The organism is Burkholderia sp. WSM2232 (genome assembly GCF_000472545.1).
In the GTDB taxonomy this organism is placed as follows: Bacteria; Pseudomonadota; Gammaproteobacteria; order Burkholderiales; family Burkholderiaceae; genus Paraburkholderia.
Window position 1 is genome coordinate 56,995 of record NZ_AWZV01000015.1, and the last position, 115,343, is coordinate 172,337.

97 protein-coding genes (2 of these 97 only partly in view) are annotated in these 115,343 nt (G+C 62.8%); 63 read left to right on the forward strand and 34 right to left on the reverse strand.

The window, feature by feature from the left end; genetic code table 11:
- The 13 genes from F757_RS0115500 to F757_RS0115560 form a co-directional block, all read left to right on the forward strand.
- On the forward strand, positions 1 to 63 hold the end of the coding sequence (locus F757_RS0115500) for a hypothetical protein (RefSeq protein ID WP_156923630.1). The gene continues 342 nt to the left of window position 1, outside the view; only the last 63 of its 405 coding nucleotides appear in the window; its start codon lies off the left edge, out of view; the stop codon is at positions 61 to 63.
- On the forward strand, positions 60 to 2,108 hold the full coding sequence (gene sctV / locus F757_RS0115505; protein WP_035466899.1) for a type III secretion system export apparatus subunit SctV: 2,049 nt from the start codon (positions 60 to 62) through the stop codon (positions 2,106 to 2,108). Before F757_RS0115500 ends, sctV begins: the two co-directional genes overlap by 4 nt.
- Positions 2,095 to 3,420 (forward strand): EscN/YscN/HrcN family type III secretion system ATPase, encoded by a 1,326-nt coding sequence (locus F757_RS0115510; RefSeq protein ID WP_027212193.1) that lies wholly within the window; start codon positions 2,095 to 2,097, stop codon positions 3,418 to 3,420. The genes sctV and F757_RS0115510 overlap by 14 nt, the downstream gene beginning before the upstream one ends.
- A gap of 1 nt (position 3,421) precedes the next feature.
- Positions 3,422 to 3,811, forward strand: coding sequence for a hypothetical protein (locus tag F757_RS0115515; protein ID WP_027212194.1), 390 nt, complete (start codon positions 3,422 to 3,424; stop codon positions 3,809 to 3,811).
- On the forward strand, positions 3,801 to 4,427 hold the full coding sequence (locus F757_RS0115520) for a hypothetical protein (protein WP_156923632.1): 627 nt from the start codon (positions 3,801 to 3,803) through the stop codon (positions 4,425 to 4,427). Before F757_RS0115515 ends, F757_RS0115520 begins: the two co-directional genes overlap by 11 nt.
- On the forward strand, positions 4,414 to 5,472 hold the full coding sequence (sctQ, locus tag F757_RS0115525; RefSeq protein ID WP_027212196.1) for a type III secretion system cytoplasmic ring protein SctQ: 1,059 nt from the start codon (positions 4,414 to 4,416) through the stop codon (positions 5,470 to 5,472). The genes F757_RS0115520 and sctQ overlap by 14 nt, the downstream gene beginning before the upstream one ends.
- Before the next feature lie 187 nt (positions 5,473 to 5,659).
- Positions 5,660 to 6,310: a type III secretion system export apparatus subunit SctR gene (gene sctR, locus F757_RS0115530; RefSeq protein WP_027212197.1), complete on the forward strand. Its 651-nt coding sequence runs from the start codon at positions 5,660 to 5,662 to the stop codon at positions 6,308 to 6,310.
- On the forward strand, positions 6,307 to 6,576 hold the full coding sequence (gene sctS / locus F757_RS0115535) for a type III secretion system export apparatus subunit SctS (RefSeq protein WP_027212198.1): 270 nt from the start codon (positions 6,307 to 6,309) through the stop codon (positions 6,574 to 6,576). The genes sctR and sctS overlap by 4 nt, the downstream gene beginning before the upstream one ends.
- Positions 6,577 to 7,356, forward strand: coding sequence for a type III secretion system export apparatus subunit SctT (gene sctT, locus F757_RS0115540; RefSeq protein WP_027212199.1), 780 nt, complete (start codon positions 6,577 to 6,579; stop codon positions 7,354 to 7,356). It begins immediately after the preceding gene.
- On the forward strand, positions 7,353 to 8,417 hold the full coding sequence (locus F757_RS0115545) for an EscU/YscU/HrcU family type III secretion system export apparatus switch protein (protein ID WP_027212200.1): 1,065 nt from the start codon (positions 7,353 to 7,355) through the stop codon (positions 8,415 to 8,417). Before sctT ends, F757_RS0115545 begins: the two co-directional genes overlap by 4 nt.
- 75 nt (positions 8,418 to 8,492) lie before the next feature.
- Entirely contained in the window at positions 8,493 to 9,491 is a 999-nt protein-coding gene (locus tag F757_RS0115550; RefSeq protein WP_156923634.1) for a hypothetical protein, read from the forward strand.
- Positions 9,492 to 9,728: 237 nt separating this feature from the next.
- Positions 9,729 to 10,472: a carbonic anhydrase gene (locus F757_RS33620; protein ID WP_198021403.1), complete on the forward strand. Its 744-nt coding sequence runs from the start codon at positions 9,729 to 9,731 to the stop codon at positions 10,470 to 10,472.
- 325 nt (positions 10,473 to 10,797) lie between these two features.
- On the forward strand, positions 10,798 to 12,195 hold the full coding sequence (locus tag F757_RS0115560; RefSeq protein WP_198021404.1) for a hypothetical protein: 1,398 nt from the start codon (positions 10,798 to 10,800) through the stop codon (positions 12,193 to 12,195).
- 188 nt (positions 12,196 to 12,383) lie between these two features.
- Here the strand turns inward: F757_RS0115560 and F757_RS36595 are convergent, their stop codons facing one another.
- Positions 12,384 to 12,530: a hypothetical protein gene (locus F757_RS36595; RefSeq protein WP_232221418.1), complete on the reverse strand. Its 147-nt coding sequence runs from the start codon at positions 12,528 to 12,530 to the stop codon at positions 12,384 to 12,386.
- 60 nt (positions 12,531 to 12,590) lie between these two features.
- Between F757_RS36595 and F757_RS36600 the strand changes: the two genes are divergently transcribed.
- The 21 genes from F757_RS36600 (at position 12,591) to F757_RS0115670 (ending at position 41,156) form a co-directional block, all read left to right on the forward strand.
- Positions 12,591 to 12,755, forward strand: coding sequence for a double zinc ribbon domain-containing protein (locus tag F757_RS36600; protein WP_232221417.1), 165 nt, complete (start codon positions 12,591 to 12,593; stop codon positions 12,753 to 12,755).
- Between the two features lie 124 nt (positions 12,756 to 12,879).
- Positions 12,880 to 13,881 (forward strand): cation diffusion facilitator family transporter, encoded by a 1,002-nt coding sequence (locus F757_RS33625; protein WP_084530887.1) that lies wholly within the window; start codon positions 12,880 to 12,882, stop codon positions 13,879 to 13,881.
- Positions 13,882 to 14,466: 585 nt separating this feature from the next.
- Complete coding sequence (tssA, locus tag F757_RS0115580; RefSeq protein ID WP_084530889.1) at positions 14,467 to 16,128, forward strand: type VI secretion system protein TssA; 1,662 nt, start codon at positions 14,467 to 14,469, stop codon at positions 16,126 to 16,128.
- Between the two features lie 21 nt (positions 16,129 to 16,149).
- A complete protein-coding gene (tssB, locus tag F757_RS0115585) occupies positions 16,150 to 16,647 on the forward strand; it encodes a type VI secretion system contractile sheath small subunit (protein ID WP_027212205.1) in 498 nt (165 codons plus the stop codon).
- Between the two features lie 2 nt (positions 16,648 to 16,649).
- Entirely contained in the window at positions 16,650 to 18,140 is a 1,491-nt protein-coding gene (gene tssC, locus F757_RS0115590; protein ID WP_084530891.1) for a type VI secretion system contractile sheath large subunit, read from the forward strand.
- A 140-nt stretch (positions 18,141 to 18,280) separates the two neighbouring features.
- Entirely contained in the window at positions 18,281 to 18,772 is a 492-nt protein-coding gene (locus F757_RS0115595) for an Hcp family type VI secretion system effector (protein WP_027212207.1), read from the forward strand.
- 58 nt (positions 18,773 to 18,830) lie between these two features.
- Positions 18,831 to 19,250 carry a type VI secretion system baseplate subunit TssE gene (tssE, locus tag F757_RS0115600; RefSeq protein ID WP_027212208.1) on the forward strand — a complete coding sequence of 140 codons (420 nt, stop codon included), beginning with the start codon at positions 18,831 to 18,833 and terminating at the stop codon, positions 19,248 to 19,250.
- Between the two features lie 19 nt (positions 19,251 to 19,269).
- Positions 19,270 to 20,991 (forward strand): type VI secretion system baseplate subunit TssF, encoded by a 1,722-nt coding sequence (gene tssF, locus F757_RS0115605; protein WP_027212209.1) that lies wholly within the window; start codon positions 19,270 to 19,272, stop codon positions 20,989 to 20,991.
- Entirely contained in the window at positions 20,955 to 22,028 is a 1,074-nt protein-coding gene (tssG, locus tag F757_RS33630; protein ID WP_051376782.1) for a type VI secretion system baseplate subunit TssG, read from the forward strand. The genes tssF and tssG overlap by 37 nt, the downstream gene beginning before the upstream one ends.
- A complete protein-coding gene (gene tssH / locus F757_RS33635; RefSeq protein ID WP_051376783.1) occupies positions 22,028 to 24,877 on the forward strand; it encodes a type VI secretion system ATPase TssH in 2,850 nt (949 codons plus the stop codon). The genes tssG and tssH overlap by 1 nt, the downstream gene beginning before the upstream one ends.
- Positions 24,870 to 27,209, forward strand: a complete 2,340-nt coding sequence (locus F757_RS33640; RefSeq protein ID WP_051376784.1) for a type VI secretion system Vgr family protein — start codon at positions 24,870 to 24,872, stop codon at positions 27,207 to 27,209. The genes tssH and F757_RS33640 overlap by 8 nt, the downstream gene beginning before the upstream one ends.
- A gap of 6 nt (positions 27,210 to 27,215) precedes the next feature.
- Positions 27,216 to 29,819 carry a DUF2169 domain-containing protein gene (locus F757_RS0115625; RefSeq protein WP_027212210.1) on the forward strand — a complete coding sequence of 868 codons (2,604 nt, stop codon included), beginning with the start codon at positions 27,216 to 27,218 and terminating at the stop codon, positions 29,817 to 29,819.
- The gene (locus F757_RS0115630; RefSeq protein ID WP_027212211.1) at positions 29,816 to 30,766 is read left to right on the forward strand and encodes a pentapeptide repeat-containing protein; all 951 of its coding nucleotides are present in this window, start codon (positions 29,816 to 29,818) and stop codon (positions 30,764 to 30,766) included. The genes F757_RS0115625 and F757_RS0115630 overlap by 4 nt, the downstream gene beginning before the upstream one ends.
- A gap of 70 nt (positions 30,767 to 30,836) precedes the next feature.
- The gene (locus F757_RS0115635) at positions 30,837 to 31,484 is read left to right on the forward strand and encodes a DUF3540 domain-containing protein (protein ID WP_027212212.1); all 648 of its coding nucleotides are present in this window, start codon (positions 30,837 to 30,839) and stop codon (positions 31,482 to 31,484) included.
- Between the two features lie 11 nt (positions 31,485 to 31,495).
- Complete coding sequence (locus F757_RS0115640; protein ID WP_027212213.1) at positions 31,496 to 31,912, forward strand: DUF4150 domain-containing protein; 417 nt, start codon at positions 31,496 to 31,498, stop codon at positions 31,910 to 31,912.
- On the forward strand, positions 31,912 to 32,568 hold the full coding sequence (locus F757_RS0115645) for a type VI secretion lipoprotein TssJ (RefSeq protein WP_051376785.1): 657 nt from the start codon (positions 31,912 to 31,914) through the stop codon (positions 32,566 to 32,568). The genes F757_RS0115640 and F757_RS0115645 overlap by 1 nt, the downstream gene beginning before the upstream one ends.
- Positions 32,569 to 32,709: 141 nt before the next feature.
- Positions 32,710 to 34,095: a type VI secretion system baseplate subunit TssK gene (gene tssK, locus F757_RS0115650; RefSeq protein WP_027212215.1), complete on the forward strand. Its 1,386-nt coding sequence runs from the start codon at positions 32,710 to 32,712 to the stop codon at positions 34,093 to 34,095.
- Positions 34,092 to 34,745, forward strand: a complete 654-nt coding sequence (locus F757_RS0115655; RefSeq protein WP_027212216.1) for a DotU family type IV/VI secretion system protein — start codon at positions 34,092 to 34,094, stop codon at positions 34,743 to 34,745. The genes tssK and F757_RS0115655 overlap by 4 nt, the downstream gene beginning before the upstream one ends.
- A 1-nt stretch (position 34,746) precedes the next feature.
- On the forward strand, positions 34,747 to 38,871 hold the full coding sequence (locus F757_RS0115660) for a type VI secretion protein IcmF/TssM N-terminal domain-containing protein (protein ID WP_027212217.1): 4,125 nt from the start codon (positions 34,747 to 34,749) through the stop codon (positions 38,869 to 38,871).
- 186 nt (positions 38,872 to 39,057) lie between these two features.
- Positions 39,058 to 39,972 carry a cupin domain-containing protein gene (locus F757_RS0115665; protein WP_027212218.1) on the forward strand — a complete coding sequence of 305 codons (915 nt, stop codon included), beginning with the start codon at positions 39,058 to 39,060 and terminating at the stop codon, positions 39,970 to 39,972.
- A gap of 119 nt (positions 39,973 to 40,091) precedes the next feature.
- Positions 40,092 to 41,156, forward strand: coding sequence for a CsgG/HfaB family protein (locus F757_RS0115670; RefSeq protein WP_198021405.1), 1,065 nt, complete (start codon positions 40,092 to 40,094; stop codon positions 41,154 to 41,156).
- 51 nt (positions 41,157 to 41,207) lie between these two features.
- On the opposite strand, the gene F757_RS36605 is transcribed toward F757_RS0115670, so the two are convergent.
- Positions 41,208 to 42,380, reverse strand: coding sequence for a response regulator (locus F757_RS36605; protein WP_232221413.1), 1,173 nt, complete (start codon positions 42,378 to 42,380; stop codon positions 41,208 to 41,210).
- Between the two features lie 40 nt (positions 42,381 to 42,420).
- Here F757_RS36605 and F757_RS35810 point away from each other — a divergent pair, with 40 nt between their 5' ends.
- From F757_RS35810 to F757_RS0115690, 3 genes are all read left to right on the forward strand, one after another.
- Positions 42,421 to 42,861, forward strand: coding sequence for a DUF3331 domain-containing protein (locus F757_RS35810; RefSeq protein ID WP_198021406.1), 441 nt, complete (start codon positions 42,421 to 42,423; stop codon positions 42,859 to 42,861).
- 242 nt (positions 42,862 to 43,103) lie between these two features.
- Positions 43,104 to 44,228: an esterase/lipase family protein gene (locus F757_RS0115685; RefSeq protein WP_084530898.1), complete on the forward strand. Its 1,125-nt coding sequence runs from the start codon at positions 43,104 to 43,106 to the stop codon at positions 44,226 to 44,228.
- 16 nt (positions 44,229 to 44,244) lie between these two features.
- The gene (locus tag F757_RS0115690) at positions 44,245 to 45,360 is read left to right on the forward strand and encodes a lipase secretion chaperone (protein ID WP_232221414.1); all 1,116 of its coding nucleotides are present in this window, start codon (positions 44,245 to 44,247) and stop codon (positions 45,358 to 45,360) included.
- Positions 45,361 to 45,402: 42 nt separating this feature from the next.
- Here F757_RS0115690 and F757_RS0115695 read toward each other — a convergent pair whose 3' ends face one another.
- Positions 45,403 to 46,281 carry a hypothetical protein gene (locus tag F757_RS0115695; protein ID WP_156923640.1) on the reverse strand — a complete coding sequence of 293 codons (879 nt, stop codon included), beginning with the start codon at positions 46,279 to 46,281 and terminating at the stop codon, positions 45,403 to 45,405.
- A gap of 1,036 nt (positions 46,282 to 47,317) precedes the next feature.
- Here F757_RS0115695 and F757_RS36220 point away from each other — a divergent pair.
- Complete coding sequence (locus F757_RS36220) at positions 47,318 to 47,644, forward strand: ankyrin repeat domain-containing protein (protein WP_198021407.1); 327 nt, start codon at positions 47,318 to 47,320, stop codon at positions 47,642 to 47,644.
- A 175-nt stretch (positions 47,645 to 47,819) separates the two neighbouring features.
- Complete coding sequence (locus tag F757_RS0115710; protein ID WP_027212224.1) at positions 47,820 to 48,809, forward strand: ankyrin repeat domain-containing protein; 990 nt, start codon at positions 47,820 to 47,822, stop codon at positions 48,807 to 48,809.
- A gap of 208 nt (positions 48,810 to 49,017) precedes the next feature.
- Here the strand turns inward: F757_RS0115710 and F757_RS0115715 are convergent, their stop codons facing one another.
- Positions 49,018 to 50,808: a hypothetical protein gene (locus F757_RS0115715; protein ID WP_027212225.1), complete on the reverse strand. Its 1,791-nt coding sequence runs from the start codon at positions 50,806 to 50,808 to the stop codon at positions 49,018 to 49,020.
- A 364-nt stretch (positions 50,809 to 51,172) separates the two neighbouring features.
- On the opposite strand from F757_RS0115715, the gene F757_RS0115725 reads away from it, so the two are divergent.
- Positions 51,173 to 54,496: a hypothetical protein gene (locus F757_RS0115725; RefSeq protein ID WP_027212226.1), complete on the forward strand. Its 3,324-nt coding sequence runs from the start codon at positions 51,173 to 51,175 to the stop codon at positions 54,494 to 54,496.
- A 49-nt stretch (positions 54,497 to 54,545) separates the two neighbouring features.
- Here the strand turns inward: F757_RS0115725 and F757_RS0115730 are convergent, their stop codons facing one another.
- Positions 54,546 to 55,937 carry a dihydrolipoyl dehydrogenase family protein gene (locus F757_RS0115730; protein ID WP_027212227.1) on the reverse strand — a complete coding sequence of 464 codons (1,392 nt, stop codon included), beginning with the start codon at positions 55,935 to 55,937 and terminating at the stop codon, positions 54,546 to 54,548.
- A gap of 788 nt (positions 55,938 to 56,725) precedes the next feature.
- On the reverse strand, positions 56,726 to 57,082 hold the full coding sequence (locus F757_RS33655) for a hypothetical protein (protein ID WP_051376789.1): 357 nt from the start codon (positions 57,080 to 57,082) through the stop codon (positions 56,726 to 56,728).
- A gap of 239 nt (positions 57,083 to 57,321) precedes the next feature.
- On the opposite strand from F757_RS33655, the gene F757_RS0115740 reads away from it, so the two are divergent.
- The gene (locus F757_RS0115740) at positions 57,322 to 59,127 is read left to right on the forward strand and encodes an L-lactate permease (RefSeq protein ID WP_027212228.1); all 1,806 of its coding nucleotides are present in this window, start codon (positions 57,322 to 57,324) and stop codon (positions 59,125 to 59,127) included.
- A 200-nt stretch (positions 59,128 to 59,327) separates the two neighbouring features.
- Here F757_RS0115740 and F757_RS0115745 read toward each other — a convergent pair whose 3' ends face one another.
- A complete protein-coding gene (locus F757_RS0115745) occupies positions 59,328 to 59,750 on the reverse strand; it encodes a hypothetical protein (protein ID WP_027212229.1) in 423 nt (140 codons plus the stop codon).
- Between the two features lie 376 nt (positions 59,751 to 60,126).
- On the opposite strand from F757_RS0115745, the gene flgM reads away from it, so the two are divergent.
- Positions 60,127 to 60,483 (forward strand): flagellar biosynthesis anti-sigma factor FlgM, encoded by a 357-nt coding sequence (flgM, locus tag F757_RS0115750; protein ID WP_027212230.1) that lies wholly within the window; start codon positions 60,127 to 60,129, stop codon positions 60,481 to 60,483.
- Between the two features lie 111 nt (positions 60,484 to 60,594).
- On the opposite strand, the gene F757_RS0115755 is transcribed toward flgM, so the two are convergent.
- Positions 60,595 to 61,596, reverse strand: coding sequence for a LysR family transcriptional regulator (locus tag F757_RS0115755; RefSeq protein ID WP_027212231.1), 1,002 nt, complete (start codon positions 61,594 to 61,596; stop codon positions 60,595 to 60,597).
- A gap of 200 nt (positions 61,597 to 61,796) precedes the next feature.
- Between F757_RS0115755 and F757_RS0115760 the strand changes: the two genes are divergently transcribed.
- From F757_RS0115760 to F757_RS0115770, 3 genes are all read left to right on the forward strand, one after another.
- Entirely contained in the window at positions 61,797 to 63,962 is a 2,166-nt protein-coding gene (locus F757_RS0115760) for an FUSC family protein (RefSeq protein ID WP_027212232.1), read from the forward strand.
- A gap of 169 nt (positions 63,963 to 64,131) precedes the next feature.
- A complete protein-coding gene (locus F757_RS0115765) occupies positions 64,132 to 64,359 on the forward strand; it encodes a hypothetical protein (RefSeq protein WP_027212233.1) in 228 nt (75 codons plus the stop codon).
- A gap of 190 nt (positions 64,360 to 64,549) precedes the next feature.
- Positions 64,550 to 66,064: an acetyl-CoA hydrolase/transferase family protein gene (locus F757_RS0115770; protein WP_027212234.1), complete on the forward strand. Its 1,515-nt coding sequence runs from the start codon at positions 64,550 to 64,552 to the stop codon at positions 66,062 to 66,064.
- Positions 66,065 to 66,103: 39 nt separating this feature from the next.
- Here the strand turns inward: F757_RS0115770 and F757_RS0115775 are convergent, their stop codons facing one another.
- Both F757_RS0115775 and F757_RS0115780 read right to left on the reverse strand, forming a co-directional pair.
- Complete coding sequence (locus tag F757_RS0115775) at positions 66,104 to 67,108, reverse strand: glycosyltransferase family A protein (RefSeq protein ID WP_027212235.1); 1,005 nt, start codon at positions 67,106 to 67,108, stop codon at positions 66,104 to 66,106.
- A 47-nt stretch (positions 67,109 to 67,155) separates the two neighbouring features.
- On the reverse strand, positions 67,156 to 68,193 hold the full coding sequence (locus tag F757_RS0115780) for a glycosyltransferase family 2 protein (protein ID WP_232221415.1): 1,038 nt from the start codon (positions 68,191 to 68,193) through the stop codon (positions 67,156 to 67,158).
- Between the two features lie 720 nt (positions 68,194 to 68,913).
- On the opposite strand from F757_RS0115780, the gene F757_RS0115785 reads away from it, so the two are divergent.
- Complete coding sequence (locus F757_RS0115785; RefSeq protein WP_027212237.1) at positions 68,914 to 69,405, forward strand: hypothetical protein; 492 nt, start codon at positions 68,914 to 68,916, stop codon at positions 69,403 to 69,405.
- Positions 69,406 to 69,622: 217 nt separating this feature from the next.
- On the opposite strand, the gene F757_RS0115790 is transcribed toward F757_RS0115785, so the two are convergent.
- The 5 genes from F757_RS0115790 to F757_RS0115810 form a co-directional block, all read right to left on the reverse strand.
- A complete protein-coding gene (locus F757_RS0115790; RefSeq protein WP_027212238.1) occupies positions 69,623 to 71,200 on the reverse strand; it encodes a hybrid sensor histidine kinase/response regulator in 1,578 nt (525 codons plus the stop codon).
- On the reverse strand, positions 71,193 to 72,005 hold the full coding sequence (locus F757_RS0115795; protein ID WP_027212239.1) for an alpha/beta fold hydrolase: 813 nt from the start codon (positions 72,003 to 72,005) through the stop codon (positions 71,193 to 71,195). The genes F757_RS0115790 and F757_RS0115795 overlap by 8 nt, the downstream gene beginning before the upstream one ends.
- A 656-nt stretch (positions 72,006 to 72,661) precedes the next feature.
- Positions 72,662 to 74,938 carry a multicopper oxidase family protein gene (locus F757_RS33660; protein WP_084530902.1) on the reverse strand — a complete coding sequence of 759 codons (2,277 nt, stop codon included), beginning with the start codon at positions 74,936 to 74,938 and terminating at the stop codon, positions 72,662 to 72,664.
- A 252-nt stretch (positions 74,939 to 75,190) separates the two neighbouring features.
- Positions 75,191 to 76,171: a glycosyltransferase family 2 protein gene (locus F757_RS0115805; protein WP_027212240.1), complete on the reverse strand. Its 981-nt coding sequence runs from the start codon at positions 76,169 to 76,171 to the stop codon at positions 75,191 to 75,193.
- Positions 76,172 to 76,533: 362 nt separating this feature from the next.
- Positions 76,534 to 77,313 carry an SDR family NAD(P)-dependent oxidoreductase gene (locus F757_RS0115810; RefSeq protein WP_027212241.1) on the reverse strand — a complete coding sequence of 260 codons (780 nt, stop codon included), beginning with the start codon at positions 77,311 to 77,313 and terminating at the stop codon, positions 76,534 to 76,536.
- 140 nt (positions 77,314 to 77,453) lie between these two features.
- On the opposite strand from F757_RS0115810, the gene F757_RS0115815 reads away from it, so the two are divergent.
- A complete protein-coding gene (locus F757_RS0115815) occupies positions 77,454 to 78,350 on the forward strand; it encodes an AraC family transcriptional regulator (protein WP_027212242.1) in 897 nt (298 codons plus the stop codon).
- Positions 78,351 to 78,411: 61 nt separating this feature from the next.
- Here F757_RS0115815 and F757_RS0115820 read toward each other — a convergent pair whose 3' ends face one another.
- Complete coding sequence (locus F757_RS0115820; RefSeq protein ID WP_027212243.1) at positions 78,412 to 78,639, reverse strand: hypothetical protein; 228 nt, start codon at positions 78,637 to 78,639, stop codon at positions 78,412 to 78,414.
- Between the two features lie 218 nt (positions 78,640 to 78,857).
- On the opposite strand from F757_RS0115820, the gene F757_RS0115825 reads away from it, so the two are divergent.
- On the forward strand, positions 78,858 to 79,040 hold the full coding sequence (locus tag F757_RS0115825; protein WP_027212244.1) for a hypothetical protein: 183 nt from the start codon (positions 78,858 to 78,860) through the stop codon (positions 79,038 to 79,040).
- A gap of 87 nt (positions 79,041 to 79,127) precedes the next feature.
- On the opposite strand, the gene F757_RS0115830 is transcribed toward F757_RS0115825, so the two are convergent.
- From F757_RS0115830 to F757_RS0115855, 6 genes are all read right to left on the reverse strand, one after another.
- Complete coding sequence (locus F757_RS0115830; protein WP_027212245.1) at positions 79,128 to 80,765, reverse strand: gamma-glutamyltransferase family protein; 1,638 nt, start codon at positions 80,763 to 80,765, stop codon at positions 79,128 to 79,130.
- 45 nt (positions 80,766 to 80,810) lie between these two features.
- A complete protein-coding gene (locus F757_RS0115835) occupies positions 80,811 to 81,695 on the reverse strand; it encodes an ABC transporter permease (RefSeq protein WP_027212246.1) in 885 nt (294 codons plus the stop codon).
- Positions 81,695 to 82,639 (reverse strand): ABC transporter permease, encoded by a 945-nt coding sequence (locus F757_RS0115840; RefSeq protein WP_027212247.1) that lies wholly within the window; start codon positions 82,637 to 82,639, stop codon positions 81,695 to 81,697. The genes F757_RS0115835 and F757_RS0115840 overlap by 1 nt, the downstream gene beginning before the upstream one ends.
- A gap of 5 nt (positions 82,640 to 82,644) precedes the next feature.
- The gene (locus tag F757_RS0115845) at positions 82,645 to 84,141 is read right to left on the reverse strand and encodes an ABC transporter substrate-binding protein (RefSeq protein WP_027212248.1); all 1,497 of its coding nucleotides are present in this window, start codon (positions 84,139 to 84,141) and stop codon (positions 82,645 to 82,647) included.
- 72 nt (positions 84,142 to 84,213) lie between these two features.
- On the reverse strand, positions 84,214 to 85,479 hold the full coding sequence (locus F757_RS0115850) for an ABC transporter ATP-binding protein (protein ID WP_035466912.1): 1,266 nt from the start codon (positions 85,477 to 85,479) through the stop codon (positions 84,214 to 84,216).
- On the reverse strand, positions 85,476 to 86,495 hold the full coding sequence (locus tag F757_RS0115855; RefSeq protein ID WP_027212250.1) for an ABC transporter ATP-binding protein: 1,020 nt from the start codon (positions 86,493 to 86,495) through the stop codon (positions 85,476 to 85,478). The genes F757_RS0115850 and F757_RS0115855 overlap by 4 nt, the downstream gene beginning before the upstream one ends.
- Positions 86,496 to 86,639: 144 nt before the next feature.
- On the opposite strand from F757_RS0115855, the gene F757_RS0115860 reads away from it, so the two are divergent.
- On the forward strand, positions 86,640 to 87,524 hold the full coding sequence (locus tag F757_RS0115860; protein WP_027212251.1) for a LysR substrate-binding domain-containing protein: 885 nt from the start codon (positions 86,640 to 86,642) through the stop codon (positions 87,522 to 87,524).
- Between the two features lie 57 nt (positions 87,525 to 87,581).
- Here the strand turns inward: F757_RS0115860 and F757_RS0115865 are convergent, their stop codons facing one another.
- From F757_RS0115865 to F757_RS0115880, 3 genes are all read right to left on the reverse strand, one after another.
- The gene (locus tag F757_RS0115865) at positions 87,582 to 88,196 is read right to left on the reverse strand and encodes an NIPSNAP family protein (RefSeq protein WP_027212252.1); all 615 of its coding nucleotides are present in this window, start codon (positions 88,194 to 88,196) and stop codon (positions 87,582 to 87,584) included.
- 420 nt (positions 88,197 to 88,616) lie between these two features.
- A complete protein-coding gene (locus F757_RS0115875) occupies positions 88,617 to 88,835 on the reverse strand; it encodes a hypothetical protein (protein WP_027212253.1) in 219 nt (72 codons plus the stop codon).
- Positions 88,835 to 89,203 (reverse strand): hypothetical protein, encoded by a 369-nt coding sequence (locus F757_RS0115880; RefSeq protein ID WP_027212254.1) that lies wholly within the window; start codon positions 89,201 to 89,203, stop codon positions 88,835 to 88,837. Before F757_RS0115880 ends, F757_RS0115875 begins: the two co-directional genes overlap by 1 nt.
- A gap of 213 nt (positions 89,204 to 89,416) precedes the next feature.
- Here F757_RS0115880 and imuA point away from each other — a divergent pair, with 213 nt between their 5' ends.
- From imuA to F757_RS0115900, 4 genes are all read left to right on the forward strand, one after another.
- The gene (imuA, locus tag F757_RS0115885) at positions 89,417 to 90,124 is read left to right on the forward strand and encodes a translesion DNA synthesis-associated protein ImuA (protein WP_027212255.1); all 708 of its coding nucleotides are present in this window, start codon (positions 89,417 to 89,419) and stop codon (positions 90,122 to 90,124) included.
- Positions 90,054 to 91,535, forward strand: coding sequence for a Y-family DNA polymerase (locus tag F757_RS0115890; RefSeq protein WP_198021408.1), 1,482 nt, complete (start codon positions 90,054 to 90,056; stop codon positions 91,533 to 91,535). Before imuA ends, F757_RS0115890 begins: the two co-directional genes overlap by 71 nt.
- 6 nt (positions 91,536 to 91,541) lie before the next feature.
- Positions 91,542 to 94,691 carry an error-prone DNA polymerase gene (locus F757_RS0115895; RefSeq protein ID WP_027212257.1) on the forward strand — a complete coding sequence of 1,050 codons (3,150 nt, stop codon included), beginning with the start codon at positions 91,542 to 91,544 and terminating at the stop codon, positions 94,689 to 94,691.
- A 116-nt stretch (positions 94,692 to 94,807) separates the two neighbouring features.
- Positions 94,808 to 95,767, forward strand: a complete 960-nt coding sequence (locus tag F757_RS0115900; protein WP_027212258.1) for an SOS response-associated peptidase family protein — start codon at positions 94,808 to 94,810, stop codon at positions 95,765 to 95,767.
- A 111-nt stretch (positions 95,768 to 95,878) separates the two neighbouring features.
- Here the strand turns inward: F757_RS0115900 and F757_RS0115905 are convergent, their stop codons facing one another.
- Positions 95,879 to 96,094 carry a hypothetical protein gene (locus F757_RS0115905; protein ID WP_027212259.1) on the reverse strand — a complete coding sequence of 72 codons (216 nt, stop codon included), beginning with the start codon at positions 96,092 to 96,094 and terminating at the stop codon, positions 95,879 to 95,881.
- Between the two features lie 245 nt (positions 96,095 to 96,339).
- Here F757_RS0115905 and F757_RS0115910 point away from each other — a divergent pair, with 245 nt between their 5' ends.
- A complete protein-coding gene (locus F757_RS0115910) occupies positions 96,340 to 96,612 on the forward strand; it encodes a hypothetical protein (protein WP_027212260.1) in 273 nt (90 codons plus the stop codon).
- A 36-nt stretch (positions 96,613 to 96,648) separates the two neighbouring features.
- Here the strand turns inward: F757_RS0115910 and F757_RS0115915 are convergent, their stop codons facing one another.
- The gene (locus F757_RS0115915; protein WP_027212261.1) at positions 96,649 to 97,101 is read right to left on the reverse strand and encodes a DUF3597 domain-containing protein; all 453 of its coding nucleotides are present in this window, start codon (positions 97,099 to 97,101) and stop codon (positions 96,649 to 96,651) included.
- A gap of 222 nt (positions 97,102 to 97,323) precedes the next feature.
- Here F757_RS0115915 and F757_RS0115920 point away from each other — a divergent pair, with 222 nt between their 5' ends.
- Positions 97,324 to 97,668 carry a DUF883 family protein gene (locus F757_RS0115920; RefSeq protein WP_232221416.1) on the forward strand — a complete coding sequence of 115 codons (345 nt, stop codon included), beginning with the start codon at positions 97,324 to 97,326 and terminating at the stop codon, positions 97,666 to 97,668.
- 147 nt (positions 97,669 to 97,815) lie between these two features.
- On the opposite strand, the gene F757_RS0115925 is transcribed toward F757_RS0115920, so the two are convergent.
- From F757_RS0115925 to F757_RS0115935, 3 genes are all read right to left on the reverse strand, one after another.
- Complete coding sequence (locus tag F757_RS0115925; RefSeq protein ID WP_027212262.1) at positions 97,816 to 98,289, reverse strand: PRC-barrel domain-containing protein; 474 nt, start codon at positions 98,287 to 98,289, stop codon at positions 97,816 to 97,818.
- Between the two features lie 394 nt (positions 98,290 to 98,683).
- Complete coding sequence (gene crcB / locus F757_RS0115930; RefSeq protein WP_027212263.1) at positions 98,684 to 99,064, reverse strand: fluoride efflux transporter CrcB; 381 nt, start codon at positions 99,062 to 99,064, stop codon at positions 98,684 to 98,686.
- A gap of 287 nt (positions 99,065 to 99,351) precedes the next feature.
- Positions 99,352 to 100,554, reverse strand: coding sequence for an ammonium transporter (locus F757_RS0115935; RefSeq protein WP_027212264.1), 1,203 nt, complete (start codon positions 100,552 to 100,554; stop codon positions 99,352 to 99,354).
- Positions 100,555 to 100,967: 413 nt separating this feature from the next.
- Between F757_RS0115935 and F757_RS0115940 the strand changes: the two genes are divergently transcribed.
- Positions 100,968 to 102,710, forward strand: a complete 1,743-nt coding sequence (locus F757_RS0115940; RefSeq protein ID WP_027212265.1) for a sensor histidine kinase — start codon at positions 100,968 to 100,970, stop codon at positions 102,708 to 102,710.
- A gap of 106 nt (positions 102,711 to 102,816) precedes the next feature.
- Here the strand turns inward: F757_RS0115940 and F757_RS0115945 are convergent, their stop codons facing one another.
- Together F757_RS0115945 and F757_RS0115950 are read right to left on the reverse strand one after the other, a co-directional pair.
- Positions 102,817 to 103,143, reverse strand: a complete 327-nt coding sequence (locus F757_RS0115945; RefSeq protein ID WP_027212266.1) for a hypothetical protein — start codon at positions 103,141 to 103,143, stop codon at positions 102,817 to 102,819.
- A 116-nt stretch (positions 103,144 to 103,259) separates the two neighbouring features.
- A complete protein-coding gene (locus tag F757_RS0115950; protein WP_027212267.1) occupies positions 103,260 to 103,841 on the reverse strand; it encodes a DJ-1/PfpI family protein in 582 nt (193 codons plus the stop codon).
- Positions 103,842 to 104,052: 211 nt separating this feature from the next.
- Between F757_RS0115950 and F757_RS0115955 the strand changes: the two genes are divergently transcribed.
- The 4 genes from F757_RS0115955 (at position 104,053) to F757_RS0115970 (ending at position 108,777) form a co-directional block, all read left to right on the forward strand.
- Positions 104,053 to 104,529 (forward strand): hypothetical protein, encoded by a 477-nt coding sequence (locus F757_RS0115955; RefSeq protein ID WP_027212268.1) that lies wholly within the window; start codon positions 104,053 to 104,055, stop codon positions 104,527 to 104,529.
- Between the two features lie 134 nt (positions 104,530 to 104,663).
- Positions 104,664 to 105,119, forward strand: a complete 456-nt coding sequence (locus F757_RS0115960) for an Rrf2 family transcriptional regulator (protein WP_027212269.1) — start codon at positions 104,664 to 104,666, stop codon at positions 105,117 to 105,119.
- A gap of 149 nt (positions 105,120 to 105,268) precedes the next feature.
- Positions 105,269 to 105,916 (forward strand): NAD(P)-dependent oxidoreductase, encoded by a 648-nt coding sequence (locus F757_RS0115965; RefSeq protein ID WP_027212270.1) that lies wholly within the window; start codon positions 105,269 to 105,271, stop codon positions 105,914 to 105,916.
- Positions 105,917 to 106,101: 185 nt separating this feature from the next.
- A complete protein-coding gene (locus F757_RS0115970) occupies positions 106,102 to 108,777 on the forward strand; it encodes a mechanosensitive ion channel family protein (RefSeq protein ID WP_027212271.1) in 2,676 nt (891 codons plus the stop codon).
- A gap of 121 nt (positions 108,778 to 108,898) precedes the next feature.
- On the opposite strand, the gene F757_RS0115975 is transcribed toward F757_RS0115970, so the two are convergent.
- Positions 108,899 to 109,402, reverse strand: a complete 504-nt coding sequence (locus tag F757_RS0115975; RefSeq protein WP_051376796.1) for a cysteine dioxygenase family protein — start codon at positions 109,400 to 109,402, stop codon at positions 108,899 to 108,901.
- Between the two features lie 259 nt (positions 109,403 to 109,661).
- On the opposite strand from F757_RS0115975, the gene F757_RS0115980 reads away from it, so the two are divergent.
- Together F757_RS0115980 and F757_RS0115985 are read left to right on the forward strand one after the other, a co-directional pair.
- On the forward strand, positions 109,662 to 110,129 hold the full coding sequence (locus F757_RS0115980; RefSeq protein ID WP_027212273.1) for an Lrp/AsnC family transcriptional regulator: 468 nt from the start codon (positions 109,662 to 109,664) through the stop codon (positions 110,127 to 110,129).
- Between the two features lie 119 nt (positions 110,130 to 110,248).
- Positions 110,249 to 110,476: a hypothetical protein gene (locus tag F757_RS0115985; RefSeq protein WP_027212274.1), complete on the forward strand. Its 228-nt coding sequence runs from the start codon at positions 110,249 to 110,251 to the stop codon at positions 110,474 to 110,476.
- A gap of 389 nt (positions 110,477 to 110,865) precedes the next feature.
- Here F757_RS0115985 and F757_RS0115990 read toward each other — a convergent pair whose 3' ends face one another.
- Entirely contained in the window at positions 110,866 to 113,367 is a 2,502-nt protein-coding gene (locus F757_RS0115990) for an FUSC family protein (RefSeq protein ID WP_027212275.1), read from the reverse strand.
- Between the two features lie 223 nt (positions 113,368 to 113,590).
- Here F757_RS0115990 and recC point away from each other — a divergent pair, with 223 nt between their 5' ends.
- Positions 113,591 to 115,343: the 5' portion of an exodeoxyribonuclease V subunit gamma gene (gene recC, locus F757_RS0115995; RefSeq protein WP_027212276.1), read on the forward strand. The gene runs 1,625 nt beyond the window's last position; 1,753 of the gene's 3,378 nt are visible here — the first part of the coding sequence; it begins with the start codon at positions 113,591 to 113,593; its stop codon lies off the right edge, out of view.

Sequence of the window (115,343 nt, forward strand, 5' to 3'; positions counted from 1 at the left end):
TGGCTGCGCCTCTACCGGGTCATGCTGGAACTGCTCGAGTCATCTCTGAGGAACGAAGAATGAAGCGCATTATCGAATGGCTGAATTTCGCCGGGGGGCGTCAGGAGATGCTGCTAGCCGTGATGCTCATGGTAGCGGTATTCATGATGATCATGCCGCTGCCGACGTTTCTCGTCGACGTGCTCATCGCGCTCAATATCGCACTGTCGATCCTGCTGCTGCTGACCGCCATCTCGACACGCGAGCCGCTCGAGTTCTCGGTGTTCCCCGCGTTTCTGCTGATTACGACGCTGTACCGGCTCGCGCTGACCGTGAGCACCAGTAAGCTGATCCTGTTGCAGCACGATGCGGGCGAGATCGTCTATGCGTTTGGCAACTTCGTTGTGGGCGGCAACCTCGCGGTTGGTATCACTGCGTTCGCGATCATCACGGTCGTCCAGTTCATCGTAATCACCAAGGGCGCTGAGCGGGTCGCGGAAGTGGGCGCGCGTTTCTCCCTCGACGGCATGCCTGGCAAGCAGATGAGCATCGACGGCGACATGCGCGCCGGGGTGATCGATGCCGTCGAAGCGAAGCGTCTTCGCTCGCTTGTGCAGAAGGAAAGCCAGCTCTACGGCGCGATGGACGGGGCGATGAAGTTCGTCAAAGGCGACGCTATCGCGGGCATCATCGTGATTCTGGTGAACATCATCGGTGGGGCACTAGTGGGCATATTTCAGAACGGGATGGACGCATCGCAAGCAATCTCCGTGTATTCCGTTCTTTCGATCGGCGACGGCTTGATCGCGCAGATTCCCGCGCTGATCATCTCGGTGGCGGCCGGCATCATCGTAACCCGGGTGCCTGGCGAGGAGCGCGAGAGCCTCGCAAGTGAACTCGCAGGCCAGGTCACGCGCCGTCCACAAATGCTGTTCATGATCGCGGGCATGCTGACCGTATTCGCCGTCGTGCCCGGCTTCCCGGTAATCGTATTTGTGCCCCTGGCCGCTGCCGCCGCCGGCATTGGCTTCCTTGCGCTGCGCCGCGCAAATCGGGCGGCCGCGGCCGGTAACGATCCGCACGGCGAAGCAGCGGGCGCCGCCAGCATGACGCCGGGCGCTGATGCACTGACGCTGCGCTTCGCCCCCGGTCTCGTCGACGACGCCGTACTTGCCGATGCACTGGAACGCCTACGTCTCGGTACCTTCGAAAGACTCGGCGTGGCCGTGCCGCCCATCCGCCTGAGGGCCGACGGCTCCCTGAGCCCCGATACCATCGACGTTGCGCTCTACGGCGAGACAGTGCTGACTCAGCGCGTCCCTTCGGGTCTCCTGCTACTCACGAAACAGGGCATGGATGCTCCGGCCGCGGCGCAGGTCGACCGCTTGCCGTTCGGCGGTTTCGTGCTCAACTGGCTCGAGCCGGCTGCGGCGGACGCGCTACTTGCAATAGGGGCGCCTGTGGCACGCGACGAGGACCGCATCGCGTACTGCATGTCGCTGGTGATCGACCGGTTCGCCCAGGAGTTTGTCGGTGTCCAGGAAACGCGTCATTTGATGGACGCGATGGAAGAGCGCTATCCGGAGCTGGTCAAGGAACTGCAGCGGCAATTGCAGATTGGCAAGGTGGCGGAGGTGCTGCAACGACTCGTCGCCGAGCGCGTCTCGATCCGCGATCTGCGCACCGTCTTTCAGGCGCTGATTGAATGGGCACCAAAGGAAAAGGAGGCAGTCATGCTGAGCGAGTACGTGCGGGTGTCGCTGCGACGGCAGATCATCGGACGCCATGCGAACCTGCAAGGCCAGGTCGGAGTATGGCTCGTCGGCGAACACATTGAAAGCCTGATTCGCAATTCGATCCGGCAGACCGCGGCGGGTTCGTATTCGACGCTGTCGCAGCAGCAGATCGACACGCTTCTCGCGCGGGTTCAGGCCTCGCGCGCGGGTCGCGAGGATCGCAACGGCGCGCTGCTCACGGCGATCGACGTGAGGCGCTTTCTGCGCAAGTTCATCGAACGCGACATGTTCGATGTCCCGGTGCTGTCTTATCAGGAGCTGGGCGAGGACGCCAATCTGAAGGTGCTCGGCAATATCGACCTCGACGAGGAGTTAAGCGATGCGCTTGATTGATCCAAAGCGTCTTTCACAACGGCTCGGCGCGAAGCTCACTGTCCCCGGATTCGGGAGCGCTGCAACGCTCGCCGGGCGCATCGTCGAGGCCGGTCCGACGCTGATCAAGGCCACCTTGCCTGGCGTAGCGATGGGCGAGCTATGCGTGATCGAGCCAGAGGGCATGCAGGCTGAAGTCGTGGCGCTCGACCGTGAGGTCGCGCTACTGTCACCGTTCGCAGAGCCCGTCGGGTTGCGCGTCGGCCAGACTGTGCGTCCTCTGGGTGCAGGCCATCAGGTCGTGGTCGGCGACCATCTCGTCGGCGGCGTTGTCGACGGGCTGGGGAGGCCGCTCGTCGGTCTACCGGCGCGCGGACAGCCAGAACTTCGTGCCCTCGACGCGGCGCCGCCTGATCCGCTCACGCGGCGTCTGATCGACGAGCCGTTGCCACTGGGCGTGCGTGCAATCGACAGCGCGCTCACCTGTGGACGCGGCCAGCGGGTCGGCGTATTCGCTGCGGCGGGTGGCGGCAAAAGCACTTTGCTCGGAATGATTTGCGACGGCGCGCAAGCCGATGTGATCGTGCTTGCGCTCGTTGGCGAACGCGGACGCGAGGTGCGGGAATTCCTCGACCAGATATTGTCGGCCGACGCTCGGTCGCGTTGTGTCGTGGTGGTGGCGACCTCGGACCGTCCGGCGCTGGAGCGTCTGAAGGCGGCGTACACGGCCACCACGATCGCCGAGTATTTCCGCGACCAAGGCAAAAATGTGCTGCTGATGGTCGACTCGTTGACGCGCCTCGCCCGTGCTGGCAGAGAAATCGGTCTTGCGTCGGGAGAGCTGCCGGCGGCCGGCAGCTATCCGCCGAGCGTGTTCGCGCGCTTGCCGCGTTTGCTCGAACGCGCAGGCAATTCGGCGACGGGTAGCATCACCGGCATCTACACCGTGCTCGTCGAGGGAGACGACATGAACGAGCCCATCGCGGATGAAGTGCGCTCGCTGCTCGACGGCCATATCGTGTTATCTCGCAAGCTCGCGCAGATGCATCACTATCCGGCAATCGACGTCCTGGCGAGCGTGAGCCGGGTAATGAACATGGTCACGGACCCCGCGCACCAGACGCGCGCCGGCCGGCTCAGGCGTTTGCTCGCCCGCTACAGGGAGATCGAATTGCTCGTCCGGGTAGGCGAGTATCAACGAGGCCAGGACCCCGAAGCGGACGAAGCGCTGGAGCGGCGCTCGCTGCTGGACCGGTTCCTGCGCCAGTCGCGAACCGAACGGAGCAGTCTTGACGAGACATTGCGCCAGTTGGCACAGGCCGTGGGGGAGTGACATGGAACGCGCCGCATTGCAGGAACTACTGCAACTGAAGAAACTCCGCGAGCGCGGTTTGCGCAACCGGCTGTCCGCGCTCGCGCAGCGCGAAGCGACGCTCAACTGCGAACGGCGCGAAGCGCACGAAACCCGCCTACGGCTGCGCTCCGAGCGCGACGAACTGTTTGCAGAGCCGCCGGCCGTTGGGCCACTGGCGTTTCGAACGCTCAAGATGCAGCTCACGCGATGCTACGAAGAGTCCAGAGCCGCAAGTGAAACCAGCACTCAGATCGATACCAGCCTGGTTCTGCTGAACGAGGAGCGTAACGACACGCTTCTCGGACTCAATCGTAACGCGCGCGAGCAGGAGAAGCTGTCGAGCTTGATGGAGGAACTCGATGGCTATTGATCCGGCTGGGCGCGGTGGGGGGGTGCCTTCGCAGAACCGGCAGCGACGGCAGCCCGCAGTGTCGGACGAGCAGGAGCGACGGTTTAGGGACAAGCTCGGCGAGCGGCGCAAGCCTGAAGCCGAGCACGGCAGCGACGCAGATTGGGGGGAAGCGAACAGCCCCGGCGAGGACGGCGACACGATCGATGGATCTGCATTCGCGTGGTCCGGCGCACCTTCGTGGATGTCTCTCGGCGTCGCCGGGCTCGCCGCGCGAGCCGCGTTACAGGGTCATTCTCCTGAAGCTGGCCGGGCACGGGGCGACGCGCCGGCCGGGAGTGCGCCGCTGGAAACTGCTTCGGGCCTCGATCAGCCGGGCCCCGGCGACGCACGCCTGAATCCCGTAGCACGGGTCGATGGAGCGCTGGAAGTTCGGGTTGTGGGTGGCGCCTGGGATGGACTGAGTATCGCGCTCACGGATGCGGGCGGGCCGTTGCAAATCCGCCTGCGTGCCGTGGATCGCGACCAGAGAAGCCGTTTGCAGACGCTACGGCGCGCCTTGCACGATGCGTTGACGGCGCGCTTCGACCGCGATGTGTCGATCGCAATTGAGGGAGACGACGATGAAGATGCATGAGTGGACGCAAGACGACCTTACGCTTGCAGTAGCGAAACGCGGAGGTGCGGACGCGACAAGGGATGAGCATGCCGTGTCGTTCGGCTATCGTCAGCTCGGCGGCGAGGGATTGATACTGAATCTCAGCGTCAATGGCCGCGATGTGCGCGCATGGGTCGCGGAAGCGGAATTTTGCAACTGGGTCGCTCCTGTGCTGACAGCGCCGTCTTTCGACGCGTTTCCAGTCGATCTGACCGCGGCTGTCGCGGCATGGGCGCTTGCCCCCTTCGCCGGATTCGTGTTGGAACGAGACCTGGGCCTGGTCGCTGTGAGCGCGATTGCGCGGGGCGCGTGCCCGGTCGCTTTCGACTGCACGATCACGCTCGCGCGTGAGGACGCCCGGCTTGCTATCCGTCCTCTCGAATGGGATGTCGACGTCCTCAGGCATATCGCTGCCGCAACGCCGCGCGCGGCGCTCGACGCCGCCCACACGCTGTCCATTTCGCTTGTGGCGGGATGGGCTTGGCTCAAGCAGTACCAGTTGGAAGCGCTCAACACTGGCGACGCGATCGTGCTCGATGTGGCTGCCGATGTGAACAAGGGCGAAGCGTGGATGTTCAAAGGAGGTCCGCTCGCGAAAATCGTGTCATTGGAACCTGCATGGCGGGTGGAAAACGTGATGAACCGTATAGAAACCCAGATCAGTTCACTCATGGCCGCAGGCGTGCATGAGTTGCCAGATGGCCCCGCGCAGCGGGCAGAGCCTCGGAAACGGCCAGAGTCGCCGGACATGGATGACTCTCACGCAATGCCTGACGTGCAAGAAGCCGGGCAGTCCCACGCCCGTTGCGCGGCGACCCTGCTCGACGATGTACCGTTTGCGCTCACGGCCGAGATTGCGTCAATGGATGTGCCGCTTGCCGCGCTGCGCGACCTCGCGCCCGGGCAAGTGTTGGACCCTTGCATGTCGGCCGACGGCCGCGTGTCGTTGAAGGTAAACGGCACGGTGATCGGGCTGGGGAGGCTAATCCGGATGGGTGGCCGTTTGCTCGTCAGGATCGAATAAGCTTCGTGCGCAGGCCGCGCCGGGACGCGCGTTCGCGGCCCGCCCACCGCCAGGATGAGAGCACCCGCTCAGCGAGGCGAGTTTGCGGTATTGCCCCCACGGCGCCCCGTGAATCTCAGGTCTGCGCCTGATGCTGCGAAGCGGACAGATGAATGAGAATTCGCCCATACATCAATGGAAGCGAATCATGTCTTTTGCCAGCAACCCCATCCAGTTGATCGCGGTACTGTTCGTGTTGTCGCTGCTGCCGCTGATCGCCATTCTGGGTTCTTCGTTTCTGAAGATCTCGATCGTGCTCTCGATGCTGCGCAATGCACTCGGTATTCAACAGATACCGCCGAACATCGCCATCTACGGCCTGTCGCTGATCCTGACGGCCTTCATCATGGCGCCGATTGGAATGGCGATTTCCGACAACCTGAAACAGGTGCAGATTTCAGCGGACGCGCCCGACTTCTACCAGCAGGTCGACCAGAACGTTCTTAAGCCTTACCGCGGCTTTCTCGCCAGACACGCGAAGCCGGAGCAGGTCAAATTCTTTTCGGACATCGGCAAAAAGATGTGGCCGGAGGAATATAGAAGCCGTATCCCGGATGATTCGCTCGTTGTTCTGATGCCCGCCTTTGCGGTTGGCCAGCTGATCGAGTCGTTCAAGATCGGCCTGCTTCTGTATTTGCCGTTCATCGCAATCGATCTGATCGTTTCCAACGTGCTGCTGGCTATGGGCATGATGATGATGTCCCCTATGACCATCGCGTTGCCGCTCAAACTGCTGGTCTTCGTGCTCGTCGGCGGCTGGGAGCGTTTGCTCGCTCAACTCCTGGCGTCGTACTCATGAGCAGCGTCGTCATCACCCAACTCGCGTCGAATCTGTTGTGGCTCGTGCTGCTGCTGTCTCTACCGGTGGTCGCGACTGCGGCCATCGTAGGGGTCGGCGTCAGCCTGATACAGGTTCTCACCCAAGTGCAAGATCAGACGATCCAGTTTCTGATCAAGCTGGTCGCGGTGTGCATCACACTGGTGCTTACCTATCACTGGATGGGCTCGGAACTGATCAACTACACAACGGCAATCTTCGATCAGATCAGTCTGATGGGGAAGTGAATGGCTCACTGGACTACCTTTGTTCCGACGCTTGCACTTTGCATGATGCGCCCGCTGGGCGTTTTCATCCTGCTGCCGCTCTTTACGAGCCGCAGCCTGGGCGGCAGTCTCGTGCGCAACGCGCTGGTGCTGTTGATCGCATTGCCGCTGCTTCCTGCCTATCTCGGGGCGCCGGTGCTGGCTTCGGCGGGCAGCGGTCCTGATCTGGTGCTGCTGTACGCGCGTGAGGTGGTTATCGGCGTGCTGATCGGCTTTAGCGCGGCGCTGCCGTTCTGGGCGATCGACATCGCCGGTTATGTGATCGACACCATGCGCGGCACTTCCATCGCATCGGCGATCAACCCGGCGCTGGGCGAGCAGTCGTCGATCTTCGGAATTCTGTTCTCGCAGATTCTGTCGGTGATTTTTCTCGCTTCCGGTGGTTTCAACACGCTTCTGACCGCGATCTACGACTCGTATCTCGCCTTGCCCCCGCGGGTGGGACTTGCCATCGAACCGGGGTTGATGCGCTTTGTCAGCGGGGAATGGCGAATGATGATGGACCTGAGCATCGCGTTCGCGTTGCCTTCCATCGTTGGCATGGTGCTGGTCGATGTCGCGTTCGGCTTCATTAATCGGGCCGCCGAGCAACTGAACGTCTTCTTCATTGCCATGCCCGTCAAGAGCGGTGTGGCGCTGTTCGTCATCGCCATTGGCGTCGGTTATGCCCTTGATGGCTTCAATGCGCGCTTTAGTGGCTTTAACGCAGTATCGGCGCAATTGACAGGATTTCTTCAATGAGCGAAAAGACCGAACAGCCTACCGAAAAAAAGCGCCGCGATGCCCGGCAAAAAGGCCAGGTGGCGAAAAGCGTCGACCTGACGACCTGTGTTCAACTGGTCGTTGTACTTGCATTCTTCTGGTTCGGGGGGCCGGCAATGTGGAAGAGCATGCAAGACATGGTCGTCGTTACGGTCGATTCCGTGAACCTTCCAGTAGAGACCGCCGGCAATCAGATTCGTGATGCGTTCTTTGCGCTGTCGCTGCAGTTTCTTGCACCACTGTGCGGCATTCTGCTGGTCTCGTCGGTGGCCTCGATCGTCGCGCAGGTCGGAGTCGTGATAAGTCCCGAGGCTCTGTCCTTCAAGGTGGACAAACTCAACCCTGTCAACAATGCCAGACAGTTCGTCTCAATCAAGCGACTGATCGAATTTGCCAAATCGCTGCTCAAGTGTGTGGTGGTCACGGCGATCTTCTATTACCTGATGCGTAGCCATCTCGGCTCACTCCAGTTCCTCTCTTTGGCTGGTGCCGAGTCCGGGGTCAGGCTGACCGCGAGGCTCGTTCAAAGCCTGTGGGCTGCGTTGATCGTCGTCTATATCCTGATCGGCGGCCTCGACTTCGCGTGGCAGCGTTTTCAGTTGACCCGCGACCTGAAAATGTCGCGCGACGAAGTTCAGCGGGAGTACAAGGATACCGACGGCAATCCGGAGATCAAGAGAAAGCGCAAGGAAGTGCATCGCGACATTCAAGGCAGCAATCTGGCGAGCAACGTGAAGAAGTCGAGCGTGCTGGTTCGCAATCCCACTCATATCGCCGTTTGCCTCTATTACAAACCAGGCGAAACGCCACTGCCGCAAATCCTGGAGATGGGTGTCGATGATGTGGCCAAACGAATGGTGCAAATCGCGGCAGCCGCTGGCGTGCCGATGGTGGAGCACGTCGCCGTTGCAAGAACGCTCTACGCCGGCTCCGAGGTGGGCGATTACATTCCGACGGCCTTGTTCGACCCGGTTGCGCAGATTCTGCAAGCGGTCGGCGCACTCGACGGGAACGAGAACGACGAGGGGATAAACCGATAGATCCGTGCGGGTTCCGGAAGATTGGTTGGCGTTGCAGCGCTAGTCTCGCTTGGCACAACTACAGCAGGAGCAGGCATGGTATCGACAGTTGCAGTAGCACTCAGCCCGTATAGGTTCGATAGTTCGTCCGATATCGCTGTACAACCGGATCGCCGACCGGGCTTCAACGTTGTGCGGATGCTGGAGGACGGTTTTGTCTTCGACGGTGTGCGCCTGAAGTACCGGCCGGGTGTCGATCATAGAGGGTCATTCGAGATCGACGCGGTCGGCTGGAAATCGCTGGCCAAACTGGTCCTGGGTTTGTCCGACAGCCGAGAGGGAACCGGCTGGAAATCGTTCGCAAGCGGACTTTTCGGTTGGTCCGATCGCCAGAAGGGCCGGTTATCCCGCTACTCTGCGATGCTCGACGATGCGGCGAAACAACTGGCTTCTCAAGGTGCCGCCCCTGCGACGACGTTCGCGGAACAACTCGCGGCAAAACGGTTGAAGATAACCGAGTTGAGGGCCGGCTTCAGCATTGGCGAGCGAACCTATCAGGTGCGAACGAGCAAAGGCGGCACGGTCGCCGTCGAGACGACCAGTGACCTTAGGCGGCTCATGATGATGATCACGCAAAGCCGGGAAGAATATGCGGCGCACCGCGAAACCGCGAAAGCAATCGACGCTGCCTTCGCTGCACTCGATGCCGCCGAGCACGAACTGAAAAAGGCAGGCGATGCGGGGCACGCCAGCGCGCCATCCGTGCAGAGACTACTTGAAACAGGGACAGCCGGAGTGCGACTGGACGACCTTGATGACGTGGACGATGAACTCATGCCGCTGGAGCAGAAAATCCACGACGCCGCGCAGCGCGCGCTGACCAGAAGCTATTCGCGGCGTGATGCATCTGCGCGCCAGCGCGACGCCCAAGGCGCGGCGGACCCGGGCGCCGGTTTGAAGGAGATGCTGCTTGAGAACATTACGTCCGACGTCGCGCACAGGCGAATCAGCGGCATGACGTTGGCAGAGGTGGCCTCTCGCGGACACGTTCCCTCTCCGGACGCGCCCCAAACGGCGCCGGAAACGGCGGATTGAGCCGGCAAGAAAAGAAAGCGGAATACCTAGAGCGCCCCAGGCATTCGTCCGCGAGAATCAGCCGTCCCGAATCCAGCATGTTGATGGGTGCACGGGTCGGGTCCAGTCAACGGCTAACATGACGAGGTGTATAACGGCATGCTTTTCCAGTTCAAAACGCGTTCTGGCGGCGAAGCGACATGGCGCGCGAGCCAATCAACCGCGGTAAAAAACATCGCGCGCACGGCCTTCTTTTCAATGCTTGCGCTTGTCTGTGCCGGCGCCTCGGCACAGGCCCCGGACGCCGAACGCTGGGAGTATAGCGGCACTCGCGGGCCGCTTCACTGGGGCGCGATAAGCGGAGATTTCCGGGAATGCGCGGCCGGTCACAACCAGTCGCCTATCGCGCTTGGATCGAACGCCACCACACGGGGCGCCGCCCCTCAGTTTGGCGTTGACTATCAGTCCGCAAAGGTGACGCTTGTCAACAACAAGCACACGATACTTGCCAGCGTGAGCGATGCTTCCGCCACGATGACATTGCAGAGTCGCGCGTACCGGCTCGTGCAGTTCCATGTACATGCGCCAGCCGAACATACGATCAAGGGCAAGCGCTATCCGCTCGAGTTCCATTTCGTCAATAGGGACCCGCAAGGCCGCCTCGCCGTACTTGCCGTGATGGTCCGCAGGGGCAAATCGAACCCCGCTTTTGCACCGTACCTGAGCGCGCTGCCGGGTCTGCCGGGGCCATCGGCCAGTCAGCAGGCTTCTGTTCCTGTTACGGTCGATCTCGCGCATATGCTGCCGACTGACCGCCACAACTCATACGTCTACAACGGTTCGCTGACCACACCGCCTTGCACCGAACAGGTCGACTGGGCAGTGCTTGCTCACCCAGTCGAGATGTCGGCCGAACAGATTGCGGCGCTCGGCGCCATCGTGCACGGCAACCGGCGGCCCATGCAGAACGGCAACCACCTGGCGGTCTTCTACGAGCGATGACGACGCAAAAGAATAGCTGCCCTCGATGAGCGTCTGAGCAAGACGATCGCTTGCAGGCGCGCCATCCGCTGGCGCAGTTGGCACCTGGTGAAAGCTGTGCATAAGGCATCTTCCATCAGCGCGACGTGCTTTCCGCAGCTCGTCCTCGCCCTTGTCCGATTGATCCGATCGCTCAGAAATATGAGCGCTTGCGCAATGGCGCGGGGCCACGGTCACGGCGATACTGATTGCACACCGGGTCGGCAATACAAAGCCGGTCCGCATGAGCTTCACGCAATATCCCAGGCGCGCGAGGCAAAGGCCAATCTACATCGAGGACAAGGCAATGAGAGAAGCCATACAGTCTCTTTCCCAGTTTTCAACCCCAATCGCGTACGTGGGCGGACAGCGCGCGATCCAGACTTCCGATGACACGCCGAGCCTTATCGAAATGTCTCAATCCGTTGTCACTGAGCACAACTACCACCGATACGCGGCAGCCGCGATGGGCGTACCCGTACCGGGGCTCGACAGAGCATTCGTCGATGCGCTTCCGGCAGGCGGCGAACGAGGGCAGCTGCACCCGAAAACGCTCGAATTGCTTGCGTACCTGTATGCGAAGTTCGACGAAACCACCGTGTTTCCCGGAAGCGGCGAAACCATGAGCCACGAGCGCGTGTTGAAGTTGATGGCTGACGACTCGGGTTTTGGCGGAGTCCACGCACTGACCCCCGACAACCATTTTGCCGGAGTGAAAAGAGTCGGTCTAGGCGGCGAGCACTTCAAGCTGCTCTTTCCCGATGACAGTGAGCAGGACGTCGTCCGCCCCGAAATACGCGACGATAATTTTGAGCCTATCGATGCGCCAATGAGCCACCGACAAACGATCGAAGTCATGCGCGCCATCTCGGTCGTGCTGCAGGAGCGGGCGAATGCCGACGGACTGACCAACCAGGCGGGTTACTGGGCTCTTCCTCCGATGGCGCAAACGATGAGCACGCTCATAAGGTACCCCGATGTACTAAAGGAACAACTGCACGAATTCGGAGGGCTCTCTGAGGCAAGGGACGAAAACGGACTAACAATGCTGCACCACATTGCGCGCGTGAAAGCCGACGACGTTCGCCATGACCAAGTCATGGAATCGCTCGACCAGCTGCTACGAAGCGAAGGCGTCGAATTCCGCAAAGCCGTCCACGAAAAAGAGTCGCTGATGCGCTTTGTCGTTCGCGAGGTGGCCAGCGAGCGGGTGCTTGACAGGTTCATGGCCAGTGCAAGTGAACGGGGTTTCGATCTGAACGGCGAAATCGACGAAAACGGCACGTCGATTCTCGATGCGATCGTCCAATCGCATCAGAAGGGCATGAGCGGCACTGCCGCGACAACCGGTCCGGCTGGAATGGCCACCGCACTCGCGCGGGACAAGCTCGTTGAAGCAGCGGTGCGGTATTACCCCGGAATCGTCGATGCCGGCCAGGAGGCGCAGGGCAGATCGCTGCTGGCTCTGCTCATGCAGTTCAGCGAGCATGATGCCGATTTCGCCTCTGCGCGCGCGGTGTTGAGGCTCTATCCTGATGCGGGCATCCAGTTTTATCCGGGCGACCAGGCGGCGGCACGCCTGAGCGCCGCAACGAAAATGGCGCTGAATACGCCAGGTCGAGGACTCGCGATGCTGGAGAGCCTCGGCAACTTGCAAGAGAAGTTGAAAAAGTACTCGGGGAACCGGCAAAAAGCAAGCGCGTGAAAGGGATAGGATGGATCCTCCCGTGATTACCTCGCGCAGGATCCGGCAACCTGTGACGCACGCCGATCGGGCCGGCGTTTCGCAACGCGAATCTCCGGCGACATGGAACTGCAATTCGCTCTGACTAGCATGGGCGCTTTGCATGACGCGATGCCTTAAGAAAACTGTAGAAAAAATTCTACTTGCCGTTAACTGACGAGAATAGTGAGGTCGACATGAGTTGGTGGAAATTGTTTCGAGGTGGTCATCACGGCGGTGGCGGCCACAGCCGGAATGAATATGGTCATGGTCGGCATGGCAGCGGCCGCGATCACCATGCGGCAGACCGTTTGCATTCGCCGGTCGAGGCGCCGTGGGTCGACAGCCGCCGGAGCATTGAATCGGCGGCCACAGCCGTGGGCAGCGTCGTATGCCCGAAGTGCCGGACGTCCGCGAGTTCGAGCGCCCGCTTTTGCGGTCAATGCGGAACGGCTTTCGCGCCCATTGCCTGCGGTCAATGCAACGCGCCGGGGCAGGTCGGCGCGCGGTTCTGCCAGCAGTGCGGCAACCCCTTCGTCTGAAGGCGGACAGCTCGTTTCACATGCGTAAAAAGTCGCTGGACTTCGATGGCGCGTTATCAGTACCGACGCCAGCACAGCCGGCCAGATATTGAGTATTTCGGGACCACAAATAGACGGGGCCATAATGAAAAACGAATCAGGCCATGCTGATCACTCGCATTCGTCGAGCAGCGGGCAGAGTCGTCGCGGAGCCGGCCATGAGCATGCCCACGGGCACGGGCATAGCCACGGTGCCGTCACGACCAATGAAACACGGATTGCCGTGGCGTTTGGGATCATTTTTGTCTTCATGTTCGTTGAAGTGATTGGCGGCGTTTGGTCCGGCTCGCTCGCGTTGCTGGCCGATGCCGGGCACATGGTGTCCGATGCGGTGGCGCTGGGGCTCAGCTGGCTTGCACTACGGCTTGGCCGGCGAGCGGCCAATGACCGGCTGACGTTCGGCTACCGGCGCTTTGAGATACTGGCGGCGTTTGCAAATGGTTGCACGTTGTTCGTGATCGCCGGCTGGATCGGATATGAGGCGGTTCGCCGGTTATTCGAGCCCGTGACGGTGTTGGGTGGACCGATGCTGGTCATTGCGCTGGCGGGCTTGCTTGCAAACATAGTCGCCTTCCTGGTTTTGAATGGAGGCGATCGGTCCAATCTGAACATGCGCAGTGCCTGGCTGCATGTGTTGGGCGACATGCTGGGTTTCGTCGTCGCATTGATCGCCGCGGGGGTCATCATGATCACCGGGTGGGCGCCTGTCGATCCGCTTCTTTCGGTGCTCGTTGCCATACTGATCCTGCGCAGCGCGTGGGGCATCGTCAAAGCGTCTGCGCATGTTCTGCTCGAAGGTGTGCCCGAAGGCATGACGCTCGCCGAAATCAAGAGCGATCTCGAAGGGGCGCTGCCAGAGGTCGAGGAAGCGCACCACATTCATGCATGGTCGGTCACCCCGGAGCAGATCCTGGTCACTTTGCATGTCAGGTCCCCGATAGGGGTGAGCGCCTCCGATGTCATCCTGGCAGTGCAAGGCAGGCTGAAAGAGCGATTCAACGTCGGTCACACGACGGTGCAGGTGGAGACACGAACGGGCGACGGCGAATGTGCGGTGGATCAGCTCGTTTGCCAGGGTACGACGTAGTGCGGTCGGAACAAGGGGTGTAATTAAAGACGGACGACGGCGGGCGAATGTGGCAAGTTGGCAGAGTCCTGCGTATTTTTGAATCTGCAATTGCGTCAGCGAGAGCCATATCGTTATCCATAAGCGGAAGCGCGAGCAAGGGTTTTAGCAGGCATCTGGTAACTCCCGGCTTCTTAAGCGCAATTGCTTTGCTTCGAGGATGGAGTTTATTGACGTCACGCAACTAATGCCGTCACTCGGGCTTTCTGCATCCTTCGCCCCGTTATTGTTCCTGCTGAGGCTTCCCGGCGTGTTGAGCGCTATTGGACCGGTCGTGGCCCCGCGGCGCAATCTGGCAGGTGCGCAGGTGGTGTTTTTTCTACCGGTACATGCCTTGTAGAAACGCCGCTGTCGTGCCGGCAGCGGACCTTCCGCGCGAATTTAGAAAAGGTTCAGCAAGTTTTGCCGATGTACTTTTATTGATTGCATTAAGGTAAGACAGTCGTTAATCTTTGCGGCGTAGTGCGGTCCCCGCATTGCAAGCAATAACGAGTTAATGAAAAAGCGGCTACCGGTCTGAAGGCCGGCGGCATACCCGGGGGATTCATGGAACCGCTGCTTCGCGATTTGGGCTTATGCAATGTCGCCACGCCGTTAGGGGGCGGCGTTAGGGAAGGCGAGGCATTCGCTCGCATGGAAAGCGAAATCCGCAAGCTGACGGATATTCATGGCGACGGTGCGGTCGACTGGCTCCTTGTCGGCAGTCAAGGCGTTCTGATCTTGCGTGAGCAGGGTAAAGACCTGGCAGTCGGTGTATGGCTCGCGGCGGCGTGGTTCAACACAGCCGACCTCGAGGGGCTCGCAATGGGCATCCACGTATTGCGGGACCTGATCGAGCGGCATTGGGAGACCATGTCGCCCCCCCTCGCACGCTTGCGTGCCCGCCGAAATCTCATCGAGTGGTTATTTGACAAGCTCGAGCAACGTGCAACGGCTGACGCGCTCACCGCAATGACGCCGCTTGGGAGCGACGCGCAGGCGGAGCTTGTTAAAGACTGGAATGCGATCGACACCTTCTGGCGTGAGCAGGACTCCGATGCCCCTGCATTTTTCCGGCTCCATCACCTCCTTGCGAGTTTGCCGGTAACAGAGCCGCTCACAGCGCAGCCGTCAGTCGACGAGCAGGCAGCCACGCAGCCCGGGGGCGCTCAGCCAGTCGCGGCGCAAGACCCGCAGCCCGCCGCTCATCGGGACGAAGAACCGAGCGCGGCGCCGACGCAATCCACTATGGCGCCGGCTACTGTAGTGCCGTCGGCCGGCGCACGGATTGCCATGCCTGCCATTGTGCCGACGCCGGTAGTTGTGCCGCCTGACGGCGCGGATCCGGCTCAACTCGAGAGTGCTGTCGAGCAGGCGCTGCGTTCTCTCGCGCCCACGCTCGACGTATGCCTCGACGCCGCGCCGTCGCAAGCTTACCCGTACCGGATCTCCTGCTCCCTTGCGTGGGCGTTGGTGGAAGCGACGCCTGCCGCGATCGACGGCGTCACGCGCATTCCGCCGCCGCCGCAAGCTGAGCGCTCCGTGCTTGAGCAATTGATCAAGGGTACTGCGCCATTTGCCGTGGCCCGATATGCACAATCCCGGCTGGCCGCATTCCCTTTTTGGCTCGACCTGTGCCGTCACACCTACGTGGCGCTCAGTTCAGCAGGCGCGTCAAGCGCGGCTGCTGCGGTTGCAACTCAGGCGCGCTCGTTCGTCGAGCGCCTCCCAGATATAGCGGATCTGCGGTTTTCCGACGGCATGCCGTTCGCTGATGACGAGACCCGCGCATGGTTGGGAAGCATTGGTCCCGCAGCGCGGGGCAATAGCGGCGAGCGTGCCGGCGACTCCCTGGAGCTGGCGTTCGTCGAGGCTCGCGCGCAGTCAGCAAATGGCCGGCTCTACGATGCGTTGAAGGCGCTCGAGCGCGAGTACGCGGACGCAGGTTCGGCGCGCGACGGCTTGCGCGTGCGCCTGACGCAGTGCGAACTCGTGCGGGACTTCGGCGAGGCGAGTACCTTGGGGCCGCTCGTGTCTCCCTTGCTGGATCAGGTCGAAAAATACGGGCTTGCGCAATGGGAGCCGAAGCTCGCCCGCGACGTACTGAAAATCGCTGCAGCCGCGGGCCATGGGCGCGACGATCATAAGCAGGATCGGCTCCTTGCGAATCTGGCTTCATTGGACTTTGCATCCGCCTGGCAGGTCCAGGGCTCGCGTAACCCTCAGTGATTGTTTTCGAAGGAGAGTGTGATGTCTAACGACGGTTCCGTTGCACCGAAAGAGCGCGTCAATATCGTCTACAAATCGGCGACCGGCGACGCGAGAGAAGATGTCGAGCTGCCGTTCAAGCAGCTTGTGCTCGGCGACTTTACGTTGCGCGAGTCGGACGAGCCTCTGGACGAGCNCAAGCCGATCCAGGTCGATAAAGACAATTTCAACGATGTCATGAAGGGCCAGAAGTTGTCGCTCGAGTTCGCGGTGCCGAACCGGCTTGCGGAGAATGCCGAAGAGGGCGAGCAGTTGCCGGTCCAACTGAAAATGGAAAGCCTGCGCGATTTCGAGCCCGATGCGATCGTCGAGCAGGTGCCCGAGCTCAAGCGTCTGATCGAACTGCGCGATGCATTGAAGGCGCTCAAAGGTCCGCTTGGAAACCTGCCGGAATTCCGCAAGCGGCTTGGCGAACTGATCACCGACGAAGGCGCACGCCAGCGTCTTTTGACCGAACTTGGCGCGCAAGACAAGGAGTAACCATGAACGAACCTAATCAGGCCGGAGCTGAAGCGCCGGTGCAAGCGGCGCCCGCGCAGCAGAGCTCTCTGCTCGATGAGCTGATCGAGGCAACGCGCGTACAGCCAGGGGACGATGCATACTCGATCACGCGTCAAGGACTCGAGGCGTTCGTCGCCGAGTTGCTCGAACCGCATCGTGCAACTGAAAAAGTGAGCCAGTCGCTGGTGGACGAGATGATTGCAGGGATTGACGCAAAGCTCTGCAAGCAGGTCGACGAAATCTTGCATCAAGGGCAATTTCAGAAGCTGGAGTCGTCGTGGCGTTCGCTGAAGTTCCTGGTCGACAGGACCGATTTCCGCGAAAACAACCGCATTGAAATACTCGATGTGTCGAAGCAGGCCTTGCTCGATGATTTTGAGGATGCTTCCGACATCACCCGTTCCGGCTTGTACAAGTGCGTCTACACGGCGGAGTTCGGCCAGTTCGGCGGGCAGCCCTTCGGCACCATTCTCGGCAATTATGAATTCGGTCCGGGCGGACAGGACATCAAGCTGCTGCAGTCGATCGCAAGCGTCTCGGCAATGGCGCACGCACCTTTCATATCGGCGGCCGGCCCGCAATTCTTCGGGGCCGAGTCGTTTGCTGAACTCCCAAATCTCAAAGACCTCGACGCGCTTTTCGAAGGCCCTCAGTTCGCCAAGTGGAAATCGTTCAGGCAGAGCGAAGACGCTCGCTTCGTGGGACTGACCTTGCCGCACTTCCTGCTGCGTGTGCCGTATGGCGACACCACGGTGCCCGCGCGTAAGTTCCATTACCAGGAAAGCGTAGAAAACGACAACAGCCGTTTTCTGTGGGGCAATGCGGCCTTTGCGTTCGCCACACGTCTTACCGAGAGCTTCGCGCAGTTCCGGTGGTGCGCCAACATCATCGGCCCGCAAGGCGGCGGAACGGTAAACGACCTGCCCATTTACAACTATGAGGCAATGGGCGAGACGCAGACGAAGATTCCGACCGAGGTGCTGATCTCCGAGCGTCGTGAATTTGAATTGGCGGAGCAGGGCTTTATCGCGCTCACGATGAGAAAGAACACCGACAACGCTGCGTTCTTCTCCGCCAATTCGACGCAGAAGCCCAAATTTTTCGGCACGAGTTCGAAGAGCAAGGAAGAAGAGCTCAACTACAAGCTCGGCACGCAGTTGCCTTATATCTATGTGGTGAGCCGCCTCGCTCACTACATCAAGGTGATTCAGCGCGAGAACATCGGTACCTGGAAAGAGCGTACTGATCTTGAGTCTGAATTGAACGACTGGGTTCGCCAGTACGTATCCGACATGGAGAATCCCGGGCCTGGGGTGCGTGGCCGCAGGCCGCTGCGCCAGGCAGAGGTCACCGTTTCAGACGTCGAAGGTGATCCGGGCTGGTATCGCGTTGGACTGAAAGTGCGTCCGCACTTCAAGTATATGGGCGCGTCGTTCACGCTGTCTCTGGTCGGCAAGCTCGACAAGTCGTAGCGTTCGTTCGTTCGACCAGGTGACTAACACATGTGCCGGGGTGCCGCCCCCCGGGACCGATAAATGAAACCATGGCGGCGGGCGGCGCCTGCAACAAATGCCGCTCTCGATCAGCTTATCAACCATCAAGGACACCAATCATGCCACTGCCGTGTTACATGACTCTCACTGGTCAAAAGCAGGGAAATATTGAAGGTTCGTGCACCGCTGCGGGACACGAAAAGAAGATTCTCGTGCACGCCGTCGATATGTCGATCGATCGTCCGAACAGCCCGGAGACAGGTCGCCCCACCGGCAATCGCCAGCACCTCGGACTGACGATCACGAAGGAAATCGACGAATCCTCGCCGAAGCTCTTCCAGGCACTGTGCGAGGGAGAGCAGATGACGAACGTCGAACTGCAGTTCTATCGCGTGACGACCAAGGGCACCGAAGAACTCTACTACACGATCAAGCTGACCGACGCGACGCTCGTTGGCGGGCGCACCTGGGTGCCGAATACACTGACACCGGAAAACCGCGCGTTGACCCATATGGAAGACATCCGCTTCACGTACGAAGCGATTACCTGGACTTATGTGCCGAAGGGCATCGAAGCCGACGACTCCTGGGCAGCTCCGAAAAAGAAATAAATGCGATGTGCGCACGCAGCCGGCGGCCATTCATGGCTTTGAATAGACGGAGACCTGGATGAAAGAGCGCCGGCTGCTCGAGCGCATTGCTTCGTATGAAGTCGAGGGCGAGCGCTTGCATATGACTCGCTACGACGTATTGATCGAATCGATACTCGCTCACCTGCTGCGTATTCTGAATACCCGGCAGGGCAGCGTGCCCATCGATCCGGAGTTTGGCGTGCCCGATTTCACGAACCTTGCCAGTTCGTTTTCTTCGGGCAGCGTGCACGAACTGGTCGTGGATATCACGCGCATGCTGCGCCGTTACGAGCCTCGCCTGAAAACGCCGGTCGTCAGGCAGATCGAGGAAGAGCGCGACGTGCTGTCGCTCTCTTTTTCGATCGAAGGACTGGTGTCCGTGGACGACCATGACATACCTGTAAGGCTATCGACGCGCGTGTCGTCCGATGGCCGGGTTTATTTGAAGCGCGCCTGAAAAAGCGATCTGAGCCAGAATGTTCAACGCCTACTACGAACAGGAACTCGCGAGTCTACGCACGTTGGCTGCGGAGTTCGCGACACGCAATCCAGCCATCGCCCCCCTGCTGGGTAGCGGCGTTGCGCCCGATCCGGACGTCGAGCGGCTGCTGGAGGGCGTCGCGTTTCTGACGGGCTTGATGCGGCAGCGTCTCGACGACGAGTTTCCCGAGTTCATCCAGGAACTCGCGCAACTGCTGTTTCCGCAGTATTTGCGGCCATTGCCGTGCATGTCGATGCTGCAGTTCACCCCTAAGGGAGTGCTTGGCGGCACGGCGGTCGTCGATGCGGGAACCGAAGTCGCGTCGATTGCAATAGATGGCGTACGCACGATTTTTCGCACCGCGTTTCCTGTTTCGGTGGAGCCCGTCACGCTGACATCGTTGCGCTGGGACGGAGGTGAGGTCGGCACACGCTCGTTGCTGGCGGAGTTTTCCTTCGACGGCATCAGTGCCGATGCATGGCACGCGGACCGTCTGCGCTTTTATCTTGGCGACGGGTTTTCGGATGCCACACGGCTGTTGTTGCTGTTGACCCGCTATGTGCGCGAGATCCGCATCGGCACCGCTGATGGACCGATTACCGTGCTTCAGCCCGACGCACTCGAGGCCACCGGGTTGCGCGGCGATCTTCCATTGTTGCCGTATCCTGACAACGCGCATCCGGCGTTTTGCCAGGTACGCGAGTACTTTGCGTTCGCCGAGAAGTTTCTGTTTGTTGACCTGAACGGCATCAGCAAATGGCATAGCCGCGGCGATACTGGGCGCTTCTACGTACGCTTCGTTTTCAGCGGTGTGCCATCGTGGGCGCCTGAAGTGCGCGATGCGTCGCTGGTATTGAACGCGACGCCCGTGGTCAACCTGTTCAGCGCGGACGCCCATCCGATCAAGCTCGATCATCGCCATGCCGAGCATCGTATCCAGTTGTCCTCGCAGGGCGGCAAGCAGGTCTCTCACATCTACGAAGTAGAGTCCGTGACCGGCTACCGGGCTTCGCAAGACGTCAGTTACCAACCGTTTGGCGCATTTGCGCTCGAGCGCGACGTCTATCACGTGCGTATCAAACCTTCGCTGGTTTCCGAAGGTCATGATCATTACCTCGCGATTCCCTATAACGAAGGGCGGCCGTTTAGTGAAAACCCACAGACGCTTTCTGTGCGGGCTCTGTGCACGCACGGCAAGCTGCCCGAGGGACTGCGGCTCGGCGACATTTCAGAAGCTGCCGACACGTCGCCTGCCCGGCTGAAATTCCGCAATATTCGCCCTGTTACGCAGTATCGCGCGCCCATCATCGACGAAGGACTTCTGTGGCGCATCCTGTCGCATCTGACGACCAATCATCTCAGGCTCGGCAATCCCCAACAGTTGCGCAATCTTCTTAGCCTGCAGTTGCCCGAAGGGCGCGCGACGCAGATGGACGAGACGCTGTCGCGGCGGATTCAAAGCATCGAGCAGCTGGACGTTGCGCATGAGCGTCGTTTCGTGCGCGGTCTGTCGGTGGAAGGCAGCAACATCGAGCTGGTCTGCCGGGGCGATCATTTCGTCAATCTGGGCGGGCTGTTTCTGTTCGGCTCGATCCTCGATGAGTTCTTTGCGGGAACCACGAGCCTGAACACATTTACGGCTTTGAGCATACGCGACTCATTGTCCGGGGAGAGACTGCAATGGCCGCCGAAAATCGGGCGCCAGCGCCTGTTGTGACCGTGCCCGGCGAGCCGGGCGGCATTTCCGTGGCGCTCGCACGCGACGGGTCGAGCTACGCCTTCTTCCAGGCATTGCGGCTGATGCGCCTCGGCTTTGCCAGCGACAGCGAGTTTCGTAGCCACGTCCGCGTGCAGCCGCATCTGAGTCTGGCGTTCCCGGAAGGCGACATTCAGTCGATTCACCGCGACGCCGATGGCAACTGGCGAGTCGTTGCGAATTTCTTCGGCCTGTATGGCGTGTCGTCGCCACTGCCAACTTACTACACCGAAGATCTGATCGACGAAGTCCGCAATGGCCGTTCGGCCATGCGCGATTTCCTGGACATCATTCACGCCCGTCTATATCCGATGCTGTTCAGTGCCTGGGAAAAATACAGGCTCTGGATCGCGGTGTCGGAGCGAGCGGACACTCGGCGCATTGAACAGCTGCTCGCGCTGATTGGCCGTACTGGCGCCGTGTCGGGATTCGGCCGCGACCGGCATCTACTGCGTTTTGCGGGCCTGTTCAACCAGTTTCCGCGTTCGGCGCTTGGACTGGAAACGCTCGTGCGAGGACTGCTTGGCGGCGTGCCGGTGACGGCCGAGCCTTGCGTGCCGCGTGTCGTGCCCATCCCGCGCGAGACGCAGTTCCGGCTTGGCGAGGCCACTGGCCAACTCGGCCACGGTCTAATCGGCAGCGAGGTCGAGCAACGCACATCCGCTGTGGTCTTGCACGTCGGACCGATCGGCGCGCGTACTTTCGACAGTCTGTTGCCTGGCGGCCCGGCTCACGAGCTGCTCTCGGCCGATCTCGCGCTTTATCTGCACGAGCCTGTGCAATGTGAGTTGAGCCTGCTGCTCGATACCGCGGAATGCCAGCCCGCCGTACTGGGCGACGCGCACTGGAGCCGCCTCGGGCTCGATATGTGGCTGGGAGCTGGCCAGCCCGACGCGCGGCCCGGGGGCGCGACTTCACCTCAGCCTTCGGCGCAGCGCGTGAGCTTTCCGCTGATGCTTCGCCCTGATGCTTCACCTTGCCAACAAGTGGGTCATTGATGATCAAGATCGAACTCAAACCGTTGTTCTCGCGTTTGAACGACTACTGTAGAAGGTCGCTCGAAGACGCGGCGGGCCTTGCGTTGTCGCGAGGACACTACGAAATATCAATCGAGCATTTGTTGTCGAAACTTCTTGATGACCCACACGCGGACGCCGCGCTGATCGTGAATCAGCTCGACATCGATGTCGGGCGTCTGCGGGCGCAGGTGGACGCGCAGATCAACGCGCTCAGGACGGGTAACGGGGGGCGGCCGGTGTTTTCGCCGCTGCTTGCCGAATGGGTCCAGGACGCATGGGTGGTTGCTTCCGTGACGCTCGATCAGCCGGTGATTCGTGGCGCCGCGCTGCTCATCGCGCTGAGGTTGGCAGGGCGCAGTTACGGCGCTGGTGCGCGCTATGCCGAAACACTCGGCGCACTGCGCGAGGAAGCGCTGCTCGAGGCGTTCGACGCATGCGCGGGGTTGTCGATCGAGACGCTGTCGAGCGCTGCTTCGACAGACGGCGCAGACGGCAAGTCTTCCGCGGCGCACAGTGGCGGATCGTCCGCAATAGCGCGCTTTTGCGAGGATTTCACCGCGAAGGCGGCTGCCGGCAAGATCGATCCTGTGTTCGGACGTGACCGCGAAATCCGGCAGATGCTCGACATTCTCGCGCGGCGCCGCAAGAACAACCCGATTCTTGTCGGCGACCCGGGCGTCGGCAAGACGGCTGTCGTGGAAGGACTCGCAATGCGCATCGTGGAGGGCGATGTGCCCGAGTTCCTGGCGAACGTGCGGCTCCTTGGCCTCGACATGGGTCTGCTCGAGGCGGGCGCCAGCGTCAAAGGTGAGTTCGAGAATCGCCTGCGCGGCGTGATAGACGAGGTGAAGGCATCGACCACGCCCATCGTGCTGTTCATCGACGAGGCGCATATGCTCGTGGGCGCGGGCGCCCAGGCGGGCGGCGGCGACGCGGCCAATCTGTTGAAGCCCGCGCTGGCACGCGGCGAACTGCGAACGATAGCCGCTACCACGTGGGCCGAGTACAAGAAGTACTTCGAGAAAGACCCGGCACTCGCGCGGCGTTTTCAGCTTGTCAAGCTCGACCAGCCCGACGTGCCGACATCGGTGCAGATCCTGCGCGGACTCAAGGATCGCTATGAGGCCGCGCACGGCGTAGCGATTCGCGACGACGCGCTGATCGCGGCGGCCGAGTTATCAGCGCGTTACGTGACGGGCCGCCAATTGCCGGACAAGGCCGTCGATCTGCTGGACACAGCCGCAGCGCGCGTGAAAATCGGCTTGGGCGTGAAGCCGTTTCATATGGAAGAACTCGAACGTGGGCTGCTGGGGCTGGAGCGCGAGCGAGTGGCCCTTACGCGGGATGCAGCGCACGGCCATGGGGAGCACGCTCAACGGCTCGACGAACTGGCCGTTGAAAGAGCCGCGAAAGAGGCAGAGCTTGCAGCATTGCGCGAGCGATGGGCGGCTGAGCAAAGCGCGGCCAGGCGTGTATTCGACGCCCGCGCCGCACTCGCGCGGCACGATGCGCAGGTCGTGGACGCGCCCGCGAGCGGGGCGGGCAGTTCTTCACAGGCCACCGCGCCGGCACAGCACGAAGCGCAAGGAAAGCAGGTCGACCGGGAAGGGGCGGAGGCCGGCGATGTGTCAGTGCCGGCGCCACTGTTGTCGGTGCCGTCCGACGAGAGTCGGCTGCGACTGTCCGCGGAACTCGCGGCCGCGCAAGCCGCGCTCGCGGACACCCAGCAAGGCGCTCCGCTGCTATTCACGGACGTGAGCCCCGACGCTGTTGCCCGCGTGGTCTCCGACTGGACCGGTGTGCCGCTCGGCAAGCTGCAGCGGGATCGCGCCAGCATGTCGCTGTCGCTCGCGGATGCGCTCAGGCAGCGTATCCGCGGGCAGGACTGGGCGTTGGAGACGATCGCTTCGATGCTCAAGTCGTCTTCCTCCGGATTGCGCGACCCGGAGCAGCCGCTCGGGGTGTTTCTGCTGGTTGGCCCGAGCGGCGTCGGCAAGACCGAGAGCGCGATGGCAGTCGCCGATCACATGTTCGGTGGCGAGCAGGCACTCGTGACGATCAACATGAGTGAGTTCCTGGAGCGGCATAGCGTCAGCCGTCTGGTCGGCTCGCCTCCCGGATATGTCGGCTATGGCGAAGGAGGCGTACTCACCGAGGCGATCAGGCAGCGTCCGTTTTCCGTCGTATTGCTCGACGAAGTCGAGAAGGCGCACCTCGACGTGGTCAACCTGTTCTATCAGGTGTTTGACAAAGGCACGTTGAACGACGGCGAAGGGCGCGAAATCGACTTTCGCAATACCGTGGTGTTTCTCACCAGCAATCTCGCAAGCGCGGAGATATCGTCGATAATTGCGAGCGAAGGCGATTCGCCCGTCGATATGGAAACGCTCGTTGAACGCATTCGTCCGGTGCTGTCGCAGCATTTCAAACCTGCGTTGCTCGCGCGCATGACCATCGTGCCGTACCGCACGCTCGCGGCGAGTGCGCTGGGTGGCATCGTGAAGCTGAAGCTCGCGAGGATCGCGGCGCGCCTGCTCGCATCGAGTGGCGTCGAACTGTTGGTCGACGATGCGGTGGCCGACGAAATCGCGCAGCGCTGCACCGAAGTGGAAACCGGTGCACGCAATGTCGACTTCATTCTGCGCAAACATCTGATGCCGCGCATGTCCGATCTGCTTCTAGAAGCGATGGCTGACGGTCGAACGCTCAAGTTCATCAATGTGTGCACGGACGGCCAGGGCGGCTGGAATGTGACCGGCGGCGAAGCGACCGAAGAGCTCGCAGGGCTCGATCCTGTACAAACCGAAGGAGTGGCAGCGCATGGCTGAGAGCGACCGCATTGCGCCCCTGTTCACACTTGCGTGTGAAGGGCTGAGCGAGGACGCCTTCTTCGTGGTTCGGTGGACGGCCGAAGAGGCAGTGTCAAGGCCGTATCGCGTGGAATTGACGCTGGCTACGGCACAGACGGATCTCGATCCTGCGCGGCTGCTCGGCGCGCGTGCGAGGTTCTCGATCAAGCCCGAAAACGGCGCGGCTCGCCGTTTTCACGGCGTGCTGCGAGAGGTGGAGCAGTTCGACGCCGACGCTCAGTATGTCTATTACCGCGCCGTTCTGATGCCGCGCTTCGCCGGGCTTGCGGACTTCCGATTCTCGGAGGTTTACCTGAACGCCACCTTGCCGGACATCGTCCGCGCGGTAATGCGCGCCTGCGGCCTGGGAACCGAAGGCGGCGATGGGGCGGGAAGCTACGACTTCAGCGTGTCGGTCAATGGCGCGAACAGCGAGGCGACGCGCACCGAATTCGTTTGCCAGTTCGAAGAGGACTGCCTTGCGTTCCTGTCGCGTCGCCTGGAACACGAGGGCATCTATTACTACTTCACGCAGCTCGAAGATCAGGAGGCTGTAGTGTTCTGCGACGCGCTTGCAGCGCAGCCATCCGCGAGCACGGCGCTAACGTACGGCACGGTTTCAACGCGGGATCAGCAGCGCGAGGTCGCCAGTGTCGAGCGGTTTTCCTGCCAGCTCGCTGTCGCGCCACGTAGCGTTACGCTGCGCGATTTCGCCGGATCGCATGCCGCTTTGCGACTGTCTGTGGACGAGCAGGTGGAAGGCGGGCGACACGGCGAGGTTTCAGTGTACGGCGAGCATTTTGGCACGGAGCGCGAAGGTCGCCGCCTTGCCCGGCTCCGCGCGCAAGCGCTAGCATGTGACGCGAAGCGCTTTCACGGCATGAGCAAGGTGCCCGACGTCGCGGCAGGTTACTTCTTCGACCTATCCAGGCACCGCGTGAGCGCCTTCAACGCGCGCTACTACGTGATCGAAGTGCGCCACGAGGGCGCTCAGCCGATGCCCGGCGGCGGCACCGACAGTGCCGGCGGGCGCGTCGCAGACCTGATCGAAGACTATCGCAACGAGTTCGTCGCGCTGCCCGCGGAGGTCCAGTTCCGCCCGAAGCCGGGTACGTCTCGTCGGGCGGTCGCTGGAGTGATCAGTGCCGTCATCGATGCGGAGGGCGAAGGTCCATATGCTCAGATCAACGAGCACGGTTGCTACAAGGTCAGGTTTCCGTTTGGACGGTCCAACAAGCCGGAAATGCGTATGTCGGCATGGGTGCGGTTGGCGTCGCCGTACGCGGGTGCCAATCACGGCATGCACTTCCCGCTGCTGAAGGGCACGGAAGTACTTGTTGCATTCCTGAACGGCGATCCAGACCGTCCCGTCATTGTAGGCGCGGTATCCAACTCGGAAAACCCGAACATTGTGACTGACTCGAATGCTGCGCAGAACGCGATTCGCACGGCGGGCGGTAATGTGCTCACATTGGACGACAGTAGCGGCAAGCAAAGCATTGAGCTTGCGTCGCCGGTTGCGAAAACAAGCATCAAGCTGGGAGCAGCGGGGGCGCCGGGGCTTGCGCTCACGTCGGACAACCACATGCAGATCGATGCTAACTCATATACGCGCTCGATCGGCGGCGTATACAAGGAGACCATTTCGGCATCTGCTGCGGGCGGGAACACGAGCGATCCGAGTGGGTTGGATGCGTTCATCAAGGGTAGCTGGTCCAGCGGCAAGGACAACTGGTTTCAGCCGAGTACCGGGGCGGGCGTCATCATGGCCAATTATTTCGGGGTTGCGATCAAAACGTACATGACCTCATCGACCAATCTCTACATCGGCAACTCGAATACCATCAGTCTGGGCAACTCGAATAGCATAAAAATGGGATTAGCTTTCGAGTTCAATCTGTCCGCGTCGGTTCAAGTGGCGAAAGCGGTACAGAAAAGATACGTGCTTACGGCGAAACAGCGTTTCATCGTCAACCAAGACGACCTCGTCAAGGACAGCAAGCTTCAGTTCCTCGCGCGGTCAGCGGAGGGTACCAGCGATACAGCGAGGGTCGCGACCAAGCGGACCGATGCCGGCTCGTATGCAATCAACGCTGGCGTCTACGAGCTACGCGCGGGATTGCCCGAAGGGGAGGGCATGGCTACGTTAACGATGATGGGAGCCGCCGGAGCGGCCGAAGCGAAGCTGGCAGCTGGAGAGGTGGAGATGACAATGGCAGCTGCTGGAACATTGTTGATTGAGGCGCCCGTGTCTGTCTATATCGATTCGCCTGATATGACACTCACCGGCACGTTTATCGCGCTCGGCTGAAATCCAATGAAAATCGATAAGCCTTCCGACACGCTGCTGCTCTTCAACGCCGGCGCGTTGCCTGGGCGTCCTACCGCTTGCGTGACGCTCGGCTACCTCGCGGGGGTGGATGGGCACCTGGAGAGCGAGCAGAACGCCTGGCGCACGCTGGCCGCGCTATTCGGCGGCACGGCATTCGACGAAGGGATGAAGAAAGTGCGTGGCACGTTCGCGGTGGTGGGAAACGCGTTCGCGCCGCGTGGCTGCCAGGTGACGGGCCTCGAAGTGGTTGCGCGAGTCGGCAAACTGGAAAAGCGCCTGCACGTGTACGGAGACCGCAGTTGGGAACTCGGTCAACTGGGGTGGCGGCAGACTCCGCCGCGCAGCTTCGAATCGATGCCGGTCGGATTGCAGCAGGCATACGGCGGCAAACAATGGCCTTCCAACCCGGTCGGGCGGGGCTACTATGCGAACGCCGACGACGCAAAGGGCATGTCGTTACCGAACGTCGAGCACTTGCATTCGCCGCTGCAGACGCCCAACGACCGGCCATCGCCCGCCACCTTCTGGCCACTGCCTGCGGGCGCGCCGGAGCGTACGCGTTTGATCGGCAAGCCGGACGAACGCTGGAAACGGAACGATTTTCCTCGACTCCCTGCCGACACCGATCCGCGTTATTTCGACGGAGTGGACGAAGCTCAGTGTGCGCCCGACTACTGGCGCGGCGACGAGCGCTACGAAGTGACGGGCATGCATGCCGATAAGAGCAAGGTGCAGGGCGTGCTTCCCGGATTGCGCCCACGCCTGCTCTGGCGCAGCAAGGCCGAGCCCCAACGCGTCGGCGAGGCGAAACTCGACCTTGATACGGTTTGGCTGCTGCCCAACACCGAGCAGGTGCTCGTTCTATATCGCGCACTCATCGAACTGTCGCAAATAGATGCTGTCGAGATCGATGCGCTCTACATTTGTACGGAAAGGCTTACGGAGCCGGCGCAAACGCAGTCTGTACTAGCCGCGCGCTGGCGCGACGCTGGCGCCCAGCAACCGGTAGCCGGCGCTGGACTTTCCACAAAAGCAGACGTCGCCAACGGGTCGGCGGCGGTCGGCGCGCCAGGCGCAACCTCGCTCGCCGCTTTTAGCGACGAGATATGGTCGCGGATATCAGCGACACACGCGGACATGGCGAGTCAACTGGAAGAAGCAAAAGCTACGGGAGGGATCAAGGAGGCGCTAAAAAGCCTCGGTGAAGACTTGCAGTTGCCTGCGTTCGAGAGACCGGCTCCGGGACCGGCTCGCGTCATGCCCATTCAAGAGGTTAGCGAGGAGAGCATCAGCGCAAAGATTGCTGATGCGCAGGCCGAGGCCGAGCAGCACTTGCGCGAGGCGTTGCGCAGTTCGGGCATCGACGCTGACAAACTGCTGGCACAGAAGCCGGCGGCCGACGACGACCCGACCCCCACGCAATTGCTGGCAAAGGCGGATCTTTCCGACGAAGTGCGCGCGCAGGCGCAAGAGGCAATCACCGCCGCGGAGACTCTAAAGGCGCAGGTGCTGGCCCAGATCGCGGCCGGCATGTCCGCCGCGTTCCCCAAGGCGTCCGCCGCGCTACCCGGCAGTGCGGCCGTGGCTTTACTCGGGCCGCGCCGGTCACTGGATGGCGCGGCGTTTCGCGCGGCGCACGAACGCGGTGAATCGTTAGTGCGCGTTCGCGTGGAGAACGCGAAGCTCGAAGGCATCGATCTGAGCGGCGCGGACCTCTCGGACAGCGAATTCATACGCTGCGACTGGCGCGGCGCGCGCCTCCCTGGTGTAAGGCTCGACAAGGCACTCCTCGTCGATTGCATGCTCGACGGCGTGGAGGCCGCCAACCTCAGCGGCCGCGCAATGACGATCCGCGGCGCCTCGTTGCGCGGTGCCCGTTTGCCCGGAGCTGATCTGTCGGACGCCCGCTGTGAGCGCAGCTTTTTCCATGATGTCGATCTGTCCGGTGCGAAGCTCGAGCGGCTCGACGCACGGGAATCGGTCTTTGTTTGTGCGAAACTTGCCGGCGTCGCCGGTGCCGGCGCCAGGTTCACTGCCTGTGATTTGAGCGCGGGGCAGGGCGCTGGCGCCGATTGGCGAGGGATGGTGGTCCAGGATTGCGCCGCAAGGCAACTGTCGTTGACCGGTGCGAACCTCAGTCGCTCCTCGTGGTGGAACGTAGCCGCCGCGGCAGTAGATTTCAGAGATGCGAATTGGTCTTCCGCACGTATCGGAAAGGGCAGCGACTTCGCGTCCGGCCAATTCAACGGCGTCGATTTCACCGATGCGTCCGTGCAACAAGCGAGCTTTGCGTCGTCGACGCTGCGTGGGGCACGCCTCGAGCGTGCGTTGTTCGCGGACTGCAATTTGTGCGGCACCGACGCTTACCGCGCGGTGGCGGTGCAATCGGACCTTGCCGGCTGCGACTTGAGCGGCGCTCGGTGGATCGGCGCGAATCTGATGCGGGCGTCGTTGCGGCGGACGCTGCTCGTCAATGCGGACTTGAGTGGCGCCAATCTGTATGCCGTCGACGTGCGGGGTGCCCGGATCGAATCACTCGCGCTGGAGCAGTCGCTGCTTGCGCGCACCACAATAGGGGAACAGGCATGAGCACCGCTGCGTTGACGGCCAGCGAACTCATGAAGATGCGTGCGCAAAGCCCGTCGATTTCTGACGTCTCACTCGCGGGTGGCGATTATCGCGGCGTCGAGCTAGCGGGGGTGAGATTCAGCCGCGTCGATGTTCGCGGTGCACGCTTTGACGGCGCGAACCTGTGCGACAGCCGCTGGCACGATTGCCGCCTCGACGGCGTCGTTTTCCAGTCGGCGCGACTGACGCGTGCGCATTTCGAACTGTGCAGCGGCGAGAACATCCAATGTGCGCAGGCAGCCATGTCATGGGCGACGCTGCGAACCTGCGCATGGACCGGCGCTGTGTTCGGGGGCGCCGATCTCACCCGCTTGCGTGTGCGCGCATGCGATCTGCGTGGGTCGCTGTTATCAGGTGCTACGCTCAGTACGGCGCACTTCGCGGCGTGCAACTTGGGCGCACTCGATCTGGACAACGTGCGCTGGCAGGCCGTGCAGACCATCGGGTGCGACTTCAGCGGCGCCCGACTGCGCAATGGCGAATTCACCCATTGCGCGTTCGATTCCGCCCGCCTGGCCGGGATCGATTTCAGCGGCAGCCGCGCGCCGTACGCGTCTTTCGCACAGGCCGATCTGACAGGCGCGTCGCTGCGCAACGCGATGCTCGCAGGTGCGAAATGGGTGCGCGCAACGCTTCAGTCCGCTGACCTGTCGGCGGCCGATCTGTCGATGGGGTGCTTCACGGGCGCGGTCGCCGACAAGGCCGTTTTTGTCGGCGCGACGCTTCAGTACGCCGACTGGTCGCATGCACGCGCTAACGGCGCGGATTTCACGCGCGCCGATCTGACGGGCGCGAATCTCCATGCGGCATTATTCGAAGCAGCGCAATGGACAAACGCGAATGTCGCGAACGTGCGCCGCGACGATGATCAACTGCTCGCGGCAGAGCGCTGGGTGCCTGTGTTGTGACCGGCTGCGAGATGCGGAAGAAAGGACAGGGCGACCGCGAGGTGGGCCCGATCGACAAGGAAGAGTCCAGATGAAAGTTGCGCATTCATACAACGGCGAGGAATCCAGGTTCTATCACGGCCGAGTCATCGCCACGGACGGCCAGCGCTTCGCGGTTGCTTGCGACGCCGGCAGTTCCTGGGCGGCAGTCGCGGCGGGCTGCTTGATGCAGCCGCAGTTAGGCGACACGGTGCTGATCTCGCTCACCGCCAACTCGGGGTACATCTTGTGCGTACTCGCGCATGGCGAGGTGCGGCAGCGTGAATTGCGTGTCGAAGGCGACGTCAGGCTGGCGGTCGCCGGCGGGCGGCTTGAAGTGTCCGCCGAGCACGGCGTCACGATCGACGCGGGGCCTGCGCTGTCCATTTCGGCGCAGGCCGCCGCATTGGAGTTCGATGCCGCAAGCGTGCAATGCGATGCGATGACTACCTCCGGAACGACCTCGCATGCCGTGTGGCAAGAGACTTCGCTAACCACGGCGCGCCGCTTTGTTGCCGCCGGACGCGACGAAACGCATGCAGGCGAGAGCGTTCGTTCGGTCAGCGGCCATGACCAGTCCAGCGTCAGGTCGGCGCACTACCGCGTCGAGCAGGATTGGACAGTCAATGCGCAGGACGCGTCGCTCGTCGCGCAACGCCGTACGGTCATCGACGCTGGCGAACTCGTCAATCTTGGGTGAGGAACGACACGATGTTCATGCTCAATAATGGCGGTGCGACGGCGCTCGCCGTCCCGGATGTCTGCATTACACCCGTGCCGAGTCCCGGAGGACCCGTGCCGACGCCGTTGCCCTATCCGAATACAGGCACGACGGCAATGGCGGACCCTGGCGGGCTCGTGCAAAACGTGCTCGTCGTCGGTCTCCCCGCAATGAACCTGGCGTCCAAGGTGATGATGACGGAAGGCGACCAGCCGGGTAGCCAGGGCGGCGTGGTGTCCCACAAGATCATGGGCGAGATGAGCTTTCTGATGGGAAGCACGGCTGTAATGGTGGGCGGCAAGCCCGCTGTACGTCTGGGTGCGTTGACCGGTCATAACGGTGCGCCACCGAATGCCGAGGGATCGGTGATCGCGCCTTCGCAAACTGTCGTGGTGGTGAAACGGTGATGAGCTTCCGGGTAGCAACGGCATGGGCTCGCTTGCGGCAAGGGTGCGCGCTGCTCACGACAGCCGCGTTGCTCACCGCATGCGGTGGGCTGAACAGCATGATGGGAGGCAATTCCAAAGACGACGCGCTCAGTAAAGTTACGTGGAATTATGCCGACAATGCAATAGAGGTGAAGTGGCAAGCAGACTCGGCGCTCAATAGCTATGACGGGCAGCCGCATGCCTTGCTGCTGTCGGTCGTGCAGATGAGCGACCCGAACGTATTCAGGCGCTATGCAAGCACGTCCGTCGCGCTTGGCAATCTGCTTTCGGCCTCGGTCGCGCCGGACGGCGTGCTTGCGCTCAATCGTGTCTTCGTCCAGCCTGGCGAAAGTGGGCGCGTCATGCTGCCGCGCGCGGAAAATGCCCAGTATGTCGGACTGATATCCGGCTACTACGCGCTGGATGCGCCGCGTGTGGCGCGGCTCTACCGGATAGGGGTGGCGGTGGATTCACGCGGACTGATCATCAAGAATCGCACCGCCGCTCCCATGCCGCTGCAAATCTCGGTGATGCTCGGACCGATGGGATTACTCGGCGGCGCGTCATCGCGGTTCACGCCGCCGCCGCCGGAACAGCCGAAGGCGGGCGAAGTTCCGTTGCGCAGCCCCGAATGAACCAACTTGCGGTAAGGCGGCGGTGTGCCGATACGCTCGCCGGCGAGCGGTCAGGCATTGCCCGCAACCAGGCGAATAGCAGAGCGGATACAACCTGTCTGCTCACGCAGACCTTTTGCGGTACTCACAGTGGCATCGAACATGAATATTGATCAACCGCTCTACTGGCACCAAGGGCTTTTCCTGCAGCCGCAACATCTTCAGCACAACGACCGGCTCAATGCACATCGCGTGGCGAGACTCGCCCAGGTGTCGATGCCGCACGCGTGGGGCATTGTGTCGCTGCAGGTCGCGGAGGGCGCGCTGGCGACCGGGCAGTTCACTGTCGATCAGTTGTCGGTTCTATTTCGTGACGGCACGCTCGCCGAATTCCCAGGCAACGCGCTGCTGGAACCGCGCATGTTCGTGCCGGGTGAGCTGTCAAACGGCCCGCGCACCGTCTATGTCGGCTTGCGCAAGGTGATGCCAGGGCAGTCCAATGCGGGCATGTATGAAACGCTCGACGCGGCTGCGCGCGCGCAGACGCGTTTCGCTACCCTGGCGGAGCCAGCGGGCGCGCCCGATTACCTATGCGGCAATCGCATCGCGGAAGTCCGGCCAATGCATTACGTGCTGCGTCTTTTCTGGGACCACGAACTGGCCGATCTTGCCAACTACGAAGTCGTCGCGATGGCGCGCATCGAACAGGACGGCGACGTGACACGCCTTTCGCCGCGCTTCGTACCGCCGTGCGCCAACATCGGCGCATCTTCGGTACTGACGCAGATGCTGCGCGACGTGCGCGACGAACTGATCGGTCGCGCACACCAGCTTGAGGTCTACAAACACCCTGCCGATTCGGTGCAGACGGAGTGGGATCCCGGACAAATGCGCCTGCTAATGGCGCTCGCGGTGCTGAATCGCTTCGGACCTTTGCTGAGTCATTTCCTCGAAACGCCACAGGCTCATCCATGGGACGTATACGGCCTGCTGCGTCAGCTCGTCGGCGAGCTGAGCTGGTTTTCGATGCGCTGCGACATGCTGGGCCGCGCACCCGATGGCCAGATCCTCGTCCCGGCTTATCGGCATGACGACCTCGGTCCGCAACTCGGCGCCGTCGCGACACTCATCGGGCAGATGATGAACGAGATCACCTTTGGCCCCGAACAGGTCGTGCGCTTCACGGAGACGAGCGCTGGTTGGCTCGCGGAACTTCCCGATTCGTTCCTCGCGCCACGCAACCGCTATTACCTCGTGGTGGCGGGCGCCGCCGATGTCGGGCAGATCGGCGCGGCCTTGCCGCGCGACGCGAAGCTCGGGGCGCCGAACGAAGTCGATGATTTCGTGAACCGGTCGTTGCCCGGCGTCGAACTGCTCTACCTGCAGGTGCCGCCGCCCGGCATGCCGCGCCGCTCCGGTGCGGTGTATTTCCGCATTGAGCAGATGTCGGAGGCATGGGTGTCGGTGACGCGTTCCCGGGCCGCGGTGCTGTTCTTTCCCGATGCGCCGAAGCAGTTCATCGCCGAACTGGTCGCGGTGACGCGATGAGCAATCGTTTGACGAACTACTGGATGCCGGTGCTGGAGCGAACCCGCCGGGAGATGCTGGCGCCCGGCGCCGCCGCGTCGAACGTGGGCGACACGCTACGCTCGCTGATCGAAGCGGCCAACGCGGCCGCGCAGCGCGCGGGCTTTAGCGAACGTGACGTGCTTGACGCTCAGTTTGCCGTCGCGGCGTGGATCGATGAATGTGCGATGACGCTGGGGTGGGCCGGCGCGAATGCATGGCGAGCGTCGCCGCTGCAACGGCACTACTTCGGCACCACGCGAGCGGGCGTCGAATTCTTCCAGAGACTGGACGCGCTTGCGCTGGACGCGTGGCCGGTACGCGAAGTTTTTGCCCTCGTGCTGATCGCGGGGTTCAAAGGGCAGTTCGCGGGCCGTCCGCAGATGGAGTTCGCCGCCTATCGCAACAGCGTGATCGACTCGCTCGTCAAGGACGGCCACGCGTTGTCGCTGGAACCGTCTATTTCAGGCGAGCGGGCGATCGACTCCGCGAGCCGGCTGCGCCGGCGCCCCAGAGCTGTTTTTGCGCTGCTGATCATAATCGCCGTGCCGCTAGCGCTGCTGGGGCTGCTGTTTGCCGGCTATGAGAGTGCCTTGAGCGCACAGGTGAACGCCTTGCTGGCAGGCCGCTGATATGTTGAAGACTCTTGCATGGGCCATGCTGTGGCTGATCCTGCTACTGGTTCTCGCGCTGCTGTGCTGGGCCGGCGTGTTATCCGTCGGATGGCCCGTATGGGCGGCACCGGCGATGTTCATCGGCGTGCTGGCCGGAGCGTGGCTGCTGCGCGCCGTCTCGCGCGCATGGCGGGCGTGGCGCGTGCGCCGCAAACTGGTGGCGGCTGCCGGAGCGCCAACGGAGTACGATCCAAACCCCGCCGTCGATAGCGCGTGGCGCTCCGGTCTGCGCGTCCTCAAGCGCTCGCGGCTCGCGCGATTCGGCGGTGCCATCTATGCGCTTCCCTGGTTTCTCGTCGTCGGAAAAGCGGCGAGCGGCAAGAGCGCGCTGCTCACTCGCACGCGACTGTCGTCGGCGGTGCGTCTCGTCAATCAGAGCGAACCTGTCGAACCGACGGCCGTTATCGACTGGTGGTATTTCGACCGCAGTGTTGTCATCGAGCCGGCCGGCCATGTCTTCGATTCCCACGATCCACGGCATGCACGCGGTGCGTGGCAACGGCTGTTGCGCTGGTTCTGGCGCGCCCGGCGCCGTGAGCCGCTCAACGGCATTGTGCTCGCCGTATCGGCACGCGATCTGCTTACGGCCGACGCCCAGCGGCTCGCGGAAGACGGTCAGGAAGCGCGGGCGCGTATCGATGCGCTGACGCGTGTCTTCAACGCTCGCATTCCCACCTATATCGTACTCACGCACTGCGATGCGATAGAAGGGTTCGTTGCTTGGGGCCGCTCGTTGCCGGAGCCACTGCTCGCCATGCCGCTGGGCGTCTCGGTACGCAGCGAAAGTGCTTGCCACTTCGTCGGCGAGGTCATTGGCGGCCTGCGCGAACGGCTCGCGCAGATCCGTCTCAAGCAGGGCAAATTCGATCTTCCGGATTCCGAAGCACTATTCTTTCCCGAGCATGTCTCAGAGCTCGAGGACGCGTTGCTGGCGTATCTGTCGCCCGCGTTCGAAGCCAATCCCTACGGTGAAACACCTTTGCTGCGCGGTCTGTACCTGACCGCTGAGGTGACGCAGGACTCGCACGCGCATGAGCTCGACGACAACCGCGCTGGGCACGGGGCGGCGCGCGAAGCCCCCTTGGATCCACATGCTTGCGCGGTGCCTCGCGGGTGGTTCAGCAGCGAGTTGTTCGACAAGCTGCTGCCGTCGCAGCGCGACGCGTATGAGCCGCTGACAAGGTTCCGCCTGTGGCGCCGCTTCCTGCGCCACGCGGCGGTGATCGCATGGCTTTCGGCGTGTATCGGCTTCGCGTGCGTGATGACCTGGAACTACGCCGACACGCGCGCCGTGCTGTCCGAAATCAGTACGCGTTCACCGCGCTCGCTGGACTACTCCGGTGATCTGCTCGCGCGCTTCGCGACGCTTGCGGAGTACGACGCGGTGAACCGGCTTCTCGATGATCACCAGGCGCGCTTCCTCAACAGATGGATGCCTTTCTCGCCTCAACTGAACCGGGTCTCCGATGCATACCGCAGTGGGTTCTGCGCCGCTTTCGAAAAATATGCCCTGCGCGAGGGTATCGACTCGCAATTGTCGGCGCACGTGCCAGTGGTCGCGAAAGGCGGCCCGGATAGCGTACTCGCCGCGTATGCACAGCACTACGCAAGACGTATCAATTTGATCGATGCCGCGCTGGCCGGTCAGCCACTGGACCGGCTCCCTCTGCCGGGCGGTGAGTTGCCGGCGATCGAGTCGGATCTGCATCCCGGAACCCCATTCGATGCGCAAATCGCTGCATACTTCGAGCAGATCTACCCGGACTATCTGCGCTGGCAGGCCAATCGCAATGCGCTGGCGCTGCAACGGCTGGATCTGCGCAACGCCTTCAACCGTCTCGCGCTGCTCGGGCGCTCGCCCGACTGGCTGCTCGCGTGGGCCGACCTGCAGGGCGACCTGGCGCCGGTGACGCTCGCGTCGTTCTGGAACATATCGGACCGGGCAGAATTGCCCCGGGTGCCGAGCGCCTATACGGCCGCAGGCCATCAGGCGATCAATGGCTTTCTGGGCGAACTGGCGAAGGCGGGCGGGAACGACCCGCTGTGGGTCGAGCAGCGCCGTGTGTTCGAGACGCGCTTCGACCAGGCCCTGAACGACACCTGGCTACGCTTCGCCGTGGACTTCAACAACTCCCGCAACTACTTGCAGGACGAGTCGCAGTGGCGCGGCGCGCTCGCTTCGATGCTGACGGCAAAAGGCCCGTATATCCGCTTGCTGGCGACCATCAGCACCACCTTCCGCGAGGTGCGTGCGCTGGATCGGGACGGCACGCACGCGCCCATGCCCGAGTGGGTCAAACTCGCGATGCGCCTGAACGGAGCGCTGGACTGGTCGATCGATACGGCCGGCGCCGGTAGCGCGGGCAAGGGCGCGCTCGGCTATCTGCGGCTGACGAATCTCGTCGGCAAGACGGCTGTCGATACGGCCACGGGCGTAACGACGCGCTTTGGCCAGGTCCGCGGCGACGTTTCGCTCGCGCGCGAGCTCGCAGACTACCAGCGCGACATTGCGGCGGCCATCGAAGAGATCCAGAAAGGCAATGGCCACGCGCTCAAAGTGGCGGGCGATACCTATTCGTTTGCGAACAATGCCAATATCAAGGAAACGCCGCTAATCTCGGCGGCGCGCCGGCTGGACTCACTGGAGTTGCGCGACAAGGCCACGGCGGCTGACGTCACCGCGTGGAACCTGGTTCGCGGGCCACTCGATTTCGTGCTCGACTACGCGGGGCGCGCGGCGGCCTGCGTGCTCCAGCACGATTGGCAAACACAGGTTCTTGCCCCCGTGCAGGGCGTGAGCGATCCAGAACAGATCGCCCAGATCCTCTACTCGGACAGCGGTGCTTTGCCGACGTTCATGTCAGGACCCGTGCAGGCCTTCGTCGATCGTGACGCGTCGGGTTACCGTCCGCGCGAGGTGATGGGGCAGACCTTGCCGCTTAACGGGTTGTTCTATTCGTTTGCAAGCGAGGCACAGCAAGCGCGCCTCGACGCCGCGCAGTCGCGCAAGGACGTACTCGAGCAGCAGAAGACGGACGACGCCCTGAAGCAGAGGCGGCAAACGGAGCTGCAATCGCTCAATCAGGAGATTGGCAGCATGAGCGCGCGAATCGACCAGTTGAGCAAGACGGCGGGCGTCGTGAAGATCACGGCGTTGCCGATCGTCGTGAATCCGGGTGCGACTTCCTTGCCAGAGCAGACCACGCTTGCCTTGCAGTGCACCAGCGCCATCACCACGCTGGACAACTACAACTTCCCGGTAAGCGCCGCGTACAACTGGTCGCTCGCGACCTGCGGTGACGTCACCCTGACTTTCGAGTTTCCGGGTGTGACGCTCGTCAAGCGCTGGAAAGGCCCTCGCGCGTTCATCGACTTCCTTCGTGCGTCCGCTGACGGGCGTTACAAGCTCGATCTGGCGAGCTACCCCGAAGCACAGAAAGCCCTCGCGGCGTCAAAGGTGACGTGGGTGGCAGCCGTTTATAAGCAGGAAGGGCAGGAGTCGCTGCTCGCGGCTTTCGCCGAAATCGACCGGCTTAACGGGCAATTGCAGATGCTGACTAGCCGGCGCGACAGGTTGCGCGCAGAAGGGGGCGCAACCGACGCCAACCTCGCGAGCGACGACGAAATCCTGCAGGAACGATCGGCATCGGAGCCACCCACCGTGATCGCGGCCTGCTGGCAGCCACCGCGCAACCTTGCATCGGTGCGCTCCGCGTTGCCTGCGAGCACCGTGCGAAGCTCGCAAGAGTCGGTCGACGTGAGTATCGCGCCCGCCAGTGGCGGACGTGCCGTTGCTTCGCAGCGTTCCAGCGCCGATACGGCCGGCGCAGGGTTGGGGATGGAAGCACCGGATTATGTGATTCAGGTGGGTCTGTTCGCAAACCCCAGCCGCGCCCAGGCGCAACTCAAGGCCATGGGGCTAAACAGTGAGACAACGGCGATGCCCAGACCCAATGGGGACGCGCTGCTGTACTGGGTCCGCGTGCCCGGCTTCCGTAGTCGGGAAGAGGCCCAGGCCGCAGCCGGCCGCATCGAGGAAGCGCTCGATCTGAAGCCGCGCGTGCTGGCGAGCGGCGGCAAATGACGAGGCCATTGCGCGGCCGGCGGAGCTTGATGCTGCACGCCGGTGCTCATGTGCCCTTCCGGTCAAACGGGAAGGGCGCCTCTAACAGTAGTTGCGTGATTAGCGACCCCGCGCTGCCGCGGGGTGTCCAACCGAGGCCACCCGGGCTGCCGTTTTATTTGTGCTCGACCTTTCATCGACTTGTCCATGGATTCTCTTAGCCGTGTAATTCGCCTCGCGCGCCTTCAGGGCAGCCTCGACCTGCGTTGCGAGCTGGCCGGAACGTTCAATCACGATCACGCCGCGTTGCCAGACGGCGAAGCACAGTTTCATCTGGTGCTGTCCGGCAGTTGCATCATCGAGCCCGAGTCCATGCCCGCCATGCAATTGGTGGAGGGCGACATCGCGATTTTTCCAAAAGGTCTGGGTCACCGCCTGAAAGATAGTGGCTCGGCCATCGAGGGCGGACCGATGCGTCACGAGCAGGACGGAATGATTCCGGTCAAGCGTAATGCAGGCGGTACGCCCGAGCTCGATCTGCTATGCGGTCGGTTTCAATACAACCCGGCGTCGGCGGGTCTGTTGATGTCGGCGTTGCCGAAGATGCTGCATGTATCGCTGAAACAGGTCGCGGACGCCGATGAACTGCGCGCGATGATCGGCCTTATCCGCATGGAGGCGCGTCACAACGAGCAGGGCGCGCTGCAAGTCGTCACGGCGCTCAGTAATGCGCTTTTCGCGATCACGATGCGCGCGTATATGCGACAGGGCAATCAGGATGCGGGGGTACTCGCCCTGCTGGCGGACAGCCGCCTCGGCACGTCGACACGCGCGATGCTCGAAGATCCGGCGCGCCCGTGGACCGTCGATTCGCTGGCCGAAATTTCGGCGATGTCGCGCGCCACTTATGCGCGGGCATTTGGCAAGAAAGCCGGCATGACGCCCTGGGAGTTTCTCACTCGTCTGCGCGTGCATATGGCGACCGACATGTTGATTCACACGCGCCGCAGCACTGCGGATATCGCATCGGACGTGGGTTACCAGTCGGAGGTCGCGTTCGCCAGAGTGTTTCGTCAATACGCAGGCGTGACGCCTGCGCAGCTGCGACGTCAAGGTGAATAAGGCGCGGCGCCGCTGCTATCGAGTGCGCGTTGGCCTGAACCACGCATCCGGTTTCTGACGAAGCCATGTCCTTGTCGTTTCCCGCCTGCCGGCAGGCGGGCACAACCCATCTTTCGACCATGAACCCAGATCGAATCGCTTCCATCACCAACACGTCCGGCACTATGCGCGCGCTCGCGCGAGGCGCCCGACAGCCCGGCGCGTTGCTGATCGCCGCGCTGCTGCTGTCCGCCTGTGCGGCGCCCGTCACCGTCGTGCCAATGCAGTTTGCCGCGAAGACGGATGCAGCGCATTACCGCCGCGTCGCCGTGCTGCCGTTCGATGGCGACGGGGGGCCGGAGGCGACCAAGCAGTTCGAAAGCATGCTGGCATCGGTACGTTATGAGCAGCGCCCGTATTTTACGGTGGTCGACCGGCTGACGTTGCAGAACGTGCTGAGCGAAATGAATCTGCGTCAGAGCGCGTATAGCAATCCCCGCTCCGCCGTGAAACTGGGGCGGCTGGTAGGCGCCGACGCATTGTATAGCGGCTCCGCATTCGTGCTGCCCATTGCCTACTCGCACTCAACGGAAAACCGTGTGCATTGTCCGGACAAGGGCAAGTGCGTCACCGTGCCGGTGCCATGTACCACCAAGACGGCCGGCTTCAAGCTGATACCGCGGCTTGTCGAGGTCAGCCAGGGGAAGGTGGTATATAGCGAAACGAAGACGGGCTCCGCTTCCTCATACTGGTGTGCGGATAGCGGCAGCGAAGTGTCAGCGGCGTTGCTCCTGAATCAGGCGGCAAACGACGCATTCCAGCAAGTGCGCGAGGACATCGCTCCGTACGAGAAAAACGTCTATGTGAACTACAAAAAGGACACGGACGGTATCGATCCAAAGTCGGTCGAGACGTTCGAAGGGGCCCTCGATTTCGCGAAATCGGGCCGCTTCGACCGGGCCTGCTCAATCTGGGCTCAACTCGTGCCGGCGAATCCGTCGAGCGTTGCGCTGCCCTATAACCTCGCCGTGTGCGACGAAGTCAATGGACGGCTCGACTCCGCGCTGGCACGCTATGAGCGCGTTGACAATGCGCTGACGAAGCCCGATGCAGATGTCAACGCCGCGCTCGTGCGCGTGCGTGACGCGATTGCTCAGCGTGCGAGGCTGGCGACGGAAGCAAAGGGTGCGGCTCACGGCAGCTAGACCGCGCTCCAGCGCGCGCGCTCGCCGCAAGAGCGGCGAGCGTTCGTCGGTTCAAAGTGACGCGATGCCGAGACGGTGTGCCCACTGCACAAGCTCAACGATATTGTGCGCTTCGAGTTTCTGCATCATATTCAGCCGGTGTGTCTCGACTGTCTTCTGACTAATCGTCAGCCGCTCTGCAATGTCGCGGTTGCGGCCTCCTTCTGCAATCAGTTTAAGGACCTGGCGCTCGCGCGCCGTAAGCGTAGCCTTCACGACACCAGTGCCCGTTGTCGGCGGCTGTTTGCGCATGGCATCGAGCTGCCCGGCATTGAGCCCCGCGTCGACATACGAGCGGCCGGCTCGCAGTGCGTTGACGGCGTCGAGCAGCTTGTCGGAACCGCTGCGCTTGAGCACGTAGCCATGCGCACCGGCATTGAGCGCTTCTGCGGCGCGGCTCTCGGCCGTATTGGCGGACAGCACGAGCACGCGCGTCTCGGACCAGCGGCGGCGGATTGTGCGGATGACGTCGATGCCGTCGAGCGATGGCAGTTGCAGTTCCGTCACGAGGATATCGGGTCGGTATTTCCGGCACGCGCTGAGTGTGTCGTGGCCGTCGCCCGCATGGGCCACCACTTCGACATGCGGCGCATCGGCAAGCAACTGGCTCAGAACGTCGCGCACCATTTCATGTTCGTCGGCCATCACAATGCGCGTCGTACGAACGGCTGTGCGCGTGAACGAGGCGGTGCCTTTAAGCATGGCCTGCGAGTTCCAGTGCGAGCGCGGTGCGCTAGAGGTGGCAAGGTTGGACAGTGACATGATGGCTCCCGAGTAGTGCGGCCGCGTGGCAATTGCTGTTCTAGTGCCCGCGTTGGTTCCTGCGGCCTGTTTGCGGCAGTGTTGGACTGCCGTCGTTGCCGACAACTGTTGTTGCGCGGTGAAGCCAGTATCGCGTGAGCGTGCAAGCCGATGAACTCTGGTTCCGCTCGATTTTTTCACCAATCCACTCACAGGCCGGTAGAAAGCCGCGCGGCAGCGGCGTTCTGGAGGAAACCCTCGAACCCTTGCGAGATCAACGATGCCCGTTGCGCGCGCGACGCAGTGGACATCGGGCACACCTCTGGACAAGTGCGCGCGCCATAAGCCGAAAACGGCTACCGATTCTGAAAGTCGTTGGGCGTCTCTTCGCCTATCGTCTTGGCCAACAACGAGCCTCGCACGAAAGCTACCGGAGCCCAGCATTGTTTTCGCGCAAGTGCGGCGCTGCAAAAGGGGGATGCAGATGAGAGACGATAGCGCGTGGTCCCGCATGGTCGTCCTGCTGGACCGCTCGAACGTGCGAGACCTGCTGGTGAAGGCTGAGCAACGCGCGACAGAGCGCGTCGGCAAGACTGATTGGCGCGATCGGCCTCATCTTGTCGTGAGGCTGCTTGACCGCACGAGTTCACAGATTATCGCCGTGTCCTGGCGCGATCCGCTTTCCTGTCATTACGGCCATCAGGCGTGGCGCGCGTCGGTGGCGGCGCAGCCCGGTAACTGTGTGATCAGCGGCAGGCCGATCCATTGCGGAGACGCGGTATATCGGCCGGAGAAATGCGAGCCGCCGCCCGTCAATCTGGGTGCAATGATCAGCGCTTTCTATGTCAATAGTGTCTTGCGATGTGCCGGCGCCGCTCAGAGTGCGGCAGAAGCGGGCCCGTTCGAGGGCACGTTTCGCCGTTGAGCCGCTGACCCCGTGACACACGCGGAAGGCAGCGCTGAGCGCGGATATGCCGCAAGGGGCGGGAGCGGCTAGCAGCCGCGCGCAAACACTGAAACATCCAGACAGCCAGGTTGCAGTCGCTTGGTGCACTGTCCGCAAATTACGGCCGAGACCTGATGCGGCTCAGTATCCGTGTAGACACAATGCAGCATCCAGACAGCATTTAGCTGCACTTTGCCACCGTCATCAAAGGCCGGGTTCACATGTCACCAGGAAAATCATCAAGCCGCGTCGCCGGCTTTCTGCTGATTGCGGCGATCGCATGCCATCCCACCTTCGCCGCACCTTCGGCATCGGGCGCCCAAAACGGGCTGGTCCCGTATTCCGCCGCACCGCCAGCAAGTGGCGCGCTCAAACAAGGTGAGACCGCGACGCGCTATCCGATCGTGCTCGTCCCGGGCCTGACGGGAACGGACCGGTATTCCGGTACGCTCGACTACTTCTATGGCGTCAAGTCGGACCTCGAGCGGGGCGGCGCACAAGTTTTCGTCGCGAACATCTCCGGCTTCCAGCGCGAGACAGGTTCGAAAGGTCGCGGTGAGCAGTTGCTCGCTTATGTGAAGAGTGTCTTGACGCTCACGGGCGCAGACAAGGTTAATCTGATCGGCCATAGCCAGGGTGGCATGAGTGCGCGGTACGTCGCTGCCGTCGCGCCGGAACTGGTTGCATCCGTGACAACCATCGGAACACCGCATCGAGGTTCGGAAGTAGCCGACTACGTGACGCAGACGCTGCGCGACGATCCAACGGGATGGGCCGCACCGATCGTCAGCGCGATCATGAACATTTACGGCATGCTCACGAGCAGCAATCACAACCCGAACCAGAACGCCGCGGCAGCAATGCAGTTTCTCACGACAAGCGGCGCCGCGAAATTCAACGCCAGGTTTCCCAGTGCGGGGCTGGGCGCACCCGGCTCATGCAGGAGCGGTGCGCCGGTGGAGTTCGTCCGCGACGCAAACGGCAACATTCAAAAGCATCTGCTGTATTCTTGGACGGGCAGTGCGATCCGTCCTTTCGTTTGGGGGAGCGGCGCAGTTACGCCGTGGGACGCCAGCGTAAAAGCATTCGACCGCGCGCTCTGGATGAATCCCGCGACCGTTGCTTTGGAGGCAACAGGCGCGCTGATGATCGCGCGCGGCGCAGGCACGAACGACGGTGTGGTGTCCACCTGCAGCAGCATGTACGGCGACGTAATTAGCGTCGCATATAAATGGAATCATTCTGACGAGATCAATCAGTTGATGGGCGCGGTTGGGGGCAATGCCGAAGATCCCCTCGCGGTGTTCCGCGCGCACGCGAACCGCCTGAAGATCGCAGGAGTTTGAAATGGACAGAAGCATCGTGGCGCTTTCCCCGCGAAGCGGAGTCACCTTTCTGCGCGAACGTGCGATGCCGGCGATCGTGACTGCCGCGGTCGTGGTCTCGGCGGTGACGGTGGGCTATGTTCTGGCGAGGCCGTCACGCGATGCGGCGGCCATCAACCAGGCTCGTGCGCAGGCGAGTTCTTTGCGCGAGATCCCCGGGCCAGCAGCAGTGACCGCGACTGCGCCGGCTGGCGGCTCCGCGTCGCTTGCCTCCCGTGCACACGTTGCACCGGACGCCTCCGCGACGTCCGTCGGGTCCGCTGCCAGCGATTCGCTGCGGGACACCATGCAGCCGCTGTTGCCGCTGGACAGGCAGGGGCGCTTGCTTAGAACACGCGAAGTGCGGGACTTCTTCGACTACTTTCTGACGGCTCGGAACGAGCGCTCGACGCAGAAGCTCGACGCGGATGTGCGACAGACTATCGACGCCCAGTTAGGCGACATGCCGGCGCACGCTGAAGCGCTCGCCGTCTGGGAGCGCTATCAGGTCTATCGCGCCGCCCTCGCGCAAGCGGAGCCGAGTGCTATCGCGTCGGGCAGCCGGCAGTCTGGTCCGCCTGCAGTTCAGACGTCGCTTGAAGCCCGGGCGCGCATCGCTGCCCGGGTGCTGGGAGAGTGGTCGACACCATTCTTCGGCGATGAACTGGAACGCAGCCGCTACCGTATCGAGCGCATGCGGATCGAGCAGGATCAGTCGCTGAGCGACGCAGAGAAGGCTGCCCGCCTGCGCTCCCTCGAAGACACGCGCTCGCCGGAGCAACGGAGGGAGGCGCTGCGTGAACAGCAGCAGGCGGCGTCGCTCGATATGCTGACAAAGTTAACGGCGCAAACCTCGCCGGACGACAACGCGCCCGTTCGACAGATCGCGCAGCAATTTGGCGAGGAGACTGCGCGCCGCTTCACACAGATGCGGGCGGCCGAGGGTGACTGGAACAGCCGGTACGCGGATTACGCGCGGGAGCGTGATATGTTGCGCGCGCAATATGCCGATCCTGTTGAACGTCGCGTGCGCGTCGAAGCGCTGCGGGGCCGCTATTTCCCGGCCGGCAGCGACGCATCACGCGCGGCATCGCTCGATGACGGCGATCGATGATGGTCGGCCCCATTCGGCGCCTCGCAAGCAGTAAGGGCCGCGTCACGACACCACACAACCCTTGGCGACTGACCGGAACGCGCGACGCTGTGCTGATGACGCGCCGTCACTTCCGCGCACGTCATGCGGCGCGCGTTGCGCTTCCGGGTCCGGGCGAAGTCGCAAATACACGGTGCACAAGAGCAATAAGCCCTCAGGCGTGCCTTGCATCACGGCGAAGCAGTCCTGGACGGTTTTCACGCTGCCTTGTCTGCCGCCATTTACGAAGGGGTCCAGTGATGCAGCGGATACGCCGGCAAGCCTGCAATCTTCATCGGTGATAGCGATCCCGCTCACATCCGCAGTTCCAAACAGCAATTCGCTCTGGCGCTGACGTACAGGGTTGAAAAATGCGGTGTGAGCAGCGCCTGCGCGAATCAGGAAGTCGTCGAGCACGGCGGGAATCGCATCAGTTGCCGCGTATACCAGCGCACTGAAGCGGTTAAAGAGTCCCGCATTTTTATAGTGACTCGTGCGGTACGCAATAACCCCACGGTCGATCAACTGCTGATGAAAGTAGTGCCGCGTCCGTTCTGGCAGGTGGTTCCAGCAAATCCGGTGTCTCGCGAAGTCGCGAATCCACCTGAAATCCAGACGGCTCTGCGGATTGAACGCCACGTCCCGCAGCAGATGCCGGAACAGCGGATCGCGGTGGAGCGCCAGCAGATATTTGACCGGCAACTGACCGGCAGATATGAGTCGCACTAGCGGGTCGATCATCTGCTGCTCAACTGGCGGCAGTTGCGACTGGTATTGGTCGGCTCGCTCGATCACGCTCGCAGCATCGCTCGCGTGGGTGAATCCCCAACGCGACCAGAATGCGGGATTGCGGATCACGGCGAGCAAAGGATTCTCTGCTTCACGGCCAAGCAGCATCAGCAAGACGCGTGGCGTGAGGCAGGCTGTCTTCTGTGGCGCGAGCGAAGCCGAATAGAACGCAGGTTGAACTGCCGCGAGGCTGTTCAGGGCATCTGCGGACGTGCGCCATGCGGCAGGTATCTTCATGGTTTGACTTGGCGTCTGGCGGCTACTGGGCGCTTAGAGCGTATGGCATAAGCGCCACGATCGAAATAATGGAAACGAGGAGGGCAATGCTTCCTGCCAGGACCAGCGCATCGTAAATCTTCTCGAGGTTGGCCATTTCATCGGTCACTGGAATCTGGACGTCCACGTGTGTGCTCGCGTTATATGAATGCCGCGAGATGGTGCGCGTGCTGGCGCAGCATTGCTTTCTATTTCCTATTAATGCTTCGGATTTTTGTACTGTGCTGCAACGGCTGTGCCGAACCGAGTGGCCTCTCGTCGACGCGGTAATGAACATGCGCAATACCGCAAGCTTGGCGAGTGTTTCGAAAGCGGGGCAGCGGCGAGCTCGTCTACATTGAACCGCTCACCCGCATCGGCTCCGGATGACTGGCCCGGTGTGCCGAGGTGGGGAGTTCACTGGCGGGCGTGCGAAATACGCGGAGGCAGGGTTGCTGTCGATGCCCTGTGCCGCTTCTTTTTTGCAACGCAGGCGTTGCAGACTTGATGCATTCCCGGCCAGCGTGAGTTTTTCCAACCATCCACTCCGTCGTCCCAAAACGCCATGACGCGAACTGCTCCACCTGGCACACCGTCTTTGCCCGCTCCCATCCCTGTACAGACAACAGGCCAATCGCGACACCCCGGGCCGCTGAACGTTCGCTCTGAAACCACGCAGGATCGCGCGGCATCCGATGCCGGCGCGCTGGTGCAGGCGCTCATCCCGGCACCACAGCGGCCGGTTGACCTGGATGCTCTGCCGCCGCTTCGGCGCAGCCGCGATAGTCCCGCTGTCGGTCCCATGCGACCGGCGCCTCTTTTATTGGGGCATCGGTTCGAAATGGCGGCCCTTCAAGGCGACGTGGGCGAAATGCGGGACCTGCTTGCGAGGAACGTGGAACTGGATCTGAATGCGACCTTGCATTTCGGTCGCTCAGTGGGCTATTGCGCGCTTTATTACGCGGTGACCGGCTTGCATGAAGCCGCGACACGCCACCTCCTCAAGCTTGGCGTAGAACTTCCCGGTGACGAACAGTGGGTCACCGATGCGCTCTGCAGCGCGGCTGCCCACGGCGATCTTGAACTCGTCCGGCTGCTGGCTAGCGCCGGAGCCGACTTTTCGGCAACTGGAAGCGATGGCATGACTGCGCTCCATCACGCCGTCAGAAGAAGTCACATGCAGGTGGTCGCGTTTCTTTGGGCCCCGTCCCGAGTCGCTTGACCCGCTCCTGGCAGATCAGGGCTGGCATCACACGTGGCTGTTCAACTCCGTGAAGTTGCGGCCCGTGCGACGGGGAGATCTTTCATCAACCTTCACTTCTTGCACCATGAGATTAATTGGTAATCTTTTTAACTCCACCCGTTCGCATGATGAAGTTCCCCATGCACAGAACGTAATGAACCGGATTCCGCCGGACATCATGCAGTTCCTGGTCGAATTCATAGATGTTAACGAGAGCGGCGTGAACTGGCGAAGCACGCGTACCTGGCAGGAATGGGTGGATCGTCATCCGGGGTTCCTGCGGCCACTGTTCGGTGGACGCGCTGACGCGCGACAGATCGAGGACTTTGCTGCCGATATGCGGGCGGGCGGAAAGACGCCCGAAGACATGCGCAAGCTCGCCGCATTGCTAGCCATTCCCGAGGAAGATCGCACGCGTGATCATCTGCTCGATTCCGGTCTCGTCCGCGCGGAGGTTCTCGATCGGCTTGACAACGACGAGTTCGCGTTGCTCGCGTCGGATAAGGGCGTGCGGGCTGTCGCCAGAGGGTTTATTACGGCAGCGCAGATTCGCCACCTCGATTCGATGCTCGCCGTCTACCTTGCCGGACTGAAGTTAGCTACCAGGTATCAAACCATGCCGGCCGGGTATTATCGCGATACTGTCCTGCCAGCGGTGGAAAGAATGATCCGCGCTGGCGCCGACGTGAATGCAACTTACAAATCGGGCAAGACACCGCTGCACATGGCCGGGTTCGCGCCGTTGGTGGAGGCGCTGATCGCATCGGGTGCACGAGTCGACGCCAGGGACGAGCAGGGCCGTACGCCCTTGCACATGGCAGCCGATGCAAGCTGCACGCTGGCGCTGGTACGCGCCGGCGCGACGGTCGAATGCGAGGACATGCGCGGCAGCCGTGCGCTTCATCGCGCCAGAAGCCGGGACCAGACCGCAGCGCTGATTAAGGCCGGAGCCGATGTTCGGGCGCGCAACGCCAGGGGGCGCACGCCCTTGCACGAGGCAGTGGAACCTGCGCAGGCCACACTTCTGAAACTGGCCGGCGCGGACCCGCTCGCGGTAGACAACGCTGGCAATCTTCCGGTGAACTGGAGAAGGCTGCAAACGATGGGCTGGAGATCCTTTTCTCGTGGCCGACCACGGGGTTGAAGCGAAGACCTCGGGCACTCAACGCATGGGCGGACGGGCACCGGCCGCCGCATGCCCCATGCCCCCCTGCCGCTTGCGCGGCGAGCGGCAGGGGGGCACTTCATAGCTGCCTCATGGTCACTTCATAGTCGCTCCATAGCCGCTTCATGCTGGCCTGTGCGAGCCGCAACGACATGCGATCCCATTGTCGTCCGCCGTGGCTGCTCGTTCAGCGCACTTCCATGACCCTGACGCGGGCGCTCGAGTCGAGCAGAAAGCGCTCTATGTTCGCCTGCACGTCGTTTTGCGCAGTGGGATCTTTTGCCAGTTGCTTCAGCGCCTTGACATCGTTGCGGTTCATTCCCATGCTCAAAAGGAACCGGGTGGCTGTCTTGCTGCGGAACCGCTCGGCTGCGCTGACAGGATTGGCCTGAGGCACGACCGCTCGTGCTAGCGGGGCGTCGGCTACAGCCCCGCTGTTGGCAATGGCGCCATTGATCTGGCGCGCTCTGCCAAAGCCCAGATGCCGTGCCAGGATAGCCGCGGCGACGTAACCATTTTTTGTCCCGGCTTCAAGGAAGCTCGTTTCCGTGCTGGCAAGGTCGAAGCCCGAGGCGAGCGAGGCTGCTTCCTGTTTTTGCTGCGCTTGTCTCTCGGCCTGCTCTCGCGCGTCCCGGCGGTTCGTATACGCCTTGTAGACGGCGAAGCCAAGCCATGCCGCTCCCAGCGCCGTACCCACGGCGGTGACCACGGCGATTCCGACGGGGCCGCCCGCGGCAGCAATCGTCAATGCGAGCCCCGTGCCGCCTATTGCTGCGGCAGCGACGCCATAGGTCATTCGCAGCTTCGCGCGCGTCATTGCGAGCTTCGCATTCGCTTCTTCTCGTGCATTGTTGTCGATAAAGAGCCGCGCGAACTCGCCGTATAGCGCATGGGCATGCTTGAGTTCGGCTTTGCCCACCGCATCTTTTGCGTCCTTATATTTGACAACCTTGGAAGCCTTGTCGTCGGCGAGTTCGGCCAGGTTTGCAAAGTCGTTCTCCGAAGCGCTCTCCATTCGGTATCGGACCATGATCGCCCGCTTCGCATTGCCAGAGGCGGCGCGGTGTTCAATGAAGCCCTGAACGAAGTGCAACGCGCCCGAAGCGATCGAGAATGCCGAGCCGACATAGCCGACCGCCGTGGCGCTCACATGAACGCTCGCTTGCGCAAGCATTCTGGCGGCGCCTGCGGTCTTGTTTGCGACGGAGGCAAGCTGGAGCATGCCATCACGCAAGAACGCGACTACCACGACGCGAAGCCCCAGGTTCGAGGTTTGCGCCTCGACGCTCGCATGGCGATAGTCCAGATAATCTGACGCGTCGCGGCCATGCGTGGTGGGACCCGACGCATCGCGCTCGAATCTGTCGTGGCCTTCACGATGACGGGCTCGGCTGAATTCGATCCGGCCGCGGGCAATGGCGGCGTCCGCAAAATCCTTGCTCGAGACGGTGGCCTCAATCAATGAGAAGCCCATCGTGCCGTCAGCCATCCCCAGACTGATATTCGCGTCAACAATCGCCGAACAGCGGCAGACGAGACCGCCAGCGTTGGTTACCTGAAGGCCGGCGTTAGCCGCGGCGGAGCCAGCCCAGGACGAAAAGAGCCCAAGCATTGCTGTTGGGCGCCAGGATGTCTGCGAGTGTACTTTCGTGACAGAAGGTATTGCTCCGGTAACAGCGGCAGTTCCCGGTCTCTGGTCGTTGAGCTTGCGTTCGAGCCGCTGGATGCGGTGCTCCGACAGTATTTCCCTGAGCGCGGCATGAAGTCCCGACGAATCCGCGCCGGTTCTGGCGTACCGTCCCGTGTCATGGCGGATGCGCAAGCTCCCGTCGTTGTCTTTCTGCAACTTGTACAGGCGCCGGCCGACCTCGATCGTACCGCCTCGAGTCAGGAGTTCGTCCAGGCTAACGCCACTCAGCGTTTCATAAGCGTCGTGCGTCGTGTCGAATATGGGAATGTTCAACGGGTCGGCCGTCATTGTGGGGTCCTTATAAGGGCATATCCGTCAGGTCTGTCGTTCTCTCCTGGGAAACGACATTAGCCGAAAACAGGATCTCGTTTTTTTGAAAAACGACCGTGAATATCCACCTTTTCGCAAATGCCAGTGTCAGTTCGCACGTCGGCTCGACTGCGATGGTCGCGCCGCTGCCGTTTTCACAAATCACGCTGGAATTTCCGAAGTGTGGGACGGTTGGCTACTTTACGATCTTTCCAGAGAGTCATTTCTGTGCGGTAAAAAGATAAAATTGGTGGGTTATCAAGTGGCTAACATCGCGACTCAACACGCTCATCCGGGCATCGGCTATGAAACGACAGTCGACGCTTCCTCTGAATTCAGTTCAATGACCGACGCACTCAATGCGATCAACGGCCGGAAGTCCGAACTGCTATCGCAACAGAGAATACGCATACAGTCGAAAACATACAGAATCGCCGACGTGGATGGCAGCATCCGCGTCGTGCGCGAGAACAGGGCCGGGTCACGGTGGATGGCATCGCTGCGCGAGTTGTTCTCGCATCGTCTGAGGGAGGGCGCGTTGAACTCGCGCGCAACGCGCCTTCAACGCGCGTTCAATGCGCGCAGGCAGAAGCCCGCTGAGTCGGCGCCGCAACGTCCGGGGATCATCGCGACGGCGAGTGCGCCGAGCGTGGCGCACAGCATACCGGGGCGAAGCGGCGCAGGCGATGCTCGCGCAGACTTCGCGGATCATGCGGACCTGGTGGAGGACCTCGCGGCCGAGGGTACACTCGCCCAACGCATGATCGATTTCGCGGTTCAAAGCGTCGCGCCCGGCCCTCAAAGTGAGACCGCGTTGCTCACACCCGCTGCAATGCTATGGACTGCACTCGCGAATCATCTGCAGATGTCGTCTGCACCACGCGACATTGCTCATGACGAGGGCTGTCTCGCCGAAGCGCTGAAGGCGGCGGCGATACTAGCGGAAACCGAGCACGGCTTCGGCGCGCTGAGGCAGGCGCTCGGAAGCGCCGTCGAGGTCGACACGCCGGTCGCGGCAGAGGCCTTGCGCATCTATCTTCAAACGCATGCGCAAGCCGTTGCCTCGAGCGATATGGCTCGCGAGGTTCGCGAGGCCGCGCTCGCAGTGTTCGTGACCGACTCGGCAGGCAGTCTGACGGACGACCAGCTCGGGGTTTATTGGGCATGGCGGCAGGGATTTCGCGAGGATCAGCCAGGCGGGCAGCTGGCAAGGGTGAGGGACTACCTTCTTGATTTGCCGGAATGGGTCGATCTTGCGGAGAAGCGCGGAGCCAATCCGGACGTGCGTTGGTACGTCACACCGTTCAGATACGTGCGCGATTCGGTGCGCACGGTGTTTGGCGCGGCCTCGCCGCTAAGCGCGATGAAGCAGGGTTTTGCAAATGCGGAGGCGCCGACGGAGGCAAGGCGCAAGCAGCAGGTTCAAGCTTCGCTGATTGCGGCGCTTACGAAGCTGTCGGACTCGATGGTTTCGTTGCTCGCCCAGACCGTTGCATCGGGCGAGCCTGATCTCAAGTGGAATGCGCGTGCCGCGCTCTCCATGCGCGCAGCGATACTGGATCATTGGGCAGACGCCAACCAGACCGGTCTCGTCGAACGGCTCACGTTCGACGCTGCAGCGATTGCGGACATCACGCGCCGGCTGCTCGACCGGTACGGCTTGCCCTTCGACGGAACGCCGGTGCGCGGGAGCGACGCGGCGGATGGAACCGCCGCCGATCAAGCCGGATTCGACAGCGAAGAGTTGCAGCTAGCGGCGCAGCTTCGAGCAATGTCAGAGAGAATGCTCAAGCGCTCGCAGTGGATCGACATCGAGTCGCTCGCCAAAATCGGCGATTGGGTCGAAGAGCACCAACGCGCGACAGATATGGCAGCCGCCGATTCGATGCTGCTGGCGAACGACATGCAGGCGTTTCGGCAGGACGTCGATACTGTCCGGCGCCTCGTGTCCGGTGTCACTGTTGCGCAGGATCTCAATGCGCAAGGGCTCAAATCGGCAATCGCACAGTTTCTGCAGGTCGCGAGTCCGGGCAACGAAGTATCGTTTGGCTCGGCAACGCGTCGCGGTTTGTTCGTGTCGCCAGGGCTCTCTCTCGAGTACTTCGCGGGTGTCACAATCGAACCCACGCTCGGCTATGCGAGGGAGCGCGGAGCGACAGTGACGGTCGGCGCATCCGAAAGCGGTGGGGGCTTTGTGTCGGTGATTCGCGCTACGAGCTCCGAGGCGGCGGCGGGACTGGCCGCTAACGCATCGGTTGGGGTGGGCAGCCAGATGGTCGTCGCGTTGAATCTGGTGGGTGAGGTGGGCGTGGGGGTTGGCCGGAAAAAGCGACTGGGCGAGGGTGTCACCGTGAGCCTGCGCGGTGAGGGGGCTAGCGGGGAGTTTGAACCAGGTGCTGGCGCCGCTACAGCCGTCTTCGAGTTTTTTGCCGACGCCCGAACAGAGCTTGCATCCCATGCCGAGCAGCCCAGAGATGTCCGTGCCAGGCGCCTCTGGAACCAGTTCGCGCGTGAGTTCTTCGAGCGCGACGTATCCGTTTCGCTGACCGACCAGAGCCAATCGGATATCAACGGCAGAGTGTTTGCCAGCGCGCGCGCTCAGGTCTCCGGTGCAACCGGGTTGTTGGCGGGCGGACCGACGGCGCGCCTGCAGGTCGCCGGACAACTGACGCCGGGCGACAAGCAACGCAGCAAGACTGGGATCGAGCGAACCGTTATCAGGGCGAGCGGTTACGCGGTACAGGCCAACGTTATCGCGAGTGCCACACAGTCGGTACCTTGGCAGAACGAACTGGACATCGACGTAGCGCTCGACAACGACACCGTGCCGGGCATTCCATTGCCGCTGCGAATGAACCGCATGCTGACCCAGGCCGGCTATAGGGACATCCTGCGGATGCACTCGCGCAGCGGACGCACCGTTGCAAATGCAAGCTTTCGTGAACGCGAATTCTATTCGCACGAAGACTTCCGCCGGTCTGTGGAAGGCATGCGAGCGAGTTGGCAGGCGGCACTGGGTGAAGAGCAACTCGCAACCGTGCTGAAGGAAATCGAGGACGTCTCGGACGGCTGGGGCAAGCGCTACGTCGCGCGCCATCGTTTGTCCGATGCGGCAGCGGCACGTATCGACGAGGTCAAGGCATTGCGGCGAACGATCCGCATCGCGCGCACGGACGAGGATCGTGCCCGCGTCGCATTGCAGGCACTCAAGCAGGAAGAGCAGGAGGTTCTGGACGATGACACTTCATGGCGATGCTGCGGCCTGTACGTCAAGGAAACCAAGGTCTCAGAACAGCGGAGCGGTGGAAACTGGCTTATCGACCTGAGCGGACGCCGTTCGGCGGCCGGCACCCGGCGACTGGCCGAGGCTCTCGCGGCTTCCGCGCAGGCTGTGCCGCAACCGGCGAGCATTGCAACGCCCGTGCCGGTGACCGTCGATACGCCGGCCGTGCAGCCGGAACCCTCGGCCGCAGTCCGGCGCGCCGCGAACTCGCGTGGGTTCTTGATCGACCTGGAGATCCTTCCGCGCGCCGGGGCCAAGCGCGGTCTGGACTTTGCGAGTAGCACGCGCCTAAGCGTCGCGGCCGCGATTAACGATTTCCGCGGCATTACTGTTGAGCATCTCGACGACGGCTTCGCGCGGACAGTCGCTGCGCAGGCGGCGTGATCTCCGGCTTGCACGCGCGTCGATAGCGGCTATCGACGCGCGGCTGCCGTCACTCGGCGGGCACCAACGCAAGCAGCATATTCAGCCCTTCCGTAATGGTGGGGTGAGCCCAGATCGCATCGCGCAACATCGTATAGGGTGCGCCTGCGAGCATGGCCACCTGGATGGCGGCGATCACCTCCCCGGCGTTCGTCCCGAGCATACAAAAGCCAAGAATGCGGTCGGAGCCCGCGTCCACGATGACCTTCATAAAGCCGGTAGTTTCCGTGTTGGTGCGCGCGCGAGGGACGGCCGCCATCGGGAGCTTCGCGACCCGTATCGCAATGTTCTGCTGCGCAGCTTCCTTCTCGCTGATACCGACACGACCGAGTTCCGGATCAATGAACATGGCGTAAGGGATAAGGCGGTCCCGTGTAGTGCGGTTGCCACCGCTCAATGCAGACTTGCATACGCGGTAGTCGTCTAGCGATGCATGCGTGAACATGGGCGTGCCCGCGACCTCGCCGAGTGCCCAGATATGCATTGCGCTGGTGCGCAGGTGCTCGTCGACCTTGATGATCCCGCGTTGGTCGACCTCAACCCCCGCGTTGTTCAGGCCGATGCCGTCCGTGTTCGGTATGCGGCCGGTCGCGACGAGCAGATGCGTGCCGGACAGCACAGTCGGCTCGCCGCGCACGGCGGCATGCACCGTCACCGCGTCACCGGAACGGCCTTCGATGCGTTCGATCTGCGTCTCGAGCACGATCTCGACGCCGTCGGCTCGCAACACATCAGCGACCGCGCTGGCGATGTCCTCGTCTTCCCGTGGAGCGAGCTGGCTCTCGCGTTGCAGAATGGTGACGCGGCTACCCAGGCGCGCGAAGGCCTGGGCCATTTCAACGCCAATGTATCCGCCGCCGACCACGATCAGATGTTCGGGTGTCTGCGCGAGTTGAAGGGCCTCGACATGGGTCAGCGGCTCTGCTTCGCGCAGGCCGGGAACAGGCGGAACAGCCGCACGAGTGCCGGTATTGACGAAAATGTGCTCCCCGCTGATGCGGCGCATGCCGCCGTCTGCCAGGGAAATTTCAACGGTGGTGGGATCAACGAAACGGCCCTCGCCGACGATCACTTCCATGCCACTGGCGTTGAACCCTTTCCAGTTGATCTCGATCATTCCGTCGACCACCGCTCTAACGCGGTCGCCAACAGCTTTCATATCGGTGAGCGCCGATCCGGTTTCGATTCCGTAGGCTGCCGCATGGCGCGCGGTAGCCGCGACCTTTGCGCTTTTTACGAGAGCTTTGGTGGGAATGCACGCGACATTGATGCACGAGCCGCCGATCATGCCGCGTTCGATCATCGCCACGCGTTTGCCCGCTTTCGCCTGATCCATCGCCAGTGTTTTCCCTGCCTTTCCTCCGCCCAGAACGATTAGATCGAATTGGTCCCTCGCAAGCATTTTCATGCTCCTTTGTATAAGGTTGAAAATTGAACCCGGTTGGCTTTCGCAATTGTATGACGATTCAGGCTCGAGAATTATAACGGCGCGGCCGCACAAGCGTGGCAACCACCATTATCGGCAGTTTGACTGAAATCTTTACTTTGATTTTTCAATTACCAATCTGGAGCGCTTGTCGATGAGCTGAAAAGAAATTTTCATCGTTAGGCAGAAACCACATGCTGTAGTCACATTCGACGCATACACGCGGTTCATTGTCGAGCTGCATAAAGCGCGTTCGGGCCAGTCATCGATATTGGCTCGATTCCTGGTCGTAGGGCGCTATCGTTCGTTGCTCTGCATGGAGCTTCCAGGCGCGGCAGGAGCCGCCGCAGAAGGTTATCGTTGGAGCTGTCGCCGCAGGGCATTGCTGTACGGCGCGTCCAGCCCGGCCCCGTCTCACAAGGTGATATGCGGCGATTAGCGGCCAGCGGGCAGTAACCGGCTGTCAGCTACGGCGAAGTGACTGCCATGCCTGCGGCTTTCGAGGAATATTGAGTGGCCCTTTCCAGCCCTGCGAGGACGCACAGTACTGGTTTTCACAATTGCCGCTCGCAATGCCAATTATTCAACTAGCGCAGATTGGGACAATAAAACGTCGTTATCGCCCAGCGAACCTGCGCGGTGTTACGAATATGGATTCCCGGACCAACGAGGCCAGCGCCTTGCCGGGCTACCGCACCGTCGCCCCGCGCCACCATCGAGCGCGAGGGATCCCGGTAACCATATCCTTGACGATGCAGCAAAACTCATCGCTGCTCGAGCATCATCATGTGACCGACGTTCTTTTGAATTACGCAATCCAGAGCGACCGTCTTTACACAGTCTGGCAGGTCGCGGCCAGACGCGGAGCGTTCACCCGCAAGCAGAAATAACGGCGTTCCACGCTGGATAACCGAACAGACTTTCTGTAGATAGCTGACATCACCATTTCCCGCGACCACCGCGATCGCCATCGCGCGGATCGTCTCAAGCGGCTGGTTCTCGAGCACGGCGCGTGCCCAATCGACGCGTTGCGGAGTGATCGCGATGTCAGCATTCGTAAGCCAAGCCTCTGGGTCAGCAACAACCCTGGCGGGTTCGGCTCGCCAATCGTCGTCGGACATGCCTGCGATCTGGCGACACGCCCCCACGTGCCGTGGTTTTGCGTTTCGCGAACGCGCCGCAGCAGCAAAACTTGAAATCGATGGCGCCCCCCGCTATACCTGAGGATACTGGCTGAATGAAAGCTTCGAGTCGGCATTCGTAAAGTTTGCTGAAAACAGGTCAACTCGCGCGGGCAGGCCCAGGACGCGTCGGCAAAGTGCACGGTAGTCCCTTATTCCAAGACCAAGAAGGAAGCGCCATGTACCATCAGGTTTATGATCCGCTAGGCAACGCGTTTTTCTCCACCCTTGCCGCCGCCGTTCCGATTCTCACGCTGCTCTATTTCATCGCGCTGCACCGCCATCGCGACGCGCAAGGCAACGTTCACCTGGGCATTTCTGCGCCGTACGCCGCGTTTTTCGGCGTCATCGCCGCATTCATCATTGCGTGCCTCGTATTCCGGATGCCGCTTGCGTCCGCCGTGTCCGCGTTCGCACTCGGCTCGCTGTCGGGGTTTCTCGGCATTATCTGGATCGTGCTGGCGGCGATGTTTCTCTACACGATGAGCGTCGTGAGCGGCAAGTTCGAGATCGTGAAGGAGTCCATCGTCCACATCTCATTCGACCGGCGCCTGCAGTGTGTGCTGATCGCGTTTTCGTTCGGAGCGGTGATCGAGGGAACATCGGGGTTCGGAACGCCGGTCGCCATTGCCGGGGCGGTGATGGTCGGTCTCGGTTTCAGGCCTTTCCAGGCCGCCGTGCTCAATCTGCTGGCGAACACCGCCCCCGTTGCGTGGGGTGCGATCGGCACGCCAATCGTAACGCTCGCAGCCGTCAGCGGACTCGATCAGGTGACGTTATCCGCGATGGCCGGCCGGCAACTGCCGTTCGTCTCGGTGCTCGTGCCTTTCTGGCTCGTGGCAACCTTCGTCAAGATGGAAGGCGGTACGTGGAAACAGGTCTTCGAGGTGTGGCCGGCCATGTTGTGCGCGGGTTTATCGTTCGCGCTCATGCAGTTCTTCGCATCCGGAAGCAGTGCGCTGCATTTGATGACCGACGTTGTGTCAGGCGTGTTTTCGGTCATCTGCACGGCGCTTTTCCTGCGTTTCGTGTGGCATCCGAAGACCCGCTTTCTGCTGCGCGCCGAGCGGGAAGCCCTGGAGCGGGCGGGCAATGCCGCGCAGACGAGCACGTCGGATGCGCACGGCTGGAAGTACCGCTACTCGCGCGCCGAAACGATTCATGCGTGGATGCCGTGGGTCATTCTGATCGCGTGCTGCGCATTGTGGGGCGTGCCCGAGTTCAAAAAGCTGCTCAACGGACTCTTTTCAACCGTGCCGTTTTCCACCACCTTGCTCGGTTCGCCGTTTACCGGCACGTTGTCGCTGCCCGTCTGGGACATGCCCGCGCTCAATAACCTCGTTCAACGCATGCCGCCGGTTGCGCCGGTCAACGCGAAAGCCGAGGCGGCCAAATTCACGATCAACTGGCTGTCCACCGCCGGCACGGGCGTGTTCGTCGCGGCGCTGCTTTCGGGCTTCGTGCTCAAACTGAGCGCGACCCAATGGAAAGACGCATTCGTGCAGACCATGCGGCGCATGAAGATTCCGGTGCTCGTCATCGGACAGGTGCTGGGTCTGGGTTTTCTCACGCGCTACTCGGGCACGGACGCCGTACTGGGCCTCGCATTCACGCACGCTGGCTTTCTCTACCCATTTTTCGCCGCGTATCTCGGCTGGCTGGGCGTCTTTCTGACCGGTTCAGACACGGCATCGAACGCGCTGTTCGGCAGTCTGCAACGAATCACCGCGCAGCAACTGGATCTGAACCCGGTACTGATTGTGGCGACCAATTCCACGGGCGGTGTAATGGGAAAGATGATCGATGCGCAGTCGATCATGGTGGCGTGTGCCGCGTGCTATGACGATCCAAGGGAGCGGTCGTTCGCGCTGGGCCCGATTTTCAGGACTGTGTTCTTCCATTCGATCGCAGGCGCGGCGGTGATCGGAGTGATTGCCATGCTGCAAGCGTATGTGTTCCCGTGGATGATCCCCGTCGCGCCATGACAGGCGCCGCTGCGGCAGCGAGCTAGCGGTTTCGTGCCCCACAGGCCGAGGGTGCCCGCCGCAGATCCCCGGAATGGACGACGCGCGGGGTTTGCGCTCGCCCGTCGTGTCGCGCGAACCGGATCAGAAGCGGGTGCGAACCAGACGCGAAGGGCCGTGGAAAATGCGTAGCAGATTGGATCGGCGACCGCGCCGACGCGCTATGCGGCTCGCTCCGCCGATGCGGCGGCGCAGTGGCCGCACGAGCGTGCCTTGCCGAGCCGCAAGCGGCCGGCGCTCACGGTTGCCTGGGCGCCGCATTCGCACTGGCAGACCCACATGCCGTCGCCGGCGTAGTGCTTCGTGGTGAGCTGCCCGAAAACCACGCCGCTCTTCAGCGCGGGCGAGCCCGGCCGCGAGCGCCACACGCGCCGCTGTTCGCGGCACCCGCAATCGCGTATTGCGCCGGCCTCGACCGCCTTCAGTGCGGCGGCGATCTGGCGGCCGCAACGGCACTGCCACAGCCACCCGTCCGCGCCTCGATATTGCAGCGCGACGAGATCGCCGAACGCGCGGCCGGTAATGTCGCGACTCGGCGGAAAAGGCCACTGAGGCTGGGGAGGGCGTGGGGCGCGTTTTTTCACGAGTGGGAGATGGGGGCGCCTGGCGGTTTTCTCAAGCGTCGCGGCGGCCGTCAGAAAGGGCGGCGCGCGGCTGGTGGGATGCCGCGAAATGAGGGGCGACAGGGAAGAGCACGCCTCCGGCCGCCCACGATGACCGTCACAGCCACAGCCACAGCCAAGCCACAGCCACAGCCACAGCCACCATGCGTTTTTTCAGCGCCGCCGCGCTACGTGCGCTTCCTCACACTTTGTTTCAATTTGTTGCATCTGCTGAAAACCCTTGCCCCGCAAGCGTTCTCGGCTTCCTCCTGGATGGAGGGACGGATCGCCACACGGCGGGAGGGTGAAGATTCCGGACTCGGGACCGTTAAAGGATTCATCAACGGAGGAACCCAGCATGAAGATCGAATCCACTAGCTACCCGCTCGCCGAGCCCCGCAATGGCGCGCAGCGCGCAACCGGCGACAGCGACGCAAAAGGCGCGGTGGAGTCCGTGGAACAGGCGAGCGGCGCGCACGCGCAGAACTCCAGCGTGAATCTTTCCACGGTCTCCGCGCTGCGGACGTCGGGCGACTCGGACATCGACACTGCGAAGGTGGAGTCCATCAAGGCCGCGCTCCGCGACGGCACCTACACGATCGACTCGAGCAAGATCGCCGACGGCATCCTGAGCACCGCGCGCGATCTTTTGCAACCGACCACTCGCGCACCGGCTGACGGCAGCAATAGCCTCGACCAGACCGGCAGCCGATAAGCGTGGCAGCGGCCGGCCGCACGGCGCATCGACCAGCCGCAAGTACCGCAGTGGCGGCAGTGGCGGCAGTCGTGGCAGTCGTGGCAGTCGTGGCAGGAGCGGCAGATCGGATCAGTGACTCGTTACGATGCTGCCGGCGTGCTCGAGCGACTCCGGCCCCGCTTCCAAACTGCTGGTCGTGCCTCGACCGATCTCGGCAAGCAGCGCCTCGTCGCGTGCAATGACTGTCGGCAGATGCGTGCGTAGGAACTCGACCCATGTCCGCGTTTTTGCATCGACGAATTTGCGCGACGGGTACAGCGCATAAACCGTCATTTTCTGCAGCGTGAAGGCGGGTAGCACGCGCACCAATGTCCCGTCGCGCAAGCCGGCAATCGCCGCGTAGAGCGGCACCATGCCGATGCCCATGCCTTCCCGGATCGCCGCAATCAACGACTCCGCTATGTTGACCTGAACCGGTCCGTCGACCGCCATTGTCTCGCTGCCGTTGGGACCGTCGAGCACCCATTCGCGAGGCGGAAACGCCGGCGTGTGCAGGATCAGGCACTCGTGATGCGCGAGGTCGGCCGGTGTTTGCGGCGTGCCATGTGCGCGCACGTAGGCCGGCGACGCGCACAGGATGCTGAACGTCGTTCCCAGCGGAAGAGAGACGAGGTCGGAATCGGGCAAAGTGGCGGCGCCGACAATCGAGACGTCCGCGCTCCCTTCGAACAGATCGGGCATGCGCTGCGACAACGTGAGTTCGACGGTCACTTCCGGATATTGCGCGCGATAGCGCGAGATGGCCGGCAGCACGTAATGCTGGCCGATGCTGGCAAAGCTATGCATGCGTAGCGCGCCGCTTGGCCGTTCGTGTGCACAACTGGCTTCTTCTTCCGCCGTGTCGACGTCTGCGAGGATTTGCCGGCATCGCTTCAGATAGCGCTCGCCAGCGGTGGTGAGGGCAAGGCGCCGGGTCGAGCGGTTCAGGAGGCGCGTGCGCAAATGGGCTTCGAGTTCCGACAGTGCGCGGGACATCGCGCCGGTTGTCGAATTGAGCGACTGCGCCGCGGCGGTGAAGCTGCCGGCTTCCACTACGCGCAGAAACACTCGCATATTCTGTAACGTATCCATCAATCCTTCTTTTTTGTTTTTACTGCTCAGACCGTATTGTCCGCCTGCCGCGAATACGCATTGTTGTCCGTTCTGGAAGGGACGTTCCCGGTCTGTCGTCTTAATAGCGGCTTCGCATGCTCCTACAATCGGCGCCCTGCCTGCTGTTCACGCAGGTTTTGTCCGGGCTACCGTGATCAATTCGAGCAGATCGATTCCGAATGAAAGGCGAGCATGCGCTCAAACAGACGGCGAATTCCCGCCAACACTGCCTTGCGATGCTGCACAAGCTCGGGCCGGCGGTGCGCGATTGGGCGGGCAGCGACGGTCTGACATGGCTACATCTGCTGAAAACCGTCATGGCGGGCCTGCTGGCGCTCGGCATGGCGATGTTACTGGATCTGCCGCAACCGCGCATCGCGATGACCACGGTCTTCGTGCTGATGCAGCCGTTCAGCGGCATGGTGCTTGCCAAAAGTTTCTACCGGATTCTCGGCACCGCGGCGGGCACCATCGCGGCGCTGGCGCTCGGCGGGCTGTTCGTTCAACAGCCGGAGCTGTACCTGCTCGGCATGACCGCCTGGGTGAGCGCCTGCGTTGCCGCGGCCGTCCGCTACCGGCATTTCAGATGGTACGGCTTCGTTCTCGCGGGGTACACCGCGGCGCTCATCGGCATCCCTAATGTCACGGCGCCGCTCGGTCTTTTGCTGGCGGCGCTCACGCGCGCAGCGGAAATCGCCGTGGGGATTGTTTCTTCGAGCGCGGTCAGTGCGCTCATCATGCCTCAGCGCTCCAGCCTTGCCTTGCAGCGAGCGCTGCGTAAGCGCTATGACGATTTCACGGCGTTCGCTGCCGACGTGCTGAATCGCCGCGTCGGGCGGGGGCGGTTCGAGCGTCGCTTCGCGGGGCTGATCGACGAGATCGTCGGCTTCGAGGCTACGCGCATTTTCGCTGCCTTCGAAGATCCGGCGATGCGTTCGCGCAGCGCGCACCTCGCCCATCTCAATGGCGAATTCATGGACAGCTGCACACGGCTGCACGCGTTGCATCAACTGCTGAAGCGCCTGCGCGCGAATCGTCTTACCGCGATCGTTGCAGCAATCCAGCCGTACTTTCACGAACTCGCCTTGCTCATCACGTCACCGGCCGGCACGGCGATTCATGCGGCGAACGTGGCAGCGCGTTTGCAGCAGTTTCGGACCGGCTTGCCTCGGCGCGTGAGGCAAACACGCCGGCAGCTCGAAACTGCGCCAGCCGAATCGCTGGCGGACTTCGACACAGCGGCGGAATTGCTTTACCGCTTCGTCGACGAATGGAGCCGTTATTCGCTGACGGATGCTTCTCTGACACTTCACGGCGCGCCCGTTCGCGCGCGTGCGACCCGGCCCTACGCGAGCCGCACGAATCGCCTCGTCGTCGCGTTCACATTCGTCCGTTGTGCTGCGGTGATGGCGATCGCCGGCTGGTTCTGGATCATGACCGACTGGCCGAGCGGCGGTCTTGCCGTGATCGGTGCGGCTTTGGCTTGCGCGCTGACATCGGCGGCGCCAGGCGGCTCGAGGATGGCCATACACATGGCGGTCGGCGCGGTGATGGCCACCATGACCGGTTATCTGTACACCTGCTATGTGTATCCCGGCATCGACGGTTTTCCCTTGCTTTGCGTGACGCTCGCACCGGTGCTCGCACTCGGCGCTTTCATCGCGACGCGCAAGGGCGCAGCGGGCTATGGCATTGGCTTCACGGTGTTCTTCTGCCTGCTGGCCGGGCCCGACAACGTGGTGGCCTACGCGCCGGATCTGCTCATCAACAACGGCATTGCGCTCACTGCGTCCATGCTGCTAGCCGCGCTTTCGTTAGCGGTCGTATTTCCCGCCGACATGCCCTGGCTCGTCGAGCGAATCATGCGCGATCTACGCGGCCAGGTCAGCGTCGCCTGCAAGGGGGAATTGTCCGGTCTCAATCAGCGGTTCCAGTCGGGCGCACATGACCTGACCTCTCAATTGCGAATGTTATTGACGCGACGATCGCGCGGTCGCCGGGACGCCTTGCGGTGGATGCTCGCAACGCTAGAAGTGGGGCACGCCGTAATCGATCTGCGCAACGAAACCGCGCGCGCCGATTACGCAAACCCATTGCATCCCCTTTGGCGCAGCGGGATTGACCGCGTGCTTGTCGATCTCGCGGACCTCTTCGAGCGTCCAGGCAAAGAGGCGCTCGAGCGGGCTCTGCTGTCCGTGCGCTCGGCCACCCTGATTGCCGGAAGCATCCTGCAAACGGTTCATACGGAGCGCGACAAACGCCACGATCTGCAGCGCATTCTCAGTTGCCTGCACTTCATCCGGACCGCGTTGCTCGACAACGACGCGCCGTTCAATGGTTGCTGACCGACGCGCGCAAAAATTAGTTCAGAGTCCGATTTTTCTGCGAGCAGGAAAGATGAATTCTGTACATCCGCGTTTATCCAGGTGGATTGCAGTCATATAGTTTCGTCACTGCCTGGCCGACAGGAAACTCAAGGTCGCCGGCACGTAACCGTAAGCTATGGAGAACGAAATGAAAGTGTTGAAACTTGCCCTGATTGCCTGCTCCTTGTCTGCTGTTCTTGCTCATGCGCAAACGGCTCCGGCCGCCGCGGAGCAACATGCGGCATCGGCGAATGCGCAACAGGCTAGCCAGCCTCAGGCGCAGGGTCGAGCGCAGCGCGCGAGCGTCAATCCGGCAGTCAAGGCAGAAGAGTGCGTGGGCCCGGTGAGCTATTGCAACATCTACTTCGGAAGCTAGACGGCGCCACAGCCACACCGCACGCGTGCAGATGCAAGAGGTGTCTGCCGCGAGCCACCGGCGCATGCGTCCTGCGGCAACGCTGCCTGCTGACCCGCCGCGGCCAACGCGTCGGATCGGTTACGGCAAGCCAGACCACAGACGTGCGCGCCATCAGACTGGATTGGGGACAACGGGGAGACCTGGCTTTATGTATCAAGACCGGATTCGCTGCGCCGCCTTGCGTGCGAAAGTGACATCAGCCGACGAGGCGGCGCTTCTCATCAAGGACGGCATGTGTGTCGGCGCCAGCGGCTTCACGCGCGCAGGAGACGCGAAGGCTGTTCCTGTTGCGCTTGCCGAACGCGCGCGGCGTGAGGCCGCGCCTTTACGCATCACGTTGATGACCGGGGCGTCGCTTGGTCACGACGTTGACCGTCTGCTCACACAGGCACACGTACTTGCGCGCCGCTTGCCTTTTCAGGTGGACAGGACCTTGCGCGACGCAATCAATGGCGGTGAAGTCATGTACGTCGACCAGCATCTGTCGGAAACCGTCGAGATGCTGCGCGCGAACCAGCTCGGCAAACTGGATGTGGCAATTATCGAAGCGGCGGCCATCACGGAGTCTGGCGGCATTGTGCCGACTACCTCGGTTGGCAACTCGGCCAGCTTCGCCATGCTCGCCGACAAAGTGATTGTCGAAATCAATCTGGCCCAGACGCTCGAGCTCGAAGGGCTGCACGACATCTGGGTGCCGGGGCGCAGGCCGAACCGCGGGCCACTGCCGATCGTGCATCCGCAAGACCGGGTCGGCAGCCCGGCGATCGAGATCCCCAGTGAAAAAATTGCGGCCATTGTCGTGACCGACGTGGCGGACAGTCCGTCCACCGTGCTGCCGACGGACGCCGAGACGCAACTCATCGCGGGCCATCTGATCGAATTCTTCGAGCATGAAATGGCGCGCGGACGTATGCCTCGGCAGATGCCGCCGTTGCAGGCCGGCATCGGCACGATCGCAAATGCGGTGCTGAGCGGTTTCGTCGATTCGCCTTTCGACGCTTTCCAGATGTACTCAGAAGTGCTTCAGGATTCAACCTTCGACCTGATGGATGCCGGCAAGGTGACCTTTGCCTCGGGCGCGTCGATCACGTTGTCGGCGGCGCGCCAGGCGCAGGTGTTCGGCAACCTTGAGCGCTACCGGAGTCGCCTCGTATTGCGGCCGCAGGAGGTCAGCAATCATCCGGAAGTAATCCGCCGCCTCGGTCTGATCGCATTGAACACGGCGCTCGAATTCGATATCTACGGCAACGTCAATTCGACCCATGTGGGCGGCACGCACATGATGAACGGCATTGGCGGCTCTGGCGATTTCGCGCGCAATGCATCGTGCGCGATCTTCGCCAGCAAGTCAGTGGCGAAGGGCGGTCGCATTTCGAGCGTTGTTCCAATGGTGCCTCATTGCGATCACAACGAGCACGACGTCGATGTGGTCGTGACAGAGCAGGGACTCGCCGATCTGCGCGGCCTCGCGCCGCGCGAACGCGCAAGACTCATTATCGGGAACTGCGCGCATCCGTCGTACCGCGATCCGCTGCGTGACTACTATCGGGACGCGTTGAAAGCAGGCGGGCAAACGCCACATCGGCTGGATCAGGCGTTCGCCTGGCACGTGCGACTGCGCGACACGGGCTCGATGTTGCCGACGGTACAGTCGCAGGTGTAGAAGATCGTAGAGCGTGTCCCCAGACGTTGCATCTCTTTCCTAACGGGCAGTACGACGAGCGAGCGGATTGCAGATATAACGAACCGCGTAGTCTGCGATAGGTGAGTAGGGAACCAGACACAGGCTGGAAAGCACGAGCGTTCCCACCTTCTTCTTGAGACTCCAGAAGGGGTTCGCCACGATCGCATGCAGATACCGGTGCGAATCCCTCAACATCCAATGCCATCGGGTCATGAACGGCGCGTGATAGACACTCGAATAGAAATAGGCCCTTTCATACGCGAAGTCATGAAAGTCGGCCGGCAATTGCATTCCCAGGCGACGCAATGCCAGTTCCCGCAGGGTCAGCCAACGAGACGGGAATGCTTTGGGCGCCTTGCCGGTCTGATCAGAGTTGGCGAACGATGCGCTTGCCCCTGCTTCGTCAGATACCCGGTATCCGCCGAGCGACATGGGGATACTCGACACCGGTCCGACCAGAGCCGCCCCATAGATGGCATAAAAATCCGCGCCATACCGGTCCTTCATCGTTTCGGGCACCGGGAAGATCTTTCTGAGCGCACTGACGCTATAGGCGTTTCCCGAAGCCGGCGGTGACGGGTAGAGCCAGCCGTTCAGCAGCAGCTTGCGACAGTCGCCGTCAATTCGGGAATGGGGAACATACGCACCCATACACTTGCTCATGTGATCAATGACGTCGAGGCGGAATTGCACTTTCGCCAGATTTTCGCTCGCAAAGCGCTGCATCACTCTGGTCACGGCGCCCTGGTAGAGCAGGTCATCGGCGTCGAGAAACAGCACGTAGTCGGTTTTGGCGAGATGAAGCCCCAGGTTGTAGGCGGACACCTGCCCGCCGTTGTCTTTGAAAACGGACTTGATGCGACTGCCATATCCTTCGATGATTGCACGCGACCCGTCTGTCGAGCCGTCGTCGATCACTATGACCTGAGTGCGCATGTAGTCCTGGGCGAGCGCCGAATCGATCGCCTGCGCGAGGAACTGTTCGAAGTTATGGTTGCAGATTACAACCGTCATATCCTTCATGGTCGTTCAGGCGTACGAATAGAAAGCGCTATGGACTGCGATGCCTTTCATATGAACCGGCGGCGAATCAGCGTGCTGGCAATGTTTTTCGGGGCGAGCAGGGTGGCAATGCTCCATCCGGCGATGAGGCAGCGGAAGGCGGGACGCTCGAAACTCGCGCGGAACGGAATAGAGAAGGCATCTCGCAGCGCCCGGACCCGGCTGTCGCCAGGCAGCGGATGCTGCGCCGGTGTGAGCCGCAACGAGGCAACCCGCAATTGCAGCAAGTGCGGCGCACAGAACAGGGTGCTAAGCGGCGGCGCCGGCCGGCCGGTCATTGCGCAGGCCTTGCACGCGGCGCTGTGACGCTTCAGCGCACGCGCAATCTCGCGGCCGAAGTTGCTGGTGCTCGCACTCATGGCGCTGTCATTGGCGCCATGCATGCGATAGAGCACCAAAGGCGCGGCGATCGTTTCGACATCGCCCATGTAGGGGGCCATGGCAATGCAGGTCGAGTCCGTGAACGAATCGTAAGTCCCGTCCAGTGGAAAGATTTTTTCCAGAAAGCTGCGCGCGTAGGCGTTTCCCGAGCCCGGCGGCGTGGGATATTCGGAGGTCTCATACGCCCAGTGACGGATCGCCTCGCACGACAGTCCCGGGGGGATCTTCGGGATTACGTTGCGGATTTTCGGAACGACGTTTTGTATCGGACGTCCCTGAGCGTCGACGCGCTCCATCAGCACCTGAACCTTGCTGAGACCGGTTCGCCATACCGAGGCAATGGAGCGCAGCGCGCCGGGTACCAGAACGTCGTCGGCATCGAGAAAAATGACGATGTCGCCCGTGCTTCGCCCGAAGCCCACGTTGTTGGCTTCCCGCTGGCCACCGTTCTCCTTGAACACGGCCGTGATCTTGTCGCCGAACGAGTGGATGACTTGCGCTGAGTCGTCGGTCGAACCATCGTCGACCACGATAACTTCGACGTTACGCCAGTCCTGGGTTAGCGCGCTCTCAATCGCCTGACGAATAAAACGCCCGTAGTTGTAATTGGCAATGACGATGGAGAAAAACAGATCTTCGTTTGAGACAGGTGCGCTGTGTCGCATGTTCATCGATTACCTCCGGCTTTTCTCATCGACCAGGTGCCTCGAACCAGCCGGCATCCGCTACACCGCAAAGCAACTGCGGATTTTGCCATTGAGGGGCCACGGCTCGTCGTGCGCTATTGACTGGTAGTTCACCTGAAGGAATGTAGGGGAGGCGTTTAAGACATCAGTACTTGCGGCCTAAAATCGGGCGATAAAGGCGCAAAATGTTGAACTGCAGTACTTCCGCTGCGAAGTTCTTAATTTGCGATAAATGGCGAGATGACGCCGCCAATCGTACTAGGAATAATCCGTCCGTAGTCACACAAAATCGCTTTATGAATTTGCCGCGGTCGGCTGGCCGACGCTCACAGGCCAATGAGGTCGCGGAGCGTCGTTCTATTCATAAGATCTGATTGACGTTGCGCGGTGCCACGTATTCCTTATCCGCGAATTGCGAAGGCGCTCGTTCTGTGAATGGCAATAACCCGTCTGGCGTCGTTTTCATAGTACGAGAAGCATGGCGATCACCTTTTGCTTATCTGTCAGTGCCATTTGAAATCTCCTAATATGTACTCGCCCAAGGCGAGCCGCGAGATATGTTCAGGCGATTAAGGTCGACAAACCAATCGGTATCGGCGGCAACGCGGCAATATTCGAATGTCTGAGGAAAAATGCGCGGTTTGCAAATAGCGGTTCTGTCCAGCGACGAGGTGACGGGCCATCATCGGGAGCTAATTTATGAAGGTCGCTTTTTATAAGGGAACGCGCCCGGGTCTCTCCGGGATCTTCAATCGGTTAATGCGGTGGCGGACCAATAGTCCTTACTCGCATTGCGAACTCGTCGTCGCTCCGATTGACGACGCGTATTTGTGTGCATCGTCATCGTTAGAGGATGGGGGCGTGCGCTTCGTCGTCACCAGACTGGACCCGGCGCGGTGGGACATCGTTGGGTCCGGCATCGGTACGGTGACCGAGCGAGCCGCGGTGGAGTGGTTCAACGATCACCTCGGAGAGCCTTACGATCTCGCGGCCGTGTTCAGCCTGCTGTGGAGCCGGCGCCATCGCGAAGGCCATTGGCACTGCTCGGAGTCGATCGGCGCGGCGCTGGGTATTCGGGAGCCGTGGCGCTTCGATCCGGCTACGCTGTACGCGGCGCTTTCTTCGGAGCCGGCGCCATCGCCGTCCGACGACATGTCGCCGCTAGTGCCAGCATGCCAGCGAAGCGGTTGATGATGTCCGGGTTGCGGGACTTGCCGTTTTGCATGCCGATATCCCTCACGTGCCGGCGAATTGCGAATCGTGAATTGCGGACCTTGAAGCAGGGCGACCCTCGACGCGTAGGCCCGCGAAATGACGCGCCTTCAGCCAATTTCTCGCAGAATGCGCGGCGTGAAGTCGTCGACAAACCCGCCTATGCCGTCATCTGCACACGGTATCCGCTGAGCGGCTATTGCTCGTGCGTGCCGGCGATTGCCGCGAGGAGCGCGTCGATTGGCGCAGGCTTGGTCAGGAACACATCGAACAGTGCGTGGGGGCGCGTCTGTGCGCCAAGCCCTGTCAGTGCAACCAGTGAGACCCGCTCGCCATGCATGCGGCGTATGCGGCTGGCCACTTCCTCGCCGCTGATGTCGGGAAGGCCGATGTCGAGCACCACGACCTCCGGGCGGAATTCCTCGACGAGGCGCAGTGCAGACGCCCCGTCCGCCGCTACCGCAGTAACGTGCCCTTCCTCCTGGAGTAGCGCAGCGAGGCCTTGCGCCGCATCCTCGTTGTCGTCCGCTATCACCACGCGGCGGCCGGTGGTCTCCACCCGCGGCGCGGGAGCCGGCGGCGCCGAAAGCACTTGACAGGCCGCCAGCGGAAGCCGCACCTCGAAGGTACTGCCCAAGCCGTGCCCCGCGCTGCTCGCAGTCACCGTGCCGCCATGAAGCTCGGCAAGGGCACGCACCAGAGCCAGACCGATACCAAGGCCCCCTTGCCCCCGGGCGGCCGGCGCCTGCCCGAACATTGCAAAGACGCGCGTCAGGTCATCCGGCGCGATGCCGACTCCGTTGTCGCTCACCCTGATGACGGCATACCCGTCTTCCCGTGCCGCTGTCAGCCGTACCCAGCCCCCGCCCGGCGTATAACGAAGCGCATTATTGAGGAGGTTCTGAACGATCTGCGCGATCCTGACCGCATCGGCATCGACGATCACCGGCTCTTGAATCAGGTCGACTTCCAGCGTGTGCGTGGGACCGTCCGAAGGCAGGCGCGCACGTGCGCTGACGACAACATCGTCTAGAATCGCCTGCAGATGGACAGGTGCACGCCTGATTTCGATCTTTCCTTGCGCGATGCGCGATATGTCGAGCAGATCATCGGTGAGCCGCGCGGCTTTGCCAAGCTGACGCTCGAGTATGTCCAATGCGCTGCCAGTTCCAAGCCGCGCGCTGTCGCCGGGCTTGTGGGCCGCTACCGCCTGGGTGTCGCGCGTCAACATTTCGACCGCCGTGCGCATGGCGCCAAGCGGGTCGCGAAGTTCGTGGGCCAGTGTCGCGAGAAATTCGTCTTTGCGGCGGTCGGCGAGTCGAAGGGCTCGCTCGGCAGCGTCTTTGGCCTGCAGGGCGTTTTCCGCCCGCCGGCGCGCCTCGAGCAGTTCGCGTTCGTACTTGTGCCGGTCACTGACCGTCATGACCGCGAATTCGTCGAACTGTTCTCCTGGCTCGCCCAAACGCGATATGTTCACCAGCACCGGAACAATCGTCCCATCACCGCGCAGCATGTCGAGCTTGACCTCCGCGACCGAGCGCTGAAGATCGAGCAGCGGTGCGAGGTGGGTCTGCAGAAAAATTCTGCCCCCGACCGTAATGAGATCCTGAAACCTCTTGTGTCCCACGAGCGACGACGCATCAAAGCCGAGCCACCGACACAAGGTCTGGTTCGCACGCAGGATGACGCCGCCTGGCACAGTGGTGAAGAGCCCGCACGGCGCGATATCGTATGCCGCGCCATAGTCGGGCGGATGCGTGTACGCGTCACGCATGGAGCTGCTCGAGTTCTCGCAGAAACCCCTTCATCGCGTCGACACTCGCGCCCGGTGCGCTGAGATGGGGGCAATGCCCGATATTTTCGACGACAGCCAGTTTGCTGCCGCGCATTGCGCGGTGCATGTATTCGCCGACGCAAACCGGCGCGAGCAGGTCGTCGTCTGACTGAATGATCAATGTGGGCGTGCTGACGAGCGGGAGTTCGTTGCGGTGGTCCGCGAGGAACGTGACGCGCGCAAAGTGTCTTGCGATGTCCGGATCGGTGCGGCAAAAGCTGTTGGTGAGCTCGTCCCCGAGTTCGGGCTTCTCGGGTGCGCCCATGATGGATGGCGCCATCGTGCTCGACCAGCCGAGAAAGTTGTTTTCCAGCGTGTCGAGCAGGCTCTCGATATCCGCCCGGCTGAAGCCGCCCGTGTAGTCGCCGTCGTTGATGAACGAGGGCGAAGGGCCGACCATGATGTTCGCAGCAAACCGGCGAGGCTGTTCGAGAGCCGCCAGCATGCCGATCATTGCGCTCACTGAGTGTCCAACGAAAATCACTGGTCCCGTCGCGGTGGCATCCATGATTTCGAGCACGTCGGCGGCATAGCCGCGCAGCGACGAGTATTTGTCGTAGTCGTAACAGGACAGATCGGAGGAGCCACTGCCGACCAAGTCGAACAACACCGTCCGATAGCGGCCTTCGAATGTCGGGGCAACATAGCGCCACATGGACTGGTCGCAGCCGAAACCGTGCGAGAAGACCATGGTCGCAGGCCCGTCGCCCGTTACCCGTACTTGATTCCGTTTAATGACATCCATGCAGATTTTCGCCCAGGTTAGGAAGAACATAAGTTCGGGCCAGAACGCGCGGCTCTCTTCTTCCGCTTGCCAGACTGCGGTGACTCCCGTTTGCAACGCTCACGGATAGTTCCGGCTGATCAGCGTTGCGCTCCGGGTGCAGCACCATGGCTGCCGATAATGCTACAGCAAGAAGACACGGTATCTGTTTTCGTGGGCCGGTAACAAAGATTTCCGTTCGGGCGGGAAGTATGGAAAAGGGTGGTAGCGGCAGGTAAGAGCGCCGCGCTTCTACTTACGAGGCCACGACGCCATGACGCCAGGAGCCGACTGGGGCGTCGTCATGCGTGCGTTGCAGCCGGTGCTGCGTGGCCGCTGTGGGGCCGCTGGGGGGCCGCTGTAGGGCCGCTGTAGGGCCGCGGTTGGATTGCTGTGGGGCCGCTGTAGCAGGCACCCGCTATTGCACACCGTGCCGGACGCGTTGAGCGTGCCGCCCGACAGGTGCACGATGTCATGGACAATCCGCGATCGGTATAAGGGTTGCCAGTCACCGTTTCTCTTTGGTTCGTCCATTCATGCAGACCGGAAAGCGCGCCTTCCGGCATCGCGCAGATCGGGTTCGGACGACAGCACCGTTCTCGCGAGGGGCTTCTCAAGCCCCTCGCGACTCCTGCCTCTCACGGCCCGGCGTAATCCCGCGCCGTGCAAAGCGCGCCTGCCAGCGCAACCTGTGTCTCGTCCTTGCCGCGCAGGCGGGCGAGCCAACGCGCCGTGTCATGCGTCAGCGCGCTCAGTGGCGCTGTGACGCGCTGCAGGTACGCCGTTGCAGGCGACACGACGCTCACGTTTTCCATCATTCCCCGGTCCTCATGATCGAGAATATGGCAGTGCATCACAAATTCGCCGGTGAAGTCCTGGTAGATCGTGCGCATCGACAGCGTGTAGCCCGCTTTGAGAAAGAGCGTGTCGCGCACGACGCCCTGCAGATTGCAATACTCGGCGTCACCTGTTGCTGTTTCCTCGGCGCTGCATCCGCCCGAGCCGTTGAAGACCGAATGTCCAGCCGCGTTCGTGATGTCCATGATCCTGAACGGATTCGTATGGATGTGAAACACATGCGTCGCCAGCACGGTCGCCGAGACGTTCCATTGGTCGATGTTGCCGAGCACGCCGGTATAGGCGACCTTTGCCGGATCGTAGGTCTCGCCGTTGATGACAAAGCGCGGCGCGGGAATCGGGTTGGTCGGCCCCGGAAGCTGGATGTCGAACTGCGCGGGCACGACATTGGCCACCGGTCCGTCGACGGGAATGGTGGGAGCAAATGCACGCAGGTTCAGCGAGGCAAGGTCGGAGCGCGCCGGCTCGGGCAGATTTGGATTGCCAGCGACGAGCTGATCGCGAACGTACTGCCAGTATCTGGAATGATTGCCCACTGTGGTATCGGCGATGTTTGTGCCGGGCCCCACGCGCGCGAGTGCCAGCAGCCGCCGGTCTTTCGCTTTCATCGAGTTGATGCGGAAGTTGATGGTGGCAGACGCATCGGCTGCCTCGTCGAGCATGCAGTAAAGGCCAGGTGCCGGGAACGCGACGAGTACGTCGCTGCGATAACCTGGATCCATTGAGTTGACGTCCTTCTCGACCATCGCGGACATCGTGATTCCGTCCTCTGCGAACTCGAGTTGCTTGACGACTTCACCGTTGCACAATGCGTCGAGCGCGACTGCCTGTGACGACTTGGTGTGACTGCCCGCGAGCTTCGATGCAGCAGAAATGGTCGCGGCGTTGACCTGCGCAGGCGACAGCGTCTGCGAATCCGCGAGACCCAGCGCCGAGAGATTGGCGCGCACGAACTTCACGTTGATAGTGTCGCGGTTGCCGCCATGCACCATTCGCAGACGACGGATTTCGCCTGCCGGGATAAAGGTCGTGGCACTCGGGAACACCGGCTGCACGATGCCGTTGATCTGCGTATAGCGCCCTGAGATGACCCACGTCGAATTGAGCTGGCCGGCATGTCCGGGTCGCGGGTCGGGTACGAACGCAAGCTGGTTGTTGTAGCCGCGTATTTCGCCTTTGCTGCCCGTCGGGCACTGCCATTCGAAAGTGGTCGGATCGGCGAGCGGCACCTCGGAGCTGGCGCTGCCAAAGCAGCCGTATTCGATCTGCTGGAAAAGCAGGACATGCTCGCGCAACGGCTGCGCAGGCTGCTTGCGATGCAGGATCGTGTCGATATCCGCACTGCCGTCGACCACGCCGGCGCGCGCAGGCCGCGAGCCGCGCACGATCAACACCCCCGCCATGCCGCTTGCGACGTTGATCGCAGTGGAACCGTGCAGATGCGCGTGATACCAGAACGTGCCCGAAGGATGATTCGCCGGAATCTGGAAATTGAATACGCGCGGTTTGTCGCCCGGGTGCACGGTGATCAGCACGTTGTCCTGGTCCCCCGACGGAGAGATATGCAAGCCGTGCGTGTGAAGGTTGGTGTCGTTGAAACAGTGCGGCGTCGAATGATCCGGATTAGCCGGGCAATTTGCGGGCGGATTGTTCGCCTCCAACTGATTGTCGAGCGTGACCTTAAGCCTCGCGTCCGGCTTGACGCTGATGGTCGGTCCGGTCGGGCAGCCGTTGTACGAGCGCATCCACACTGTGTCGAATGCATCCGTGGACGGGTTGTAAATGCGATAGGTGCCCATCTGCACTTTCAGTTTGACTGCCCCTGAATTGCCCGAAGGATTCAGGCCTTTCAGACATTGCAACCGCTCGGCTTTGGAGCCGAGGCCGCCGGATGCGTCGGAGAGCGCATTCTCGGCGGATGCTTCGGGGGTGTCGCTCAAGTCGTCGAACGAACGCGCGTCGAGCGAGCTTTGCGCCGCGCCGAGCGGCGGAACCAGGGCGAGAAACGACGAAAGCGTTGCCATTTTTATGGCAGGAGAACTGAATAACTTCTTCATGATGGCCTCCGCGGCACGGGCGCAGTGGATCAATTTCCAGAAGAAGTAATAGGGGACGCGAATTCGTGCCGGATGAATAGCCTTCGTTCAAATGTGCGCTACCGCACGGAAGATTTGTCGCCCCAAAGAGGTCCTTTTTACTGGCACACGAAGGATTGGAGAGCAGTGCTGGATGGAACCGTTTCGCCTGTGTCACAACCCCATGCGCTCGCTGCGGGTTAGATGACGCGCCGCGTGGCGGATTCTGCAGGGTCAGCGGCGGTTAAAGCGTCTCACGACGCAATAGAAGATCCACGGATGCAGCTTGAGCATGGTCATGACGATGGAAAGCTTCAGATGCCGATCGGCAAACAGGCCGAGCAGGTGCTTCACGCGCAGCTTCGCCGAGACGCTTTGCAAAATGGGGCTGGCGAGGTGGTAGGTCGGCGCCGTGGTCGCGGTCTGGAACGCGATGGCGCGGAACGCCCAGCTGTATTTGAGCCGGAAGAAGAGGCGCTTGTAGTCGCTAATCGGCAGGGAGGCAGTAGCTTTTTCGACGCGGTCCATGATGGCAAACAGGTCGACCACCTGCGGGTTGAAGCGTCTGGAAATTCCCGATTCACGGATGACGTATGAGTAGAGCTTGTCCGGAATGAGACAGACCACTTTTGAGTTCGCGAACGTTTGCACCGACACGCAGACGTCTTCGAAAATGAGACCGCACGGATGCTCTGCCGCGACAAAAATCGAGCGGCGCACAATCTTGTTCCAGCAAAAAGCCGGCAGCTTGAGTTCGAGGACCTTCTGAACGGCTTCCACACCGGTGATGATGCCGTCGCCGGAGTCGATTGCAGCGACTGCGGTGCCGTCGGGAGTGATGCGTTCGGCGGCGAAATTAACCACATCGGCGTTGTGCCGGTCGGCTTCGCGCAACACGGTGCGAACCAGATCGCGGTGCACGCAGTCGTCGCTGTCCACACAAAGCACGTAGTCGCCGCGAGCTTCCAATGCGGCGATTTTCCGCGTTTCAGCAAGGCCCTTGTTATCAGCGTTCCTGACCAGCTTCCAGGGAATGCGATCCTGTTGCGCGAGAATTCGGGCGGCGATTTCACCGGAACGATCGGGGCTGCAGTCGTCCACGGCGATAATTTCGAAATCAGTGCAGGATTGCGACAGCAGCGAATGAAGACAGTCCTCGATATAGTCCTCGACCTTGTAGATAGGCAGCAGAACGCTGATTCTGGGTGCGGACATAGAGCATGCTCCAGGAAGACAATACCGTTGCCTCGCGAAAAGTTAACTGATCGCGAAGGGAGGGCCAGGAACGGGAAAAAGCAGACAATTGCAGAACGTTTCGCGGCTGCCGCGCCGCACTGACCGAACGAAGCGGACCAGCGCGCGGATTGCAAACGCAGTTCTTCAAGGAGATTTGTATATGCGCCGCAGCACCGATGTCAGGGAAACGGGCAGGAACTGAGGAGGTATTGGCGCATTCCACCACTCTCGCGATAGAAAGGGCGCATTTATAGAGGCGGTTTTTCTTCGAAACGCGGTGTTGTCCTGACGATGGAAATGCCCGTTTGAGAATGCCCGTTCTTCTGACGGTTAGCCAGTGATCAGATGTGGACTCCGCCCGCTACTTCGATTCGCTGTGCGTTGACCCATCCGAACTCGTCCGAGAGAAGTGCCGCGATCACCGGTCCGACATCGGCCGGCAGACCGACACGCCCAAGCGCTGTGTGGTCCGCGACAGCCTTGTTGACCTGGGGGTTGTCACGCACGACGCCGCCGCTGAAATCGGTGGCTATCGCGCCCGGCGCAACGACGTTCACTGTGATGCGGCGCGGCCCCAGTTCGAGCGCCATGTAACGGGTCAGCGCTTCGACCGCTGCTTTCATCGGGCCGTAGATGGCGCGCCCGGCAAACGCGAAGCGTGCGAGGCCGGAGGAGATGTTGACGATGCGTCCGCCGTCGTTGATTAGCGGCAGAAGCTTTTGCGTGAGCAGGAATGGCGCCTTGAAATGCACTGCGAACTGCGCGTCGAGCTCGGCTTCTGTGCCTGCCTCGAAGGTCGACGCTGAAGACGTGCCGGCATTGTTCACCAGATAATCGAAGCGCTGTGCACCCCAGCTATCGAGCGCTTCGCGCACTCGCGCGACGAAGGCGTCGAACGTAGCCGCGTTCTCCACGCTCAACTGCAGCGCGAGCGCTTTCGCGCCCGCCTCGGCGACGAGTGAAAGCACCTTGTCTGCTTCGGCCTGGTTGGCGTTGTACGTGAAAATCGAGTTGACGCCGCGAGCGGCAAGTCGCAATACCGTATCGCGGCCAATGCCTCGGCTCGCGCCAGTGACGATTGCGATTTTCGCACTGGCGAGGTTGGTGTTGGTCGTTGTCATTGACAGTCCTGTGGGTTGCGTTGGTTTAATTCTCCGCTCGCATGTTTGCTGCGTGAATGCCCGAACCTGTCTGGTTATTGCCTGATCCTGCTCGCCCATCCTATGATGGACGCACCTCATCCAGCGCTCTCCGAACAGCCATGCCGAACCGACTCGCCACCGCCTTACTGCGCTACAGAGACAGGTATCCGGCAACGAGCCCGTGTGCGACACCGCTCGAGGGCGTTTTCATTCTTCGCTCCGATCAGCCAAAGCCGCCCACGTTGCGCGCGGCGAGTCCCGCTTTGTGCATCGTCGCTCAGGGCGCCAAGTGGGCGAGCTTTGGCGGGGAGCGGCTGGAATATCGGGAGGGGCAGGCGCTGGTGGTGGGCGTGCAAACGCCGTCGCGCGGTCGAGTGTTCGAGGCGAGCCCAAACAAGCCTTGCCTGGTTCTGCTTTTGCAGCTGGATCTCGCGATGATCCGCGCGGTGGCCAGTGAGATGACGTCGGCGCCTGTGCCGTCGGGCGATCCAGGCTGCGGTGTGTTCGTTGCGAGCTTCGACGGACCACTGGCGGATTGCGCACTGCGCGTGGTGCGTCTGCTGGATATGCCCGATGCCGCCGCCATCCTGCAGCCGATGATCATGCGCGAGATCGCTTACTGGCTGCTAGCCGGACCGAACGGGGCGCAATTGGCGAAGCTCGCGTCGATCCAGCACCCTTCGCACAAGCTCGCGCGCGCGGTCGACAACCTGAGGGAAAATTTTGCGAAGCCCATGCGAGTGGAGGACCTCGCGAAGATCGCGCAGCTTAGCGAGTCGGCGTTTCATCGGCAATTCAAGGCCCTGACTGGCTTGCCGCCCCTGCAGTATCAGAAGCAATTGCGCTTGCTGGAAGCACGCCGACTGCTGCTCTCGCAGTCGATGAGCGCGCAGGCCGCAGCATTCCAAGTGGGCTACGAAAGTCCGTCGCAGTTCAGCCGCGAATACGCGCGTATGTTCGGCGCTCCGCCGAAAAGGGAATTGGTACATGTAAAGACGATGGCTGAGGCAGCCTAGGCCGCCCAAGCTGCATAGGCTGCATAAGCCTCACCGTTCACGCGTCTTGCGCGCCACAGCCTCAACCACTTTGACGGTTCCCGCCGACCTCTGGATTGCCCGCGCGATCGCTGCTCTGAACGCCGCTCTCCGACGAGTGAACCGGACCGGAACCTCGCTCGCCGTTCTCCGGCGCGCCGCCTGTTACCGGCGCTTCCTGCTGGTTGCCGAACGAGCCGCCTCCCGAAGCGCCAGTGCCTTTGGACGGGTTGCCGCGATCAGTGGATCTTTCTTTGTCAGTGCTGGCCATTTCGTGCTCCTCCGGTGTCCGATAGATAGTGAGGAGTCGAGCAAGCATTGCGCCCGCACGTTCGCCGCACCGCTGCACACGTCCGTCGACGCGAGCCGCGTGACAACAGAACGAGATGGAACGCCCCTTGCGGCCGTGGTTGGCAACCGCGAACGCGGTCAGGACCTTGCGATGATGCAAGGCATTATCAGTCCATCAGGCACACAGGAAGCGCGATCATGAAAACTGCACCTCCGGGCAATCGCACCGAGCAGGACGCCAAGGCCGAAACGAATTCGGGCAAGCCAGCAACGACACGCACCGACAAGCCGGGCAGCGGCCAACACGCGGCGAACCATACGAAGGCACGAAGCGACCACGGCGCCGGCGGCGGGGCGAAGCAGCGGCACGGACCGCGGTAGGAACGGGCCGCTCGGCTTGCGGGGACGGCGGCCTGCATCCAGAAAGAGCCCTGGCGAATTCGCCCCGATTACCACGCGACGGTGGCGTCAGAACCCGGCAGCGAGCCCGTCGCGGCGGCTGTCGCTGGCCGCGACATAGCCGCGATCCGGATCGTTGCGGTCGAGCCTCCAGATGAATTGCCCCGAGCCGAAGTCCATGTAAGGGTCGTAGACCGACTTGATGGTATGGCCGCGGCGTTCGAGCTCTTGCGCCGTGCCGTGATCGAGCGCCGCCTCGATGTCGATCGTGAAGTCGCGGTTGACCTTCCAGCGCGGCGCGTCGCATGCGGCCTGCGGTTGCTGACCATAGTCCAGCATGCGCACAACGGTTTGCAGGTGCCCTTGCGGCTGCATGTCGCCGCCCATCACGCCGAAACTCATCACGGCCTCCTGCTGGCCGTCCACCTGCCGCGTGAGGAACGCCGGGATGATGGTGTGAAAAGGCCGCTTGCCGCCTTCCACGACGTTGGGCGATTTCGGGTCCATCGAAAAGCCGCAGCCGCGGTTCTGCAAGGAAATGCCGAGGCCGGGCACGACGCAGCCCGAGCCGAAGCCCATGTAGTTCGACTGAATGAAGCTGACCATCATGCCGCGCTCGTCGGCCGCCGACATATAGATCGTGCCGCCCGCTTTCGGCATGCCGAAGCCGAACTGCGTCGCGCGTGACGGGTCGATCAGCTTCGCGCGCTCCTTTAGATAGGCGCCGTCGAGCATCTGTTCGGGCGTCACTTCCATTGAGCGCGGATCGGCGACATAACGGTAGACGTCCGCGAACGCGAGCTTCATCGCCTCGATCTGCAGATGCTGTGTTTCAATGCCGTCCACCTTCAGCGCTGCCAGGTCGAACTGTTCCAGAATGCCGAGCGCAATCAACGCGGCGATGCCCTGTCCGTTAGGCGGGATTTCGTGCACCGTGTAGCCGCGATAGTTCTTGCCGATCGGCTCGACCCATTCGGGCTGGAAATTGCGCAGGTCGTCGAGCGTCATGGCGGCGCCGCACTCGCGCGAGAATGCCGCGATCCGCTCGGCGATTTCGCCTTCGTAATAGGCGCGCGGGCCTTGCTCCGCGATCATGCGCAAGGTCTTCGCGTGGCCGGGCATGCGCAGGAGCTCGCTCACCTCCGGGGCGCGGCCGTGAGGCATGAAGGCCTCGGCGAAACCCGGCTGGTTCTGGAGTTCGGGCACGGCGGCGGCCCACTTGCGCGCCACGACGCTCGCCACCGCATGGCCCCGCTCGGCAATTTCGATGGCCGGTTCCATCAGGTCCGCGAACGGCAGCGAGCCGAACTTCCTGTGCAGCGCCTCCCATCCTGCGACGGCGCCCGGCACGGTTACAGTGTCCCAGCCGCGCATCGGCCGCGCCGCGAGGCCATTCTCCTCGCCGTATTTGCGCCGGAAGTAGTCGACATTCCAGGCCGCCGGCGCAACGCCCGAGGCGTTCAGTCCGTGTAGCTTCCTGCCGTCCCACACGAGCGCAAACGCGTCGCTGCCGAGCCCGTTCGAGACGGGCTCGACGAGCGTAATGGCCGCCGCCGCGGCAATCGCGGCGTCGACCGCATTGCCGCCTTTCCACAGCATGCGTAAGCCCGCCTGCGCCGCGAGCGGGTGTGAAGTCGAGACGATGTTGCGTGCGAACACGGGCATCCGCACCGTGGGATAAGGGTTCTGCCAGTCGAAGTTAGTCATGTGATTACTCAGATGATGACCGTGCACGAAGCACGTCACGAAAAATCAGGATTCGCGCGGATCCAGCGCGTCGCGCAGACCGTCGCCGAGCAGATTGAAGCCAAGAACGGCCAGGAAGATCGCAATGCCGGGAAAGATGGACATCCACGGCGCCTGGCTCACGAAGTCTTTTGCGGTGTTCAGCATCGAGCCCCACGAAGGCGCGGGCGGCAACTGTCCGAGCCCGAGGAACGACAGGCTCGCCTCGGCAATGATCGCGCTCGCGACCGTCAGGCTGCCTTGCACGATGATAGGCGGCAGCACGTTCGGCAGAATGTAGCGCACGATGATGCGCGCGTGGTCGAGGCCGATCGCGCGTGCGCCTTCCACGTATTCTTCCGCCTTCACACTGATCGCCTGCCCGCGCGTGAGGCGGATGAAGCGGGGCATGGCCGAAATGCCGATGGCGGCCATCGCATTCACGAGGCTGGGCCCGAGGAATGCGCTCAGCGCTATCGCGAGAATCAGAAAGGGAATGGAAAGCAGTGCATCGGCGATGCGCGAGATCATGCCGTCGACCAGCTTGCCGAAATAGCCCGCGAGCAGCCCGAGCGGAACACCAAGCAGGACCGCGATGCCAACCGAGACCACGCCTGCGAGCAGCGACGCACGTGCGCCGAACAGCAGCCGGCTCAGCACGTCGCGACCGAGCTCGTCGGTGCCGAACCAGTGGGTGGCGGAGGGCGCCTGACGCACGGTCATGAAGCTCGCCTGAACCGGGTCGTAAGGGGTGAGCCACGGTGCGAACAGCGCCGCCGCCACGACGAGCGCCACCAGCAACGCGCCGAAGACCGCGGCGCGGTTGCGCATGAAGCGAGCCAGAGCACGGTGGGTGCGCCGCGGCGGCGCGCCGGCATTGGCAGCGGAGCGGACCTGCAATGGAGTAGCCATCAGCTGCGCCTCAGTCGGGGGTTCAGGAGCATATAGAGCACGTCTGCGCACAGATTGACCACGATGAACGCGAGCGCCGTCACCAGCACGACACCTTGCACGACAGGGTAGTCGCGATTGAACACCGCATCCACGACGAGCTTGCCGAAGCCGGGGATGGTGAACACCTGTTCCGTCAGCACGGCGCCGGCCAGCAGTTCGCCGAACAACAGGGCAAACACGGTGACGATCGGAATGAGCGCATTGCGAAACGCGTGCTTGACGACGACCGCGCCGCGCAACAGACCTTTGGCCCGTGCCGTGCGAATGTAGTCGGTGCGCAGCACGCCGAGCATCGCACTGCGCGTATGGCGCATCAACTGGGCGCCGAGCGCCGCGCCGAGCACGAACGCGGGCATCAGCATGGTCTTGATGCTGAGCCACAGGTCTTCGCAGGGCGGCACATAGCCCGACGACGGCAACAGATGCCAACGCACCGACACGATGAAGATCAGCATGATGCCGAGCCAGAAGTTCGGTATCGACATGCCGGAAAGCGCCGCGATATTCGCCGCATGGTCGAGCGGACCGCCACGGCTGGCCGCCGACACGACACCCGCAGGTATGCCGATGCCGATTGCAAGGACCATCGCCATGAGCGCGAGCTGGAGCGTGACCGGCAACTTCTGGGCGATCAGGGCACGCACCGGCACGTCGGTGCGCAATGACGAACCGAGGTTGCCGTGCAGGACGTCGCTCACCCAGATCGCGTATTGCTTCGGCACCGGCTGATCGAGGTGATACTTCACACGCAGTGTCGCGATGACCTGAGCGTCCTGGTCCTCACCCGCCATGGCGAGCACCGGGTCGCCCGGCAACAGCTTCTGCAGGCCGAAGATCAGCATGGACACGAGAATGAGCGTGGGCACGGCGACCAGCAGGCGATTGGCGATGATCGGCAGCATGACGCTCAGCCCTTGACGGAGACGCCGCGCAAACGCACCAGACCGTCGGCGGAGGGCGTGAAGCCCTGCACCTTCTTCGACAGCACGAAGGGCCACGGCTGCGCGTAGAGGTAGACGATAGGGGCGTCGTCGGCGAGGATCTTGCCGGCTGCATCGTAGTCCGCCTTGCGTTCGGCCACGGCGAGTTTCGTGCGCGCGGCGTCGAGCAGCGAATCCACCTGCTGATTGCAGTAATGCGCGTAGTTCAGGTTGCCCGTGCACGTGTTGAATTGATGCAGGTTGCCGTCAGGGTCGACCCGGCCGGACCAGCCGGTGTACATGGCTTCGAAGTCGCCGCTGTGTCCGGCGTTCAGCTCCGTTGCGTAATCGCTCGGTCGCAGCTTGAGCGTGATGCCGGACTCCGAGAGCATTGCCTGAAGCATCTGGGTGATCTGGCTTGCGACCGTGTTGTTCGGATAGGCGAACTCGATCGTCAGATGCTCATGACCGGACGCCTTCAGCAGCGCTTTCGCTTTTGCCACGTCGCGCTTCGTGGTGGGCAGCGACGCGTTGTAGTAAGGGCTCGATTTCGGAATGCCCTGGTTCGCGGGCGCGAAAATGCCCGCGCCGATGACCTGGTCTATTGCGTCGCGGTCGATGGACAGTTCGAACGCCTCGCGCACGCGCTTGTCCTTCAGCGGGCCGTTGCCGCGGGCGCCGTTGTTGATGTTGAACGTCACGTAATAGAAGCCGAGTCCGGTGACCGGTTTGAACTGCAGACTGGCGTCGCCCTTGACCGACGCGACGTCGGAAGGGGCGAGCCGTTCGAGCATGTCGAGCGAGCCGGAGCGCAGATTGGCGAGGCGCACCGTGCTGTCGGGAATGGGCTGGAACACCACGCGTTGAATCGGGTACTTGTCCGCGTCCCAGTAACCCGCGTATTTCTCGAGCACCACGCGATCGTTCTGAACCCGCTGCACGAACTTGTACGGGCCGGAGCAGACCGGGTGCGACGCGACGCCCGCCGCGTCGGACAACGAGCCTGGCGCGAGCATCATGCCTGCGCGGTCGGCCAGCGTGGCGAGCAGCGCCGCGTCCGGCTGCTTGAGGACGATCTTCACAGTGCCGTTGTCGACCACGTCGACATGATCGATCGACGACAACTCGCTCTTGCGGTTGCTGGTGGGCAGCGTGCGATAGCGGTCCAGATTGGCCTTCACGGCGGCCGCGTTAAAGGGCTCGTCGTTCTGGAACTTGACGCCCTGGCGCAGCTTGAACGTCATGCTCCTGCCGTCGGCGCTGGTGGTCCAGGAGGTCGCGAGCATCGGCACGATCTTCAGGTCGGGCGTGACATCGACCAGCGAATTGCACAGCGACGCGAACACGATCCGGTCGACGAACTGCACGCTGCGCGCGGGATCGAGCGAACCGATATCGTCCTGCAAACCAATGCGGATGGTGCTTTGCGCCAGCGCGGCGGAAGCGCTCAGTGTGAGCGCGGCGGCAATCAACATTCTTCGCATGCGGGGTGTCCTTGTTGCGGTTCAGGTTGCAATGGGATGGCGTTATCTGTGCGCGGCGGCGGTTTGTCCGGGTCAATCGGAGGCTGCGTGGGTGCCGCGTCGGATCTCCGTTGGTGTGTGCGCTGGAGCGTCCGTTGGTATGTCCGCTGGCGCGTCCGTTTGTAGGTCTGTTACCAGGTCCGTTGGTATATCGGTTTGCATGTCTCTTTGGCTGTCCGTTACCGCGGCCTGCCGCGCCCGGTACAGCGTGAGGCGCTCAGCCAGCTTCGCGCTGACGCTTGCCACGAGCGGCGCACCGCTGCCGGCGTTTTGCAGTTCGCGCCAGAAATGGCAGGCCACCTGGCGGCCGCCGGGAAGCGTTTCCGACAGCGGGCGCTCCTGTGAGCAGCGTGGCTTTGCATGGGGACAGCGCGTGTGGAACCGGCAACCGGGCGGCGGGGCGGTGGGGCTCGGCAAATCGCCCTGCAATGCCGGTTTCATGCGCCGCTCGCGCGGACTGCCGGCCGGAATTGCGCGCAACAGCGCCTGTGTGTACGGATGCAGCGGCGCGTCGAACAGCTCATCGACCTGCGCGAGTTCGACAATCTCGCCCAGATACATGACGGCGACGCGGTCGCTCATATGGCGGATCACGGCAAGGTCGTGCGCGACCATGATGAGAGTGAGCCCCAGCTCGGCCTTTAGCGACTCGAGCAGATTGATTACCTGCGCCTGCACCGACACGTCGAGCGCGGAAACCGGTTCGTCGCCGACAATCAGTCTGGGCTCGCCCGCCAGCGCCCGCGCAATGCCCACGCGTTGGCGCTGCCCGCCGGAAAACTCGTGCGGATAGCGGTCTGCATACGCCGGCTGCAGGCCCACCTTGCCCAACAGTTGCGCGACGCGTTCGCGCCGCTCGGCGGCATTGCGCGCGAGACCGTGGAAAGCCACCGGCTCGCCGATTATCTGCCCGACCGTCATGCCGGGATTCAGCGACGCAAACGGGTCCTGGAAAATGATCTGCATTTCACGGCGCAGGCGGCGCAGTTTCGCGCCCTGCCAGTGAGTGATGTCTTCGCCCTGATAAAACACTCGGCCTTCGGTCGCATCGATGAGGCGCAGCAGCAGACGGCCGAGCGTGGATTTGCCGCAGCCCGACTCGCCGACCACTGCGAAGGTCTCGCCTGTCTGTACTGCGAACGACACCTCGTTGACGGCATGCACAGTGGGCGAGCGCGCAAACAGATGACGCTCGCCGCCGAAGCGCCGGGTGAGCGCGCGAGCTTCGATGGCCGGCGTGGCCGTGTTCGCGGTCTCGGCGACGCCAGGGGCGCGCTGCACGATGCGAGGCGTCGTCATATCAGTTCCTCGTGCTGCGCCGATGCTGCGAACTGCTCGACAGGTGCGAGCCAGCAGGCGACACGATGCTCGCCCGCGAGCGTGCGTTCTGGCGGCGCATGTTCGACGCAGCGCCGCTGCGCGAACGGACAGCGCGGCGCAAAGCGGCAGCCGCGCGGCATCTGGCCGGGAGAGGGCACCGAGCCGCGAATGGTGGAAAGCGCGCCTTCGCGTTTGCCGACGGACGGAATTGCGCCCATGAGGCCGATGGTGTACGGGTGCTGCGGGTCGTCGAACAGATCGGTAACCGTGCCGTATTCCACTATCTTGCCGGCGTACATGACCGCGACCCGGTCCGCCACTTCGGCCACCACGCCGAGGTCATGGGTGATGAGCAGCATGGCGGTGCCGGTTTGGGCCTGAAGCGTGCGGATCAGCGACAACACTTGCGCCTGAATGGTGACGTCGAGCGCGGTGGTGGGTTCGTCCGCGATCAGCAGACGCGGGCTGTTGGCAAGCGCCATCGCGATCATCGCGCGCTGGCGCATGCCGCCCGAGAGTTGATGCGCAAAGGCGTCGAGCCGTGTTTCCGGCGCGGGGATGCGCACGAGCCGCAACATGGTGAGTGCTTCTTCCCGCGCCTGTGCGCGATTCAGGCCGCGGTGCCGGCGGATGCTTTCCGCGATCTGCTCGCCAATCGTGTAGGCGGGGTTGAGCGACGTCATGGGCTCCTGGAAGATCATGGACATGCGGTTGCCGCGAATGTCGGCCAGCCTGCGCTCGGACATTGCGAACAGATCTTCCCCTTCGAAGTGCGCCGAGCCAGCCACGCGCCGCGCTGGCGGGCTCGCGAGCAGTCCCATTAGCGCAAGCGACGTGACGCTCTTGCCGCAACCCGACTCCCCGACCATGCACAAGGTCTCGCCCGCGCGAACCGCGAACGAGATGTCGTCGACGACATTGGGCATCTCCGGCGCATTCGAAAACTTCAATGAGAAGCCACGCACATCGAGAATCGGCCCGCCTTCGCCGGTCATGCCTCAGAACTCCGCATCGTGTTGCTGTCCTTTCAGTTCGTTGTCGAACGATCATACTGGCGGCTCTTTCGCAAAAAAATTAAACTTTCTTTTCGACACTTAAGTTTTTCTCATGAATTGCTCATGAGCTGACACGGGGTACCCATGCCGACGCTACGCATGCTCAAGACGTTTCACGCCGTGGCCCGCAGCGGCTCTTTCGCTGCCGCCGCCGACGAAGTCGCGCTCACGCAAGCTGCCGTCAGTCTGCAAATGCGCGGACTGGAAGAGGCGTTGGGCCGGCAACTGTTCGATCGCAGGGGACGGCAGATTGCGCTCACGCAGCACGGCCACGCGATCCGGCCGAAGGTCGAGCAGATTCTCCAATTGCTCGCCGAACTGGAAGCCAAGCCGATGGAAGCCATGGAAGGGCCGGTGACGATCGGCGCGGTGGTCTCGGTGATCGGCGCGCTGTCGTTGGCAGTCGCACGGCTGAAGGCGGCTCACCCGCGGCTCGACGTGCGGCTCGTCTCGGCACGCTCGGACGAACTCGCAACCATGGTGCAGGCGGGCGAAGTGGACGTCGCCGCGGTAGTCGCGCGGGCGGACCAGAAGTTGCCGGAGGCGCTCAAATGGACCACGCTCTACAGCGAGCCGATGATGCTCGTGACGAGCCGCGACGTGGTGGATAACGACCCGCAGCGTATCTTGCGCACCCACGGCTTTTTGCGCTTCGACCGGCGTGTACGCACCGGGCAGGTCGTCGAGCAGGCTTTGCAGAAGGCCGGCCTCGTAGTGACGGAGTATCTCGAGCTGAATTCGATCGAAACCATCGTCGCGCTCGTGCGTGAGAGAGTTGGCGTTGCGGTGCTGCCGTTGCTTATTCGCGGCAACTGGCTGAGCGATCCTTTGCTGAACGTCATGCCCATTTCGAATCCGCCCACGTTGCGCACCGTCGGGATGGTGCAGCGCGCATCCGACGACCGCAAGGCGCTGACGAGCGAGATTGTCGACTCGCTTCAGGCCATGCCACGAACTGGCGCGGCATGAGGCGACGGGGCAGGGCTCAGGAAGACGGTCGCCTGGAAGCGCTGCACAGACGAGCCTCTAACGCAAAGGCGACCAGGTTTCCGGCAGGCAGATCGTCGAGGTCGCCCTGTCTATCTGTTCGGGGCCGCCTTGCGGTGGCCAGAGGCCTTCGGCGTAATGCTGCCGTCTTAAGCGCATGCGCTCTTCGAGGCTGGTAAATCCCCAGATGTGTGTGATGCGTGGCGGTCCATCGAGCGCGTACAGGTTCGCTATGAGATGCGATGTGTAGGATTGGGCCGGACCCACCGCGCGTTCCCACGCCCTGATGGTCGGCGCAATACCGCCGGCTTTCAGCCAGTAACGACGGATCTCGTAGAAGTCGCCGAACGTCGCTGGCTCGACGTCCGGCAAGAAAGGAAAGAGCTCATAACTTTCCATGGCTAACTGAATGGATGCGCCGGTAATTCCGAAGGGTTGTTCGGCGGTTAAGGCGCGATGGCGTTCCTGTTGCAATTCGTCTGTCGACTCGAAGCCGCGCAGCACGACGATGCGCGACAGTTCACCGATTTCCGTGCGCCATGCCCCGAGCAGCTTGCCTGTCGCCTCGACACTCGACACCCAGCCATGTGCGCAAGCGGAAACACTGTCTTGCTCCAGAAGCGGACATGCCAACGTTGCCAGTTCGTACAGCATTTGTGCGCTCCTTTCGGTGAGCTGGTGTTGAGCTGGTGTTTAACTGGCTCCCAATGTAATCCCCGGACTGGAGGTGGATAAATGCACGGTGCCTTGGAACAGAATCCACTCACATTGAGCAATCGACTTTCTCAAGGCAATGACCGAAGTGGCGAACAGGTCGGTTCGCTGCCTGGTTCTCCTGGCAGGAAAATATTATGGAAACCTTAAGGAGCGCATCGGCATGATGGAATGAAACGCGTGCTGACGACCGAGGTGGCCCTGACAGTCTGATCTTCGGCAATAGTCGCTCGACTGTATTTTCGCCACTGTGCAAGTTCGAGTATGGGCAAAACGTGAAGCGGCGCGCGAAAGAGGGCGGAGTCGCGCCGAACCCGGAAGCTGTGCGCTCACCTGGGCGTCGTTCCGGCTCGCGCGGTGTCAACTGTGGGCATCGACCCAGGCACGCGCCCAGCTCACGCCTGCAAGCTGAGCGTCCTCTTCGGCATCGAAATGGCCCAGCACACCCGATGCTTCAACTAGCTTCCCGCCCAAGGTGATAGTGCCGCTGGAGGCATAGCGCTCGGGTTGGAGAATGCCTTCCTGCTCGAGGATGGCATGCCCCCACACGTCATAGCCGCGATACTTCTGCGATTGCATCAGCGCATCACCCCAACGGATGCCGCATGGCCTGTCACACGCAGAACGTTGCCTTCCGGCGTGATTTGCCGCGGAATCGCGGACATATCCGGTTCCTCGTCGCGCAGGCTCTTTGGCAGCTTGCCTTGCTTTGCGACGAGCCCCGATGCCGTGGCCGAAGTGCGCCGCGAATTCACCAGCTTGCCACGCGGAACCGCGTGCCGCCGGAGTGCGAGCCTGTGCGCCGGACCCGCCTTGTGCGGGGCCGTTGCGCGCGCCTCGGGCGGATTCCACACTTCCGAGTAGGTGCCGGCCACGCCAGCCCCGCCGGCCCCGAAAGCAGCCGGCGCAAGCGCTGCCGTCAATAACGCAAGTCCAAGCTTTCTCACGATTTCCCTTTGCCTCGCTCTTGTGGTTGCCAGTGGGCGCAATGCGTGGCCTGCCTGAAACACCCGCCGTTACGGCCGACGCAGTAGTGGCTTTCCCAATGTTCCTGGCGGACCTCGGCCGACCTCGGCGCTCTTGGGTGCCCGAAAAAAGTGCCTGTTCGCCGTCACGAAAATCCGTGTAGGATACTGTACATCCATACAGGTTTTCTCGCAATGACATCCGCCATGCCGTCGCCCGAAGCAATACACCCGTCCTTGTGGCGGGCGTCGCAGCTCGCCCGGGGCCGCGGGCGGGTGGTCGATACCGGCTACCCGGCGTTGTCGGCGGAATTGCCCGGCGGCGGCTGGCCGCTGGGGGCGCTGGTGGACCTGCTGGTGCAGCAGCCGGGCGTGGGTGAACTGCGGCTGCTGCGGCCGGCGTTGAGTGAGGCGGGCAGCCGGCCCATCGCCTTCGTGCAGCCGCCGCATGTACCGGACGGGCTCGGCCTCAGCTATATCGGCCTGTCGCTGGATCAGTTGCTGCGCGTGAAGGCGCAGAAAACGGCGGATGCGCTCTGGTCCGCGGAACAGATTCTCCGGGCCGGAAGCTGCGGCGCGCTGATCTTGTGGGCGCAGTACGCGCAGGCTGCGTCGCTGCGGCGTCTGCATCTGGCGGCGCAGTCGTCGGAGACGCTGTTCGTCATGGTGCGGCCGCTCGCGAGCGCGCAAGATGCGTCGCCGGCGCTGTTACGGCTGGCGCTCAGACCATCGGCCGACGGTCTGACCGTCGACATCGTGAAACGACGAGGGCCCTCGCGCACGGAGCCCCTGTCGATTCCCCTTCAACCCACCCCTGTTCTGCTGTCACGACATGCGCGTCTTTCTCGCCGTTCACCTGCCGAAGTTGCCGCTCGAAGTCTTCAGACCGAACTGGTCGCCTGAGCTTCCCCACGGCAGTGTCGTGCTGGAGAAGGACAAGGTCGTCATCGCGGACAGCGTCGCGCGCGCGGCAGGCGTGCGGCTCGGCATGAAGCGCGGTGGCGTGCTGACGCTTTCGCCCGAAACGCAGATGCACGAGCGCGACTTCGCCCGCGAGCAGTCGGCGCAACGCGAGGTCGGCGTGGCGCTGATGCGCTTTTCGCCCGACGTCGCGCTGCTCGATGAAGCGACGGTGATTGTTGAAGTCGGCGCGAGCCTGCGCCTTTTTGGCGGCCTGCTGGCGCTGTGCCGCGAGGCGAAGGCAATGCTCGCCACGCTCGGCCTCACTGCACGGGTGAGCGCGGCGCCCACGGGCCAGGGCGCCTGGCTGCTGGCCCGCCATGGGAAGGGGCGCGGCGCGCGCCGTCTGCTGAAGCTGTCCACGCTCGAACAGCGGCTTGCCGGTCTGCCCATGCTCGCGGTCCCCGAGGTGCGCGAGTTCGCCGACTGGTTTATCGGGCTCGGCTGCGAAACCATTGCCGACATCCGCCGCTTGCCGCGCGCCGGCTTGCAGCGGCGCTGCGGCGAGCACCTGCTCGATTCGCTCGACCGCGCGTTCGGCAGCGCGCCGGAACTCTTCGACTGGCTCGAATTGCCGCCGGCGTTTGTTGCGCGCATCGAGATGCCCGACCGGCTCGAACATGCGGAGGGCGCCGTGTTCGGCGCGCATCGGCTCATCGTGCAGCTATGCGGGTGGCTGTGCGCGAAACAGCTCGCGGTCACTGGCATTCGTCTGTCGCTCGAGCACGAGCGGGGGCGCGACGCGATCGAGCCGACCGCCATCGAGATTGCGCTCGGCGAGCCCACGTGGCGCGAAGAGCATCTGGTGAGGCTCGTGAAGGAGCGCCTCAATCGCATCGAGCTCACCGCGCCGGTCATTGCGCTGCGTCTTGACGCAGCGAAAGTCGAGTCGGCGGTGCCGGCGTCGGACACGCTTTTCCCCGAGCCCGGCGGCTCGAAGGAAGACCACGCGCGGCTGCTGGAACTGCTGGTCGCGCGGCTTGGCGAAGAGAACGTGCTGCGGCCGGCGCCGAGCGCGGACCATCGCCCGGAAATCGCCAACTCATGGGTGCCGGTCACGCAGCCGGTGAAGCCCGCCGTTATTCCGGAAGGCTTGCCGCGGCCCACGTGGATGCTGGACCAGCCGGTGCGCCTGCTGATGCGCCAGCACCGTCCGTTCTATGGCTCGCCGCTGCGCATGGTGTCGCCGGGCGAGCGCATCGAGGCGGGCTGGTTCGACGGCGAACTGGTGACGCGCGACTATTTCGTCGCCCAGGCGGACGACCAGAGCTGCTACTGGATTTACCGCGAGCGCGTGAGCAGCCGCGACGCCGAAGAGGAACCGCGCTGGTTCCTGCATGGCCTGTTCGGATGACGCGCCATGGACACCACCTTCAGCATGCTGCCGGCGTACGCCGAGCTTTTCTGCCTCTCCAATTTCTCGTTCCTGCGCGGCGCGTCGCACGCGGAGGAACTGGCTGGGCGCGCCGCGCAACTCGGCTACTCGGCGCTCGCCATTACCGACGAATGCTCGCTGGCCGGCGTCGTGCGCGCGCACGTCGCGGCGAAAGAAGCGAAGCTGCCGTTTATCGTCGGCTCGTACTTTCGCCTCGTGAACGCGGACGGCTCGCCGGCATTTGGGCTCATCCTGCTCGCGAAGAACCGTAATGGGTATGGCAATCTGTCCGAACTCATCACGCTTGCACGCACGCGTGCGCCGAAGGGCGAATACCGGCTTACGCCGCAGGATCTGTCGCGACCGGACAGGGACTACCGGCACCTGCTCGGCGTGCCGGACTGCCTCGCGATTCTGGTGCCGAACTTCCCCGCGAAGGAGGAGGTGCTCGATGCGCAGCTCGAATGGCTGGACGAAACGTTTCCCGGCCGTGCGTGGGTGGGGCTCGTGCTGCATCAGCGCGCCATGGACGACATGCACCGCGGCGCGGTCGAATTCATTGCGCGCAATCGCGACGTGCCGGTGGTCGCACTGGGCGAAGTGCTCATGCACGTGCGCTCCAGAAAACCGCTGCAGGACACGCTAACCGCCATCCGCGTCGGCAAGCCGGTTCACGAATGCGGCTACGACCTCGCGCCGAATGCGGAGCAGCATCTGCGTTCGCGGCTGCGGCTCGCCAATCTGTATGCACCGGAGGCGCTTGCCGCCACCGTCGACATTGCCGCGCGCTGCACGTTCTCGCTCGACGAGCTGCGCTACGAGTATCCGGACGAACTGGTGCCGCCCGGCTTTACGCCGGCCGCCTATCTGCGGCAGGAGACGTATATCGGCGCACAGCGGCGCTTTCCTTCGGGCATTCCGCTTCAGGTACAGGAGCAGATCGAGCACGAACTCGAACTCATTGCCGAGCTGCAATACGAGCCGTACTTTCTGACGGTCTACGACCTGGTCCGCTTCGCGCGCAGTCAGCACATTCTGTGTCAGGGGCGTGGTTCGGCGGCCAATTCCGCGGTGTGCTACTGCCTCGGTGTGACGGAAGTGGACCCCGCACGCGGCAACATGCTGTTCGAGCGCTTCATCTCGAAGGAGCGCGGCGAGCCGCCGGACATCGACGTGGACTTCGAGCATCAGCGCCGCGAAGAAGTGATTCAGTACATCTACCGCAAATACGGGCGCGAGCGCGCGGCAATCGCCGCGGCGGTCTCCACGTATCGCGCGCGGGGCGTATTGCGCGAAACGGGCAAGGCGCTCGGCGTGGACCTGCAGATAGTCGATGCGGTGGCGAAGTCGCACCACTGGTTCGATAACAGCGCGGACCTGCTCAAACGTTTCGAGGAGTGCGGGCTGAATCCGCAGACTCCGCTCATCCGCGCGTGGGCCACGCTGGCTGCACAACTGTATGGCTTTCCACGGCATCTGTCGCAGCACTCGGGCGGCTTTGTCATCAGCAAAGGCAAGCTCACGCGGCTCGTACCGGTCGAGAATGCCGCAATGCCGGAGCGCAGCGTCATCCAGTGGGACAAGGACGACCTCGAATCGCTGGGGCTGCTCAAGGTTGACGTGCTTGCGCTCGGCATGCTGTCGGCCATTCGCCGCACGCTCGAGCTTGTGTCGGAGCAGCGCGGCGAGCGCTTCGAAATGCAGGACATTCCCGCCGAAGACGAGGCGACCTACGACATGATTTGCGCTGCGGACACGGTGGGCGTTTTCCAGATCGAGTCGCGCGCGCAGATGTCGATGCTGCCGCGCATGCGGCCGCGCGTCTTCTACGACCTGGTGATCGAAGTGGCCATCGTGCGGCCGGGGCCGATTCAGGGCGGGGCGGTTCATCCTTATTTGCGCCGTCGCCAGGGCTTCGAACCGGTCACCTATCCGAGCGATGCGCTGAAAACCGCTCTTGGCCGCACGCTCGGCGTGCCGATTTTCCAGGAGCAGGTGATGCAGGTCGCGATTCTCGCTGCCGGCTTCACGGCGGGCGAGGCCGACCAGTTACGGCGTGCAATGGCCGCGTGGAAGCGCAAGGGCGGCCTCGAAAAATACTATGACCGCATCGTGCTTGGCATGCAGGAGCGCGGCTATGACCTTGCGTTTGCGCAAGCCATCTTCGAACAGATAAAGGGCTTCGGCGAGTATGGCTTTCCCGAGAGCCACGCGGCGAGTTTCGCGCTGCTCGTGTATGCGAGCAGCTGGCTCAAGTGTCATGAGCCCGAGGCCTTCCTCGCGGCAATGCTCAACAGCCAGCCCATGGGCTTTTATTCGCCCTCGCAACTGGTACAGGATGCGCAGCGCCACGGCGTGAAGGTGCTGCCGGTGGACGTGAGCGTGAGCGGCTGGAATTCGTCGCTGGAACGCAGGGCGGGCGAGGAGCGGCCCGCGGTCCGCCTGGGGCTGTCGCTGCTGCGGGGCATGAAAGAGGGCACGGCCGGGCTGATTGAAAACGCGCGCGCGGTGCGCCCGTTTGCCAGCGTGAAGGATCTCGCGCGCCGTGCGGCGCTCGACCGGCGCGATCTGCATATTCTCGCCGACGCCAATGCGCTGGCCTCGCTGGCCGGCAACCGGCGCGAGGCGCTGTGGCACTCGGCGGCCGCGGTGCCCGAGAAGGACATGCTGGCCGCCGCAGCAGTCGAGGACGAAACGCCGGAACTCGGAGCGCCGAGCGAGGCGCATGACATCGTGGCTGATTACCGCTCGGTGGGGCTCACGCTTGGCCGACATCCGCTCGAACTGCTGCGCCCGCAATTGCTGGCCAACCGGCTGATGCCGGCATCCACGCTGCGCACCTATCGCGACGGCCGGCTCGCGCGGGGCTGCGGCCTCGTCACCGTGCGCCAGCGGCCGGGCACGGCGAAGGGGGTCATCTTCGTCACGATCGAAGACGAAACGGGCAACGTGAACGTCATCATCTGGCCGAGCCTGCTCGAGAAGCAGCGCAAGGAAGCGCTCAGTGCGTCGCTGCTGGCGGTCTACGGCGTCTGGCAATGTCAGGGCGAAGTGCGGCACCTGGTGGCGCACCGGCTTGTGGATATGTCGCATCTTCTGGGCGGCTTGCAGGCTGTCAGCAGGAATTTCTGCTGAGGTTTGTCCGCTCCGGTCAGTCGCCAACGCCTACCTCCTGCGTGCGGCAAAGGTGTAGATTCAGGCAGGCGGCGACTGCATCAGCACCCATTCACGCGACGCAAGCGGAGGAACCGATGTGCTACTCGGCCCAGATTCAGGCGGACTATCGCAAGTTCGTGCGCATGTTCGGCGCGACCCTGAGCATTCGCGAATTCGCCCGGCTTTTCTTCGAGCGGGCCGAAGGCGCGAGAGCCAAGCTGCCCAAGGCCATGGAGGATGCGTTCGCCGACCCGCAGACAGACGCGGAGCGCGAAATCCGGGCCTCGATCGAGCGCTTCAATGCGCAGGAGACCGCGCGGCTCGAGCAGGACCTCTTCACACACCGTGCGCGGCTCGCGCAAGCAGAGCGGTCGCTGCAAGGCAAGGTCACGAAGAAAGCGGCCGAGAGCCGGCGCATTGCCAGTGAAAAGATTCAATGGACGCTTGGGCGGCTCGACGACCTGCGCCGCACTGAAGCGCAAGCGCGAGACTCGCGCATCTTTCCCGGACACTACGCGCCCGTGATGGTGATCGAAAACGGTGCGCGTGTGGTCAAACCCATGCGCTACCAGTGCCGCATTGCGGGCAAGCCCGCCTCGCACGACGCCCGCTATCCGGGCACGTACAACGCTCGCCGCGACAGTCTCGAAGGTTTCTGGAAGCCGCTGTTCGGCTATTCGCACGGCGTACTGGTCGTCAATGCCTTCTACGAAAACGTGAGCCGGGCGAAGATGGAGGGGCGCGTGCTGGCCGGGGGCGAGGAGGACGAAAACGTCGTGCTCGAATTTCGCCCCGAGCCGCCTCAGGACATGCTCGTCGCCTGCCTGTGGTCGCACTGGTCGGCGCCGGGCGAGCCGGACCTGCTGTCGTTTGCGGTCATCACGGATGACCCTCCGCCGGAGGTCGCCGCAGCCGGCCACGACCGTTGCCTCGTTCCCATCAAGCGTGAAAATCTGGATGCGTGGCTCAATCCTGATTCCAGCAATCTCGCCGCATTACATGCCATTCTCGAAGACCGTGACAGGCCTTATTACGAACACCGGCTGGCTGCATGACGACCCAGGGCGGCTTTGCGTAGCGCGTGACGGTTGAGGCAAAAACCCGTGCATTGGCAGGGCGCCGCAAGCCCAGGAAATGCACCGTACGCCAGTGCAGCACAAGCTGAATTAGGGACTGACGATGCTTCGTGACAGCATGGTCTGCAGGTCCACCAACGGTATCGCAGTCGCCGTGACGGCGACCGATTCCGATTTCGGCAGCAGCCCGGCGAGCGCCGCAGCTCCGGTCGCGCACAGAGCAAGGAGACAAAGCGCGCCGATGAAGGCGATGCCGGCTTTATACGTTGGCTTCGTGCTATGCGAATGTGGGAAATGCCGCATCATGGCTGTCTCCTGGTGACGCAGCCAACGTTTGCAACTACCGTGCCGACCACGGGAGATGGATGCCGATGCCTGCAAAGCCTTGCGGTACGGGCATTGAACGGCCGCGCGCGAGCGCGATAGCCGGGCTATGTGGGGTGTGTCCGAACAGATCACTGCCCCGTGGCTGTTCAATGCCAACACTCATCGGGTGCGCTGGTGTTGCGCTAGACTCGCTGACGAGCTTGAACAAGCGGAAGGAGACCTGGATGATACGCAAGACGCTCAATGCCTCGCAGCTCCAGCAGGAGGTCAGCCGGCGAATTCAGAAACTGCCGGAAATCATGGAGGACGGTGTGAAGATCCGTGTGCCGCGGCCGCAGTTGCAGGAAGCCGATAAAACCGGCTGCAACTGGAGCATGACCGACTTCGGCAACGCGGTCGGGTTCGAACGCGACATCGAGCGCGTGCTCACGGTCGTGCGCGCCGAATACAATCTGGCGACCGAAGCGAAGCGCAGCGGCAATCCGTTTGAGGACTGACCGCCGCCGCTCCGCGCAAGCGACTGCCTGGGCGCATCAGTTTTTCAGATCGTCGGGCACCTTGCCGCCATTCTCCGCGAGCTTCTGCATTACCTGCTTGTGCAGCCACATGTTCATCGCGGCGGAGTCTTCCGTGTTGCCGGTGTAATGCAGTTCGGACGCGAGTTCCTTACGCGCCGTGAGGCTGCTGTCCAGACCCAGCAGTTTCATCAGGTCGACAATAGACGTACGCCAGTTCAATTTCTCGCCGCTGCTCTCCTGCATTTTCGTCAGCACCGCTTCGACGTCGACCGCGGGCATTGGCGTGACGGGCGGCTGCGAACTGCCGGCTGCGGTGGTGGAGGGCGTGGTGGGCGCGCCCGCGGGCGCGCTCGCGCTGCCCGGCGCGGCGGTGGCCGGGGCAGCCGCGCCGGCTGTCGAGCCGGAGCCTGTGCTGGCCGGATGATCATGCGGGAAAATCTTGTTCAGAATGCTTGAAAAAATGCTCATATGTCGCTCCTCGTTGGCGTCGGCCAATGCGGCCGGCGTTTAGGGTGTGCAATGCATGTGCCTGTGCCTCGGGCCCTTTGGCCTTTGCCCTTTGCCCGGAGCCCTGAGCCCGGGGCTTGGAGCCCGGAGCTTGGCAAGGAAGATCGCCCGGGCGCATACGTATTCGCTGGTCAGATGTTTTCCTCACGAGCGCGAAAAAAGAATCGTCATCCTAACTAACTGATGCAACTCTTGCTGCGGCACAGTGTTTGCTCGACCTTGTCCACTCAACGGAAAGAGAGGGAGGTTCAAATGGCCGAGTCTTATCAATCCACCAGTTCCGCCTCGGATGCCGCGCGCGAAGAAAGCCTCGCGGGCAGGCCCAACGGCAGCGAAGAACTGCGTGCGCGCAGCGCGATGAAGTTGTCGGAGCTGAAGGACAAGCTTGCCGGGGCGCAGGATGTGGTCAAGACGAAATACCGCGTCGTGTCGGAATCGACCGATGATTTCGTTCACGACAGCCCATGGAAAGCGGTGACGATGGCACTGATCGGCGGGCTCATCATCGGTATGCTGGCCGCTCGCTAGCGGGCGCTGCGCCGGCTGAAGACAAGCGTTTTGCTTCGGCCTGGTTCGATCCACGCCACCGCATGGCGATGCGGGGGCGTGGATACTCAGACGCCGGCTATGCCTGAGTGGCGCGAATCGCGTGATTCGCGCCAGCGTCCACTTGCCTCAGTGCTCGCTTGGCCGGATTGCGGGATCTTCCTCGACGACGTCGCGCGTCGCGGACCAATACGGCTGCCGGTTGTAGTAGCTATAGGTCGATTCGCCCCACGCCGGATCGGCCATCGATGGCCAGTGATCCTTGTCGAAGCCCGGGTCGTCCTTCAGCCGCTGCGCCGTGATGTCGACGAAGAAGCACTTCTGGTCTGTGTCCAGCGTCAGCGCACTCCACGGAATGGCGTGCAGATTCGCCCCCATCCCGAGAAAGCCGCCTTCCGAGAGCACGGCATAAGCGATGCGTCCGTTGCGAACGTCGAGCATGATGTCGGAAATCTTGCCGACATGTTCACCGTCCGAAGACATCACCGTGGTTCCGTCGAGCGTCGCCGCGGCCATGACTTCCGGTCCCGGACCTTCGCCGACACCGCCGCCGACAATCTTCGCTCCGCCTCGAGTAGCGCCTTGCGGGTTGATTGAGCCCATCTTTCACCTCCTTGAACGAAAAGGGTGCGTCTTCAGGTGCGCATACGCTGTGCCCGCCGCGCGCCGAGCGGTGACGACACGCGTGGAGAGGGTCCGGCGCGAAGCAACTAGACGCGGCGATAGAGCGGGTTGAAGAGTGCGGTGAAAGAACGGGGCAAGCGCGAGGTAAGGAGTGCAGGTGACAGCTGGTAGGGCGGGCGAAGAGGCAAGCTGGTGAAGAGGCGAGGGGCGAAGAGGCGAAGAGGCGAAGAGGCGAAGAGGCGAAGAGGCGAAGAGGCGAAGAGGCGAAGAGGCGAAGAGGCGAAGAGGCGAAGAGGCGAAGTTGGCAAAGCTGGCAAAGCACCGGTGAAAAGCCAGCTACGGCCGGCAGGATCCCCGGCTCCGTAAAGCCTCCCTAACGCGAAATAAGCGCGACCGTGGCCATGCCGAGCACCGTCATCAGCAGGCTTGCGCCGACGTGAATGGCGACTTCACCTGCGGCCCAGCCGAGGCGGCCCTCCTGCAGATGCTGCACGACTTCCGCGGAAAATGTGGAGAAGGTGGACAGTCCGCCCATCATGCCGGTGATCACGAAGAGCCGCCATTCCGGCGCGATCTGCGGCGCGCGGGCAAAGCCGGCAACCGCCACCCCAATCACATAGCCGGCAATCACATTGGCGGCAAACGTACCGAGCGGCAACGACGGAAACAGTGCGTTCAGACGAAGGCCGAGAAACCAGCGAATCAGCGAGCCGAGCCCGCCGCCGATAGCGACCGCGAATATGGACCAATACATGAGTGAGATCCGGCGGAAACCGGGCCAACAAGCCGGGCTGAGCGGGCAGACGCGATGCCGCTTCCGGACAGATCGGGGAAGCAGGCATTATCAGCACGAGGCGGTTAATGGGTGAATTGCGTCAAAGGCGCTGCTGGCAAAGCCGACGGCGCCACTGCGGAGCGCGATCCGCAGCGCGCAAGTCTAGCATTCACGGCTCCATGGGGACAGGTCAGCATGAGCCGCATAGCGGATTTTGCGCAGGCACCAGACACGCGACAGGAACCCCGAACCCCGGCACCCGCCCCTCAGCCCAGGCTCTCCCGCTCCGGCGTCGCCGAAATCTTGTGAATCGACAGGTCGGCGCCGTTGTATTCGTCTTCCTGATCGAGCCGCAAGCCCACGGTCAGGCGGATTGCGCCGTACACGAGCGCGCCGCCGAGCGTGGCCACGACGATCCCGCCAAGCGTGCCGAGCACCTGCGCGCCGAACGACACGCCGCCCATGCCGCCGAGCACGCGCAAGCCGAAAATGCCTGCAGCGATCCCGCCCCACGCTCCGCACAGACCGTGCAGCGGCCAGACGCCGAGCACGTCGTCGATACGCCAGCGGTTCTGCACGCAGGTGAACATGTAGACGAACAGCACGCCCGCAATGCCGCCCGTCACGAGTGCGCCGAGCGGGTGCATCAGGTCGGACCCGGCGCACACCGCCACCAGCCCGGCGAGCGGGCCGTTGTACGTGAAGCCGGGATCGTTGCGTCCCGCAAGCCAGGCGGTCAGCGTGCCGCCGACCATCGCCATCAGAGAATTGACGGCGACGAGGCCGCTGATCTTGTCGACGCTTTGTGCGCTCATCACGTTAAAGCCGAACCAGCCGACCGCCAGCACCCATGCGCCGAGCGCGAGAAAGGGGATATTGGAAGGCGGATGCGCGGCGATGCCGCCATCGCGGTGATAGCGGCCGTGGCGTGCGCCGAGCAGCAGCACCGCGGGCAGTGCGACCCAGCCGCCAAACGCATGCACGACGACCGAGCCCGCGAAGTCGTGGAAGGGCGCACCAAAGGTCTGCGCGATCCACGCCTGCACGCCGAAGCGCTCGTTCCACGCAATGCCTTCGAAAAACGGATACACGAAGCCGACCAGCACGAAGGTTGCGAAAAGCTGCGGATTGAACTTCGAGCGTTCAGCGATGCCCCCCGAGACGATCGCGGGAATCGCGGCCGCGAACGTCAGCAGGAAAAAGAAGCGCACGAGCGCATAGCCGTTGTGCGCCGCGAGCGTGCCGGCGTTGTCGAAGAACTGCACGCCGTACGCGATCGTGTAGCCGATAAAGAAATACGCGATCGTCGAGACTGAGAAGTCCACCAGAATCTTGACCAGCGCGTTCACCTGGTTCTTCTTGCGCACGGTGCCCAGTTCGAGAAATGCGAATCCCGCATGCATGGCGAGCACCATCGCGGCCCCGAGCAGAAGAAAGAGCGTATCCGTGCCGGTTTTCAAGCTTTCCATCGATTGTTTCCGCTTATGCCAAAAAAGCCGGCATAGAACGCAAGAAGCGGGCCAAAACGGTGCTGAAAGCTCGATGGAAGTGCGGGACCGCACCGTAATGGGTTTGAAGAAGGCGGCTAGTCCGGGGCATGCCTCGTTTGCGCACCGTCGCGATTCATTCAAGGCACAATAAAAGTGCAGAAACGTCCCAACCTGGTTCGTGTGATCCACGATGGGTCAAAAGTTTTCGCCCGCCTTACGGGCGGGCGACCCGCAGACGGGCCCGACGTGACGGCCTGCGGCAGTGGCGCGAGCCGGGCAACCGGCTGGCGGCCGCACACCCTCGTCATGGCGCGACCCTTTGTTTCTACAGCAAACGCCGACATAATGTCCCGTCCCGGGCACGACTGCCGGCCCCTCTCTCCAATGCGCGCATGCGACTCACCACTAAAGGCCTGCTGCTGATCGCGATTCCGGCGGTCTTTGAACTGGCGCTTCTGTCCGGACTGGTGAAGGCGCAGTCCGATGCAGCCGAAGCCGAGCGCCGGGCGGTGCATGGCCAGGAGGTGCTGCGCCAGACCACCTCGATCCTCGATCCCGTGCTAGGGGAATCGGTCGCGCTGCGCGGCGCGGTGCTGGCCGACGACAACCGCTTCATCACGCCGCTGTCGGTGTGGGTCGACGTCGACCGGCGCATCGACCAACTGGCGGAACTCGTGTCGGATAGCCCGGCCCAGGTCGAGCGCGTCGTGCAGGTGCGTCAGTCGGTGCAGGCCTACCGGCAGTGGTCCGACCGCATCCAGGACCTGCTGCGCTCGGGGCGCCACGACGACATCGTCAAGCGCTTTAACGAACTCGCCCAAACCGACGTGCTCGACCGGTTTCGCCAGCAGGTGGCCGCCTTCCAGGCGGAAGAGCGGCGTCTCGAAACGCAACGCGCCAATGCCGCCGACGCCGCGCGCGAGCGGCAGCAGATGCTGGTCGTCGCGGCGGTGGTGGGTTCACTGCTGTTCGTGGCGCTGGCCGTGTGGCTATTCATGCGCGGCCTGCGCGGACGGCTCGCTCTGCTGTCGGACAATGCCGGGCGCCTTGCCGACAACGAGCCGCTCGCGCCGGTCGGCTCGATCGGCTCGGGGCACGACGAGATCGCGCGGCTCGACCGGACCTTGCATGAGACGAGCCGGCGCCTGCTCGAAGCGGAGCGCATCCAGGCGCGCTTCCAGGCGGATCTTGCGCGCCGCGCGGACGAGCTTTCGCGCATCAACGAGACGCTGCGGCAGCAGACGCAGGAAAACGAGATGTTCATTTACAGCGTGTCGCACGATTTGCGCGTGCCGCTGGTCAATCTGCAAGGCTTTTCGAAGGAACTGATCCGCGCCTGCGACGAACTGCGCGCGGTTGTCGGCAGTTCGTCCATCGACGAGCAGACGCGGCAGCGCATCGCCCGCGTGGTGGACGAGGACATCGGCGAGGCGCTGCATTATCTGCAGACGGCGGTGCTGCGCGCGTCGCACATCATTGACGCATTGTTGCGGCTCTCGCGCATTGGCCGTGTGGAATACCGGCATCAGAAAGTCGAGGTGCGCGACATCGTGCCGCGCGTGGTCGACGCCATGCAAGGATCGATTCGCGCCCGGCGGGCCCAGGTACAGGTGGGCGACTTGCCCGCTGTATGGGGCGATCCGACCGCGCTCGAACAGGTGTTCGCGAATCTGATCGGCAATGCGGTCAACTACCTGGACCCGACGCGCGAAGGCCGGATCGAAATCGGCACCACGCCAGCGCCGCCGGGCGTACAGTCGTTGCGGATTTTTTACGTGCGCGACAACGGGCTGGGTATTCCGAGCATCGCATTGCCGCGGCTATTCAACGCGTTTCAGAGACTGCACGGCACGGCGGCTGCGGGCGAAGGCATCGGGCTTGCGCTCGTGCGGCGCGTGGTCGAGCGGCACGGCGGGCGGGTGTGGGCCGAATCGGTGGAAGGCACGGGCACGACGTTTTATCTGTCGCTGCCCGAGGCGGGCGCCCGTTCATCGGCCATGAATGAAGCTGACGCGCGGCACGCACGTGAAGCGCGTGAAGCACGCGGAGCGAACGAAGCGGCGGCGGGCGTGGCTTCTCTTGCAGCCAACGATCAGGCAATGGACAATCCGGGCAATCTCCGGACGGGACGGTGAGGGCGGCTGAGAGGTCAGGTAGGTCAGGCAGGGTCAGCAGGACCGAGCGGCAATGAGCCGCAACGAGCCGCGTCAGACCAGATCGAGCAGCGCCGGACAGCGCCGCTCAGCAGGAAGCAAAGAGACGCCGCGACTTCAACAACCGCTGGCCGCGAATTGACCAGTAGCAACCACATGCCAGCAGAACGGCCACGAGGACCAGCACTTGGGCAGGCGTGGGCCGCAGGCCGAGCAGCCCGTCGAGCGCGAAAACGCAGCGCGCGACGATCAGCAACGCAGCCCACACCGCGCAGGCGGCTTGCACCAGCAGGCGCGTGGCGGCGATGCGCCGCGCGCGGTTTTCGCGGCCCCAGCCGGCCGGTGTGCGTGCGCAGCGAAAGGCGATTGCCGTCAATGTGACGGCGAGAATAACGATCCAGTCGATCAGTTCCATCGAAAAGCGCTCCCAAGTCAGCCCGTGACTATAGGAAGGCCCTCCGGCGTGAACCATAGGACGACTCTCAAATGCCGCGCGCGCCGGCCCTGGCCGCGCGCGGCATTTGCACTGGCTCAAAGTTCGATGCGCGTACCCAGCACAACGAGGAACTGACGCAGCCATTCGGGATGAGCGGGCCAGGCTGGCGCAGTGACGAAATTGCCGTCCGTGATTGCGGCGTCGACGGGAATGTCCGCGTACTCGCCGCCGGCCAGTTTCACTTCCGGCGCGCAGGCCGGATAGGCGGAAATGCGCTTGCCGCGGATCACGTCGGCGGCGGCGAGCAACTGCGCGGCGTGACAGATGGCCGCGATCGGTTTGCCGGCTTCGGCGAACTGCCGCACGATCTCGATTACCTTCGGATTGAGCCGCAGATACTCGGGCGCACGCCCGCCGGCGATGGCGAGCGCATCGTACTGACGCGGATCGGCATCGTCGAACGATGCATTCAGCGCGAACAGATGCCCGGGTTTCTCGGTATAGGTCTGATCGCCCTCGAAATCATGAATCGCCGTCTTGATCCGCTCACCTGCTTTCTTGTCGGGACACACCGCGTCGACCACGTGTCCGACTGCCTGCAGCGCCTGAAATGGCACCATCGTTTCGTAATCCTCCGCGAAATCGCCGGTCAGAAACAGAATCTTTTTTGCCGCCATCGTATGTCTCCGGTTGAACAAGGGAACACTGCGAACGCTCATTGCGTGCGGCCAGTCTACCGCACATGTTTTGACAGAAGCGCGACTGCACGCGGCGCGGCGGCCTCGTCGATCTATCGGGCATGAAGCCGTTGCGCGGCAGCCAGCGGCAACAGCGTATGATGAGCGCGTTTTCGTCAGCAAGGCCGCGTTGCGCGGTCCAAACACACACATGACTTCATCTATTCTCGCACCGATGCTGCGCCGTGCCGCCGTGGTTGTGTTGGTATTCGGCGGCCTCGCGGCCTGTCAGAAGAACGACGCGTCGGCGGGGCAGGTTGCCGGCAAGCTCAACGACGCGGCGCAGGCTGCGGCCCAGAAGCTCGATCAGGCAGCGAGCTACGTCGGCAAGAAGGTCGACGAGACCAGCTCGGCCGCACAGAAGAACATCGAATCCGCTTCGGCGCCGTCTGTCACGATCAATCCGGATGCGCTTGCCTCCAGCGCGCAGGCAAACCTGCAAAACGCCACCAGCGCGGCTCAGGCGCAACTCGGCAAAGCCGCGTCACTGACCGGCCAGAGCCTCGAAAACGCGGGCCGCAAGCTGCAGCAATGGTCGGCGCAAAGCACGGCTTCGTCCACGAGCGCGGCCGCTTCGTCGTCCGGATCGAGCTACGGCGGCGATGCCCAAAAACAGATGGACAAGTGAGACGCGCATGGGTCGGTCCGCTGGCTTGCACCAGGTCAGGGTCTGCGCAGCACAAGGATGCATGCGCCGCCGTTTGACAGCCTGCTTAAATGTAATTACGATGGTTACACATTGTCGTTGCAGGGCGAGTCACCGTGAACACCAGTAGCCGATTTGCATTCGCGGTGCACGTGTTGGCGCTGCTGTCGTTGCAGGAGGGCACGCCGCTTTCGTCGGAAATGATCGCGGGCAGCGTGAACACGAATCCCGCGCTGATCCGGCGGCTTTTAACCATGCTTGCCGAGGCCGGCTTAACCACCTCGCAACTCGGCGCGGGCGGCGGCGCCATGCTTGCGCGCGCACCCGAGCAGATTTCGCTACTCGACGTGTACCGCGCAGTGGACGACGCGCAGTTGTTCGCGCTGCATCGCGAGGAGCCGAATCCGGCGTGCATGGTGGGGCGCAACATTCAGGTCGTGCTGCGGGGAGTCATCGACGAAGCGCAGCAGGCTATGGAGGCCTCGCTCGCGCAGCGCACGCTGGCTGACGCGACGGCGGATCTGCACCGCGTCGAGCGCGCGAGGGAGCGCAAACGGCGACCGCACGTGTGAAAGACGTTTTGGCAAAGAAGCCGCCTGCTTCGTTTCAATGGAGCGGCGGCAATCAGTATCTTGCAACGATGCACGGGGCCCACGCCCTTTTTTTTGTGAATATATGTAATCGTGGTAGTTACATATTAAATACTTACCGGAGTAGTCAAATGAGCAAACAGTTGAAGATCGCATTGTTCGGCGCGACCGGCATGATCGGCTCGCAAATCGCGGCAGAAGCGGCCCGTCGCGGGCATCAGGTGACGGCGCTCGTGCGCAACCCCGCGCGTGTGCCCGCGGGCGAGCCGAACCTGAAGGCAGCGCAGGCCGATCTTCTCGATGCCGCCAGCGTCGGCGCGGCGGTGCGCGGTCACGACGTCGTGGCAAGCGCCTACGCGCCCCCGCATGACGATGTCGGCGTGCTCGAGAAGGCCACGCGCGCGCTTGTCGAAGGCGTGCGGGCGGCGGGCTTGAAGCGGCTGGCGGTGGTCGGCGGCGCGGGCTCGCTCGAAGTCGCGCCGGGCAAACAGCTCGTCGATACGGAAGATTTTCCGCAAGCCTACAAGGCCGTCGCGCTCGCTCATCGCGATGCGCTCGGCTATTACCGCGGCGTCGCCGATCTCGACTGGACGTTCTTTTCACCGGCGGCAATCATTGCGCCCGGCGAACGCACCGGCACGTTCCGCACCGGCACGAACTCGCTCATCGCCGACGCGCAGGGCAACAGCCGCATTTCCGCCGAAGACTACGCAATTGCCTTCGTCGACGAACTGGAGCAGGGCCGTTTCATTCGGCAAATCGCTACTGTCGCGTATTGACGGCGGCCGGTTCGCGGCGCGGATCGCAGCAGCCGCGCCGCGCGATGCAGCAGGCTCGGCGGCTTGCATCGCGCGGACCGCACACGTGAATTCATGCAAGCGCCCTAACAATCCGTTACGCATGTCAGGTTGCCGGCGCGCAAACAGAAGCTACACTGGCGGCTCCCGTTTTCTCACGGATTGCCATGCAGTCATGCCCGTCGCGGCGTGAAATCGAGGCTGCGCCGTCAAACGGCGGGCCAGATTCGATTCACGCTGCATTTCTTCGTCTTTTCGCTCACATCGGATGGTTGCTGTGTGGCGGCGGCCGCGCGTGCGCGCCGGGCGCGCGCCCGTTCGGCGGCTCTCTGGCCGGAATCTGCGTTGCGCTGGTGGTACTCGCGGCCGGCGCCTGCGTGCCCCTCGGCGCGCAGGCCGCGGGCAGCGGCGCCGGCGACGCCAGCACCAGCAGCGGCACCAGCACACCGGTCATTCCGGCGCTGCAAAGTCTGATCAATAGCGCGACTGTCGCGCCCGCCTCGCGGGCCTCAGGCGCGTCGGCCGCGGACGCCGCGTCGGCGCCGTCGCCCGCGAGTCAGGCCGAGATCGCCCGTTCGCTCGACAGCGTGATCGCCACACTCGACAACGACCGCCAGCGCACCGCGCTCGTCGCCCAACTGAAGAAACTGCGCGACGTCTCGCGAACCGTCGGTCCGCTCGCGCCTGTGCCTGCGCAGCCGAGCCCCGGCCTGCTCGGCGCGATTGCGTCTGGCATTGCGTCGTTCGAATCGGATGTGCATGAGGGCCGCACGCCGGTGCGCTACTGGGGCGGGCGCTTCAACGCCGCAGGCAACGAGCTTTACACGATCATCTCGGGTCAGGGCCACGAGAGCCTCGGCCGCATTCTGCTGTCGATGTTCGCGATGCTGGCCGGTTGGGGCGCATGCGCGGCCGCGTTGATCTATCTGCAGCACCGGCTGTACCGGCGGCTAGGCATTGTGATTGGGCTCAACCCCAATCCGACCACCCGCGAGCTGCTGGTCTTCGCGTTGCGGCGCGTGGGTCCGTGGATCATCGCGTTCGTCGCCGCGCTGCTGTTCGTGCGCGCCATGCCCGATGCGCTCGGCCGCACGCTCGGCATGGTGGTCGCCTATGCGATTGTCGCGGGCGCGGTGTTCTCGGCCATTTGCCTGATCATGTTTTCGCTGTTCGGCTCCGGGCACCGGCGCGTCGCGGTGCGCCTGCTCATCGATCACGCGCGGCGCCTGCTGTTCGCGGTCGGCGTGTTCGGCGCGCTCGGCGACGCCGCCGTCAATTACGATGTCGCGCATCAGCTTGGCACCAACCTGGCCGCGCTCATTTCGACGGCCTGCAACATGACGGCCGCGGTGCTCGCCGGCTACTTCGCGCTCGCGTTCCGCAGGCCGGTCGCGCATCTGATCCGCAACCGGCCCTACGAGCAGCGCAACGATCACAAGGCCGCGACGGACGCCTTTGAGGTACTCGCGGCGCTCTGGCACCTGCCGGTTCTGGTGCTGGCGACGGCCTCCGTGGTCGCCACGCTCGGCGGCTCCGGCACCAGCGAGAACGTGCTGCAGATCTCGGTGGTGACCGCGCTGCTGCTGGTGCTCGCGTTTTTCCTCTCGGCGATCGTGTTGCGCATGACGCGGCCGCGCAGTCCGCGCGCGCGGCGCCGCTCGCCGTATCTGACGCGCCTGCTGCGCTTTTGCGGCACCTTGCTGACGCTTTTCATCTGGCTGTTTTTCTTCGAACTGGCGGCGCGTTTGTGGGGCGTGTCGCTGGCGGCGGTGGTCGAGGAAAATGTCGCGGCGCGCGGTATCGCGCATGCTGTGACGGCGATCGTGGCCACCGTGTTCATTGCGTGGCTACTGTGGATTCTCGTCGACACCGCCATCACCGAGGCGCTCAATCCCGGCAGCGCGCGCAACAAGTCGCGCAACCCGAGCACGCGGGCGCGCACCATGTTGCCGCTCGTTCGCAACGTGCTGCTCGTCAGCATCATGACGATCGCGGGCATCGTCACGGCGGCGAATCTGGGCATCAACGTGACGCCGCTGCTTGCCGGCGCTGGCGTGATCGGCCTGGCCATCGGCTTTGGCGCACAGTCGCTCGTGACCGACCTGATCACGGGGCTTTTCATCATCATCGAAGACACCATCTCGGTGGGCGACTGGATCGACGTGGACGGCGGCCATGCGGGCACCGTCGAGCAGCTGTCGATCCGCACGGTGCGGCTGCGCGACGGTCAGGGCGCGATCCACGCCATTCCGTTCTCGCAGATCAAGATCGTCAAGAACCTGTCGCGCGACTTCGCCTACGCCGTGTTCGAAGTGCGCATGTCGTTTTCAACCGACGTCGATCAGATCACGCAGATGATTCGCGAAGTCGGCGCCGACCTGATGGCCGACTTCCGTTACCGGCGTGAAATGCTCGGCCCGATCGAAGTGTGGGGCCTCGACCGTTTCGATCCGAACTGGATGGTGGTCAAAGGGCAGATCAAGACGCGGCCGCTGCAGCAGTGGAGCGTGGCGCGGGCGTTCAATCTGCGGCTCAAGCGCAAAATGGACGAAGCGGGCATCGAAATTCCGGTGCCGCAGATGCGCTTGTTTACGTCGTCGAAGGACAGCGAGGGACAGCCCTGGCACGGCGAAGACATGCCGGACCCCGCCGCGCCCGCACAGGGCCACGAACCCGACCATGCGCACCCGCACGTGGATAAAGCGCTGCCGATACGCGGCGCGCATGCGCCTGGCGTCGTGGCTCGCGACGTGTCGCATGAACCGCGGCCCGCGCCTGCGGCCACTGCGCAGACCGCGCCGATTCCGCCGCAGGTTCCGACTGCGGGCGAGGGCAAGAGCTGATCGTTCGGCGAGGGCAAGAGCTGACTGTTCCGGCGCGGAACAGGCGGTGAATAGCGAAGGCGCGAAGTTCGGCGCCTGCTTGCGCCTGCCTGCCACCTTGCGTGTTATGCACACCCTGTGCTCAAACGAACGCGGGCGCGACGCGCACCACGTCGTTTACATGGGTGCCAATGTGCGCGCCAGGCACGCCGTAGATGTGCAACGACACGGCGGGTGCATCGCTGCAATTTCCCAGCCGATGAATGCTGCCGCGGCCGCTCCTCACGAACGATACCGCGCCGGGCTTGCGCGCGAGGCTGCGTGCGACGCTCGCGCACTCCTGCGAGTCGTCCCATTCGAAAACCGTTTCGTTCAACGTGCCCTCTATCACCGCGTAGCCGCACCACGTGTGATGCGCATGCACGGGGCTCGCCTGATGCGGTAGCCAGACCAGCGCGGCGATCGCATAGCGGCCTTGCGGATCGGCAGCCAGCAGATGACGGCGGTAGTTTTCGACTGAGCCTTCGCGCTGGGCGGGCGTGAGCAGCGCGGCGTCGGCAGCAGCTTCCTGGAGCGCAATGCGCATGCTGCGCGCGAAGTAGCTCGAATGCGAAGGCTCGGGCAAATGGGCGCAGGCTCCGAACATCGCGTCGAGCGCGTTGCACAGACGATCCAGGGGCAAGTGGCGGCCCGATCTCGACGGTGCTTCGTGCGTAGCGCAAGCGTGCGCAAACGAGCGGGGTGCGCGGGCGGAGGAGTGCGGGTTGTGATCCACGGTGGTTTGAAGGGCAAGGACTGCCGGGTTTTTAGGTCCGAAAGTTATACCGTTTTGTCCGGAGAAAGAGTTTCCATATAATTCCCCTGTCAATTCGAAAAGTAGAATAATTTGCTAAAGGGGTGAGACGATGGGAATGGATATCATCGACCGCAAGTTGCTCGAGCTGTTGCAGGAAGACGCCACCATGCCGATAGCGGAACTGGCGCAGCGCGTGAATCTTTCGCAAACGCCATGCTGGAAGCGGCTGCAGCGTCTGAAGGAGACCGGAGTGATCCGCGCGCAAGTGGCGCTCTGCGACGCGCGCAAGCTGGGAGTGGGCACCACGGTGTTTGTCGCCGTGCGTACCAATCAGCACACGCAGGCGTGGGCGCAGACTTTTACCCAGGCGGTGCAGGACATTCCCGAAGTGGTCGAGGTCTACCGGATGAGCGGCGAGACGGATTACCTGCTGCGCGTGGTGGTGTCCGACATCGACGACTATGACCGCGTGTACAAGCTGTTGATCGCGGCCGTGCCGCTGTACGACGTGAGTTCGAGCTTCGCGATGGAGCAGATCAAGTATTCGACGGCACTGCCGGTTCGCTATAGCGTGTGAGCGTCCATGCGCCGACACCGCGCATCGCTGCGGACTGCAAGGCGAGTGCAAGGCGTCCCGGCGTAGAATGCCGCCTTCTCCGCTATCTTCCGCGATTGCCTCGCGGTCCGAGCCGTCTCATGAACAAACCGCCGCGCAAGAAGAACCCGACCTTGGGCATCGCCGTATTCATTGTGGTCGCGGTGCTATTGGTGATCGCCACGCTGTTCTACAACGCGATCAAGGAAAAGCGCGAGTTCGACAGCGAGAACGCACCGGCCGCCTCGATTTCATCCGGCGCGGCCGCCGCCACGGCGACGAGCGCGGCGGCTACGGCCGCCAAACCTGCAAGCGGCACTGCCCAGTAGGCCGGTTAGCGTCAACGTGCATGCCCGCGGGTGCGCTGGCGCGGGGCAGGAGGCCGAAGGCACGCGGGCAAGGCGCAAGGTTTGGGACGCGCGACCCACGAGGCGCCACCCAAGCGGCGCAGCCAACGGGCCGCAATACATGGGCCGCAGCGCAAGAGGTGCAGTGCATGGGCCGCAGCGCACCAGGGGCAACGCATGAGCCGTAAGGCACGAGGCGCAAGCAAGCGGCGCGGAACATAGGCCTCAGCGCATCAGGCGCAACACATGGGCCACAAGGCACGAGGCGCAACGCAAGCGGCGCGGCACATAGGCCACCGCTCATGAGCCGCAACGCATGACGAACCCTGTATCACCACCCCCGCCCGTGCGCTGCACGCGCGCGAGCCACTTCACTGATCGGGCAGGCGAATCACGCTCGCGTCCTTGCGAATGAGCGCCGCCGCGGCAAGCATCTGTTTGCATTGATGGGCAAGCAGCTTGATGTCGTGCACCGCATCCGCGGAATAGTCCGGCGATTTTTCCGCATCGACCACCATCGTGTCGAGCTCGCGAGTGAGCACCTTGATCCGTTCGGCCTGGTCGGCGGGCGGCGCCGTACCTGCCTCGGCTTGCGTCAGATTGTCGCGCACGTGGCTTAGCGCCCGCTGTAGCGGCTGCAGCGACACACTGTCGGCCTGTTGCGCGGATGTGCGCAGAAGAGGCGCAGCCGCCGTGATCTGCGAGGCGAGCACGTGGCTGCGCACGAGCAACCCGTTGAGCTCGGGCACGAACTTCTGCGCTGACTTCGGTTCGAGCATCATCCGCTGAAAGGCCTGACCGAGGTTCGCGAACGCTACGTGCACATTCTTGCGCGCGAGGCGGTAACGATAGTCGCGATCGAGCGCCGTCGCGGCCGCAGCGGCTGCGGCGGACGCGCCGGCGACAGGCTTTGCTGCCGTCGGATTGCTGATCGCCGTCACAGCGGTGGCGGCGAGCGTGTTTTCCGCGGCGCTCGCCGCCGGGCTTGCGGCTGCATTTGCCGCTGCATTTGCCCCTGCACCTGCACCCGCCGCGCCCATCGGCCTGTTCGCCGCAGCCAACGCAGGCTTGCCCAACTCGACCGCGGCATCCGCCATAGCTGCGAGCGGCGCCCGCGCGCCCGCCTCGGTCACCGTAGCGACCACAGCGGCGGCCGGTTTGCCGCTCCACCACCAGCTCGCTTCGAGGAACTGCCGCGTCGCGCTGATCACGTTGTTGACGAGCTTACCCATCAAGCGATATTCCCAGTACGGGAACAGGTGGCTCGCGGCAATCGCGATCGCGCAGCCCACCACGGTGTCGATCGCGCGCTCGCCGATAATCCGCATGCTGCCGGGCGCGAGCAGATGGAACATCAGCAGCACATACGAGGATGTGAACACCACGCTCGCGGTGTAGTTAAAGAGCAGCAGGCTGTAGCTCATCACCATCGACGCGAACATCACCACCAGCAGAATGTGCGGTTCCTTTACGAAGATCATCAGCGCGATGCTCGCCGCACAGCCAATCAGCGTGCCCACGATCCGCTGGCCGTTGCGCTGCTTGGTGAGCGAATAGCCGGGCTTCAGAATGATGACCGTGGTCATCACGATCCAGTATGCGTTCGTGAGCGGCAGCAGGCGGCCGAGCCAGAAGCCGACCGCCACGGCGATCGTCACGCGCAACGCGTGGCGGAAGCTCGGCGAGGCCATCGTCAGATTCGAGAAAATCTGGCCGAACGGCACGCGGCGGCTCGAGACGAAGCGGTTCAGCGCCTGGTCGAGGCGCAGTTCGGTTTCGGTGTTGCGCGGATCGCCCGAGAGGCTCCTGCGCATCTTGTCGATCAGACGCGTGGCGCTCCAGATGCGGCGGAACGTGGACGACACCGCCGAATAGGCCTCGGGATTCTTCGCCGGCAATTCCTGCTTGCGCATGACTTCGATCTCGAACTCAATTGCGCGCAGTTCGGCTTTCACGTTCACGCGTGTGCGCGGCGCGTGGTTCTGCAGTACCGCGAGTCCGATTTCCTCCAGGTCCGCGGCGGCCTTGCGGATCAGGTCGCGATAGAACACCAGCAGGTCCGTGCCGCCGAAGGTGTTGCGCACGAGCGGGTAGTCGGTATGCGCGCCCACGAACAACTCGTGCAGATCCACGGTGTTGATGAACAGGTTGAACAGCATTGCGCGCCGCGGCTCGAGCTTGCCGCTTTTCAGCTTCGGCAGATTGCGCAGCACGATGTCGCGCGCTGCGTCCTGCCTCTCCACCGCGGCGATCTGCTTGTCGACGAGATTGCGGTAGCACTCGTCGAGGTCGTTGTCGAGGTCGTAAAAAGCGGCGCGCGCGAGCAGATAGTCGGCGCACGCAAAGACGCTTTCAGCGAGCGCCTGCTGCTCGATGCGATGCATCATCCAGCGACTCACGGCAGTGGACCAGTACGTGTACCAGAGACCGCCGACGAGAATCCACGACGCATTGACGAGCGCCTGCACCGGAGTGAAATGCTCCTCCAGCGTCATGATCATCATGAAGAGCGTGGCGAAACTGATCTGCGGCCAGCGGTTGCCGTACACCACGATCAGCGAGAGCAGGAACGTGAGCGGCACCACGGTGCACCACAGCGCCACCGGGTTCACGGTGGCGAGGCCGGTGGCGAGCGCGGCCAGAAAACCGATCACCGAGCACGCCAGCATCTCGTTGTGCTTGTACTTCAGCGGGCCGGGCATGTCGACGACGCATGCGCCGAGCGCGCCCGTCGCGATCGTGAAGCCGAGCTCGCGATTGTTGAACACGATCAGGCACAGCACCGCTGGTAGGGACACGCCGACCGCGATGCGCAGGCCGCCATAAAAATACTGGCTGTAGACGAATTTTTTTATTTCGACTGAGTAGCGCATCGACTGCCTGGTTTTATTCACTGACAAAAGCCGTGGAAGGCACAAGCTCGCGGACAGCCGCAAAACTGCCGACGAGTCTAACTGATTTTGTGTCTGATCTGACCTCGTCCATTCGGCCAGGTTCTGCGCGACGAGCGGCTTTGTTATGCTGTCGCTTCAATGTCTGCCGCGGCCCGCGCGTTTGTCGCGAACGCGGCAAAGCCACGCCGCCTTGCCGGGACCCATGCTTCAGATCTTCTATTCGAACCGTTATGAAACGCTTGTCGGGGCACTGCTCGACGATCTCGGGCAAGCGCCGTCCGACCCATGGACCGCGCAGCCCGTGATCGTCCCGAGCGCAGCCGTGCGGCGGCGGCTCGAACTGGACATCGCCGCGCGCCAGGGCATCTGCGCGAACGTCGGCTTCGGTTATCTCGCGCAATGGCTGTGGGCGCAGATCGGCGGCGTGATCGAAGTGCCGCGCCATTCGCCGTTCGCGCCGGACCGGCTCGTGTGGCGTTGTTACCGGCTGCTGGGCAGCGAAGACCCGGCATTGCCGTGGAATGCGTCGCCGCGTCTTCGCACGTATCTGGACGCGGCCGATCCGTCCATGCGTTATGAACTCGCGCGCCGCGTCGCCACGGTGCTCGACCACTATCTGACCTATCGCCCCGAATGGCTGCTGCAATGGCAAAAGGGTGGTTCGATTTTCGCGAGCGGCGCTGCCGATGACACGGGTCCGCGCCTCATCGGCGCAAGCGAGGCCGCGCGTGAGGACGAACGCTGGCAGGCGGCGTTGTGGCGCGCCGTGCTCACAGAACTCGCCGGCGACGCACGAACGCCCGCGGCCGCGCTGCCGCCTGCCTACCGGTTTCTCGACGAGATCGTCACGCTCGACCTCGATGCGATTGCAAACGCGAACTGGCCCGAAGCGGTGAGCGTGTTCGCGCTGCCCACCATGCCGCCGTTGCATATTGCCTTGCTGCGTGCGTTGTCGCGTTGGGTGGACGTGCGTCTGTACGTGATGAATCCGTGCCGCGAATTCTGGTTCGACGTGGTGAGCGAAGGCCGCAAGGAAGCGCTCGACGCAGCCGGTCAGCTCGATTATCAGGAAGTGGGTCATCCGCTGCTTGCCGAATGGGGCCGTCAAACGCAGGCGCAGCTGCACATGCTGCATGAACTCACCGAAAGCGCGGCCTCGCGCGAGACCGGCGACTTCACTGAAAATCCCGAACCCAGCTGGCTGGCCGCCGTGCAGAACGGCATTCTCGATTTGCGTTCTGAAACGCAGACGGACGAATTGCCTTGTGAGCACGGCATTGAAGTTCATGTGTGCCACAGCCTGTCGCGTCAGCTGGAAGTGCTGCACGATCGATTGCTTGGGTGGTTCGACGAATTCGACGACCTGCAGCCGTCCGACGTGCTGGTCGCGGTATCCGATCTGGCTGCGGCCGGTCCGCTGATCGACGCGGTGTTCGGCACGACGCCGGCCGGCGACACGCGCCGCATACCGTACCGGATTACCGGCTTGCCGCCTTCGCAGGCCAATCCGGTTGCGCGTCTGTTGCTCGACTGGCTCGCGCTGCCCGAGCGCAGCGTCGGCGCGCCGGATCTGATCGAGTGGCTGCGCGTCGACGCGGTCGCGGTGCGTTACGGCATCGACGCTGGTTCGCTCGAAGCGGCGCAGGAATGGCTGGCGGCGGCCGGCGCGCGGCGCGGGCTGGCGCCGCAAGAGCCGAGCGGCGAACACGTGCCGGTGCCGCGCCACACGCTCGCCGATGCGCTCACCCGTTTGTACCTGGGCTATGCGATGCCCGATGGCGGCGAGCCGGTGGATGCCTGGCTGCCGGTCGCGGGGGCGGATGGCTCTGACGCGGAACTGCTCGGCCGTCTGTCGCGTTTCGTCGACGACATCGACACCTTCGCGAGCCGTTGCGCGAGCGAACAGACACCTGGGCAGTGGACCCAGTTGCTGCTCGAAACGCTCGCGCAGTGTT

Coding starts and splice junctions, on each gene's coding strand:
- sctV (WP_035466899.1), top strand. CDS start 60: ATGAAGCGCATTATCGAATGGCTGAATTTCGCCGGGGGGCGTCAGGAG.
- F757_RS0115510 (WP_027212193.1), top strand. CDS start 2,095: ATGCGCTTGATTGATCCAAAGCGTCTTTCACAACGGCTCGGCGCGAAG.
- F757_RS0115515 (WP_027212194.1), top strand. CDS start 3,422: ATGGAACGCGCCGCATTGCAGGAACTACTGCAACTGAAGAAACTCCGC.
- F757_RS0115520 (WP_156923632.1), top strand. CDS start 3,801: ATGGCTATTGATCCGGCTGGGCGCGGTGGGGGGGTGCCTTCGCAGAAC.
- sctQ (WP_027212196.1), top strand. CDS start 4,414: ATGAAGATGCATGAGTGGACGCAAGACGACCTTACGCTTGCAGTAGCG.
- sctR (WP_027212197.1), top strand. CDS start 5,660: ATGTCTTTTGCCAGCAACCCCATCCAGTTGATCGCGGTACTGTTCGTG.
- sctS (WP_027212198.1), top strand. CDS start 6,307: ATGAGCAGCGTCGTCATCACCCAACTCGCGTCGAATCTGTTGTGGCTC.
- sctT (WP_027212199.1), top strand. CDS start 6,577: ATGGCTCACTGGACTACCTTTGTTCCGACGCTTGCACTTTGCATGATG.
- F757_RS0115545 (WP_027212200.1), top strand. CDS start 7,353: ATGAGCGAAAAGACCGAACAGCCTACCGAAAAAAAGCGCCGCGATGCC.
- F757_RS0115550 (WP_156923634.1), top strand. CDS start 8,493: ATGGTATCGACAGTTGCAGTAGCACTCAGCCCGTATAGGTTCGATAGT.
- F757_RS33620 (WP_198021403.1), top strand. CDS start 9,729: ATGCTTGCGCTTGTCTGTGCCGGCGCCTCGGCACAGGCCCCGGACGCC.
- F757_RS0115560 (WP_198021404.1), top strand. CDS start 10,798: ATGAGAGAAGCCATACAGTCTCTTTCCCAGTTTTCAACCCCAATCGCG.
- F757_RS36595 (WP_232221418.1), bottom strand. CDS start 12,530: ATGCAAACGGTCTGCCGCATGGTGATCGCGGCCGCTGCCATGCCGACC.
- F757_RS33625 (WP_084530887.1), top strand. CDS start 12,880: ATGAAAAACGAATCAGGCCATGCTGATCACTCGCATTCGTCGAGCAGC.
- tssA (WP_084530889.1), top strand. CDS start 14,467: ATGGAACCGCTGCTTCGCGATTTGGGCTTATGCAATGTCGCCACGCCG.
- tssC (WP_084530891.1), top strand. CDS start 16,650: ATGAACGAACCTAATCAGGCCGGAGCTGAAGCGCCGGTGCAAGCGGCG.
- F757_RS0115595 (WP_027212207.1), top strand. CDS start 18,281: ATGCCACTGCCGTGTTACATGACTCTCACTGGTCAAAAGCAGGGAAAT.
- tssE (WP_027212208.1), top strand. CDS start 18,831: ATGAAAGAGCGCCGGCTGCTCGAGCGCATTGCTTCGTATGAAGTCGAG.
- tssF (WP_027212209.1), top strand. CDS start 19,270: ATGTTCAACGCCTACTACGAACAGGAACTCGCGAGTCTACGCACGTTG.
- tssG (WP_051376782.1), top strand. CDS start 20,955: ATGGCCGCCGAAAATCGGGCGCCAGCGCCTGTTGTGACCGTGCCCGGC.
- tssH (WP_051376783.1), top strand. CDS start 22,028: ATGATCAAGATCGAACTCAAACCGTTGTTCTCGCGTTTGAACGACTAC.
- F757_RS33640 (WP_051376784.1), top strand. CDS start 24,870: ATGGCTGAGAGCGACCGCATTGCGCCCCTGTTCACACTTGCGTGTGAA.
- F757_RS0115625 (WP_027212210.1), top strand. CDS start 27,216: ATGAAAATCGATAAGCCTTCCGACACGCTGCTGCTCTTCAACGCCGGC.
- F757_RS0115630 (WP_027212211.1), top strand. CDS start 29,816: ATGAGCACCGCTGCGTTGACGGCCAGCGAACTCATGAAGATGCGTGCG.
- F757_RS0115635 (WP_027212212.1), top strand. CDS start 30,837: ATGAAAGTTGCGCATTCATACAACGGCGAGGAATCCAGGTTCTATCAC.
- F757_RS0115640 (WP_027212213.1), top strand. CDS start 31,496: ATGTTCATGCTCAATAATGGCGGTGCGACGGCGCTCGCCGTCCCGGAT.
- F757_RS0115645 (WP_051376785.1), top strand. CDS start 31,912: ATGAGCTTCCGGGTAGCAACGGCATGGGCTCGCTTGCGGCAAGGGTGC.
- tssK (WP_027212215.1), top strand. CDS start 32,710: ATGAATATTGATCAACCGCTCTACTGGCACCAAGGGCTTTTCCTGCAG.
- F757_RS0115655 (WP_027212216.1), top strand. CDS start 34,092: ATGAGCAATCGTTTGACGAACTACTGGATGCCGGTGCTGGAGCGAACC.
- F757_RS0115660 (WP_027212217.1), top strand. CDS start 34,747: ATGTTGAAGACTCTTGCATGGGCCATGCTGTGGCTGATCCTGCTACTG.
- F757_RS0115665 (WP_027212218.1), top strand. CDS start 39,058: ATGGATTCTCTTAGCCGTGTAATTCGCCTCGCGCGCCTTCAGGGCAGC.
- F757_RS0115670 (WP_198021405.1), top strand. CDS start 40,092: ATGAACCCAGATCGAATCGCTTCCATCACCAACACGTCCGGCACTATG.
- F757_RS36605 (WP_232221413.1), bottom strand. CDS start 42,380: ATGCTGGGCTCCGGTAGCTTTCGTGCGAGGCTCGTTGTTGGCCAAGAC.
- F757_RS35810 (WP_198021406.1), top strand. CDS start 42,421: ATGAGAGACGATAGCGCGTGGTCCCGCATGGTCGTCCTGCTGGACCGC.
- F757_RS0115685 (WP_084530898.1), top strand. CDS start 43,104: ATGTCACCAGGAAAATCATCAAGCCGCGTCGCCGGCTTTCTGCTGATT.
- F757_RS0115710 (WP_027212224.1), top strand. CDS start 47,820: ATGAACCGGATTCCGCCGGACATCATGCAGTTCCTGGTCGAATTCATA.
- F757_RS0115715 (WP_027212225.1), bottom strand. CDS start 50,808: ATGACGGCCGACCCGTTGAACATTCCCATATTCGACACGACGCACGAC.
- F757_RS0115725 (WP_027212226.1), top strand. CDS start 51,173: ATGACCGACGCACTCAATGCGATCAACGGCCGGAAGTCCGAACTGCTA.
- F757_RS0115730 (WP_027212227.1), bottom strand. CDS start 55,937: ATGCTTGCGAGGGACCAATTCGATCTAATCGTTCTGGGCGGAGGAAAG.
- F757_RS33655 (WP_051376789.1), bottom strand. CDS start 57,082: ATGTCCGACGACGATTGGCGAGCCGAACCCGCCAGGGTTGTTGCTGAC.
- F757_RS0115740 (WP_027212228.1), top strand. CDS start 57,322: ATGTACCATCAGGTTTATGATCCGCTAGGCAACGCGTTTTTCTCCACC.
- flgM (WP_027212230.1), top strand. CDS start 60,127: ATGAAGATCGAATCCACTAGCTACCCGCTCGCCGAGCCCCGCAATGGC.
- F757_RS0115755 (WP_027212231.1), bottom strand. CDS start 61,596: ATGGATACGTTACAGAATATGCGAGTGTTTCTGCGCGTAGTGGAAGCC.
- F757_RS0115760 (WP_027212232.1), top strand. CDS start 61,797: ATGAAAGGCGAGCATGCGCTCAAACAGACGGCGAATTCCCGCCAACAC.
- F757_RS0115765 (WP_027212233.1), top strand. CDS start 64,132: ATGAAAGTGTTGAAACTTGCCCTGATTGCCTGCTCCTTGTCTGCTGTT.
- F757_RS0115770 (WP_027212234.1), top strand. CDS start 64,550: ATGTATCAAGACCGGATTCGCTGCGCCGCCTTGCGTGCGAAAGTGACA.
- F757_RS0115775 (WP_027212235.1), bottom strand. CDS start 67,108: ATGAAGGATATGACGGTTGTAATCTGCAACCATAACTTCGAACAGTTC.
- F757_RS0115780 (WP_232221415.1), bottom strand. CDS start 68,193: ATGCGACACAGCGCACCTGTCTCAAACGAAGATCTGTTTTTCTCCATC.
- F757_RS0115785 (WP_027212237.1), top strand. CDS start 68,914: ATGAAGGTCGCTTTTTATAAGGGAACGCGCCCGGGTCTCTCCGGGATC.
- F757_RS0115790 (WP_027212238.1), bottom strand. CDS start 71,200: ATGCGTGACGCGTACACGCATCCGCCCGACTATGGCGCGGCATACGAT.
- F757_RS0115795 (WP_027212239.1), bottom strand. CDS start 72,005: ATGGATGTCATTAAACGGAATCAAGTACGGGTAACGGGCGACGGGCCT.
- F757_RS33660 (WP_084530902.1), bottom strand. CDS start 74,938: ATGAAGAAGTTATTCAGTTCTCCTGCCATAAAAATGGCAACGCTTTCG.
- F757_RS0115805 (WP_027212240.1), bottom strand. CDS start 76,171: ATGTCCGCACCCAGAATCAGCGTTCTGCTGCCTATCTACAAGGTCGAG.
- F757_RS0115810 (WP_027212241.1), bottom strand. CDS start 77,313: ATGACAACGACCAACACCAACCTCGCCAGTGCGAAAATCGCAATCGTC.
- F757_RS0115815 (WP_027212242.1), top strand. CDS start 77,454: ATGCCGAACCGACTCGCCACCGCCTTACTGCGCTACAGAGACAGGTAT.
- F757_RS0115820 (WP_027212243.1), bottom strand. CDS start 78,639: ATGGCCAGCACTGACAAAGAAAGATCCACTGATCGCGGCAACCCGTCC.
- F757_RS0115825 (WP_027212244.1), top strand. CDS start 78,858: ATGAAAACTGCACCTCCGGGCAATCGCACCGAGCAGGACGCCAAGGCC.
- F757_RS0115830 (WP_027212245.1), bottom strand. CDS start 80,765: ATGACTAACTTCGACTGGCAGAACCCTTATCCCACGGTGCGGATGCCC.
- F757_RS0115835 (WP_027212246.1), bottom strand. CDS start 81,695: ATGGCTACTCCATTGCAGGTCCGCTCCGCTGCCAATGCCGGCGCGCCG.
- F757_RS0115840 (WP_027212247.1), bottom strand. CDS start 82,639: ATGCTGCCGATCATCGCCAATCGCCTGCTGGTCGCCGTGCCCACGCTC.
- F757_RS0115845 (WP_027212248.1), bottom strand. CDS start 84,141: ATGCGAAGAATGTTGATTGCCGCCGCGCTCACACTGAGCGCTTCCGCC.
- F757_RS0115850 (WP_035466912.1), bottom strand. CDS start 85,479: ATGACGACGCCTCGCATCGTGCAGCGCGCCCCTGGCGTCGCCGAGACC.
- F757_RS0115855 (WP_027212250.1), bottom strand. CDS start 86,495: ATGACCGGCGAAGGCGGGCCGATTCTCGATGTGCGTGGCTTCTCATTG.
- F757_RS0115860 (WP_027212251.1), top strand. CDS start 86,640: ATGCCGACGCTACGCATGCTCAAGACGTTTCACGCCGTGGCCCGCAGC.
- F757_RS0115865 (WP_027212252.1), bottom strand. CDS start 88,196: ATGCTGTACGAACTGGCAACGTTGGCATGTCCGCTTCTGGAGCAAGAC.
- F757_RS0115875 (WP_027212253.1), bottom strand. CDS start 88,835: ATGCAATCGCAGAAGTATCGCGGCTATGACGTGTGGGGGCATGCCATC.
- imuA (WP_027212255.1), top strand. CDS start 89,417: ATGACATCCGCCATGCCGTCGCCCGAAGCAATACACCCGTCCTTGTGG.
- F757_RS0115890 (WP_198021408.1), top strand. CDS start 90,054: ATGCGCGTCTTTCTCGCCGTTCACCTGCCGAAGTTGCCGCTCGAAGTC.
- F757_RS0115895 (WP_027212257.1), top strand. CDS start 91,542: ATGGACACCACCTTCAGCATGCTGCCGGCGTACGCCGAGCTTTTCTGC.
- F757_RS0115900 (WP_027212258.1), top strand. CDS start 94,808: ATGTGCTACTCGGCCCAGATTCAGGCGGACTATCGCAAGTTCGTGCGC.
- F757_RS0115905 (WP_027212259.1), bottom strand. CDS start 96,094: ATGATGCGGCATTTCCCACATTCGCATAGCACGAAGCCAACGTATAAA.
- F757_RS0115910 (WP_027212260.1), top strand. CDS start 96,340: ATGATACGCAAGACGCTCAATGCCTCGCAGCTCCAGCAGGAGGTCAGC.
- F757_RS0115915 (WP_027212261.1), bottom strand. CDS start 97,101: ATGAGCATTTTTTCAAGCATTCTGAACAAGATTTTCCCGCATGATCAT.
- F757_RS0115920 (WP_232221416.1), top strand. CDS start 97,324: ATGCAACTCTTGCTGCGGCACAGTGTTTGCTCGACCTTGTCCACTCAA.
- F757_RS0115925 (WP_027212262.1), bottom strand. CDS start 98,289: ATGGGCTCAATCAACCCGCAAGGCGCTACTCGAGGCGGAGCGAAGATT.
- crcB (WP_027212263.1), bottom strand. CDS start 99,064: ATGTATTGGTCCATATTCGCGGTCGCTATCGGCGGCGGGCTCGGCTCG.
- F757_RS0115935 (WP_027212264.1), bottom strand. CDS start 100,554: ATGGAAAGCTTGAAAACCGGCACGGATACGCTCTTTCTTCTGCTCGGG.
- F757_RS0115940 (WP_027212265.1), top strand. CDS start 100,968: ATGCGACTCACCACTAAAGGCCTGCTGCTGATCGCGATTCCGGCGGTC.
- F757_RS0115945 (WP_027212266.1), bottom strand. CDS start 103,143: ATGGAACTGATCGACTGGATCGTTATTCTCGCCGTCACATTGACGGCA.
- F757_RS0115950 (WP_027212267.1), bottom strand. CDS start 103,841: ATGGCGGCAAAAAAGATTCTGTTTCTGACCGGCGATTTCGCGGAGGAT.
- F757_RS0115955 (WP_027212268.1), top strand. CDS start 104,053: ATGACTTCATCTATTCTCGCACCGATGCTGCGCCGTGCCGCCGTGGTT.
- F757_RS0115965 (WP_027212270.1), top strand. CDS start 105,269: ATGAGCAAACAGTTGAAGATCGCATTGTTCGGCGCGACCGGCATGATC.
- F757_RS0115970 (WP_027212271.1), top strand. CDS start 106,102: ATGCAGTCATGCCCGTCGCGGCGTGAAATCGAGGCTGCGCCGTCAAAC.
- F757_RS0115975 (WP_051376796.1), bottom strand. CDS start 109,402: ATGTTCGGAGCCTGCGCCCATTTGCCCGAGCCTTCGCATTCGAGCTAC.
- F757_RS0115980 (WP_027212273.1), top strand. CDS start 109,662: ATGGGAATGGATATCATCGACCGCAAGTTGCTCGAGCTGTTGCAGGAA.
- F757_RS0115985 (WP_027212274.1), top strand. CDS start 110,249: ATGAACAAACCGCCGCGCAAGAAGAACCCGACCTTGGGCATCGCCGTA.
- F757_RS0115990 (WP_027212275.1), bottom strand. CDS start 113,367: ATGCGCTACTCAGTCGAAATAAAAAAATTCGTCTACAGCCAGTATTTT.